Annotated in this window: 76 protein-coding genes, 7 tRNA genes, 2 rRNA genes, 2 riboswitches and 1 other annotated feature; of the genes, 23 read left to right on the top strand and 62 right to left on the bottom strand. The window is 35.7% G+C overall.

The features are described 5' to 3' along the window. Positions 1-13 precede the first annotated feature (13 nt). Entirely contained in the window at positions 14-547 is a 534-nt protein-coding gene (gene infC, locus U8526_RS03240; RefSeq protein WP_034543788.1) for a translation initiation factor IF-3, read from the bottom strand. A 264-nt stretch (positions 548-811) separates the two neighbouring features. Beyond that, positions 812-1831, bottom strand: coding sequence for an NAD-dependent epimerase/dehydratase family protein (locus tag U8526_RS03245; RefSeq protein WP_334340532.1), 1020 nt, complete (start codon positions 1829-1831; stop codon positions 812-814). An 82-nt stretch (positions 1832-1913) separates the two neighbouring features. On the opposite strand from U8526_RS03245, the gene U8526_RS03250 reads away from it, so the two are divergent. Then, complete coding sequence (locus U8526_RS03250) at positions 1914-2354, top strand: MerR family transcriptional regulator (protein ID WP_334340533.1); 441 nt, start codon at positions 1914-1916, stop codon at positions 2352-2354. Between the two features lie 83 nt (positions 2355-2437). Continuing rightward, positions 2438-3763 (top strand): hypothetical protein, encoded by a 1326-nt coding sequence (locus U8526_RS03255; protein WP_334340534.1) that lies wholly within the window; start codon positions 2438-2440, stop codon positions 3761-3763. A 593-nt stretch (positions 3764-4356) separates the two neighbouring features. Here U8526_RS03255 and U8526_RS03260 read toward each other — a convergent pair. The 14 genes from U8526_RS03260 to U8526_RS03325 all read right to left on the bottom strand — a co-directional run bounded on the left by U8526_RS03260 (position 4357) and on the right by U8526_RS03325 (position 21920). After that, positions 4357-5742 (bottom strand): APC family permease, encoded by a 1386-nt coding sequence (locus U8526_RS03260; RefSeq protein WP_334340535.1) that lies wholly within the window; start codon positions 5740-5742, stop codon positions 4357-4359. A gap of 92 nt (positions 5743-5834) precedes the next feature. Continuing rightward, positions 5835-6863, bottom strand: coding sequence for a bifunctional threonine ammonia-lyase/L-serine ammonia-lyase TdcB (gene tdcB / locus U8526_RS03265; RefSeq protein ID WP_334340536.1), 1029 nt, complete (start codon positions 6861-6863; stop codon positions 5835-5837). 41 nt (positions 6864-6904) lie between these two features. Next, complete coding sequence (ald, locus tag U8526_RS03270; RefSeq protein ID WP_334340537.1) at positions 6905-8026, bottom strand: alanine dehydrogenase; 1122 nt, start codon at positions 8024-8026, stop codon at positions 6905-6907. 359 nt (positions 8027-8385) lie between these two features. Next, complete coding sequence (thrS, locus tag U8526_RS03275; protein WP_334340538.1) at positions 8386-10356, bottom strand: threonine--tRNA ligase; 1971 nt, start codon at positions 10354-10356, stop codon at positions 8386-8388. A 298-nt stretch (positions 10357-10654) separates the two neighbouring features. Then, on the bottom strand, positions 10655-11563 hold the full coding sequence (dnaI, locus tag U8526_RS03280) for a primosomal protein DnaI (protein ID WP_334340539.1): 909 nt from the start codon (positions 11561-11563) through the stop codon (positions 10655-10657). A gap of 2 nt (positions 11564-11565) precedes the next feature. After that, a complete protein-coding gene (locus U8526_RS03285) occupies positions 11566-12933 on the bottom strand; it encodes a DnaD domain protein (RefSeq protein WP_334340540.1) in 1368 nt (455 codons plus the stop codon). Positions 12934-12950: 17 nt separating this feature from the next. Then, complete coding sequence (gene nrdR, locus U8526_RS03290; protein ID WP_334340541.1) at positions 12951-13424, bottom strand: transcriptional regulator NrdR; 474 nt, start codon at positions 13422-13424, stop codon at positions 12951-12953. A gap of 21 nt (positions 13425-13445) precedes the next feature. Then, positions 13446-14039, bottom strand: a complete 594-nt coding sequence (coaE, locus tag U8526_RS03295; protein ID WP_334340542.1) for a dephospho-CoA kinase — start codon at positions 14037-14039, stop codon at positions 13446-13448. Beyond that, the gene (gene mutM, locus U8526_RS03300) at positions 14036-14863 is read right to left on the bottom strand and encodes a DNA-formamidopyrimidine glycosylase (RefSeq protein WP_334340543.1); all 828 of its coding nucleotides are present in this window, start codon (positions 14861-14863) and stop codon (positions 14036-14038) included. The genes coaE and mutM overlap by 4 nt, the downstream gene beginning before the upstream one ends. A 441-nt stretch (positions 14864-15304) precedes the next feature. After that, positions 15305-17962 (bottom strand): DNA polymerase I, encoded by a 2658-nt coding sequence (polA, locus tag U8526_RS03305; RefSeq protein WP_334340544.1) that lies wholly within the window; start codon positions 17960-17962, stop codon positions 15305-15307. A 114-nt stretch (positions 17963-18076) separates the two neighbouring features. Next, entirely contained in the window at positions 18077-19474 is a 1398-nt protein-coding gene (locus U8526_RS03310; protein WP_334340545.1) for an MFS transporter, read from the bottom strand. Positions 19475-19595: 121 nt separating this feature from the next. Further along, a complete protein-coding gene (gene murC, locus U8526_RS03315) occupies positions 19596-20927 on the bottom strand; it encodes a UDP-N-acetylmuramate--L-alanine ligase (RefSeq protein ID WP_334340546.1) in 1332 nt (443 codons plus the stop codon). Between the two features lie 8 nt (positions 20928-20935). Further along, a complete protein-coding gene (ytpR, locus tag U8526_RS03320; protein ID WP_334340547.1) occupies positions 20936-21571 on the bottom strand; it encodes a YtpR family tRNA-binding protein in 636 nt (211 codons plus the stop codon). Between the two features lie 22 nt (positions 21572-21593). Beyond that, complete coding sequence (locus U8526_RS03325; protein WP_334340548.1) at positions 21594-21920, bottom strand: thioredoxin family protein; 327 nt, start codon at positions 21918-21920, stop codon at positions 21594-21596. A gap of 127 nt (positions 21921-22047) precedes the next feature. On the opposite strand from U8526_RS03325, the gene U8526_RS03330 reads away from it, so the two are divergent. After that, complete coding sequence (locus U8526_RS03330) at positions 22048-22362, top strand: hypothetical protein (RefSeq protein WP_334340549.1); 315 nt, start codon at positions 22048-22050, stop codon at positions 22360-22362. Between the two features lie 14 nt (positions 22363-22376). Here U8526_RS03330 and trmB read toward each other — a convergent pair whose 3' ends face one another. From trmB to U8526_RS03345, 3 genes are read right to left on the bottom strand one after another with little or no spacing between them, the layout of a single operon-like run. Further along, positions 22377-23024 (bottom strand): tRNA (guanosine(46)-N7)-methyltransferase TrmB, encoded by a 648-nt coding sequence (trmB, locus tag U8526_RS03335; RefSeq protein WP_334340550.1) that lies wholly within the window; start codon positions 23022-23024, stop codon positions 22377-22379. Between the two features lie 17 nt (positions 23025-23041). Continuing rightward, a complete protein-coding gene (locus U8526_RS03340) occupies positions 23042-24259 on the bottom strand; it encodes an ABC transporter permease (protein WP_334340551.1) in 1218 nt (405 codons plus the stop codon). Beyond that, positions 24259-24993 (bottom strand): ABC transporter ATP-binding protein, encoded by a 735-nt coding sequence (locus U8526_RS03345; protein WP_334340552.1) that lies wholly within the window; start codon positions 24991-24993, stop codon positions 24259-24261. Before U8526_RS03345 ends, U8526_RS03340 begins: the two co-directional genes overlap by 1 nt. Before the next feature lie 88 nt (positions 24994-25081). Here U8526_RS03345 and U8526_RS03350 point away from each other — a divergent pair, with 88 nt between their 5' ends. The 4 genes from U8526_RS03350 to U8526_RS03365 all read left to right on the top strand — a co-directional run bounded on the left by U8526_RS03350 (position 25082) and on the right by U8526_RS03365 (position 27486). Continuing rightward, entirely contained in the window at positions 25082-25510 is a 429-nt protein-coding gene (locus U8526_RS03350) for an HIT family protein (RefSeq protein ID WP_334340553.1), read from the top strand. Between the two features lies 1 nt (position 25511). Beyond that, the gene (locus tag U8526_RS03355; protein ID WP_334340554.1) at positions 25512-25805 is read left to right on the top strand and encodes a hypothetical protein; all 294 of its coding nucleotides are present in this window, start codon (positions 25512-25514) and stop codon (positions 25803-25805) included. Positions 25806-25916: 111 nt separating this feature from the next. Next, positions 25917-26822: a peptidylprolyl isomerase PrsA gene (locus U8526_RS03360; RefSeq protein WP_334340555.1), complete on the top strand. Its 906-nt coding sequence runs from the start codon at positions 25917-25919 to the stop codon at positions 26820-26822. 61 nt (positions 26823-26883) lie between these two features. Further along, positions 26884-27486 (top strand): HD domain-containing protein, encoded by a 603-nt coding sequence (locus tag U8526_RS03365; RefSeq protein ID WP_334340556.1) that lies wholly within the window; start codon positions 26884-26886, stop codon positions 27484-27486. A 91-nt stretch (positions 27487-27577) separates the two neighbouring features. Here U8526_RS03365 and U8526_RS03370 read toward each other — a convergent pair whose 3' ends face one another. Genes U8526_RS03370 through U8526_RS03390 form a run of 5 tightly spaced genes read right to left on the bottom strand, consistent with a single transcriptional unit; the run spans position 27578 to position 34595 of the window. After that, on the bottom strand, positions 27578-28516 hold the full coding sequence (locus U8526_RS03370) for a 3'-5' exoribonuclease YhaM family protein (RefSeq protein ID WP_334340557.1): 939 nt from the start codon (positions 28514-28516) through the stop codon (positions 27578-27580). Further along, entirely contained in the window at positions 28516-30945 is a 2430-nt protein-coding gene (locus U8526_RS03375; RefSeq protein WP_334340558.1) for an ATP-binding protein, read from the bottom strand. Before U8526_RS03375 ends, U8526_RS03370 begins: the two co-directional genes overlap by 1 nt. A 2-nt stretch (positions 30946-30947) precedes the next feature. Further along, positions 30948-32111 carry a metallophosphoesterase family protein gene (locus tag U8526_RS03380; RefSeq protein WP_334340559.1) on the bottom strand — a complete coding sequence of 388 codons (1164 nt, stop codon included), beginning with the start codon at positions 32109-32111 and terminating at the stop codon, positions 30948-30950. A 60-nt stretch (positions 32112-32171) separates the two neighbouring features. Further along, positions 32172-32513 carry a YlbF family regulator gene (locus tag U8526_RS03385; RefSeq protein WP_056951434.1) on the bottom strand — a complete coding sequence of 114 codons (342 nt, stop codon included), beginning with the start codon at positions 32511-32513 and terminating at the stop codon, positions 32172-32174. A gap of 9 nt (positions 32514-32522) precedes the next feature. Next, complete coding sequence (locus tag U8526_RS03390) at positions 32523-34595, bottom strand: PBP1A family penicillin-binding protein (RefSeq protein WP_334340560.1); 2073 nt, start codon at positions 34593-34595, stop codon at positions 32523-32525. A gap of 90 nt (positions 34596-34685) precedes the next feature. Here U8526_RS03390 and U8526_RS03395 point away from each other — a divergent pair, with 90 nt between their 5' ends. After that, the gene (locus U8526_RS03395; RefSeq protein ID WP_334340561.1) at positions 34686-35600 is read left to right on the top strand and encodes an RluA family pseudouridine synthase; all 915 of its coding nucleotides are present in this window, start codon (positions 34686-34688) and stop codon (positions 35598-35600) included. A gap of 61 nt (positions 35601-35661) precedes the next feature. Here U8526_RS03395 and U8526_RS03400 read toward each other — a convergent pair whose 3' ends face one another. The 3 genes from U8526_RS03400 to U8526_RS03410 all read right to left on the bottom strand — a co-directional run bounded on the left by U8526_RS03400 (position 35662) and on the right by U8526_RS03410 (position 38695). Beyond that, on the bottom strand, positions 35662-36582 hold the full coding sequence (locus U8526_RS03400) for a prenyltransferase (RefSeq protein ID WP_334340562.1): 921 nt from the start codon (positions 36580-36582) through the stop codon (positions 35662-35664). A 12-nt stretch (positions 36583-36594) separates the two neighbouring features. Next, positions 36595-38286, bottom strand: coding sequence for an arginine--tRNA ligase (gene argS / locus U8526_RS03405; protein ID WP_334340563.1), 1692 nt, complete (start codon positions 38284-38286; stop codon positions 36595-36597). A gap of 338 nt (positions 38287-38624) precedes the next feature. Then, positions 38625-38695, bottom strand: a tRNA-Gly gene (locus tag U8526_RS03410). Between the two features lie 165 nt (positions 38696-38860). Here U8526_RS03410 and U8526_RS03415 point away from each other — a divergent pair. Next, the gene (locus U8526_RS03415; RefSeq protein ID WP_334340564.1) at positions 38861-39340 is read left to right on the top strand and encodes a hypothetical protein; all 480 of its coding nucleotides are present in this window, start codon (positions 38861-38863) and stop codon (positions 39338-39340) included. A 164-nt stretch (positions 39341-39504) separates the two neighbouring features. Here the strand turns inward: U8526_RS03415 and U8526_RS03420 are convergent, their stop codons facing one another. The 7 genes from U8526_RS03420 to U8526_RS03450 all read right to left on the bottom strand — a co-directional run bounded on the left by U8526_RS03420 (position 39505) and on the right by U8526_RS03450 (position 49058). Continuing rightward, a complete protein-coding gene (locus tag U8526_RS03420) occupies positions 39505-39630 on the bottom strand; it encodes a hypothetical protein (RefSeq protein WP_334340565.1) in 126 nt (41 codons plus the stop codon). 1082 nt (positions 39631-40712) lie between these two features. Next, positions 40713-41576: a GGDEF domain-containing protein gene (locus U8526_RS03425; protein ID WP_334340566.1), complete on the bottom strand. Its 864-nt coding sequence runs from the start codon at positions 41574-41576 to the stop codon at positions 40713-40715. Further along, positions 41560-43599, bottom strand: coding sequence for a cellulose biosynthesis cyclic di-GMP-binding regulatory protein BcsB (locus tag U8526_RS03430; protein ID WP_334340567.1), 2040 nt, complete (start codon positions 43597-43599; stop codon positions 41560-41562). The genes U8526_RS03425 and U8526_RS03430 overlap by 17 nt, the downstream gene beginning before the upstream one ends. Before the next feature lie 28 nt (positions 43600-43627). Then, entirely contained in the window at positions 43628-44857 is a 1230-nt protein-coding gene (locus U8526_RS03435; RefSeq protein WP_334340568.1) for a glycosyltransferase, read from the bottom strand. A 35-nt stretch (positions 44858-44892) separates the two neighbouring features. Beyond that, positions 44893-46449 carry a hypothetical protein gene (locus U8526_RS03440; protein WP_334340569.1) on the bottom strand — a complete coding sequence of 519 codons (1557 nt, stop codon included), beginning with the start codon at positions 46447-46449 and terminating at the stop codon, positions 44893-44895. Continuing rightward, positions 46442-47926 carry a glycan biosynthesis hexose transferase WsfD gene (gene wsfD / locus U8526_RS03445; protein WP_334340570.1) on the bottom strand — a complete coding sequence of 495 codons (1485 nt, stop codon included), beginning with the start codon at positions 47924-47926 and terminating at the stop codon, positions 46442-46444. The genes U8526_RS03440 and wsfD overlap by 8 nt, the downstream gene beginning before the upstream one ends. Positions 47927-47936: 10 nt before the next feature. After that, positions 47937-49058 carry a hypothetical protein gene (locus U8526_RS03450; RefSeq protein ID WP_334340571.1) on the bottom strand — a complete coding sequence of 374 codons (1122 nt, stop codon included), beginning with the start codon at positions 49056-49058 and terminating at the stop codon, positions 47937-47939. Positions 49059-49253: 195 nt separating this feature from the next. Here U8526_RS03450 and U8526_RS03455 point away from each other — a divergent pair, with 195 nt between their 5' ends. Beyond that, positions 49254-49535 carry a hypothetical protein gene (locus tag U8526_RS03455; protein ID WP_334340572.1) on the top strand — a complete coding sequence of 94 codons (282 nt, stop codon included), beginning with the start codon at positions 49254-49256 and terminating at the stop codon, positions 49533-49535. A gap of 138 nt (positions 49536-49673) precedes the next feature. On the opposite strand, the gene U8526_RS03460 is transcribed toward U8526_RS03455, so the two are convergent. Together U8526_RS03460 and glnA are read right to left on the bottom strand one after the other, a co-directional pair. Beyond that, positions 49674-50111: a MerR family transcriptional regulator gene (locus U8526_RS03460; protein WP_334340573.1), complete on the bottom strand. Its 438-nt coding sequence runs from the start codon at positions 50109-50111 to the stop codon at positions 49674-49676. 783 nt (positions 50112-50894) lie between these two features. Then, entirely contained in the window at positions 50895-52223 is a 1329-nt protein-coding gene (glnA, locus tag U8526_RS03465; RefSeq protein WP_334340574.1) for a type I glutamate--ammonia ligase, read from the bottom strand. A gap of 310 nt (positions 52224-52533) precedes the next feature. Between glnA and guaC the strand changes: the two genes are divergently transcribed. After that, positions 52534-53511: a GMP reductase gene (gene guaC, locus U8526_RS03470; RefSeq protein WP_334340575.1), complete on the top strand. Its 978-nt coding sequence runs from the start codon at positions 52534-52536 to the stop codon at positions 53509-53511. A 191-nt stretch (positions 53512-53702) separates the two neighbouring features. Here the strand turns inward: guaC and U8526_RS03475 are convergent, their stop codons facing one another. Both U8526_RS03475 and U8526_RS03480 read right to left on the bottom strand, forming a co-directional pair. Continuing rightward, entirely contained in the window at positions 53703-54668 is a 966-nt protein-coding gene (locus U8526_RS03475; RefSeq protein WP_334340576.1) for a glycosyltransferase family 2 protein, read from the bottom strand. Between the two features lie 21 nt (positions 54669-54689). Further along, entirely contained in the window at positions 54690-57074 is a 2385-nt protein-coding gene (locus tag U8526_RS03480; RefSeq protein ID WP_334340616.1) for a glycosyltransferase family 39 protein, read from the bottom strand. A 211-nt stretch (positions 57075-57285) separates the two neighbouring features. On the opposite strand from U8526_RS03480, the gene U8526_RS03485 reads away from it, so the two are divergent. The 4 genes from U8526_RS03485 to U8526_RS03500 all read left to right on the top strand — a co-directional run bounded on the left by U8526_RS03485 (position 57286) and on the right by U8526_RS03500 (position 63086). Next, positions 57286-57978 carry a response regulator transcription factor gene (locus U8526_RS03485; protein ID WP_334340577.1) on the top strand — a complete coding sequence of 231 codons (693 nt, stop codon included), beginning with the start codon at positions 57286-57288 and terminating at the stop codon, positions 57976-57978. Further along, positions 57968-59290 carry a sensor histidine kinase gene (locus tag U8526_RS03490; protein ID WP_334340578.1) on the top strand — a complete coding sequence of 441 codons (1323 nt, stop codon included), beginning with the start codon at positions 57968-57970 and terminating at the stop codon, positions 59288-59290. Before U8526_RS03485 ends, U8526_RS03490 begins: the two co-directional genes overlap by 11 nt. A gap of 333 nt (positions 59291-59623) precedes the next feature. Then, complete coding sequence (locus U8526_RS03495; RefSeq protein ID WP_334340580.1) at positions 59624-62548, top strand: hypothetical protein; 2925 nt, start codon at positions 59624-59626, stop codon at positions 62546-62548. Positions 62549-62642: 94 nt separating this feature from the next. Continuing rightward, positions 62643-63086, top strand: a complete 444-nt coding sequence (locus U8526_RS03500) for an ASCH domain-containing protein (protein WP_334340581.1) — start codon at positions 62643-62645, stop codon at positions 63084-63086. A 57-nt stretch (positions 63087-63143) separates the two neighbouring features. On the opposite strand, the gene mscL is transcribed toward U8526_RS03500, so the two are convergent. After that, positions 63144-63539 (bottom strand): large-conductance mechanosensitive channel protein MscL, encoded by a 396-nt coding sequence (gene mscL / locus U8526_RS03505; protein ID WP_334340582.1) that lies wholly within the window; start codon positions 63537-63539, stop codon positions 63144-63146. A 185-nt stretch (positions 63540-63724) separates the two neighbouring features. On the opposite strand from mscL, the gene U8526_RS03510 reads away from it, so the two are divergent. Further along, positions 63725-64114 carry a hypothetical protein gene (locus U8526_RS03510; protein ID WP_334340583.1) on the top strand — a complete coding sequence of 130 codons (390 nt, stop codon included), beginning with the start codon at positions 63725-63727 and terminating at the stop codon, positions 64112-64114. Between the two features lie 107 nt (positions 64115-64221). After that, a complete protein-coding gene (locus tag U8526_RS03515; RefSeq protein ID WP_334340584.1) occupies positions 64222-65595 on the top strand; it encodes an FAD-dependent oxidoreductase in 1374 nt (457 codons plus the stop codon). A 185-nt stretch (positions 65596-65780) separates the two neighbouring features. Here the strand turns inward: U8526_RS03515 and U8526_RS03520 are convergent. Continuing rightward, a tRNA-Leu gene (locus U8526_RS03520) sits at positions 65781-65864 on the bottom strand. A gap of 66 nt (positions 65865-65930) precedes the next feature. Here U8526_RS03520 and U8526_RS03525 point away from each other — a divergent pair. Further along, a complete protein-coding gene (locus U8526_RS03525; RefSeq protein ID WP_334340585.1) occupies positions 65931-66770 on the top strand; it encodes an NAD(P)H-hydrate dehydratase in 840 nt (279 codons plus the stop codon). Between the two features lie 74 nt (positions 66771-66844). On the opposite strand, the gene U8526_RS03530 is transcribed toward U8526_RS03525, so the two are convergent. The 3 genes from U8526_RS03530 to U8526_RS03540 form a co-directional block, all read right to left on the bottom strand. Continuing rightward, the gene (locus U8526_RS03530; RefSeq protein ID WP_442886188.1) at positions 66845-68482 is read right to left on the bottom strand and encodes a putative polysaccharide biosynthesis protein; all 1638 of its coding nucleotides are present in this window, start codon (positions 68480-68482) and stop codon (positions 66845-66847) included. Between the two features lie 379 nt (positions 68483-68861). Continuing rightward, complete coding sequence (gene leuS, locus U8526_RS03535) at positions 68862-71276, bottom strand: leucine--tRNA ligase (RefSeq protein WP_334340586.1); 2415 nt, start codon at positions 71274-71276, stop codon at positions 68862-68864. A gap of 44 nt (positions 71277-71320) precedes the next feature. Further along, positions 71321-71536: a binding site (T-box leader), on the bottom strand. Beyond that, on the bottom strand, positions 71531-72802 hold the full coding sequence (locus U8526_RS03540; protein WP_334340587.1) for a glucosaminidase domain-containing protein: 1272 nt from the start codon (positions 72800-72802) through the stop codon (positions 71531-71533). (Overlaps the previous feature by 6 nt.) An 81-nt stretch (positions 72803-72883) precedes the next feature. Here U8526_RS03540 and U8526_RS03545 point away from each other — a divergent pair, with 81 nt between their 5' ends. Beyond that, positions 72884-73534 carry a phosphatase PAP2 family protein gene (locus U8526_RS03545; protein ID WP_334340588.1) on the top strand — a complete coding sequence of 217 codons (651 nt, stop codon included), beginning with the start codon at positions 72884-72886 and terminating at the stop codon, positions 73532-73534. Here U8526_RS03545 and U8526_RS03550 read toward each other — a convergent pair. Both U8526_RS03550 and metK read right to left on the bottom strand, forming a co-directional pair. Continuing rightward, complete coding sequence (locus tag U8526_RS03550) at positions 73481-74956, bottom strand: MDR family MFS transporter (RefSeq protein ID WP_334340589.1); 1476 nt, start codon at positions 74954-74956, stop codon at positions 73481-73483. The two genes, U8526_RS03545 and U8526_RS03550, sit on opposite strands and share 54 nt — an antisense overlap. A gap of 74 nt (positions 74957-75030) precedes the next feature. Next, positions 75031-76227 (bottom strand): methionine adenosyltransferase, encoded by a 1197-nt coding sequence (gene metK / locus U8526_RS03555; protein WP_334340590.1) that lies wholly within the window; start codon positions 76225-76227, stop codon positions 75031-75033. Further along, positions 76225-76301, bottom strand: a riboswitch (SMK box riboswitch). (Overlaps the previous gene by 3 nt.) A gap of 93 nt (positions 76302-76394) precedes the next feature. Between metK and U8526_RS03560 the strand changes: the two genes are divergently transcribed. Then, positions 76395-77069, top strand: a complete 675-nt coding sequence (locus U8526_RS03560) for a hypothetical protein (protein WP_334340591.1) — start codon at positions 76395-76397, stop codon at positions 77067-77069. A gap of 76 nt (positions 77070-77145) precedes the next feature. Here the strand turns inward: U8526_RS03560 and U8526_RS03565 are convergent. Continuing rightward, positions 77146-77218: transfer RNA gene (locus tag U8526_RS03565), tRNA-Val, on the bottom strand. Positions 77219-77222: 4 nt separating this feature from the next. Further along, a tRNA-Glu gene (locus U8526_RS03570) sits at positions 77223-77294 on the bottom strand. 114 nt (positions 77295-77408) lie between these two features. Here U8526_RS03570 and U8526_RS03575 point away from each other — a divergent pair. Continuing rightward, positions 77409-78032: a DNA-3-methyladenine glycosylase gene (locus tag U8526_RS03575; RefSeq protein ID WP_334340592.1), complete on the top strand. Its 624-nt coding sequence runs from the start codon at positions 77409-77411 to the stop codon at positions 78030-78032. On the opposite strand, the gene U8526_RS03580 is transcribed toward U8526_RS03575, so the two are convergent. From U8526_RS03580 to lysA, 9 genes are all read right to left on the bottom strand, one after another. Continuing rightward, positions 78027-79826, bottom strand: a complete 1800-nt coding sequence (locus U8526_RS03580) for a heavy metal translocating P-type ATPase (protein WP_334340593.1) — start codon at positions 79824-79826, stop codon at positions 78027-78029. The two genes, U8526_RS03575 and U8526_RS03580, sit on opposite strands and share 6 nt — an antisense overlap. Positions 79827-80027: 201 nt before the next feature. Then, positions 80028-81338: a hypothetical protein gene (locus U8526_RS03585; RefSeq protein ID WP_334340594.1), complete on the bottom strand. Its 1311-nt coding sequence runs from the start codon at positions 81336-81338 to the stop codon at positions 80028-80030. A 100-nt stretch (positions 81339-81438) separates the two neighbouring features. Next, complete coding sequence (locus tag U8526_RS03590; RefSeq protein WP_334340595.1) at positions 81439-82497, bottom strand: aspartate-semialdehyde dehydrogenase; 1059 nt, start codon at positions 82495-82497, stop codon at positions 81439-81441. 18 nt (positions 82498-82515) lie between these two features. Then, positions 82516-83706, bottom strand: a complete 1191-nt coding sequence (locus U8526_RS03595) for an aminotransferase class I/II-fold pyridoxal phosphate-dependent enzyme (RefSeq protein WP_334340596.1) — start codon at positions 83704-83706, stop codon at positions 82516-82518. Between the two features lie 78 nt (positions 83707-83784). Further along, the gene (gene dapB / locus U8526_RS03600) at positions 83785-84558 is read right to left on the bottom strand and encodes a 4-hydroxy-tetrahydrodipicolinate reductase (protein ID WP_334340597.1); all 774 of its coding nucleotides are present in this window, start codon (positions 84556-84558) and stop codon (positions 83785-83787) included. A 10-nt stretch (positions 84559-84568) separates the two neighbouring features. After that, positions 84569-85438 carry a 4-hydroxy-tetrahydrodipicolinate synthase gene (gene dapA / locus U8526_RS03605; protein WP_334340598.1) on the bottom strand — a complete coding sequence of 290 codons (870 nt, stop codon included), beginning with the start codon at positions 85436-85438 and terminating at the stop codon, positions 84569-84571. Continuing rightward, on the bottom strand, positions 85439-86596 hold the full coding sequence (locus U8526_RS03610) for an N-acetyldiaminopimelate deacetylase (RefSeq protein ID WP_334340599.1): 1158 nt from the start codon (positions 86594-86596) through the stop codon (positions 85439-85441). Between the two features lie 2 nt (positions 86597-86598). Next, positions 86599-87303, bottom strand: coding sequence for a 2,3,4,5-tetrahydropyridine-2,6-dicarboxylate N-acetyltransferase (gene dapD / locus U8526_RS03615; protein WP_334340600.1), 705 nt, complete (start codon positions 87301-87303; stop codon positions 86599-86601). A gap of 10 nt (positions 87304-87313) precedes the next feature. Then, positions 87314-88597, bottom strand: a complete 1284-nt coding sequence (lysA, locus tag U8526_RS03620) for a diaminopimelate decarboxylase (protein ID WP_334340601.1) — start codon at positions 88595-88597, stop codon at positions 87314-87316. Positions 88598-88672: 75 nt separating this feature from the next. Then, positions 88673-88850: riboswitch (Lysine riboswitch) on the bottom strand. 145 nt (positions 88851-88995) lie between these two features. Between lysA and U8526_RS03625 the strand changes: the two genes are divergently transcribed. Together U8526_RS03625 and dapF are read left to right on the top strand one after the other, a co-directional pair. Then, positions 88996-90354 (top strand): aspartate kinase, encoded by a 1359-nt coding sequence (locus U8526_RS03625; RefSeq protein WP_334340602.1) that lies wholly within the window; start codon positions 88996-88998, stop codon positions 90352-90354. Positions 90355-90369: 15 nt separating this feature from the next. Further along, on the top strand, positions 90370-91335 hold the full coding sequence (dapF, locus tag U8526_RS03630) for a diaminopimelate epimerase (RefSeq protein WP_334340603.1): 966 nt from the start codon (positions 90370-90372) through the stop codon (positions 91333-91335). Positions 91336-91381: 46 nt separating this feature from the next. On the opposite strand, the gene U8526_RS03635 is transcribed toward dapF, so the two are convergent. From U8526_RS03635 to U8526_RS03660, 6 genes are all read right to left on the bottom strand, one after another. Further along, positions 91382-91455: transfer RNA gene (locus U8526_RS03635), tRNA-Arg, on the bottom strand. Between the two features lie 101 nt (positions 91456-91556). Beyond that, positions 91557-91913: a hypothetical protein gene (locus U8526_RS03640; RefSeq protein ID WP_334340604.1), complete on the bottom strand. Its 357-nt coding sequence runs from the start codon at positions 91911-91913 to the stop codon at positions 91557-91559. Positions 91914-92174: 261 nt separating this feature from the next. Beyond that, positions 92175-92265: transfer RNA gene (locus tag U8526_RS03645), tRNA-Ser, on the bottom strand. 13 nt (positions 92266-92278) lie between these two features. After that, positions 92279-92351 (bottom strand) — tRNA-Asn (locus U8526_RS03650). 9 nt (positions 92352-92360) lie between these two features. Next, positions 92361-92477 (bottom strand): 5S ribosomal RNA (gene rrf, locus U8526_RS03655). Between the two features lie 81 nt (positions 92478-92558). Then, positions 92559-92650: ribosomal RNA gene (locus U8526_RS03660) — 23S ribosomal RNA — on the bottom strand; the annotation flags it as partial.

Genomic DNA, 92650 nt, shown 5'->3' on the forward strand with positions numbered 1-92650 from the left:
GAAAATCCCTCCACTATTTCTTCTTTTTGTTATCTTTTGCGTTAATTGGATCAAGCATTAAAAACATACTACGACCGTCCATCTTAGGTCTAGTTGTTACCGTAGCAACATCCTTAGTCTGTTCAGCGACACGGTCTAAGACTTCCTTACCTATCTCTTTATGAGTAATTGCTCTACCCTTAAAACGAAGAGAAACTTTGACCTTATCACCTTTAGCTAAGAACTTGCGAGCGTTATTAAGTTTGGTATTGAAATCATTTGCTTCAATAGTTGGGCTTAAACGCACTTCTTTAAGACTAACAGTTTTTTGTTTTTTACGTGCTTCACGATCTTTCTTTTGAAGATCAAACTTATATTTACCATAATCCATAATTCTGGCAACGGGTGGTTTAGCACCTGGTGACATTAGAACTAGGTCCATATTAGCTGCTTCGGCCAATCTTCTAGCTTCTGCGGTTGGTTTAACACCAACTTGATCCCCATTTTCAGCGATCAATCTAACTTCTTTCGCACGTATTTGATCATTTAATAATAATTCTCTTGCTATGAGTAGTCACCTCCGGAGTAATTTGGCCCACAAAAAAAGCGGGCTGCACAAGCATGCCCACTATATTATCTACGTAATCGTATTAACCTAGAGGCGAATGCATAGGTGAGAAGCGGGCGCTTCTGCTTAATCTCAACAGTTATAAACTATAACAATATAAGCCTATCATGTCAATAAACATTGATAAATTTGTTATAGAAAAGTTGAAAAAATTTCAATATATGTAATTTACCACGATATTCATACGAACACAAGTTTTTAGCCTTACACCAGCTTATATTTCAATAAACTATCGACCGCTGCCAATACAGCTTGTTGATTATCGGAAACTGGTGTCCATCCCAGAATGTCTTTAGCCTGTTGATTGCTAATCTTTCTATTAATATGAAGCATTAGTTTACCTTCTCTCGCTCTGGAATTGAATAAGGAACCCAGTTCAACAATCCAATTAGGTATTAACTTATCTGTAACTTGAGTACTCAAACTATTACGCTGACTTCTAATGAGATCAGCTATCTCTCGGATTGAAATTTGTCCGTCAGCACTAGCGATAAAACGTTTAAGATTTGCACCTGGTGTTGTCATAGCTTTAATCTCGATATCAACCACATCCCTAACATCCACTACATTCAGGGGTAAATTGGGAATCTTCCCCATTTTTGCATTCAATATATTTTTTAACAAGTCGAAGCTACCTGAAACGTGTTGATCTAATGAAGGTCCAAAAATGGCTGTAGGATTAGCTGTAACGAACTCCAAGTTTACATCCGGTTGTCCAATATATTGCCAGGCCGCCTGTTCAGCTAATAATTTGGATTTCTCATAAATAGATAATCCTTTTTCATCAGGATCAGTCCAATCATTTTCTGTCGTTATGCCACTCTTTTTGCTGAAACCGACTGCTCCAAAGTTAGAAGTCATGACTACTCGTTTCACGTTACTTTTATTAGCAGCTTTCAGAATCCTTAATGTACCGTCTAGAGCCGGTTTAATGGCATCAGATTCATTCTTGATTTTGCCAAAGAAAACGGGTGAAGCAACACTAAATACGTACTTACGATCTTGCATCGCTTCCAACCAATTATCATCACTGGATAAATCAGCCTCAATAAAAGAAATATTCTGTATATTTTTGGTGCCATACTCTTTCAAAATTCTCATTATGCGATCTTGACCGCTGCGTTTTCTAATTGTTGTTCTAACATCATAACCATCATTTAATAATTGCATAACTAATCTCAAACCTAAAAATCCGGTACCACCAGTAACTAATACTTTTTCCATTAAAATTTCCTCTTACTTCATTGATTAATATCACTCTAAACCCTAAACTATGGTTCATAGCAAGAACATAAGGGAGTTTTTTATGAAAAAAGTTTATTCCATTAAAGAAGTAGCGGATTATTTCCAATTGCCAATTTCTACCATCCGGTATTACGACAAAAAGGGACTATTGCCTTTCGTTTCAAAAAACGATGCCGGTTATCGAGTTTTCTCTGAATCCGACTTTGGCTTCATTAAAACTATTTGCTGTTTGAAGAATACCGGTATGCCAATCAAAGATATCAAAATTTATATTGGACTGTGTATGAAAGGAACTTCAACCATCCAACAACGTAAAAATATGTTGCTACAACATAAGGAAAATGTCTTGAAGAAACAACAGATGCTTACCGAAAATCTTCAAGAAATAAATACTAAAATTCAACGATACGCTGACAAGGATTCTATTAATATTATTGAGAATCAAATCAAGTTCGTTCGCAGTGAGAAAAAATCATTAAAGTTAAACGATCCCTTTGAATAAAAAAGCATAAATTTGGACAAGAGACCAAAAACGTTCTTTAATTTAGTTAAGATGTTTAAACAAAAATTAAGGAGTGATATTTTATGGTAGAAGTAAAAGATCCCACAGAACTTGTTCAAGCAATCATTGCCGAAGATACATCTATTAGTCTCACTCGTAGCATGATGTTGACACATTCAATAATTTTGCCAAATAACACAACATTATCTGGCAAACCACAGGAAGATTCATCCACACCGATTCTAATGTTCCAAGATAGTGATGGTATCGGTTTAACATCTAATAATAGTGTTGAAAATTTAATTATTCATGTACCAACTAATCACCGTGCTATCTTCAATACTAATTATGCTGAAGATCAAGGTTCCTTTAATTTTTCCAATCTCGAATTAAATGGACAATTTTCCTTCCTATCTAAATCAAAAATGGATAACACCTTTCTTAATTTAAAAAACGTTAATGTTTTAGCTGCGGATACCAGAGGTTATTTGGAGCAGCCTCAAAAGTATGGTGTTAATGTTCTTCAAGGTGCTTTGACTATTTATAATTTAAATCCTGATAAAGACAGTTTAATAACCGTCGAAGCTAAGAAAATCTCTATCGGTCAAAAGAATGCTCCCGTTATTGGCTCTGGAGTTTTCATTGCCGGTCTTGGCGACAATGGTGGCCGCGTTGAAATTGATGAACTATCAACCAATGATGTTTATTCCACTGGCAAAATTCCATTGGGCGTAGCTGATATTATTACTGGTGCAATTTTCATCGTCAATGGCGCCCACGCTAAAAAAGTTATCCAAAATGGTGACACTACTACCTACGGCGTCAACGATATGGTATTAGATGCTTGGGGAGAAGTTGACGAATGGGACGTAATGGGTGCCGTAACATCCTATGGTCCTTCCGGTATCGGCTTCGTTAACTTTGGTACAGTTAAATCGTTCAACGCTCAAGCCCCTATTGAGACCTTTGGATTAGGTGCTCGTGGATATAATCAATATGATGGAACATTAGAGGAAGGCCATTTCTCATCAATCATGACCTTTGGTGACGGCTCAATTGGCGTTCAAATCTCTAAAAAAGTCGGTCATTTAACCTTTGACGGTGGTATCGTCACACATGGTGGCGTTGGTAAATCATTAGTTAAGGGAGTCATCATCGACCTACCCGCATATGCGCTAAGTATCAAAGACGGCGGTGTTGTTTCGGAAATTACTGTCAACGGCAATATCGAAACCCAAGGCGATAACGTAGCCAGTTATAATGTTGAGTCCCAGGCAGTTGTTAACAAAATGACCGTCAGTGGCCAAGTAGTTGCTACAGGCAAAGATTCAGAACCATTAAATATTCAAACAGGTGCAAAAACACCTACTACTTTTTCCAATGATACCGATGATAAATCTTTAATATAGTATATAGATGGAAAGAATTTAAAAAGATCCCATCTTAACAGCATCAAAAAAGTCTTTCATATTGACCAGTACACGGTTAATATGAAAGACTTTTGAATTTAAAAACCTTTTTCAAAATGAAATATAGTATACCTTAGACTAAACAATCAACGTACTGTTTAGTCTGAAACAAAAATTGGGAATGCGTTCAGTTATGAGATTATGATTCTTACTCAAACTTGGTTGTAGCGTTAATACTAACTGATGTAGTTGAAATATGCCGTCGTCCGCAAAAAATGCAGCAATTAGATATCATCACATGGTCAAAATACATATTAACGAAATAACTGTAACTTGCCATTTTACTATCTAAATATTTAAAATCGAACAAACAATAAAAATACTCTTTAGTCCGGAGCAAAAATTGGAAATGCGTTCAGCTATGAAATCATTGTTACCGGCTTTGCCGGTTACAATGAGGCCGACTTCGAAGATCCATTATTTTGCACGAAGTGTAAAATAATTAGCTCCGAATCGTACCCATAGCATTCCAACAGCATTTCCAATTTTTGTGGAGGACGGGAATTAAAACATATCCCCGACCTAAATAAAATTTATTCTGGATCAACTTTTAAATCCGTTAATTTTTTTGAACCATCATCATTCTTTTGTGCATCAAAATTCCATTTTTTCTTCAAATAGAAGTAGATTGGTACACCAATTGCTGTAACACAAATTCCAATAATTGTTGTAAGGAATTCTGTTAACAAAGTACATACTAGGATGAAAGCTCCACCTAGAATAGCAATGATTGGAATGATTGGATATAGTGGAACTTTATAAGGTCTTTCCAATTCTGGTTGAGTATGACGTAATTTGATAACTGCAACGAAGGCCATAACATAAAATACCCAGATTACGAAAATCAACATATTAGTAATGGCATCAAATTCACCAGTTAACATCATCAAGCAAGCGATTACCAATTGGATTGCTCCAGCAGCCCATGGGATTCCGGCTTTGTTCAATTTAGCAAAAGTATCGCCAAATGGTAATTTGTGTTCCTTACCCATGATGTATGGAACACGCATACTTGTCATTGTATAACCATTCAATCCACCGTAGACTGAAATCAAAATTCCAATTGTAACTAACTTACTACCCATGTCACCAAAAATCATTGTGGAGGCATCAGATGCGGCGTTAAGGTTACCAGCAATTTGATTGATTGGTAGCACATACATGAAAACAGCATTAACTAAAACATAAACCAACATAATGACTGCAATTCCTAAAGAAATAGCTTTTGGCAAATCCTTACGAGGGTTCTTCATTTCTCCAGAGATGTTACCAACATGGATCCAGCCATCATATGCGAACATAGTTGCTAGTAATCCATTTCCCATCGCTGTAATTAAATTACGATGTGGACCCGCAACAACTGGGAATAGTGATAACTCTACTGGTCCTTTGTGCATAAAGCCAAACATTACAATCAAAGCCAATGGGATCAACTTTGCGACTAAGGAAATAGATGTAACCCGACCCCCTACTTTGGCACTGATCCAGTTAAGTGACGTTACCGACAAAGCACTTAAAATTGCCACTGGCACGATCCATGAATTAGAGAGTGTGAATAAATGTGTAAATTGCGTACCAAAAGCAATTGATATGGCCGCAACATTAGCAGGGAAATAAATTATTGCTTGTGCCCAGCCGGCCATAAAGCCCCAAAAACCGCCGTAACTATGTTCAATATATTTTGTTAATCCACCCGTTTCTGGATAGGCGGCAGCTAATTCGGCCCCTGTCAAACCAGCACAGATAGTGATAAAACCACCTAACAACCATACAAGCATAGTCAAGCTTGTTGAACCCGTATAGTCAGTAACGGCCGATGCTTTAAAGAATACCCCAGTTCCAATTACGCTCCCGGTTACAGTAGCAAAAGCGGGGAAAAAACCAATTGTTTTTTTCAATTTGGCATCCTGATCGCCCATAATCTTATACCTCCACGTAAAAAGCCTATTTTTTTAAAAAAGAAAAGATGTTGCATCCAAATGCAGCATCTCCTCAGGTTTCAAACTAATTTTTAACCAATGCCTCCGTCGGCTTTAACTGGTTTCAAGAATTGATCAATAATTTGTGAAACACGATTAAGGTCAACATTACCACCAGATACCATAGCAACAGTCTTCTTGTTCTTGAGCCATCTGTCATCGATCTTATGTGATTCAAGAGCTGCTACTGGAAGTGCACCAGCACCTTCTGCTACAACCTTAGTTCTTTGTAATAGATCTTTCATAGCATGAGCAATTTCTTCTTCGTTTACTAGAACGATTTCATCAACTAACTCGCTAACGATTGGGAATGTGATGTCTCCTGGTACAGCAACATCTGTTCCATCTGCCAATGTGAAGTCGTCATGATGTTTAGTAATTTGACCAGCTTTAACTGATGCATACATACCATGAACATTTTCTGATTGAACACCGACAATATGAATATTAGGGTTAAATGACTTCAATGCAGTAGCCATTCCGGAAATCAATCCGCCACCACCGACAGGAATAATAACAGTATCTACATCCCAAATATCATCAAGAATTTCCAAACCAATTGTTCCTTGTCCAGCAATAACATATTTATCGTTGAATGGGTCAACAATGGTCTTTCCTTCTTTTTCGGCACGTTCGAACATCCATTGGTGAGCGTCATCAAAAGTTGCACCGTGGATATCAACTTCAGCACCGTATCCTCTTGTAGCATCACGTTTCATTTGTGGAGCTTCATCAGGCATTACAACTGTTGTGTCGATTCCCAATAGATGTCCTGTCAAAGCTACACCTTGAGCATGGTTACCAGCTGATGCAGTGATAACACCACGATCTAGTTCTTCTTTTGATAAATGATTGATTTTATTATTGGCACCTCTGAATTTGAATGATCCTGTTAGTTGCATGTTTTCTAGTTTTAAGTAAACATCCCCACCAACAACATTACGACTCAAAAACATGGATTGAACTAAAGGAGTCTTACGAGCATATTTCCCAACAATTGACTTTGCCTCTTCAATATCATGAATATCAACAATATTATCAATACCTACACCTTTAAGCATGATCTGTACCTCACCCATCTTAATTTTTATTTAGTCATTTTTTAGTCAACTGATTCTTCATCAACTGATAATTCTGTGTATGGTAAATCAAGTGAATCTGCTAAACCTTTATTAGTTACCTTACCTTCAAATAGGTTAACTCCTGAAGCTAAAGCCTTATCTGTCTTAATAGCTTCGTTGATACCTTTATCAGCAATTTCCAACAAGTAGCTTAAGTTCCCCTTTGCTAAAGCCATTGTTGCTGTACGTGGTACTGCTCCTGGTTGATTAGGAACTGCATAGTGGATAACTCCATCTTTGACGAAGATTGGATCATCAATTGTTGTTGGATGATCGATTGTCTCAACAGTTCCACCTTGATCAATAGCTACATCAACTAAAACGCTACCTGGTTTCATTGATTTAACCATGTATTCCTTAACCAGCTTAGGTGGTCTTGAACCTGGAATCAAGATTGTTGAAATGAAGATGTCAGCATCCTTAATTTCTTTAGCTAAGTTCTCTTCATTAGACTTAACTGCTCTGAACTTCTTACCTGCAAATTTGTCTTGCAAGAACTTAATTCTGTCATCATTCAATTCAATAACAACAACTGAGCATCCCATGTTCAATGCTAATGTAGTTGCGTTAACAGCTGCATTACCACCACCAAAGATCACAACGTTTCCGCCGTCGATTCCTGGGATTCCTGGTAGAAGAATTCCTTCACCTTGGTGTTGAGCTTCAAGATAATAAGCTCCCATGATAACTGATCTACGTCCAGCAATTGCACTCATTGGTGCTAACAATTCCAATTTCCCATCTTTGACAATTGTTTCGCCACCGATTGCAGTTGTTCCGGCTTTCATCATTGCTTCAACAGTTGGCTTTGATGATGCCAAGTGTTGGAATCCCCATACGATTTTGCCTTTTGAGAAGTACTTATATTCTTCAGGATCGGGTTCCTTAACCTTGATGATCAATTCAGCTTTCCAGCCATCCTCATGACTAACTAACTTACCACCAGCATCGACATACTCTTCGTTTGTAAAACCAGCACCGACACCTGCATCTTTTTCAACAAGTACTTCGTTACCAGCTTCAACCATTTTACGAACATTTTCAGGGGTTGCTGCTACACGACCTTCTCCTTCTTTTTGTTCCTTAATTACAGCGATTTGCATATTCACACTCTCCTTTTGTGAAAATAATAACTATTTGCTTACAAATGCATGATAACGCTTACATCAAGCGGTATCAACCTATTTTTTTACTTCACAAAGTCAAAGATTGTGATAAACACCGCCTACATTGAGAATTTTTTATTAAAAAAAATTTCAATTTCACAAATTCTCATATTTTTAAAAATTTTTGATTCATATATTGTTTATATAGTAAAAACAGCTGTTCACTCTAAGTGAACACAATCACAAATAATATTCTTTTGACATTCTGTATACCTCATTTTTAGAGTACAAAAAAATACATCCAACCATTTTTATGATTGAATGTATTTAGAATTTTTATTTATAGAAGATGCTGATTAATCTTTTTTGTCAGACTTGTCAGTAACATCTTTACGACTGAAGTTTGCAATATCTGCAACAACTGCGTTTACAAACATCTTAGCATTTTCTGAGGCTGAGTCATCTTCACCATATTTTCTTACAGAAACTGTGGCATTCTTAGCTTCTTCATCACCAATAACAACTGTGTATGGAATCTTCATTGTTTGAGCGTCACGAATCTTGTAACCCATCTTTTCGTCACGGTCATCGATTTCAGCACGGATGTTCTTAGCACGTAATTCTGAAAGAACTTCATTAGCATAATCTGAGTGAAGTTTTTGGTTAACAGGGATAATACGTACTTGTGTAGGAGCTAACCATGTTGGGAAGGCACCCTTGTAAATTTCAATTAGGTAAGCAATAAATCTTTCCATAGTTGAAACAATACCACGGTGAATCATAACAGGTCTGTGATCTTGACCATCTGAACCAACATATGTTAGTTGGAACTTCTCTGGTTGCATGAAGTCTAATTGAATTGTTGACAATGTTTCTTCATTACCAAGAGCTGTCTTTGTTTGTACATCAAGCTTTGGACCATAGAATGCAGCTTCACCTTCAGCTTCGTAGTACTTCAAACCAAGGTCATCCATAGCAGCCTTAAGCATTGATTGTGACTTGTTCCACATTTCATCATCATCGAAGTATTTCTCTGTATTAGCAGGGTCACGATAACTTAGACGGAATGTGTAATCATTGATATCAAAGTCTTTATAAACTTCAACCATCAATTGTAGAGTACGCTTGAATTCTTCTTGAATTTGATCAAGAGCAACGAATGTGTGACCATCATTTAGAGTCATTTCACGAACACGTTGTAGTCCTGATAAAGCACCTGATTTTTCATATCTGTGCATCATACCAAGTTCAGCGATACGTAGAGGAAGATCTCTGTATGAACGGTTATGGTGGTTATAAATTTGGATATGTGAAGGACAGTTCATTGGACGTAGTTCAAGCATTTCGCCATCACCCATATCCATTGGTGGGAACATGTCTTCACGGTAGTGTTCCCAGTGACCTGAAGTCTTATAAGCATTTAAGTTCATTAGGATTGGTGTATAAACGTGTTGGTAACCCCAAGCAACTTCCTTATCAACAATGTATCTTTCGATAACACGACGGATTGTTGCACCATTTGGCATCCAGTATGGAAGTCCGGCACCAACTTCTGGATCAACGAAGAATAGGTCAAGGTCACGGCCAATTGTTCTGTGATCACGTTCTTTGATTTCAGCACGACGTTTAAGGTCAGCTTCTAGTCCAGCTTCTTTGTAGAAGGCTGTAGCATAAATTCTTTGTAGCATTGGGTTACTTGACTTACCTTGCCAATAAGCACCAGCAACTGAAAGTAATTCAAAGTGTTTCAAATCTTTAAGATTTGCGAGTACGGCATCATAACCAAAGTCAACAAATCCATCAAGTGTATAAACAGGAATTTGAACAGATTCGATAGCTCCGATCAATGAAGACTTGTATGGGTCATCCTTGAACATTTCAACAAGCTTGTCTTTATCCATCATAGATCTTTCAATCTTGTCATTGTTCTTGATAATCTTGTTCATCAAAGCTTTGATTTCTTTCAATTCATCAACACTGATTTGTCCCTCTTTGCTATCAGTATCAACATAGAAACCATCATCATTAGCTTGTTTTTCACCGAAGTGAAGGTCTTTCTTGAAACTCTTAGCAGCGGCACTGAATACCAAAGCAGCTGTGTTTCTCAAAACCTTTAGAGCATCCTCTTTATCTTCACCGGAGATAATTTCAATTTTAGCATCTTGTTTGATAGGACTTTCAAGATCAACTAAAGTACCATTAAGTTTTCCTGCGACAGCTTTTTTACCCAATGATGTGCTGATTGATTTAGCAACATCTAAAGTAGTTGTGCCTTCGTCAAACTCCTTAACAGAATCATCTGGGAATGTTAACTTGATTTTTGACATATACTTTTCCTCCTAAAATTTAGACAACAAAAAATGCGTCCCTGAAGTATAAACATATCTAACGATATATACATACTTCAGGGACGCATTTCTACGCGGTTCCACCCTCGTTAAAACTGTACAACAAATACAGCTTTCACTCTACGGTTATAAAGTAACCGGCAATCATTATACAATTTTATACGAAAGTGGTAACTCCAGTAATGGGTAAGCTTCCAGTAACCGTACCCTCCCTGAGTAGAACCGAAGTGTTATCTTTCATGACCCTAGTAAAACATTAAATTTTCGATAATGCAAGTTATTTTTTAAATCTTCTGTTTTCACCGGTAACAATTACTTCTCGAGACAAGTATTTAACTCGTTCCATAATACGTTTAGCCTTAACGGGCTCTTCTTCTCCCCGTTGGTTGACAGCTAGATGTTGTTCTAATTCCTTCATTGAGAAATTAGAAGAAAAGAATGTTGGTAAATTTTCCTGCATACGATATTGCAGAATGACTCCTAAGACCTCATCACGAATCCAACTAGACATCGTATCCGCACCAATATCATCCAACATCAAAATATCGGCACCCTTAATCTTATTAACTTTAGCCAAAACATTATTTTGACCAATGGAATCTTTCATCTCAACCGCAAAAGTTGGAAAATGCATCAAGGTTGTATGAACATCGTGCTTAAATAATTCATTGGCAATAGCACCTAAAAGATAAGTTTTACCCACACCAAAGTCACCAGCTAAATACAATCCAGGTGTAAAACCATCCTGATGTAAATAGTTGTCGATGAAATCTAAAGCCTTGCCTAACGCATCTTGTCTACCTTCACCATCATAATCATCCAACTTAGCACGACGAATGTCAGGAGCCATATCCATCAAAACAAAACTTGATTCATATTGACTTCTTTTTTCACGATTTTGGGTCCGCTCATTTGGATAATAAGCCACTTCAATATTGTGATTATTAACTATCAATTTAGGATAATATCCACGTGTTAATTCACTCGTATGTCGTTTGTTATTATAAAATTCATAAATACTAGCCGCACTAGTAGAGATAGCATTAGGATTAATTCTATCGCTATTTTCTTTTAAGAATTTCTGTACATCAGAATCATTCAAGGCATCGTTAAGAAGACGGCGATAATCCTCCGTCAAATTTTTTGAGTTCAAATATTCTGCTAATCTACTACCTAAATTTTCCATACTTAATTATCCTTATTTCTCAATCTCTTCAAACGATTCTGAAGATCATCTTGTTCATTTTTTTGATTCGTTTGTGCTGGGACTTTAGCTTTCACCTTGCTCCAATCAGTAGCCTGTTCAACTTTTCGATTCTTATTGTTATAACGACGCTTGGGATTGCGACTTTTAGTTTGAAAATCATTGATTCGTTTCAAAGCTTGTTCTGGTGTTTTAACATCATTTTGTTGCCAATCGTTTGCCATTGTTTCCATTAGTGGCAGTGTTAATGTCGGCGAAGTTTGCAAAATGTAATAAACCATAATATTTAAAACAGCCGGTGACAAATAAGACTTCATTGCCATATTTCGTAAAGCATTGGACTCCACCGTTCCTGTAAAGCCACCGCTCTTTTGCTTCTGCGCAGCCAAAAATTCAGCAGGACGTAAAGAACGCGCTTGCTTTAATAATAGTTGATCAGCACGATTTAACTGGCTATTATCTGATTCTACAGGCTCAGGTTCTGAATCTGCCTGCTGTCTTACTGAAATATTAGCATTCTTTTCAAAACGATCCTGGACAGCTTTTTTCAAACGAGCAGGATCAATTTTATTCTTAACAATATCACAAGTTTTACCAATCAAATCAATCAATGTGATCTCATCTAATCCGTAAAAAGCATGTAAATTCAAAATCAATTCTTGATTCTCCAACAAATTGTCAGGATGAATCCTAAATAGTTGTTGAATTCGATCTGAAATTAATTCCCAGTCTAATTGAGGAATCTCTTGCTCATTTAACGATGGCTTCTTAGTATTCGTCTTGTTTGTTGCATAACTATCCTGAGTATTTTTAACTTCACTTGGCGTATTTATCAAATCACTATTGCTTAGCTGAAAGACCTCTAAAAAGTCCTTCGTGATTTCATGCGAATCTTTTAAAATCAGGTCTGAATGAGCATATTTATCGGCTAATAAATGGTATTTACTTTCGCCAACTTGTTCGTACAAGAAGATACTCATCAGATCATCCTTAAAAAATTCATCTGGTGATAATGGCTCAAATAACTGATAAATATAGTAAGGTCCTAAACTGTCTTTTTTCTGGTAGGTTCTGATCAATCCTAAAGCCTCAGTTTTGATACGAGCCTCATAAAATCGTTTTAGATCAATACCTAGCAAACTCATTAATTCGGCATGACTTTTTCGTTGTGTAACGACTTCTTTATTAGGCAATTTTTCCCACAACAACAAGTATAAACTGAAAGCTTCAGTGCCTAAAATAGGCAAATATAAGTCAGTAAAAATATGACGATCGTCATCATTCAAATGACCACTTGGCAAACACCAATAACCTACTAAAGGTGTAAATTTATCTGATTCAAAATTACTCACGGACACTGATACTCCCCTTACTTATTATCAATTTTCTTACCGTTAGACATCATCTCTTGAACTTCCTGCATGAAACCATTCATGTCTTTAAACTCACGATAAACACTTGCAAAGCGAATGTAAGTTACATCATCTACTTTAGATAAGATTTTCATAACATGTTCGCCAATTAACTGGGAACGGACTTCACTTTCACCAGTTGCTCTAATTTCATTTTCTACCTTATCGACAATATCATTCATTTGGTCCATCGTTACAGGACGCTTTTCAGCAGCACGAACTAAGCCACGTAGTAACTTTTCACGGCTGAATTCTTCTCTGTTGCCATTCTTCTTAATAACCAATAGTGGCGATTTTTCTAACCTTTCAAACGTTGTGAACCTAGTTCCACAATATTCACATTCGCGTCTTCTTCTAATGGCACGTCCTTCATCACTGGGACGACTGTCAATAACTTTTGATGAATCATGATGACAATGCGGACAAATCAAAATTCCAGCCTCTTTTCCAAATTAAAGTTTAGGTACTAATCGATCAAATTCTTCTTGAAGATGTGCTAAATCCTCCGAATTATCAATCACAAAGTCAGCACGTTCCTTTTTCTCATCCATCGACATTTGTGAATTGATCTGTTCTAAGGCAACTTCTTTGGTAATAGCATTTCGTCTCATCAAACGGTGCAATTGAATCTGTGGTTCAACATAGACACTAATCACGCCATCAAAATAGTTCTGATAATTACCTTCAAATAATAGTGGTATTTCAAATATTGAAATTGTTTTATCTGTAGATCTTTTGACCTCAGCAACCGTTTGTAAAATTTCCCTTTTTATTAAAGGTCTCGTTATTTTGTCCAGCTTATCTAATTCATTTCTATCGCTAAATACTATTGCACTTAACTTTTGACGATTCAGAGTTCCATTGGGCAAAAGGACTTCTTTACCAAATTGTTCAACTATTTGATCTAAGCCTAAAGTTCCAAGTTTAACCACATCACGAGCAACATAATCAGCGTCATACACAATAAAATTATGATTTCTGAACAAATTTAAAACGGTTGATTTACCGGAGGCTATTCCTCCTGTTAAACCATAAATCTTACTCATTTTATTACCTGACACCTTGGACAAAAATGCGTACCACGACCTCCAACTTTGATTTTTTCAATCGTAGTTCCACATCTTGGACAAGGCGTTCCTTCTTTTCCATAGACTTTTAAATTATTTTGCATATTACCCTTGTGGCCATTTGCATCCACATAGGTTCTGATTGATGAGCCACCAGCTGCAATTCCTTTTTCCATCTCTTGGTTAGAAGCTTCGATGACATTTTGAATATCTTTATCACTAAGATGGTTAGCAGGCGTCTCAGGGTGTATTTTCACTTGCCAAAGAACTTCGTCTACATAAATATTACCTAAACCGCTCATAACCGATTGATCTAATAGAACGGTCTTAATGGCCTTTCGGTGACGCATGATCCTTGGCTTTAAATTTTCAAACGTAAATTCCGTCGACAATGGCTCTGGACCAAGCTTTTTCAGTGATTTATTTTCAGATAACTCATCCGTATTCCACAACTGCATACGACCGAATTTACGAACATCATTATAAATCATCTTTTGACCATTATCCAAAGTAAAGATAGCGTGTGAATGTTTATCAATTGCATCAGGATCAGATGAAATACGATACTTACCTTCCATCCTCAAATGACTAATAATTGTATAGCCATTATCCAAATGAATCAATAAAAACTTTGCTCGTCGACCGACATCAGTAACCGTTGCTCCAGTGACGAATTCAACAAACTGATCTACATCCCCAGTAATTAAGTCAGGGTAACGAATTTCAACATGCGTTATCTTGTGATCTTTCACTTGAGAGTTCAAACTACGCCTGACAGTTTCCACTTCTGGCATTTCTGGCATCTTATCACCTACTATTATTTAACTTCTTAATTATTATAACTAATATCAACTAATATCGTACAAGTATGCCGTCGGTAGTAGAATTTCACCACTTAGGGCCCACAGATTTTCTACTACCGACTATATTTCTGATTCTATTGTTACTTGGTCAAATTCGTAATAAACAAAGGCTTACCATTTTGTAAACAGATATCAGTTTCAACACCTAATTAAATTAACCCATACACACAACAACAGAACACAACATTAGTCCGGAGCAAAAATTGGGAATGCGTTCAGCTATGAAATCATTGTTACCGGCTCTGCCGGTTACAATGAGGCCGACTTTGGAAATCCATTATTTTGCACGAAGTGTAAAATGATTAGTTCCAAATCGTGCCCATAGCGTTCCAACAGCATTCCCAATTTTTGTGGAGGACGGGAATCTTACGCTACTACCCTTTACTTAGCTTCATACCAAGTCTTTCCATGAGCTGTTTCAACTTTCAAAGGCACATCCAATTTAACGGCCGAATCCATTACACTTGGAACTAACTTCTCCAATGTTGGGATTTCAGTTGCTGGAGCTTCAAAGATCATTTCATCATGTACTTGTAAAAGTAAATTAGCTTGCAAATTTTCTTTATCCAACATCTTTTGCATATTAATCATTGCAACTTTAATGATGTCCGCTGCACTACCCTGAATAGGTGTGTTCATAGCTGTTCTTTGCGCAAAGTTTCTAACATTGAAATTCTTTGAATGGATATCTGGCAAATAGCGACGACGATGCATGATAGTCTCAACATAACCATTTTCACGCGCATATTTAACAATATCATCCATATACTTTTTAACTCCTGGATATTGTTCAAAATAAGACTGAATAAAGGCTGCCGCTTGTTTACGACTGATACCGATATTTTGTGACAAACCGTAATCACTGATTCCATAAACAATCCCGAAATTCGTAGCTTTCGCCTGACGACGCATATTTGGAGTAACATCATCAGTACTGTCTAATCCGAAAATTCTCATGGCTGTATGAGCGTGAATATCATAATCCTCATTGAAAGCTTCTTGCATATTTTCATCCCCAGAAATGTGGGCAAGAACACGCAATTCAACTTGTGAGTAATCGGCTGAGAAGATTTCCCAATCTTTATGTTGTGGCACAAAGGCCTTACGGATCTGCTTTCCTTCATCAATACGAATTGGAATATTTTGCAAGTTAGGTTCAATTGATGACAAACGGCCTGTTTGAGTTAATGTCTGCAAATAGATCGTATGGATCTTGTTATCAGGTTGAACAAACTTTTGTAAACCAACTACATAGGTTGATTGAATCTTGGAAATTTGGCGATAATCCAATACTTTTTGTACTACTGGTGACTTATCTTTCAATTTCTCCAATACATCGACAGAAGTTGAATAACCAGTCTTAGTTTTCTTGACCACTGGCAACTTCAAATCTTCAAATAAGACAACTCCAAGTTGCTTAGGTGAATTAATATTGAATTCTTTTCCAGCATCCTTATAAATTGACTTCTCAATATCAGCTAAACTAGTGGCAAAAGTATTCTCCATCTCCTTTAACTTAGAAACTTCAACGGTAATACCTTTGATCTCCATTTCAGCTAAAACAATCGACAATGGCAATTCAATTTCATCGTACAAACTGTCCTGATCATTATCTTTTAACTCTTTTAACATTTGATCTTTCAAATTGTCTATAACTTGAGCCTTTTGAGCTAAGAAGTTCAACAACAAATTGTCGTCTTCAGGAACAGCTTTTTTAACACCTTTTCCATAAAATTCATCTTCAGTTGGTAAATTAACATTGTAATTCTTAGCCACCAAACCAATATCTTGCTTGTTGTCATTAGAATCTAACAAATATGATACCAACAACATATCAAAACTGACACCAGCCAATTGACAACCATAACGATGTAACAACGCAATTGTGCGCTTATTGTCGAATAAATACTTCTCTTTTGTCTTATCTGCTAACCAAGACTTTAAAGTTTCATTTTCTAAGATTGAAAAATCAGTTGTCCCATAACAATCGGTACCGTCAGAAATTAAAATCCCTGTAATCGGTGCCGTATGATAATTTTCCCCAAAGCCTTCGATTATTAATGTCTGAGCTTTTGAACTTTGAGCAATTTTTTCAATAGCTTTATCATCTAAAGCTTGAACTTTTATATCGTCCAAATCTTCTGCCGTTGTTTCCTGAGGGACATCCATACGATTAAGGAAAGTCTTAAAACCCATCTTTTGATAAAACTGCATCAATTTTTCTTGATCATCGCCATGATATTCCAAGTCACTCATTTTGATTTCTACTGGAGCCTCAAGATCGATTGTGGCTAATTTCTTACTCAAGATAGCCTTATCTTTATCATTGATCAGATGTTCCTTTAACTTGCTCTTCTTCATCTCATCAACATGGTCATAAATACCTTCAACACTGCCATACTCGTTGATTAATTTGATGGCAGTCTTTTCACCAACTTTTTCAACCCCTGGATAATGATCAGAGTTATCGCCCATCAAGCCTTTCATATCAATGATCTGCTTAGGAGTGATGCCTAACTTTTCTTGTACGTGTTCTGGTGTATAGCTTTCAGTCTCAGTAACACCTTTGACATTAACTTTAACCGTTACCTTATCAGTTGCTAACTGAGTTAAGTCACGGTCCCCAGTAATAATAGTAACGTCCATGCCATCTTTTTCAGCTTTATGGGACATAGTTCCAATGATGTCATCGGCTTCATAATCTGGTAATTCATAAGTCTTAATACCACGATAATTGAGCAATTCCTGGATTAATGGCAATTGTTCCATCAACTCTTGTGGCGTCTTTGCACGTGTTCCTTTGTATTCATCAAACATCTTAGTTCTAAAAGTTGTTTTTCCAGCATCAAATGCCACTAAAGCATGCGTTGGTTTTTCATCTTTTAAAATAATTTCCAACATGTTATTGAAAGCATACAAAGCATTAGTATGTATCCCTTCACCATTGATAAATTTATCTAGGACATTATGCATCGCAAAGAATGCTCTAAATGAAACACTATTTCCATCTATTAAAAGTAACTTTTTATTTTTTGACATATATTCTCCAATAAAACCGAAATTAACTATTTCTATTTTAACAAATACCAACCTGTTGTAACAGTTTCCGAACAACTAAAAAAGCCCAGATTTCAATCCAATCAAGGCTTTTAACTAGTTACTCTTCTTTTCATATCTAAAATAAACATAAATTATCGATATCAGTACCAATAATGATAAAACAGTTAAAACAATAAAGTCAATTTTTGTACCTAGAATAGTATTAACAACTGTATCTTTAGTACCACTGGTTAATGCGGCAGCGGTGATTACGACTGATAAAACATTTGTCCCCAATGAGCCAGCATATTGTTGCATCATACTAAAAAGTGAATTCTGATCTGATTTTTTTGAACCCTGAACTTGCGTACTTCCGTCGGACAATGACGTTCCAAAGCCGAAGTTGAACCCAATTCTTACAATGATATAGATCAACGTGATACTCATCAACGTCAAATTCTCACTATTGAACCAGAATAAGGCTGAACCAATAGTTATCAAGCTGCCACTGAATAAAAGCGGAATCAAGGCTCCTTTTTTATCGTATACGTATCCAGCTAAAGGACCGACAACCGCACCTAAAAGTGACCCTGGTAATAACATTAAACCAGCCTGAGCTGAATCTAATTTCAATGCTGTCTGTGCAAAAATAGGCAGCACAAACGACAAACCAATATTAATAAATTGTAAACTGAAATAACTAAATAATCTCAATCTCAAAACTGGCAACTTTAGGATCGAAAAGTCGATTAACTGACGCTTACTATTTTTGTTATACCAACTAAAGATTCCAATAACAACGATTGAACCAATTAACCAACCAATAAAGTTTACGGATAGCCAACCGTGTGCTCCTGCCTGATCGAAGGTAAACAAAATCATTGAGAATATAATTGCTAAACCAATAACACTACCATAATCAAACGAGACTTTAGTACCAGGAACTTTTCCGCGAATAGAAAAGTAACCGATCAAAAATAAAATGATGATTAAAGGAACTACACCTACAAAAATTTCACGCCACGACCAAATACGGTTAACTACACCTCCATATGTTGGTCCGAGTGCTGGAGCTAAAGAAATAACCACTCCCGCTAATCCAGTATAGAGTCCTAATTTTGACTGCGGAACCTCCAGGAAAATCAAATTGAACATTAAAGGTGTTGATAAACCTGTGGCAATTGCTTGCAAAAGACGTCCCGCCATCAGAATAGGAAAATTAGGAGCGAGCATACAAATAATTGACCCCAATAAGCACAGTGACGCCGCAAATATAAAAATTTTTCGAGGATCAAATTTTTTCAAAATATAGGCAGTTGTACTCATCACCACGGTCGTCAGTAACAAATAACCCGTCGTCAACCACTGAACGGTACCTAAACTGACGTTCAAAACTTTTGTTAGTGTGGGAAAAGTAACATTCATTGAAGTTTCAATCAAAATTCCCGTAAACGACAATAACCCAACTGCTAAAATTGATAATTTCACTCGGTTAGAGACTACATCTTTCAATTTTTTACCTCTCTTCATACAAAAAGGCCATGACAATTTGCTCTGTCATAGCCTTAATTAATACTTTTACTTTACTATTTTGAAATTTTTTTATCTAGAAGTTTTTATAAAAATCTAAATATTATTGTTGATTAGGATTTAGAGTACTCAATAGTTGTTCATAAGCAGTTTCGTACTTTTGAACATCTCCGGCACCCATGAATATCATAACTGTATTGTGATATTCCAATAATGGAGACATGTTATCAAGTGTTAGAACGTTACCACCCTTATGAATCTTATCGCCAAGATCCTTACTTGTAATATCACCATGAGCTTCACGAATGGAGCCAAAGATATTAGTTAAGTAAACTTCATCAGCCATATCCAATGACTTAGCAAAGTCATCCATCAAGGCCAAAGTTCTTGTATAAGTATGTGGTTGGAAGACAGCAATAATCTTCTTATCAGGATACTTTTGTCTAGCAGCGTCAATTGTAGCTTTAATTTCCTGTGGATGGTGAGCATAGTCATCAATGATAACTTGATCTGCCACTTTCTTTTCACTAAAGCGTCTCTTAACACCACTAAATGTTTGTAGTTCACGATTGATCAATGCGTGATCAAGATTTTCCATATGACCAACACCAATGACAGCCAATGAATTCAAGACATTGTGTTCACCAAACAATGGCACTTGGAAGTTACCAATATTCTCGCCATTAATAGAAACATCAAATGATGATCCCTTAACAGTACGTTGAATATTTGTAGCACGAATGTAATCTGATTCATCTAATCCATAAGTATAGATTGGTGTATCAGCCTTGATTGTCTTGGCATGCTTATCTTCACCCCAGATGAAGATACCCTTCTTAGTCTTTCTAGCTTCTGACTCAAAAGCGTCAACAACATCGTCGATTCCGCCAAAGAAGTAATCGGGATGATCGAAATCAATATTAGTAATGATTAGATAATCTGGTGAGTAAGCCAAGAAATGACGACGATATTCGTCAGCTTCAAAGACGAAGAACTTAGCATCTTTAATACCCTTACCAGTACCATCACCGATTAAGTATGATGTCTTAGCAATACCACTTAAAGTATGTGCCAAAAGACCAGTCGTACTTGTCTTACCATGAGATCCAGCGATACCAATTGAAGTATAGTCAGAAACCAATGTACCAACTAATTCAGGATATGTAATTACTTTTAGATGCATATCATTAGCTTTTTTAATTTCTACTTGATCATTGCTAAAAGCGTTTCCTTTAACAATAGTTAAACCTTCGTGAATATTCTTTTCATCGAAAGGTAAAATCTTAATTCCCGCTTGTTCCAGACCACGTTGAGTAAATGTATATTTATCAATATCTGATCCTTGAACTTCGTATCCTAAATCTTTCAAGATAAGTGCTAGAGCACTCATTCCTGTTCCTTTAATTCCAACAAAATGATAGACTGTCTTTTCCATAATAGCTCCTAATTGAACAAATTCTTTGCTTCTTCAAAATCAAATGCTTGACCAGCAGTACCGTGATCAAGTACTAGAATACCACGCTTTTGTGGTGCATTTGGAATACCCAATTCTCTAGCTGAGCAAATCATTCCAAAACTATCCACTCCACGCAAGGCACCAGGCCAAATTTCTTTACCTGTAGGCATAACTGCACCTGGAAGTGCAACTACAACTAATTGTCCTTGATCGATATTAGGTGCGCCACAAACGATTTGTACAGGCTTATCCAAGCCCACATCAGTTTGCGTAATATGCAAATGGTCTGAGTCAGGATGAGCTTTCATTTCATCAACATGTCCGATTACGAACTTAGGACTCTTATCTGCTTCTAACTTGTCAGAAAAACCTGCTTGAGCAAGTGCATCATTCAAAACGCCAACTTGTTCATCATTTAGGAATACTTGACCGGAGTCATTTTGGATTCCTAATTTTTCTCCGAGGCCAAAGAAATTAAAACCAATGGCTTCATCGTTTTTTTCATTGAAAATACGTACAACATTATCTTTTTGGGCAGTTCCTTGAGTAATACCAGCATCATTTGCTAGTTCTACGATAAGGACATCCCCTAGAACATCTGGATTATAAAAGCTTAATAGCAAGTTTTTCCCCTCACTTGATTAATTATTTGTTAATTACACTGTTAATAAAGGTCTCAACTTCTTCTTTAGTTTTGCGATCTTTATTTACTAGTCTACCAATTTCTTTGCCATTTTCAATAATAACAAAGCTAGGAATACCCATAATTCCTAATTCTTGTGCAACTTCGATGTTATTATCACGGTCAAAGCTGATCCAAGTAAAGTCTGAGTATTCATCTTCCAATTCTGGAAGCTTTGGTTCAATAAATTTGCAGTCTGGGCACCAGTCTGCATGGAAAAATAGAACATATTTTCCTTCTTTTGTGGCTTCATGCCAGTCTTTTACGTTATAATCTTCAATTGTCTTCATAACTAATTCACCTCTGTCAATAAGATACTTTTTATTTATTAAACGGTCAATTAAATGTTCTTGAGCATTCGAATGATATATAATAGTGGTAATATATCAGTAAATCGAAATCAAGGAGTGATTTTTTATGAGTAAAAAAGGTATCGGTTCATTAATCGTTGCTGGTTCTGTACTTGCAGCTGGAGTTGCTGCTACAGTTTTAGTAAAACACCATCTAGATAGCGAAAAATTAATTGATAAAGTTAAGTCCGTTTTGGGCGAAGATAGCAAAGTCATTGGCTCATGGGTAGAACCATTTTACCAACGTGTCGATGTAAATGGACATTCCACTTGGGGAATCGTTGGTGGTGTTACAACCATGGATGAATTTGATGTTGCTCAATATCACTTCATTGCCGACGCTGTCAGTGGTGAATTACTTAACATAAAAAAAGTACAATAAATAATAAACGATAATTAATTCTCAAATTGGGCTTTCAGGTAATTGATCCTGAAGCCTTTTTTTGAGAATTTTTCTTCATACTCTGTTTCGATATTTTTGGCGTTCAACGTGTCATCGTTATGTAGATCCAATGAGATTTCATCAAACTTCATGCCAAAATTATTCATACTGATCAAGGAATATTCGAATAATCCTTGATTATCAGTCTTGAATTGAAGGTATCCATCGTCCTTCAAAATATATTGATATTGTTTCAAGAAAGACTTATAAGTTAAACGGCGTTTTTCATGACGTGTCTTAGGCCATGGATCAGAAAAGTTTAAGTAAACACCGTCGACTTCATTTTCAGCAAACAGTTCTGATAGATCTGAACCATTGGCTAATAGCAATTGCAAGTTGGGTAATTTTAACTCAACTTGCTTTTTTAGTACCAAAGCAATAGCGCCCTCTTGAACCTCCATTGCAATATAGTTATTTTGAGGATTTTTTTGAGCCAATTCTGTAATGAATTTACCTTTTCCTGAACCAACTTCAATGAATAAAGGCTGTTTCTTTTCAAAACGATCTTGCCATTTACCTGGCATATTTTCTGGTTGCACAGCAATTAGGTCAAGGTTGTCATTGATCATATCCTTGGCCCAAGGTTTGTTTCTTAATCGCATAAATCAAATTTTCTCCATTAATTTAAATATTTTTTCAGTTGTCTTGGCATATAGAAATAATTTACAAATACTAACACCAAAGCTCCAGCAATAACAATTATAAGCCCATTCATGCTCAATCCAAACTTATAAATAATTGCTATCGCACTGACGATCCATTGAATGCTTAAAATTATCGTGCTTAATTTTGTGAAGGAAGCAATCTTATCTTTACTGCTGATTGGGTACAAACGTTGCATAAGGTTCTGCATAACTTCTTTGAAGTAAGGTTTTAATTGGAACCCAACTAGATAAATGAATAACACTTCGACTATCAAAGAGATATAGAAGTTATCGATCAAAGCTAACATTATTGCTTGAATGACAGTTAATCTCAAGAAAAGTCCGATGTATTCATTATTTCTAACAAAGCCACGGGCAAATAAGTACAAATAAGTATTCGAACTAGTTGGTTTAATACCCTTGAATAAACCATCCAACCACTTACGACGTTTAATTTTACTATTAACTCCTGGTACATCTGTAAATAAGTTGTAAAAACGTTTGATCCGAAACATTCTTTGATTCTCAGTCGCAATTGCATAATCCCACTGCAACTGACCACTAGTCTCCAACGGTTTCACCCGCATATTCAAGAATAAATAATAAATTACTCCGACAATAACCATGACCGCACTCAAAAAATAGGCAGAAATGATTAATGAAACAACCAAAATAATATTTGATACTAAGCGCATACTTAAATTCCCAAAATGATCTTGACCATATAAGGCCATCAAGTCAACATTCAAAGAACCCAATTTAAATACAATCAAACCAATTGCAATCAAAACAATATCAATAATTCTCATTCCAGCAGCTCGTGATGCAAAAGCTGATAATAAGAAATTAACTAAAGCTAAGGTCACAATTGGAATAAATACACTATAGTTTTTAGCCGCCTTGAAATATTTATAAAATTCTTTTTCCTTAACTAACAAGAAAGTACTGTCAGGCTCTTCTAACAAGGTAGCAATTCCCCCAACCTGTGTAGCTAGGAATAATAATAGGATAACTATTGGTTTACCTAGAATTAATTGTTGGTGAATTGTTCCTAAAAGATTAGAATACCAAAATCCTAACGCACCTATCAAGACAATAAATGCTAGGACAAAATTATCATTAAAGATAAGTCGTAAATATTTAAATTGATCGAGTTGATGTCTTCTCAATCTTTTTTGCCATAGATCTGTCATTAGTGATCCTCGTGTGACATCTTGATATAGATATCATCAAGATTGCTGTCTTCTTGCATATTGAAATTAGCTTTGAGTTGATCCAAAGTTCCGTCAGCTCTCACTTGTCCATTGTTGATCAAAACAAATTTGTCCGCATGGTTTTGAACTGTTGCTAGGATGTGTGTCGACATCAATACAGAACATCCAATTTTTTTCTTAGCTTCAACAATGTTCAAAAGATCATTAACCGCCAAAGGATCCAAACCTGTAAAGGGTTCATCAATAATAAATAGACTTGCATCGGTCATGAACGCACAAACAATCATAACCTTTTGTTTCATCCCTTTAGAAAAATTCTGTGGGAACCAGTCTAATTTATTGTCCAAACGGAAAGTCTTCAACAATTCATTAGCATTAACCCAAGTCTTATCATGATCCAAGCCGTAAGCCATAATTGTTAAATCAATATGCTCTCTCAAAGTCAATTCAGGATATAAAATTGGCATTTCAGGAACATAGGCAATCTTTTTGCGATATTTCTCTACATCATCATGCAGACTGATTCCATCAATTAAAATCTGTCCGCTACGTGGTGTCAAAAGACCAATAATGTGTTTAATAGTTGTTGATTTACCGGCACCATTTAAACCAATTAAACCAACGACTTGACCACTTTCAACATTAAAGGTCTCTTTTTTTAATACTGATACTTGACCGTATCCTCCGGTCAGTTCTTTTACTTCTAAAGTCATGGATTAAACCACCTATTGTCTGTTTTTAATAATGTTAATATGATAGCATTGTAGTAAATATATTGCTGTTTTTGAAAGGAGTTTTTTCATGGATGATTGTATTTTTTGTAAAATTATTAGAGGAGAAATCCCTAGCACCAAAGTTTACGAAGATGATGATATCTTAGCATTCTTTGATATCTCTCAAGTAACACCAGGCCATACTCTTGTAGTCCCTAAGAAACACGTTCAAGATATCTTCGCTTATGATGAAGATCTAGCCCAACGCGTTTTCAAGAAGGTTCCTATGATTGCACGTGCCATCAAAGCATCTAATCCCAAGATCATTGGGATGAACATCTGCCAAAATAACGGCGAAATTGCTTATCAAAGTGTTATGCACTCACATATCCATCTAGTACCCCGTTATTCCAAGGATGATGCCTTTTCAATGCACTGGGGCGATAATACTGGCCTTGCAAGTAATGAAGAATTACAAGCTCGTGCTGACAAGATCAAAGAAAACTTGGAGGACTAAAATGAAATTTTTTACTGGATTCGTGGTTGGTACAGTTTCCGGAATTGCAATTCATCTCGTCCAATCAAAAAATGCGCTATCTAGTGTTAATGATACCAAGATATTTCAGAATATAAAAGATTTTAAGGATATATTAACTGACTTACAGAAAAATGCTGCTGTAGTTCCAGAAGTAGTATCTGGTATTCAAGCCGACTTGAACAATTATTCGCAAAGTATCAAGCCAGACGTAGAAGAACTCCAAGAATCTATCTCTGAAATGAAGTCTAACCTCGATCAATTAAACAAAAATTGAAGTTAAATATGAAGTTTTTGTGATTTTTTCATAAAATGATAAACTATTAACGGCATTTTATGGTAGTCTTTTCAACTGTAGATATATTTATTTAATTAAGGATGTGTAAAGATGAATAAACGATTAACTAAATGGATCTTGGCGCTTGCTGGTCTATTTATGGTAACTGTTGTTGCTGCTGGTTGTTCAAGTAACAAAACAGTTGCTACTCTTAAGGGTGGAAGAATTACCCAAGAAGAATACTACAAGGAAATGAAGAGTTCTTCTCAAGGTAAACAAACCCTACAAACAATGATTATCACAAAGGCCCTTGAAGACCAATATGGTAAGAGTGTTTCAACAAAACAAGTTGATAAAGAATACAACAAGTACAAGAGTCAATATGGTTCTTCATTTAGTTCAATTCTTCAACAAAACGGTATGACAACTGCCCAATTTAAGAAGAATATCCGTACAAATCTTCTTACAAAAGTTGCTTTGAAGAAGAACAAGACTGTTACAAACAAAGATCTTAAAAAAGAATGGAAGAGTTACCAACCTAAGATTACTGTTGCACATATCTTAGTAGCTAAGAAATCAACTGCTGAAGAAGTTATTACTAAACTTCAAAACGGTGAAGATTTCAGCAAACTTGCTAAAGAATACTCAACAGATTCTGCTACAAAGAACAAGGGTGGTAAGTTAGCAGCCTTTGATAATGATACAACAAGTATTGATTCAGACTTTAAGACAGCTGCATACAAGCTAAGTAAAGTTAACGACTACACAACAACACCTGTTAAGACAAGTTACGGTTACAGTGTCATCAAGCTTCTTAAGAAACCTGCTAAGGGTAACATGAAGGATCACGAAGCTGAACTTAAATCTAAGCTATATGCTTCATGGTTACAAGATTCAACTGTAATGCAAAAGGTTATTTCTAAGGTATTGAAGAATGCTGATGTTTCTATCAAGGATAGCGATTTGAAAGATGTTCTTTCAGGTTACGTATCATCATCTTCATCAAGCAAAAAATAATTGATTAATTGAAAAAGAACTCTAGATATAAAAATCTGGAGTTCTTTTTTTGAGGAAAAATATGGATTATATCAAATACATTAATGATTTCAAATTACAATCAGATCAAAGTTTCTTAGAAAATGTGAAACGATTCTACGAAGAAACTGATACAACCACTACCTTCTATCACGGTCAGATGGTCGCTAATGAAGCCGTTAAGCTCTCAAATGAAAACCACAGTCAACTTTACCCGGCAGGACTTCTACACGATATCAGCGCCTTTATTCCCAAAAGTAAGCGTCTAGATATATCTGAAAAATTACATATTCCTATCCTAAAAGAGGAACATCAGGTACCCCTTCTACTTCATCAAAAACTCTCCGCTTATATTGCAAAGAAGTGCTTTCAGATCAATGATTCAAATATTTTAGATGCCATCGAATGTCATACTACTTTAAAGAAAAATTTTAACAATTTTGACTTAACCGTTTTTCTAGCCGATAAAATTGCTTGGGACCAACCCGGTACCCCACCTTATTTAGAAAAATTGAATGAAGCTCTAAAAGATTCCCAATCAAAAGCTGCACTCGTCTACATTAATTATCTATTATCACATAATCTTTTAGTAGCGCATCCTTGGTTACTGGCTGCTCAAAAACAATTAACTCTTGAATGTAAATAAAAAATAGCAAAGGAGCGTTCACATTAACCCATATGGTTGATGTGAACGCTCCTTTTGATTCTAATAAATTAAATATATTCTACTTTTAAATTTAACTATGTTTATAAAATGAACGATTATCCAGGCCAAAGACTCTCTCAGAGAACTTACCATCTTCAGTTTTATCCAAAGCCTTAGTAATCATATTAATTGAAGCATCCATCATATCGATGTTATGCAATACTTCAGCCTCTAATATCTTAGGACGCTCTGGAGAACCGTATTCAAGCAAACCATGATGCGATAAGATCATATGTCTTAAAAGAATCATATCTTCACTTTCAAGACTTATATCAAGATCCGTTGCAGCCTTTACAATTTCTTCATCAACAATCGTAATATGGCCTAACATATTCCCCTCAAAAGTATATTCGATATCCAAACTACCTGTTAACTCAATGATTTTACCAAAATCATGTAGACAAGCTCCCGCTATCAATAGGGCACGATTAATTTGTGGATAAAGATCAGCAATCTTTTCCGCCATTCGTACCATACTCAAAGTGTGGAAAGCTAAACCACCTTGGAAATCATGATGATTGCTCTTAGCAGCAGCACTAGTAAAGAACTGATCATGATATTTTTTGAACAAATATCTAACGATCCTATTCCAAGCACCATTCGTAATTTGTAAAAAGACATCCTCGAACTCATTTTCCATATCAACACGTTTCATAGGTGCCGTCTGGACAAATTGTGACATATCGACAGTATCAGCATCCAAGAGGCCTAGACGAGTAATATTAACTTGAGGTTTACCTTGATAAAGATCACGACGTCCTTCTAATTGAACGATTGCTCCAACATGATAATTTTTAGCATCCTCTTCACTAGCATCCCAATATTTACCAGGTATCTGTCCCGACTTATCTTCAAAAACCAACGATAGAAAATTTTTGCCGTTCTTGGCTAGACGAAAATCGGAACGCTTAATAATAACTTCCAGACTCATTGTTTCTCCGTTATTAAAATCAATAATATGTTTACTCACTAGGCTTCCCCTTTCAATTTTAAGATGTGATCTTGTGGCAGTGAACTAGGTTCATTGGCCGTCACATAAATAACTTGATTATCTTTAGCAATCTTTTGAATCAATTCTAAGACATTCTCAGTTCGTGAAATATCAAAATCAACAAACGCATCATCGATCAAGATCGGTAACTTGATCAAATCTGATATTTCCGTGACAAAAGCTAGACGTAATGAAATATACAATTGAACTGTTGTTGCCTGTGACAATTCATGGACATCAAAGCGATTCTTAGATTGGCTGAAGACGGCAATATCATTATCATGAAAATCTATCTTAACGTAATTATTATTCGTTAACAAAGCAAAGTACTGCGTTGCTCTTTGGATCATCTTTGGATAACGATTTTCAGTCGCTATATTTAACATTTCCTTGATCCACTTGCTAGCCAAAGTCTTGGCAAGCCACTCATCGTAATATTCGATAATATCGACTTTATTTTGAGCCAATTGGTCAACTACCCTTTGATATTGGGTATTATCCAAAACCTGTTGCATCTGTTCTTTCAAAGAGCCAATTTGACGACTCAATTCATTATTCTTATCGGTCAAAGATTTCTTTCTCATAACGACTTGATTCAAATCATTAATCAACGCTGCATGATCTGAATACTGTTGCAACTGAATTAAATCGTCACCTAAGAAAGCTCGATCCTGTTTAATTTGACTAATAGTCGTTTGGTTCTTAACTTGACTAGTATGCATTTGAACGAATCTTTCCACACTGACTAACTGGTACTTGTCTACGATTTGAGAAATTTCAGCATTGATCTCTTGCAAACGTTGATTGCGATTATCTGTTATTTCTTGTGTCGCCGATTGATTCTGTTCATTCAAATCAGCCCGTGCCTTGACTTGATCTAGTCGTGCAAAATACTTTTCAATCTGTTCATTATAATTATCATTTTTATATGACTTATCTAAAATATTTAGTTCAATTAAAATATTACGCCATTTATTCAAATCAACCTCAATTGCCTTAATACCGTCACTCAAACTGTTTTGAGAAGAACGATAGTTAGCTAACTGTATGACCGTACTTTGAATATTAACAATACTCTCACGACTCAAATTCAGATAGCCCTTTTGTTGAAGAAAACTATAGTTAGACAAATCTTGCGTATTCTTTGCATTATGACTCTGATAGAAATACCAAGCAGCACAGCCGATCGCTACAATTGCAAAGATTACCTTCAACGGATTTCCTGTTACAAAGGCCAATATCACTGCAATTCCACAAACTATCAATGGTAAATTATTATTTTTAATATTTTGTTGCGGATTGATTTGATCTAATTCCTCGTTTGAGAGTGGTCGCATATCTTCAGATAATTGAGGATTATCCCTAAATAATTGATCTACTTGTGTATCCACTTTCAACAACTTTGATTTCATATCGTCACGATGAAATTGTAAGTTTTGCAACTCAAATTTCTGATTACGAATATAATCCATGCGCTTTTGATTAGCTTTATAATTGATCAACATCTGTTTTTCAACGTTATTCAATTGAGCAACATGGTTAGTCGTTGTGGTTTCTTGCAGAGTACTCAATTCCTGATTATCGGTTAAAAATTTCTCCCAATCCTCATTACTTATCTGAATATTTTCATCAATCGGTTCCTTATTTTTCTCTAACTCCTCATAACGCTCCCACTTCTTATCTAAATTACGTAAAAAGTTTTCACGTTCACTGACTTGTTTCAATAATTCGGCATTGCTATCAAATGCTGCCTGTGTCTGCTGAGACTGATTCTTAACTTGTTGATAAGCAACCTGTTGATTCTCAAACTCGGCCTTTTGCTCTAATAAATCATCACGTTGTTTTAATTTGGCAACCAATGGTTGTTTTTGTCCACGATGTTTGTAGATATTCTCTGCAGAAGTGGTCATTTGATCAGCAGTTGCCAACCACTCCTTGCTACCAACTGCCCCTACAGACATAATTTCAGTTTCTAATTGGTTTTCGTCCAATCCGTAAATAGAAAAAATATTTTTATCATCAAAGACGTGAGTGTGCTCGAAATCTTCCTTGGTAAAGCTACCTACGATCTCTTTTAACGAACTTTCAGGAACTTGTTGATCATCATGAAATAAGGTTAGATCTCCGCTCCCTTTTCCATCGATTCGACGAATTGTCCAACTACTGCCATCATCAGCCTTAAAAACCAACTCGCCTCCGTATTGACTACTCGTCTTAGGCTTATATTGTAAATATTTATTGTCGCCTCGAGCTGATGCAAAGCCAAACAGAATACTTTTAATGAAATTTAAGAGGGTCGTTTTTCCGGCTTCATTGGAACCAAAAATAACTTGATAATCTTGTTGAAAGTTAAATTCTTGGTCGACCCATTTACCAAAACCATATATTTTTGCTTTAACTAGTTTCACGATTACTCTCCAGTATATTTTTGATTAATTGCATTTTTAGTCAGTTTGACAATATGCTCCAGAAAATCTGGCTGACTAATATGCTCTCGAATAATATCAGAACTATAAAGTCTACTATCCAAATCTTTTATATCATCTAAGTTTATAGCCTTTTGTTCTGCTTCATCCCAATACTTTTGATCAATCGTTGCCAATTGTGGATTACTGTTATAATTTCGACTAATCTTATAAAGAATACCCGGCGTAGCCAAAGTCTGTATATGCTGTTTCAATTCATTACGTTCAATTGTTTTAACAACGTCAGCGTTTAAATTCTGAGCATTCTCAATTGTTAAAGTTAATAGAGTATTAGGTTTATTCAGGAGTTGTTGAATCTTTGTGATCAAGGAATCAACCGTATCATCAGTCGTAGCATTTAAACTGGCTTTTTCCCACGTATAGACACTGCTCTGAACAAATTTAATTTGAGTTGAGGTATTCTCAACCGTTACAAGATAAAAGCCTTTAGGAGTGGTTTCATTCTGATTGCGCCCTTGAATATCTCCAGGATAAACAATCATCGGTTTCTCATTTAGGACTTCCCGTTTATGGATGTGCCCTAAAGCCCAATAATCGTACCCTTTCTTTAATAAATCACTAATTTGAAAAGGAGCGTAGTTATTATCACCGACACCTGCATGCAAGATGCCGATTTGATAATCTACTGCGTCACGTTCAGGGTATTCTTGAACCAGATTTTTACTAATATGTTGTTGATAGTAGCTGAATCCAGCAATCCCGACTTTTTGTCCATCTTTGGCTGTCAGAACCTTCTCAGTAGGTTCCTTGCCAAAAATTGTCACATTATCAGGGAAATCAATGACCGAAAAATTACTTCGATAGTAATCATGATTACCATAAACCATAAAAACTTTAATATTGGCTTGGTTCAATTTTTCGAATTCTGATTTTAAAAACATCTGAGCCTTTAAAGAACTATCAGTATCATCAAAAATATCTCCAGCTAAAATAACAAAATCAACCTTCTGTTCCAAAGCAACACGAAAAAGCTTCTGAGCTGACTCATAAGTAGAAGCCTTCAATTTAGTCTGTAATTCCTTTGAAAAGTCACTAATACCAACAAATGGCGTATCCAAATGTAGATCCGCTGCATGCAAAAACCTCATTCTAAAACTCCCCCGTAAAAGAAAAGGACTTGAGCAAAATACCTAAGCCCTAAGTCCTTATTATTTATCTTGATAAATTTCGGCGATTGGTTTTGAAATGATCTTGTTCAATTCATCCATCATCGAATTCATCTTTTGCTCTTTTTCCATTAAGTTTTGAATTTCACTGTAGTTTGAAAGTTGATCTGTTAATTCACGCATTGAGTTGATGTCATCATCCGTGATTTCTTGACCTTGCATTTGTTTTTGTTGTAATTCAAACTGTTTGTTTTGAACCTTATCAAAAAGCTTATATGCTAGGTCGTTAGCCTTAACAGCTTCAAAAGCAAGTTTTAATTCGGAAACTTCTGTTGTCTTTCTTAAATCTTGTTCGAGTTGGTTGGCACTATCATAAATGTTCATACAGTCCTCCTATTGACCAAAAAAGTTCTTAATATCATTATACCATTCCGTGGCTTTATTTTTAACGTTGTTTACTCCATCTTCAATAGATTTTGTAATATCTTTGTTTCCAGAATTATCTTTAGACGCTTTAGCTAGGTTTGCAGCGTCTTTTACTCCAAAATCAGTACCTTTAGTTTCTGGCAAAATGTTCTCCATTTCATTTTTGAAAAGTGGAGCTAGACCATTCTCACTAGTACCAGGTATAAAGTGATTCTGATCCGTCTTATCAAATCCGATCCAACTAGCAACAACGACATCTGGAGTATAACCAATCATCCATTGATCCTTGGTACCGTCATAGCCCCATGAACGAGGTACTTCGGTACTACCAGTTTTACCAGCAATTTGATATCCTGAAGGTTTGGCAGCTTTACCAGTCCCCTCATTGTAAACGCCCAACATCATACTAGTCATTTCTTTAGCGGTATTCTTACTAATAATTTGTTTAGTAGAATTATTAGTATTATCGACAATAACTGTCCCTGTTGAATCGACAATTTTAGTAATGAAATGGGTATTTGCCAATTTTCCTTCATTAGCGAAAGCGGTATAAGCACGGGCCATTTGCATTGGCGAGACACCATTTTCCAAACCACCTAAAGCAAGTGCCAAATTCTGATCATTCTTATGAATCTTGATACCAAAATTCTCAACCGAATTAACACCTTTTTTAACACCGATTTTGTCCAATAAGGCAACGGCTGGAACGTTTTCACTTTGAATCAAAGCTTTATACATTGGAATTGATTTTTGATATAACCCATCAGCGTTAGTTGGCGTATATTTATTCTTACCAAAACTAGTTATTTCATCTGGCAATTCAGAATCATAACTGTAGCCATTTTCAATAGCCGGAGTATAAACAGCTAATGGTTTAATAGTAGAACCTGGTTGTTGCTGCATCTGCGTTGCACGATTATAGCCTCTGAAGGTATGATCGCCACGACCACCAATAACAGCCAATACACCACCAGTCTTAGGATCCAAGGCAATTGAAGCTCCTTGAATCTTAGTACCGTCAGCGGCATTAGATGGGAATAAATAACTATTATTAAATGAATTTTGCATATTTGTCTGCATTTTTTGGTCCAGAGTCGTATAGATCTTATAACCCTTATTTAAAATGTCATCTTCTTTTAAGCCATATTTATTAACGGCTTCAGAAATTACGGCATCAAAGAAATATGGATATTTATAAGAACTGCTTTCTGAAAAATTATCATTCAAATAAATTGGTGTATTCTTATAATATGTGGCTTGTGATTCAGTCAGCTTATTATTTTGAACCATTAATCCTAGAACTAGATTACGTCTAGCTTTGGAATTAGACATACTGTCTATCGGATTATAGTTGTTAGGAGCTTTCAAGATACCAGCTAAAACAGCACCCTCGGCTGGATTCAATTCAGAGGCATTTTTTCCAAAATACTTCTCTGATGCATCCTGAACTCCCCAAACACCATTACCAAAATAAGCATTATTCAAATACATGGTTAAAATTTCTTTTTTCGAGTAAACATGATTGATCTCAATTGACAAGAATAATTCCTCACCCTTACGTGAAAGAGTTTGTTTCTGTGTCAAAAGTGAATTCTTAGCTAATTGTTGCGTTAATGTACTACCACCACCACTAATACCATGATGTATTACATATCCCAACGCCGCACGCATGTAACCTTTAATACTGAAACCTGGATTAGTCCAGAAAGTACGATCCTCAGTGGAGATTACCGCATTCTGGATATTTTTAGAAATTTTATCGTAACTAACATATGTCCCCTTGTTTGCATATAATTCCCCGGCATCATCGCCATCTTTATCTAAAACCGTCGTCTTAGTTTGAAGCGATGACTGTAAATCTTCAACATTTGATGTCTTAGCTTTATAAGTCCAAATGCTACTTAAGACCAGTATTGCAGTTAAAACTAATAAGATAATCCAACGAGTAATTTGGAATCTTTTCCAATACTTTTTAATAAAAGACCAAGCAATTAGTAATTTCGGTTTGAGCCAATCCCAAAACCTGTTTTCATTATTCATTGTTTAAATACCTCTGTATAAGAACAAATTTTATCACATTATTGGCACTTTTTTTAAATTAGTCGTCAATATTTAAGGAGAACCCTTTCAATGTATCAAAAAAAAATCACCTATCATTCAAAAAATTACGGAAATTTAACTTTAAGACAACTACTAAAAACATGGCTAATTCCTAAAAAATGGCAGCATCTGTTCCGCATTCAGCACGATGTCCTCGTTAATGGCATATATCATCCCTTCAATACTGTCATTAAAGACGGCGACATCATTACCTTGAAGTTCAATTTTGAACCTCGAACCGATCAGCACTACTTACCTGGTCACGAAAAGATCGATGTGGCTTACGAAGATGATGATATTATTGTCGTCAATAAACGAGCCGGCAAAAAAACACACCCTAACCTCAAGACTGAAGACGATTCCTTAATGAACGACGTTGAAACTTATTTAACAAATGCCCATCCTTATATGGTCCACCGAATCGACATGGAAACTTCTGGACTGGTGCTCATTTCTAAAACGCCTTACTTAGTACCGATTTTCAACCGTCAGCTCAGCAGCAAGACCTTGCACCGACAATATTTAGCCGTTGTTAATTTAAATCAATCAATACCAAATTCTGGCACGATAGATTTACCAATTGGCCAAGACCCTAATGATGTACGTAAAAGAATGGTAACCAAAGATGGTTTAACTGCCATTACTGAATATGAAGTAATTAAAAAGAATAACAATTTTGCTTTATTAAAATTAAACTTGCTCACTGGTCGAACTCATCAATTGCGCGTCCACTTGTCACACATGGGTTGGCCGATTGTCAACGATCCCCTCTACAACTCAGAACCTAAAAATGGTAAACTGTTATTGTTTGCTGATAAATTGACTTTTGAAGAACCTTTCACAGGTAATTCAAAAATAATTGAAGCAAAATTATCGAAAGATATGTATAATTTAATATGTGCTTATTTTAAGCAACCAAAAAGCTCATCTAATCCCGACAATTAGATGAGCTCTCTTTTTGTCCAAAAAAGTTTAGGAGTGAAATAACTTTCTTGGTTAGACTGTACTAAAGGATGGACATAATCAATTTTATAATCGCCCCGACAGCAATTAATAAAATATATCCCACCACCAGCTTAGTTACAGCTTTGATTACTAAAGGATATGTCTTTGTCTTTATCTGTTCTTTTAGATATGGACGTAGATCATCCCATATATTTGGGTAAAGTAGTACGAGTAACAGTGTAATGTAAGGTACTACTTTGAGAATAGCTAAAATGGGAATTAACAGGAAGGCTAAGGCCCAGCTAGCTTTAAACAAACTCAAAGCATTAGTTTTGCCAATTTTGACAACTAATGTATGACGACCATTTTTTACATCTTCTTCTAGATCCGACGTGCCATTGCTGAGTTCCGCACAGAAAAAGGCGAAAGTATTTGGTAAACTTACCAAAATCACAGAAATAGCTGTACTAGAATCAAATTTACCAGTTCCAGCTAACCCTAAGTAAGAGTATGTCACTGGAATCAGTTGGGTAATGGCAATAGACACCACTGCTTCTCCAAACATTGTGGAGTTAAGTGGCTTGGGACCTGCTGAATACAATAGTCCAACTCCGATACCGACAATACCGAGCACTAATGTTATCCAACCTGTCTTATAAATTAAGAACGCCCCAATCAATAATGGAAAAATGGCCAAACCGTACATCCATTTTTTGACTATTGCCAATGATTCGCGATTAATTCCGATCGTACTGATCTTGTCACGGTATTCTTTACTAGATGAATTCCGATAATCCATATAATTATTATGAAAATTGATAAATAAATGAATAAAGAAAACAGCTATGAAACCTAAAATACCGTATAAGAAATTGTAAGTCCCATAATTTAGATAGGCAAAGACTATTGCTAATATCAACCATGCTAAATCGAGCGTGGTCGTTTTTATCTCTGATAATTCGCTAAAGAGTTTTCTATCCAAAATTAATTCACCCTACATTTCTTCTGGAGCTTTAACACCTAGAAGTGCTAATGACATTTGTAATACTGTTGAAACTGATTTAACTAAAGCAAGTCTTGCTTTCAAACCTTCGTCGTCAGCCAAAATTCTGCTGTGTGCGTAGTATTGGTTGAAACTCTTAGCAAGCTTCAAAACATACTTAGCAACAACTGAAGGTTCATATTCTTTAGCAGCACGTTTAACAACTTCTGGGAAGTCTTGAAGCATCTTGATAGTATCCCATGCTTTTTCATCTGTAACAGCTAAATCTTTAGCATCAGAGTAGTCAACATCAGCTTTTCTCAAAATACTTAAAGCACGAGCATTTGTGTATTGAACGTAAGGACCAGTTTCACCTTCAAAACGAACAACTTCTTCTAGATTAAAGTCAAAGCTATCACGACGATCGTTCTTCAAATCATGGAAAACAACCGCACCAACACCAACTGCTTCAGCAACGGCATCTTTGTCTTTCAAGTCTGGATTCTTTTCTTCAATTTGTTTCTTAGCAAGATCAACCGCGTCGTTTAAAACGTTGTCCAACAAGATAACATTACCTTTACGTGTTGAAAGCTTCTTACCACCAGTTGTGATCAAGCCAAATGGAATATAAACAATATCATCAGCCCAGTCATAACCCATCTTCTTAAGAACAATCTTAAGTTTTGTAAAGTGCTCCGCTTGTTCGCTACCAACAACATAAAGTGATTTAACGAAGTCAAAAGTATCTTTACGGTATTTAGCAGCAGCCAAGTCACGAGTAATGTAAAGTGTGGCACCATCAGTCTTCTTGATCAAAGCTGGTGATAAGTCATATTGTGATAAGTCAACGATCTCAGCACCACGACTCTCTTGAAGCAAACCTTTTTCTTCAAGAGTATCAACAATAGCATCCATCTTATCGTTATAGAAAGATTCACCTGTAAAGTGATCAAATTGAACATCTAGACGGTTATAGATTGTTTGGAATTCCTTCAATGATAATTCCTTGAACCATGACCAAAGAGCAAGAGCTTCCTTGTCGCCATCTTCCATCTTCTTGAACCAAGCACGAGCTTCATCATCAAGTTCTGGCTTTTCTTCAGCTTCCTTATGGAAACGAACGTAATATTTCAATAGGTTATTAATAGGATCAGCTTCAACTTCTTCAACTGAACCCCACATCTTATAACCAACGATCAACTTACCAAATTGTGTACCCCAGTCACCTAAGTGATTGATCTTAACTGGATTGTAGTTCAATTTAGCAATAATCTTAGCAATGGAATTACCAATTACAGTTGAACGTAAATGACCCATTGACATAGGCTTAGCAATGTTAGGTGATGACATATCGATTGGTACGTTACGTCCCTTACCTTCATCAGCATTACCATAATTATCTTTATCAGTTAAAATTTCAGTTAAAACAGAATTTGAGAATGCTTTCTTATCTAAGAAGAAGTTAATATAAGCGCCAGTATTAACGACCTTCTCAAAGCCAGTTGTTTCAATTTTGCCTACTAAATCTTCAGCAATCATATTTGGAGCCTTGTGTAAGGATTTAGCTAAAATAAATGTTGGAAACGCATAGTCACCAAGATCTGATGTTTTAGGTTTCTCAATTAATTTTGTTACTTGTTCCTCTGTAATTTCGTCAGGTAAAACTTTGACCAAAGCGTCAACTACTTGTTTTTTAAAATCCATATTTTCCTCCTATTAGATAAAAAAAACGCCTCTTCCAATAATATCCTTATTGAAAGAGACGAGATTTCCCGCGGTACCACTCTAATTGATTAATATCCACTCATTAATATATTCAATTTACTTTTAAAATATAAGAAAGGATGCGACTTAGTCATTGAAATAGTCAACTCACACCAAAATTTGACCTCGCTTGAAAACAATTAACTAATTAGTCCCTCTTTTGCAAAAACATGATAGCACATAAAATTATCAATAACAATAATTATTCTGAAGATATCACATCATTTGATACAAAAAAACGTTGATCCAATCGACCAACACTTTCAAAACTGTATAAAAGCGAACTACGAGAATCGAACTCGCGACACTAGCTTGGGAAGCTGGTATTTTACCATTAAACTAAGTTCGCATGTCATAACTAGTTAAGTATACAACAGATTATTCCAAAAAGATAAGTTTTATTTAAAATTGTTTTCAAAATTTACAATATAAATTGATTTTTACATTTTGTTACCATAGAATCAACAGTGACGATAGATTTCTATCGATATATTGCATCGAGGAGAAGATTATAATGAAAAAAACATTGGTTACTTTATTAGCCGCTGTTTCATTAATGGGTGGATTTGCTACAGTAGCTACTGGTTGTTCAAATACCAAAAGTACTCAACAAGTAGAAAAGCATTCAGCAAAGAAAATAACAAAAGATGAAATCAAAGGTCACGATTATGTTGGTGTAAGCAGTGATAACAAAGATGAATACATCACTTTCTTTACTGGCAAGGACAAAAAGAAAGTTCAATTTGTTCGTGTAAGTAAATCCGGTTCAGAAAAAATCATCACTGACTTTAAAAAAGCCAAGATTGTCATGAACAAAAAGGATGCTAAGAAATTCAAGATCGATGGTTTCAGAATTATCAACGAACCTGATTTCAATTGGAACTTCGTCAAAGTTGGTAAAACAACAATCAAAACTCCTGATGGCAAAAAGTGGAAATTATATGACGGAACTCACAAACAAGCAGTTAAGGCTGTCGAAAAGAACGGTAAATAAATACATTTAATTGATGACTGATAAAAAATTCCCTAAGGGAATCTTTTATCAGTCTTTTTTTCACTATACAATTTGTAAATTTCTTAATTTAAAGGCAAAAAAAGATTCACAGTTTCAAACTGTGAATCACTTATTGATTAATATCTAAATTTTATATGTAAAATTTATGCAGTCTTTAATTTATTGACCGCTTCTTCAATTGTTTTACCGCTTGCAAAAACTTTTGTGTTTGTGTCTACAACGGTAAACATTTGGGATTTTGTATTCAAGCTTACTTGATATTTCATCATGTTTACCTCCTAATCATTTGTTATTAACTCAACGGATGAAATAAGTATATTACTAATTTTATAAAAAGCAAGCCCTTACATTTATTAATTTTCGCTCAAAAATTTCCCCTATCAGTAGAATTTTTTCTAGAATCTAGATATAATTGAATTAGTAAATAAGGAGAAGATGCAAAATGAAGAATATGTCCAAAAAAGAATATCCGTCGTGGTACCCTCGTAAACGAGGGCATAACACAGTAGAGTTTAACAAGCCTGATAAATGGTATGAATGGTCGGCCATTCTTGATATTATCTTTTTTGCGATTTTTTTACTTATAATAAATCACTAATGTAGAAATATATTTGACGCTCACTTTTGAGCGTCTTTTTTTATTTTAATCATTAAGTTGGTTTTGAATTGGCTAAAATTTGAATACAAATTGTCTTCTGTGGAAGTGGTTGTTTTCATGTAAAGATTGATAGTATAAAAAAGATTGAATAGTTTAAATTTGCCGTCCTCCACAAAAATCGGGAATGCTGTTGGAACGCCATGGGCACGATTCGGAGCTAATTATTTTACACTTCGTGCAAAATAATGGATCTCCGAAGTCGGCCTTATTGTAATCGGCATAGCCGATAACAATAATTTCATGGCTGAACGCATTCCCAATTTTTGTTCCGGACTAAAAAGTGGTTCCATTATTTAATTGAAATGAATTATTTAATTCAGTACCCTTCCTACTTTCTTGTTCCAGATTGGATGTGTTGTTCTAAATTTATCAAATAGCAAGACAGCATCTATTAAGTATAGGTCTATGGCCTAAAAACACTTAATAGATGCTGTCTTCTTTAGTTATATTGGTTTATACATCTCTAAATATTGAAGTCTTGGTTAACAAAATTAGAATCAGAAATATAGTCGGTAGTAGAAAATCTGTGGGCCCTAAGTGGTGAAATTCTACTTAGCTTGCGAAGCAAGGTTAGTAGAAGACCGGACTTGGAGATCCATAATTTTGTACGAAGTAGAAAATTATTAGCTTCAAGCCGTGTCCACCGCATTCCAAGCCCACAGATTTTCTACTACCGACGGCATACTTACACTATTACACATCATACTGAGTCTCATGAATACCAGCATTCATCAGATCATAAGGAGTCTTCATTGTTGCTGAATCCCATGACGCAATTCCGACGATCATTGAAATTGCCATTGTTGAAAGTGAATCGTTGGCCTTAACATTTTTTTCAAAGCCTTCTTTGATTCGACTAGTAGCGATTCCTGCTCCTTTATCGTCGGTATACAACAGAATGGCCCAAGTTGGATCATCGCTGTTCAACAGGTATGTAATATCATTAGTTCTAGTTTTTTCCTTGATTGAATCGGTTGTCAATTTTAATAGTAACTTGGTTTGATTAGGACTCATCATTCGTCTCAAATCATTGAAATAACGAATTTTTATAATCGCGGTCGTAACTGGTATATCAAACCGACGATTGGTTTCTGCAAATACCGCTATATCCTCGATATAAGCCACTGTGGTCCGCAAATTGGTTTGCTCATCAAATGCACCACGCTCAATCAAAGCCGTTCTCAGCTCTCCATTAGACTTCTGAAGGGCTATTTGATTCTTAGTCATTGAATACAATGCCAAAGACAGCAACATAGGAATTACCATCCAAAAACTCAATTGCCAAGGAATTCGAGCTGTTTGGCTAACATATTGATAAATCATAATTACCGCTTGAATCGCAATAAAAACAATATTTGAAATCAGACTAGGCAAAATGCCAAAGAAGTAAGTAATCATTAGCAACATCACTGTACAGAACAGATAAATTACATTTAGCATAATGTTTCCAGTCAGTGCCATCAGAATCGCGGTAGCACTAAATAGTGAAAGAAAAACTAGTAAACCGACATCCTGTAAAAGTGAACTTTTTTCATCGTCTTTATTGTTTTCTGTCATTCTTACTTCCTCCGTTCAAACGGCCTTGTTTTCTAACAGTCAGAATAACCCCCACTCCAATTAAGATTATTACAATCAAAGCCAATCCCAAATACAGGATCAATTGTGAGTTCTTACTGAAAGTCCGTTTATTTTCAAGAGATTTATCAATTGCCTTATTTTTCTTAAAACGATATCCATAATGAGCATTATTCATATCAACAACTACAGCATCCCCTGTAAATTGTTGAATATTCTTTTGGAAATTGATCTGTGTTGAAGCTAGATAAACATCCTTAGTATTTATACCGGTAACGACCATCATCCCACGCTTGTCATTATATGGTGAACGCATCAATTGCGCCGTCCCGATATTTTTACCATAGTCCTTTTCAATACTCAATTTTTCATTCGAAACGACTCGATCAAAGTTTTGTGAATACTTAAAGTAGAGATTTGGATTCAATTCCTTGATCATCGGATTATTCTGCGGGGTACCAATCACGATCACATTGTTATTTTTCAAAACATTCTTACTTGGCATTGATTCATAAAATTGAATTTTACCAGTATTACTCTTGGCAAAGTTTCCAATCAAATTAAAAATATTCGTCAATGTCTTAAAGTCATCCGTATTAAGATTCTTAGGTGCTACAACAGCTATGTCATCATAGGTCTCATTATTAATGAATAATGTTGGATAGTTAGTAAACAACAAATCGTTGCTACGTTGTGATTTCACTAGCATCTTCGAATCTGGACGCACCTGTGCCCATGGTGTATTGCTGTTATCCGAAGTATCTTGATCCTTCATTTCAAGATCAAAAGCAGCTCTGACGGTAAAACTACTACCGAGTGATAGTCCACGTGGCAATTTCACTGTCAACGTATCATTATTAGCACGAACAGCAGTCAACTTTTTACTACCAATTACCGTATTATTCACGTAAAGAGTTACTAACGAACGATTAAAATTCAAATTCTTACTGTAATTAAAATGTAGCGTGATCTGAGAACCGTCAGCATTGGATCGATCATTGGGAATTTGAACTAAGTAACTAGTCTCCTTGTGTCCAGCACCTTCAATTCGATCAGCTGTGGTCGTCAGATAGTGTGTACCATTGTCATGTAACGATGAAGTATATGTATCAGTCGTTTCCTCTACATCCTCCGTATCTTTATCGGTTTCCTTCATCAATTCCTCATTAGCTACAAATCGAGCCGCCTTTTCCAAAAGCTTTCCCGATTTAGCAGTGACAATCAAATAATATTTACCATCAGTATAATGAGTTTTTATGATAGCCTTATCTTTTAACTGATTAGGATCTATCTGCTTCTTCAAGTCATCCGGTAAATGATCATACTTAGCAACCACCATCATATAATCATTCTTAGCTGCTGATAATTCAGAAACTTTTACGACTGGTATCTGATCATTTTCTGTTGTAATAATTCTCGACTCTCCAGACAGAGCAATCATACTAGCCGTCAATTCTTTGGCAGTTGGATTGTCAGCAGTGGCTATCTTCGATCTCTGATAGGCAATTGTATCTTGCCCTGAAAAGTGAGCATAAAAAGAACTCAACGTATTCTCAGCTTCTTTAAGTTGATACTCAAAGTTAACGTTAGATCCATTCCCTATCGTCAACCAATTAGCTGGAGTTTGTTGCAACTGATAGTTCTTATCCGGCATCTGATCTAAAATTTGACCACTGATTGTCAGGCGATTGCTGCCACTGACTAAATCCAATGGGACAGTTATCTTTTCTGTCTGAAAACCAGTTTTATCTTTGGGCCTAAAAGAATAGAATTTAACACCGTTCAAGGACACCGTAATATCCGATGCTTGACGATTAGCCAATTGTGAAACTTGATAGTTAAAATTAAAAGTAACTTTCTTTAGATCCCAATAATCCATTTTCGTAAAGTACATATTAGCTTCGACTGATTTACCCGAAAGCGTCGTTATACTATTTTGAAACTGTTGAGTATAAGTTTGATTGTCAGCCGCTTGTACTGAAGTCGGTTGCATCAACGTTATCATTATGATAATTCCTATTAAAGTTACTAAACTACTTGTAACGCTTCGTTTTATACCATTTGGCTTGCTTATGAAAGACCTGTTCACGAATATACCCCACCATTCCGTAAGCGGCTACTGCTAGCCACATTTGACTATAAACTAAATACATAAAAACAATTAATAACAAATTACTAAAGGTCAGTTCCCCTCGCTCTGTCGTTATCGTTACAAACGTACTGATAACAAACATCAAAACTGCAAACAACCATAAGTAATTACTGAAACCTTGTAAATTAGAGTGAACGATTCCAGCCACTGACAAAACAAAGACTGAATCGGACAAGACTAACGATGTCATCAATAAAAAATAAATCGTTAAGAAATACAACAAATCGAAACGAATTGGTCGACCTTTCTTTTGAAAAAGCAACTTAGCATTCTTAATAATGACATAAATATTACCTTTGACCCAGCGCGTACGTTGATGGAACCAGACGTCCAAAGTCTGTGGTTCTTGTTCCCAAGTGACAGCACGTGGTTGAAATTTAATCCTGTAACCAATCTGATAAACTCGAAAACTGATTTCCGTATCCTCAGCTAAGGCCTTAACATCCCAGCCGCCAACTTTTTCAAGAACGCTTCGACGAATAACATAGTTAGTTCCCGGAATTGTGCATAGGTGGAATAGTTGTTGGCGTCCCGCTTGAGCCATCCATTGGAACGACAATGTTTCAATATTGATAAATCGCGTCAATAAAGTTGCGTTCTTATTACGAGTTCTGAACTTACCAATTACAGCTGCTAATTTATCATCTGATAACAGCTCAGCAACTAAAATTCTCAAAGCACCATGCTCAGGCGTATTATCTGCATCGTAGATAGAAATGATGCTACCTTTGGCACTCTTTAATCCAATGTTCAAGGCGTTTGATTTACCTTTACCACCGGTAACTTTATCAGTATTAATAACCTTTAAACGTTTATCTCCAAACTGATCCTGCAAGCCCCTCAATAATTCCGCCGAATTGTCGCTAGAATTATCATTGATAACAATAACCTCATATCTATCCTGTGGATAATCAAAACTCAACAATGATAAAACGGTTTTAACAATAACAATCCCTTCATTATGAGCTGGCACCATGATAGATACAAACGGTGCTTGTTCTGGCAATTTCGGATCGGGTTTTGAAACATGTCTTAAATACCAAGTATATCCAGCGACAGTTAAAATCAGATTAACTACTAAAGTACCCCAGATAGAAATAACTGCTATCATCAAGAAAAAATCTAAGACTGAAATAACTATCCCTCCTAACGCTTAAATCGATTCCAATAAACTTTTTGTCCTATAAAAATAAATATTAATAAAATAATCATGATAATTGCAAAGAAGACTGCCAAGATATTCCCCTGGACTTTGAAGTAATTTTTGAACAACGATCCAGATTCGCCGTCAGAAAATTGTTTATTCAAGTCCAAATTGGAATTTTGAATGTCCTCTAATTTACCATTTACTAAATAATCGCCATGATTATATTTTAAATTAGTCGTTTCCGTATTGACTTCCGTGGTAAGTCCATCTTCCACAGGATTATACCAAGTCAGATGAAGATTCTTGATCTCATTCTCTACATGTTCTAGTTCCTTTTGTGTATAAGGCATCTTGATGGTCAATGCTGTAGGAATCGGAAATGTTGTAGTATCGTTTCTTTTCACATCATTGAGCGAGGTAGCTGGCATCGCGAAGAAACTCTGTTTTGCCACCTGAGCATCATTATCCTGTTTCACATAAGTCACTTTCTCATCTTGCATCAACAACCAATTATCAGCATACTTTAAAGAATTATTTCGTAAAATTTTGTCTTGATTCCAAAAACCTGCTGAACTGATACCAACAGGAAATACTTGATGACGAGCCAAACTGACAATATAAGTCAAAAAGTTTTGATTGATGATTTGTCCATCAACATCAGCCCCACTGCTTACTTCTGGAGTCTTCAAGAAAATAATTCCCCCACGATTTTCAATATTCCTTAAAACACCAGTAAAACGATCAAAAGCCTTCATTTCAGTATTTTCACTCACTGAAGTCGTACTGATAGCAAAAGGTATTTCCATCTTGTAACAAAATTTGCTCAACGCATCCAAAGTTCGCAGATTCGTATAGGGCGTCACATTCGTTATCGTCAATAGTGGTTGATATTTCCCCGTCTTTCCAAACAATTGCGCAATCATTTGTGTTTGAACGATTAAACTCAAACCTTTATTGGTGAAAAAGGGTAAATAACCTTGCTTACCTTTGATATATCCGAATGGATAACTCTTTTGATCTGCTTCTTGCGTCGACAAAGTTCCAACTTGTTGAGATCCACCTGCTGCTTGAGTGACTACCGTTATGCTTTGACTAAATGGCAATAATTCGTGATTGGTATTATTTTTCAAAATAAATTGCTGCTGATAAACTTTTTGAACTTTAATACCTAACTGGTCAATTTCTGTCTGCGTAAGATTTTCACCAATATGCAACTTTATACCTGAAAATTTATCTCTATCATTTATAAAAGTTTGATTGATCAATCCTACCTGGCGCCAATTGATCATAGTGATGACACCTAAATATTTATTATCTAAGGTTCCTTTTTTGTAATCAGACTGTGCAACTGTTTTAACCCGTAAATTCATGCTAGTTAAACTACGTTGTAAGGCATCAATATTTTTCTTATCATCTCTTACATCATTTTGTGAATCGTAAACTAATAAAACTTCATCATTATTTGTGGAAGCGCTAACTGTCTGAAAACAACTAATCACAGAAAATAAGATTAAAATCAGAGATATCACCAAAGAAAATTTGATTTTTCTATTCATCGGCATCATCTCCTTCAGTATTCCACAATGTGTGATTGAACAAATCGGAAACAAACATCAACAACGACATATTCAAACTTACTGGAACTAAGAACAAATGTTTAGCTAGATCGGCATCCCCATCACCAACAATAGAAACAATCGGGACGAAGACAACAACCGTCATTAATCCAAAAATCAGAAAGAATCTCAAGATTCCCATGTAACGCTTAGCTTTAATATCTAAATAAAAGCCAACACTATAGACAGCAATGAATCCCACTGCCAACAGACAATCAAAGGCGTACTTACCAGGGAAAAAGGCTCCCATCAGAGAACTATAGATTGTAAAATACTTAACCTGTTCTCCTGGTTTGTGTCCTGAATTTCTGACAAAGTCACCCACCGCTCGAGGTTGAACTGCGGTTACGTCCTTAGCCGCTAAATCCAACAGATTATTAAATTGTTTGAGATTACTAGCATAGTAACGAATAATCCACCCGAAACCAGTTTTATCCATCAAGTGTTTTTTGACATATTTACTACTAGGATCCAGCGCGGCGTAATTCTTGGAATAGTAGTTTTCATTTCTCATTAAAGCAAATTGGCCATCAACCCCACCTCGTTCAATCTTTTTGGTAGGGTCACCAGTTTCCAATAAGGTTCCATGTGAAAAAGTTTGAAAAGTATTGGCACCGACAATCTCAGAACCAATTGATTTATAAATTCCAACTCCAGACATCAAAACTAATGCAATGCCCAGAGCAGTTGCCATTCTCCTAGCCTTAAAATGTGGCAAAAACATAATACCTATTGCGACGACGCCAAAACTCAAGGCTAATGGAGCGTTTTGTTGTTTGTTAGTGATCAGTAAAATTGTCGAGATAAAGAACAAAAACGTCATCGGCCATCTTCGAGAATAGACATTTCTCGCTAAAGAAATGATGGAAGCACACAGATAGAGCATTAGAACAAACATCCCTGGTTCCGCAAAGAACGAATTAAAGTACAACGTATAAGCTGAATCGGCGAAGATAAATACGATCAAAAATGCCATTACGTAACTTTTTACTTTTCGATAAGGATGTACGAATGCATTTGTTAAAAGATAGATTCCACCTAAATAGAATAAATAGTAAACCAATCCCATGAATCTAATGTCAAAAATGGTTCTGCTATAAAATAATTTATTAAGTAATAATGCAATTTGAATGAATAATGTCTGTGACGATAATACGGAAACACTATTCTCATTAAAATATTGCATAATACCAAATTTGGTTATTACAAAATCACTGTACTGACTATAGCTTGTCGGTAAACGATAAATTCCATTACTCAAAATAGAACGATAAAAATCACCATTATCCGCTAAACCATGTATTGGCGGTACAAATAGCAGAATACCGCTAATGATGGCCGCCAAAATTGTCGCTAATAGTGCTGGAGAGACAATCTTCGAAAATTTATCCAAGCAATTATATATAAATTTTTTCAAATACTCACCCTCAATATTTTGCTGCTAATAATGTTGTCAAATTATTATATGAATATGCTTCATTCTGATGTTCAATCCCGATACCACCATAGATATCGGATTTTTTATTATCAACTTGATACTTCCAAGTTAATTTCATAGCCTTTTGATACATCTCTTTTTTGCCTTCTTGAGCAAAAATCATGGCTGCTAACGCATAACTACCTGCCGAATGGGAACGACTGACAATATTTCCATTGACTGAATATATATTGTACAAGGTGTTACGGTTAACCTGAGTTTCAAGCCAGTTCAGAGAAACTTGCTTCAATTTCCCTATTTCTGCCAAATGAAGCAAAGTCTCCAAAGCTTCTGAAGTGTTCAGATCGTTATTACTATAAGTTTTAGCACTCCAATTGTAACTAGAAGCATAAAGTGGAAAAGCATCACCTAAGTAACCATTTTGAACAACTGCTAATTGTTGCTTATACATTTTTTTATTTGCTTCCGAAGTCGATTCAAAATACTTTAACGTAGAAAAATCATAATAAGCCAACGAACCTTCATCGCTAGACTTTCTCGTTTTAACATCATAAAAACTAGCAATTTTCCCCTTACTCATTGTATTCTTTTGCAACGACGCAAATCTTCGTGCAGCCTCTTTTTTTATCGTTTTGTTGCCAGTTTGATCAGCATACATTTGTAAAGCTCGAATAATTCTTAAATCATCTAAAGTAGCGTTAACACTAAATTTCTTATTAGTCGTCGGCGTATAACGATAACTAAACTGTGATTTTTGATCAAAAGTTTGCTTTGTTGCTTGGTAAAATTCCCGAAACTTTTTATATTGGTGTGTATACGCTAAATACTCCAACCACATTCCTGAAGATTCTGAAAGTAATTCATGACCACGTGCTTCACTTTTCTTGTAAGATTGCTTTTTATAATTTGTATAAATACCTTTTTTCGTCATCATTTTATTTTCAATAAAATGACTTAGATTTTTCTCGTTAGAAATATAGTTTCCATAATGGGATCGTTTACTAAAATTGCTGTCACCCTTGGGTATTGAAATTTTAGCCTCTTGACTGCTACAACCTGCCAAAATAAAAATCATTAAAACTAACAGGATCATTGTCAACTTTTTTTTCAAAATTCTTCCCCCATCACAAAATTATTACCCTTAACATTAATTTTACATATCTTTTTATTACACTTTTAATTATCTACAATATTTGACATTATGCCAATTCTTTTAGTATAAATTTCCTATATTTGGAATATTTTCGATCCCATAGAAATATGGTCTTTAAACTTTGCTATAATCAAATTTAAGGGAGGCGCTATCATGGCTTTGAATATTAACTTAATTAACGGTAAAAACATTCCTATCAATGAAGACACTTATCTTGCGGCTTGGAAGTATCAATCATCTCTGATGGCAAGTAACGCTGATCATTATTATCTAGACCTCATTTTTAAAGGTAGTTTTGAAGACGGAAAAGTTACTGAAGATGATGAAGAAAATAAGCTTGAAGGCTTAATCAGTGCTGCTGACTGGTTAACCATCGGTAAAGGTAATAATAATTCTATTAAAACGACTGCAGTTCTTGGTATCACTAGAGATTAATAACAACTAAAAAAGGTCCCAGCTTACGCTGGGACCTTTTCTGCTCTCTGGGGGGAAAGCAGTAATCAGAATTTTGATTACGCTAAATCTTAACATTAAAAAAAACTGATTTCCAGAAAAAACTGTGTAAATAAAAAATTAGTTATTCATAGATTGACTAGCTTTTGAAGCTGCTTCCAAAGTATCACAGAAATCTTCCAGACCTTCTTCAGAACCAGCGGCACAAGCAGCTTCAAAATATTTAACTTTATGATCAAGTTTCTCCAAATACTTTTCAGACTGGGCGATTTGACGCATTACTTCGTCACGTTGCTTTTTGAACATAGCCAATCTTTGTTCCAAAGTAATATTACCTTCCATCGACATATTGACGAATTCTCTGATTTCTTTCAAAGACATACCAGTCTCTTTTAAGCATGAAATCAAGTCAACAAAATCCATGTCATTTTCAGTAAATTCACGACGACCGTTACCATCACGATGTACGAAAGGCATCAATCCTTCTTTGTCGTAGTAACGTAAAGTGTAACTTGAAAGGCCTGTTTTCTCAGCCACTTGTCCAATTGAATAAGCCATCTAAACGCTCCCTTCAATATAAATTATTATTCTAAGTATAAACGTATAGTCTATATTTTTGTATTATTTTAATCATAGGATAGAGATGGAGATGTGCTTAAACTGCCGTCCTCCACAAAAATTGGGAATGCTGTTGGAACGCTATGGGCACGATTTGGAGCTAATTATTTTACACTTCGTGCAAAATAATGGATCTTCGAAGTCGGCCTCATTGTAACCGGCATAGCCGGTTACAATGATTTCATAGCTGAACGCATTCCCAATTTTTGTTCCGGACTAATATCCTATTCTATTTGCATATTTCTTAATATATTGGATAGTGTAAAATAACATTCACTAAAAAATTTTGGATATACTCATATATTTCTATCTTTTTCTTATAACAAAATTCATAAAACTTATCTAATTACTTACGTAAATCTATTCAAATACTGCGATTTTAGTAAATAATAATAGAACCAGAAATACAGTCGGTAGTAGAAAATCTGTGAGCCCTCAGTGGTGATATTCTGGTTAGCTTGCGAAGCAAGGTTACCAGAAGACCGGACTTGGAGATCCATGATTTTGCACAAAGTGCAAAATCATTAGCTTCAAGCCGTGTCCACTACGTTCCAGTGGCTCACAGATTTTCTACTTTCGACGACATCCTTCCACCACAACAGTTAATATATTCAGTTTTCAAACAAAAAAGACGTTCACATTAACCACACATTGGTTAATATGAACGTCTTTTCAGTATCAATAATTCAAACTAGAAATATTTATCTAATTTGATTTCGTAATTTAATATTGTGACATGTAAGTATCTCTTTCCCATTGGGAAACTGTTTGTTGATATCTTGCCCATTCGGCATTCTTAGCAGCAAACAAACTATTTGTTAGATCCTTACCAAGTGATTGTTGAACATATTCGTCTTTACGTAATGCCTTTAAAGCATTGTGCAATGTTGAAGGTAAATCAACGATACCTTCCTTACGACGTTCATCATCACTCATATGATAAATATTATCTTTAACTTCTGGCATTAGTGCGTAATTATTTTTAATACCATCTAATCCAGCATCTAGAATACATGCAATTGATAGGTATGGATTTGTTGTTGGGTCCACACTTCTAATTTCAATACGTTTTGACTTACCTGATGCAGCTGGTACTCGGATCAATGGTGAACGGTTCTTACTTGCCCAAGCAATATATGTTGGAGCTTCAAAGCCTGGAACTAAACGTTTATATGAGTTAACAGTTGGATTATTAACAGCAGTCAAAGCACGAGCGTGTTTTAAAACGCCACTCATAAATTCTTTAGCTGTATCGGATAACATATCATTAGCATCATCAAAGATATTTGTATCATCTTTAAATAATGACATATTGATGTGCATACCTGAACCATTAATACCTTGAACTGGTTTTGGCATAAATGTTGCGTATAAATTATTCTTTCTAGCAATTGTTTTAACAACTAATTTAAATGTCTCAATGCTATCTGCAGCTGACAAAGCATCTTGATACTTGAAATCAATTTCTTGTTGTCCGGGAGCAACTTCATGGTGACTAGCTTCAACTTCAAAGCCCATCTTTTCAAGAACAAGAACAATATCTTTACGAACGTTAACACCTAGATCAACTGGTGAAAAGTCAAAGTAACTACCGTCATCGTTTAGATGTAATGTAGGATTACCTTGTTCATCACGATTGAATAGGAAGAATTCGGGTTCTGAACCAATATTGAAATTAGTGTAACCCATCTTTTTCATCTTACTAATAATACGTTTGAGGTTAACACGAGGGTCACCTTCAAATGGTGTGCCATCTGATTTGTAAATATCACAGATCAAACGTGCTACCTTACCGTGTTCTTCACCCCATGGGAAAATCAACCATGTTGATAGATCTGGATGTAGTAACATATCACTTTCTTCAATACGAGTAAATCCATCAATTGATGAACCATCAAAAGTAATCTTGTTTGCTAATACCTTATCCAGTTGGGATACAGGAACTTCAACATTTTTGATGATACCGTTGATATCTGTAAACATTAAACAAATAAACTCAACGTTTTCATCTTTTACCATTTTTGTAATATCTTCTGCAGTATAATGTTGCATTTTTAGCCACTCCTATTGTATATACCAATTTTTTGTAGACTTCTAATAAACGTTATTAATATAAGGTTTAATTAATAATATGATGATAATACCAATTACAGGTTTCACTGTCAATTATTTATCAACATATTATTAAAAAAATACTAACTAACAATATACAAATTCTTTTGTATATGAAAATTCTATCACAATAACCCGAATTAGCCGAAGAATATATTTGACATCTGACCCATAACCAGTTAAATTATATATGCGAACGAAATTGAATATAAAAATAATAATTGTTCGTCATTAATGGAGTGAATAATAAATGCAAGTTTTTGACTATGAAGATATTCAACTAATACCGAACAAATGTATCGTGGACAGTCGTTCAGAATGTGATACAAGTATACAATTTGGACCTAAAACTTTTAAGATTCCAGTAGTTCCAGCTAACATGCAAACTATCCTGGATGAAAAATTGGCTGAAAAGTTAGCTGAAAATGGTTACTTTTACATTATGCATCGTTTTGAACCCGAAACTAGAATTGATTTTATAAAGGACATGCAACAAAAAGGTCTCTTTACTTCTATCAGTGTTGGTATAAAGGAAGACGAATTCAAATTTATTGACCAATTAACAGCTCAAAACCTAACTCCTGACTATATTACGATTGACGTTGCACATGGTCACAGTGATCGTGTCATTAAAATGATTAAATATATCAAACAAAATATTCCTGAAAGTTTCTTAATTGCCGGTAACGTTGGTACTCCTGAAGCTGTTAGAGAATTAGAAAATGCCGGAGCTGATGCTACTAAAGTTGGTATTGGACCTGGTAAAGTTTGTATCACTAAATTAAAAACTGGTTTTGGTACTGGTGGTTGGCAATTAGCTGCTATCAGATTATGTGCCAAAGCTGCTAGTAAACCCATCATCGCTGACGGTGGTGTTAGAAATGATGGCGATATTGCCAAGTCAATTCGTTTCGGTGCTAGCATGGTCATGATTGGTTCCCTACTTGCTGGTCATGAAGAATCACCTGGTAAAGTTATCGAACAAGATGGTCAAAAGTATAAGGCTTACTTTGGATCAGCATCCCAATACCAAAAAGGCGAATACAAAAATGTCGAAGGTAAAAGAATGCTTGTTCCATATAAAGGTAAGATAATGGATACTTTGACTGAAATGCAACAGGATCTACAATCTTCCATATCATATGGTGGTGGTAAAGATCTTGAATCACTAAGAAAAGTTGACTATGTCATTGTAAAGAACTCAATCTACAACGGTGACGTTTACTAAAAACATATCAATAGACAAAAAAAGAGGCTGACGACTGGGTGTTCGTCAGCTTCTTTTTTATGAATGGGATAGTTCATGTTCAATTTGATGCGAAAGTTGTCCATCAAACAACTTTCAACTTATCAAATTTACCATTACTGTAACACATTCTATCTTAATTAAACAGTATGAAAACTTTTTAATTTTAAAGATCAGTTATTGATTTGTCGTGCATTGAATTTATGAATCCCATTATTTCTCTCTTCAAAACCTTCAGTCTTACTGACAATATATCTAGGACGATCGTTGACTTGATCCAAAACACGACCGAGATAACTGCCTAGTATACCAATGGATAGCATCAATAATCCTAAACTAAATAACAGAATAGTTACTCCAACTGATGCAGCATTATAATTTCGACTAGCTATCAAATAACCTAGATAAAAAACACTACTTACTAGAGGTACGACCGAGAAAATATTGACAAATTGTAATGGTTTCATCGAAAAAGATGTAATTCCATCTAATGCTAATTTAATCATCTTAGAAAGTGGATATTTCGTCTCTCCGGCAATTCTCTCCTGACGATGATATTTAACACTAGTCTGCTTAAAGCCGATCCAAGTGACCTGTCCTCTTACGAATGGATCTTTCTCATGCAGCTTCATCAATTGATTGACTGCTTTACGATCCATCAGTCGAAAATCACCCGTATCCAAAGGCATATCAATTGTAGCTAATTTTCTAAAGGTACGATAGAACATCTTAGCAGTAAACTTCTTAAAGACAGTCTCGCCATCACGTTGCATCCTTTTACCATAAACAATTTCATAGCCTTCATGCCATTTTTCAATCATTTGGGGAATAACTTCAGGAGGATCTTGCAGATCGGCATCCATGACCACAACTGCATCACCTTTGGCATAATTCAGACCGGCCGTAATAGCTATCTGATGCCCAAAGTTACGTGAGAATTCAACCAATTTAATACTGTCATTCTGAGCTAGTGCTCGTTTAATGATTGGAACCGATTTATCTTTTGAACCATCATCGACAAAAATTAGTTCATATCGTTCTTCTTGTTGCTCGATGTAATTAAGTAATGTATCAATGGTGACCTGAATTCCGGCCTCTTCATTGAAAACTGGTAATACTATTGATATTAATTGATCCATCGCCAATCATTCCTTTCTAATTTACTTATAAATACTTGATAAATCATATAAGGTACCTGATTGACCAGGGCCACCCATACCGCCGCCCATAGATGGACCGCTTGATTTACTTGATTTCTTCATTTTCTTTAATTGTTTCTTCGTTAATTTCTTCTTACCTGTTGGCTTCTTCATACCACTTGGTGCGCCACTATTACCATTAGGTGCTGTATTCTTTGTACCTGATGGCTTTTTACTTGGTTTCGAACCACTTGGTGGAGTAGATCCCGTTTGTCCAGAAGGTGCTTTACCACTAGGCATACCACCTTGCCCTGAACCAGGATTACCACCGTTAGAACTTGGTGCGCTGCCTTCTGTTTTTGAAGCTACAGTTACAGAACTAGATGCAATTTGACTATTGCTTGAACTGCTTAACTTAACCTTCTTAGCATGTTTCTTGATCCAGTTGACAATTTCAGTATTAGAACCGCCGGTCTTGCCACCAGAATAGTAATACTTCACTTTACCTTCTTTGACTAACTTCTTAAATTGCTTCAATGTAATAGCCTTATCAGTACCGTTGAATCCACCCATTGCCATAACAGCCTTACCGGTTGCAATGATATAAGGTGCAGCAGTACTAGAATCGTCTGTAGCAAAAAGATATTCAGCATTACCTTGATGTTTTTCCAAATACTTAAGCAAGGTCGAGTCGGTTTGAGAATTTCCCATACCGCCACCACCGCCGGCACTCGATAATAATGATGGACCTGCACTAGGTATACCATCACTAGAACCAGCCAAAGTTGGTGTCAATGACCAATAACTAGGTGCCAACATAATTAAAATTAAGGCAATTGTTGGCCAAATACGTTTATTCTTCAATTTAATAGCAATCCAAGGAAGCACGAATAGTGGAATCGAAATAATAATTCCAGCAATCAACAAGATCCATGACAAAGTTGGATAATAATCAGTTAAATACCAAGCCTGTAAAATACTTGTTGAAAGAATCGACAATGGTAAAAGCATTGCCCAAAGTGATTTCTCACGCCACTGTTGAACCATAGTGTAAATTCCAATTCCGGCTAAAACAGCAATAGCTGGAGCTAACATAATTGTGTAATAAGGATGGAAGAAACTAGCAACTGAGAAGAATCCAGCTACTGGAACTAACCAACCTACCCAAAGCCAAAGCTCTTTTCTTTGCGGATTGAGGGAGTACCATTTCTTCATCTTTGAACCACGATAGTAGGCAAAACTGGAAATTAAACCAAACAAGGCTATCAGTAATAACCAACTAATTTGTGGCCCTAATTCTTTCTGGAATAATCTAAGTGGTCCAGCAGTACCAATATTGAAAGCACCGCCGCCGGCACCACCAGTACCTGCTCCACCACCTTTTTGACTATTTCCACCAGGTTGTCCTTGACCTCCAGTTGGAATCTCAGGGGCACCATTAGACTTACTTGAATTAGATGGAGGATTGCCCATCTTTTTACTCTTAGATCCACTTGGTGGAGTCATAGATTTACTACTCTTTTTAGAGCTAGACATCCCTGGGAACGCTCCACCTGTACCAGTAGTTTGTCCTAATAATCTTTGGGTTCCGTTATAACCAAAAGCTAATTCCAAAGCTGAGTTAGTTTCCGAGCCACCTTCATAGGGACGACTATTCGAATTAGTCATATCGACTGACAGAGGCCAAATTAATGTAAAAATAGCTAAGAAAACTGTGGCTATTGATAAATGGACCAATTTCTTTTTCCATTTAACGTCACTAGCAATCCAATAATACAAATAGAGTGCTGGTAAAATCATGAAAGCTTGTAACATTTTAATATTGAAAGAAAAGCCGATTAAAGCAAAACCAATCCAAAGATATCGTTGTTGCTTATTCATTACCGCCTTTTGAACGAACCAAACCGAAAGTAATAAGAAGAACACCAATGTGGCATCCATATTATTAGTTCTTGAGTCCGCTACGACAATCGGTGTTAAGGTCATAATCAGAGCGGCTAAACGGGCTGGAACCTTACCAAAACGTTTTTGAACCATATTGTAAATGAGGTATACCGATCCAATTCCAAATAAAATTGACGGTAACACGACACTCCAACCATGAACGCCAAAAATTTTGGCACTAATGGTCATGAACCATAACGCTACCGGTGGCTTATCAACTGTAATAAAACCTGCCGGGTCGAAACTGGCATACCAAAAGTTCTTAAAACTCTTAGTCATACTAACGATCGCTGCTGTATAGAAATTATTGGCTTCACCTGCTTCCCAGATATTCCAGGCATACAAGAAGGCTGCTAAAATTAAAATAGCAATCAACCAATGGTCATATTTAATATTTCTCAATTTATGTAGATAGCCGTTATGTTCATTTTTTTGAACACGACTAGATTCTTTTGATTCCATCATCTATCTCTCCTATCTTTAAAAAGCTATGTTGATTAAAAAACAAATGACCGAATAAACTAGAAGCGATAATAAAATCGGTTGTAAATTTTTCATCTGCTTAATTCCTTTCTTAACGACAGGAACAAGATTAGACAAACTAACTTAAATTAAGCTTAAATTAGAATTTATGCTTTATAATTATTTGTAGAATTTATAAAAGGAGATCTCTATGTCAAATAATATTAGGATTTTAGTAGTGGAAGATGATGAGAACCTGGCAAATAACATTGCTACTTTCTTGTCAGATTTTTCTGAAGTTGATATTGAAAGTGACGGACTTAGTGGAAAGTTTGCCGCTATTGAAGACGTTTATGATCTGATCATCTTAGATATCATGTTGCCCGAGATGAACGGCTATGATGTATTAAAAAATGTTAGAGACGCCGGTATCAGTACCCCCGTTTTGATTTTGACTGCCAAAGCTGAACTAGATGATAAAGTTCATGGTTTCAATCTAGGGGCCGACGATTATTTAACTAAACCATTTCACCGTGAGGAATTATTAGTTCGTGTCAAAGCTTTGCTAAAAAGAAGTGGTGCTTTAAATGACGATTCAATCATCAAAATTAATAACTTAGAAGTAAATTTGAATAATCACGAAATTTTGGTCAACAATGAAAAAGTCGAATTAAACGGTAAAGAATATGACTTACTTGTTTATTTATTACAAAATAAAAATACGATTTTAACCAAAGATCAGATTTTCGAACGTATCTGGGGATTCGATTCTGATACTTCAATTACTGTAGTCGAAGTTTATATGAGTAATCTTCGTAAGAAACTACGTTCCTCCGGTAACGATAATTTGATTAAAACTATTAGAAATGTCGGGTATATTTGCCAAGATGAAAATGAAATCTAAACAAAGTACCATCACACGTCGTCAACAATTCAAATTATTTCTATCAATCATGGCATCTTTCGCCATTATATTTTTAACTTTGGGACTAATCATTTTTAATCTCTTCCAATCTTCTACTTATAAGAGCATCGATAAAGATATTCGAGAGGAAGTAACTTCAGTCAAGAAACAACCCGCTATTAAGCAAGATGGCCCTCAAGATCCTCATGACCCTAACGGCCGTTTTGGAGATAAAAAAAAAGAACCTAGTCCTAAGGCCCCCTTCCAAGCTTCTATTCTAGTTTTCAATGATAAAGGTAAATTGCTTAATAAATCTAGTCTTGGAAATCGATATTCTATACTTAAAAATATAAAATTAAACAAGAAAAGTATTAATGAGAAACAAACTTTACTTGTTAAAAATATGAATTTCCGTTCTATATTAATAAAAGTCTCAAAAAATAATAATAATCCAATGTACGCTGGTCACTACGTTTTAATCATGCAAAACATTGATACTCAGATTCAAGCGATGAATAACTTTATTAAAATTTTATCGTTGACCTTCTTTATTTTCTGGATCATTGCTTTAGTTGTCTCTTATTTCTTGGCTCGTATCAACATGTTGCCTATCGTCAAATCATGGAAACAGCAGACCGAATTCGTCAACGATGCCGCCCATGAACTAAGAACACCTTTAACAATTATTCAAGGTAAATTGGAATATATGTTAACAAAGCCAAATAAGAAAATCATTGACGAAGCTGAATCGATTTCTGTTTCTTTAGATGAAGTCAGTCGTCTTAACAATCTCACTAATAACCTACTAGACCTTGCTAGATTTGATCAGGCCACAACCGAATTACACTTTGAATATACTGAACCTGAATTCTTTCTTAAAGATCCGATTGAGCCATTCAAAGATATTATCAATTCACAATCTAAGGTCTTTCAAATCAACCTTTATCATCACCCTACCCTTTATTTGGATCGAGATAAGATCAAACAACTACTAATTATTTTGCTAGATAATGCCACTAAATATACACCAAAGAATGGCACCATCAAGATCTACGATCAAATTGAAGGTTCAAAATATCAATTCATTATTTCAGATACCGGGGTTGGCATCAGTGATGCTGATAAAACTAAGGTCTTTCACCGCTTCTATCGAGTTGATAAATCAAGAAATCAAAGTAGCGGTGGGCACGGTCTAGGACTGGCAATTGCTAAACAAATCGTAGAGAATCACCACGGCAGGATTTTTATTCAAGATAATTTACCACACGGTAGTGAATTTGTCGTTGAACTACCAATTAAAAAGATGCACTAGAAATTATCTTTTCTCAAATTCAGTTTTTAAATAAAAGCAGCTCCATTAAGGAATTCAAGCATATATGTGTATTGAATTTTCTTAATGGGGCTGTTATTTTTATTCGATTAGATGGATCTCAAATATCTTTAAATACTACAATTTTCTTCAATAAATTATTTTTTTATAATCAATATAAACATCCCCTCAAAGCATGTTATTTATTAATATTTTTAATACAAATCTTAATATTTCGTGCTTCATTTCACATAAAAATGACTTCATTATCTTGAACCAGAAAAAAATTATTAAGATGATAAGATATCAAAATCATGTTTGAGGGAGTGCTACTTGATGAAATCAAAAAAGATATCTTTACTATGCTTATTATCATTTTTAAGCATTCTTTTCCTATGCTTTAAAACTACCACTACCGTTAAAGCTGCACCGATGACCGATGCTGATATTGCTGAACAATACCAACATAAAGAAAACACAGAACTAGTCATCAGTTACGTACTAGAGGAAAAGAAAGAACTAATTTTAAAAACCGATATCAAAGATGTCCTTGATATCGAAGCCTTAAAGAAAGAACTTGGGGAAAATAAAGTTAAAGTTGATAACGAAAAATTAGAAACAACTGTCACATTAGACAAAGCCGATTCTAATTCTTTCAAACTCTTCGTTAATAATAAAAAGCCATTTCAATTATCCGTTTTAAAATCTGATGGTGAAAATATTTTTGACTATGAATTAAATCAACCGGATCCATATTCCGACAAAACGTCTGACATTGATGATGCTGCAGACGATGCTAGTGAAGCCGGATGGATTTTTGCAGAGAATCTTCGTATCAGTGAAGGTCCTATCAAAGAATATTCTGACGGAACCAGTACCCGTCCTTATCTCTATTTTGGGGATTATAATTTTGCCATTCGTCGAGCATCAATCAGTGAATCTTACGAAACTAATGGTAAATCTCGTGCCAATAGTTTAACCGCTGCTAGTTCAGCTATCCTTTATGCCGAAAAAGGTAGCCGAATCACAGATGGCCCCGACGCCCCGGGTAATCACATCTATACTGATCACTATGGCGATAACCAAAAAGGTGATTACGACGCTGCCGAAATCATCAACATGGGACTTTCACCTTTAGGGGTTGAAGATCGACCAAGTGGTTCACCTAGGACCTTCATTTCTAATGACTTATTCAATTATGTTGTTCCATCAGATGGAAAAGGTGTACCCGGTACCTCTGGTCCTAATAAACTAGGTCAAAGTTATTCAATGCTCGACACGCCTAAGTTTTACTACCGCACCAATCCTCAAACTGGTTTGGAAGAACAAAAGATGGTTTTCAAACAGAAAGCATACTTTGTTAATAAAAAGAATCGTCCCAATCCTGAACTGACTACCACGATCAAACTTAGTTTCAATAAAATGGGACGTGTTGTTACCAATATCAAATTCAAAAATACTGGTAGTGATCTCTTCAAAAATTTCATTGGTTTCTCTAACCATGATCTGTCACTAAACGAAGACAACAAAGAAATTACTGACGCTAAGGGAAAAAGAATTGGTAACTATTTAAAATTACGTACCCTCGGTAATGGTCGTGGTATGTATATGCAATCAGAAGATAACCGTGTAAGAACAAGTTATTTTACAAATCAAACCAAAGGACCTGATGCTTGGGCTGCCCGTTCTACCAGCAGTTCCTACCTTGCTACCAAAGGATATAGCTATAATCCCGGATTAGTCGGTATCATTGCCGCCAGAGAAAGATATTATCCTTGGAAAATTGGTAAGCCTAAGAACAGTGGTTTCCCACTCTATACCTCTAATAAATTTTTCAACAAAAAAACTAATCGTTTCACATCTCCTTATGTACCTGACCACCTATTTAATGCCTTTGACGATCAATACGACTTTGGAGACTCCAAAAGGACCGATGCTGCTGGTGGAAGATTGGGAGCTAAAGAAGATGACAGTACTTGGGACACTGGTTTAACTATGCGAACGGCACCTCAAGATCTTTCTGCCGGTAAGACTGTTGAAATGGAATATACATCTCAAATCGACGTCCGAGGAAAAACATTCAGTCCTGTTATTCAATTAGATTTGAATGGTACTGATGACAATCCTCAAATCCTACCTATTAGCCAAAACGAATTGCCTTTAACTGGTATGTGGTACGACTTCGACAGTAACGACGTTACTATGTATTATTCAGTCGACAGCGAAGACCCAGAGGATTACAAAGTCTTATTTAAAGCAAAACAATCGGACAAAGATGCCGCTGTTGGTAAACATCATGAAATTACTGGACAAAAAATTCCACTTAACGAATTTAAAGAGAATAGACACAAACTACGTTTCTACATGAAAGATAACGAAGGTCACATCTCTAACATCAAAGAACATGTTATTAAATTCGAAAAACCTGCAACAGAGGAACCTCAAATTAGTGTGGTCTCTCCTGGATCGTCCAAAAAAGAACCATATAATCCTATGAGTCACAAAATTAATCTTGAGGGTTATTGGAACGACAAAGATAGCAAACAAATCAAAAGTATCTCTTATGTAGTAGATAACGGCGATGAAGTGATACTGTACGAAGATCTTGATAATCCTAAACCGGGCGAATCAAATCCTTGGAAAATCGAAGATCTAGATATTAAGCATGCAAACGACTTCGATATTCATACAGTTGAAATGCGTATTGTCGATACAGAAGATCATATCGGAAATGATTTCTTCTATTTCCGTCATGTAGCCGGAAGTTTAATTCTGACAGCTCCCGAAGAAATTGATTTTGGAACTATCTCCGTTTCACCAGCTAGTGAAAGCATGACACAGCCTAAAATCGATGAAGGCAAAGTTGTCTTGGACGACTATCGAGCTAAGGATTCTAACCCCATCGCTATCAGCCTCTCAATGAGTAATTTCTATCAAGAACAAGAGGATAATCACAACGATAACGACAATGGTGACGACTCCGGTTCCTCAGGCGATCCTGACGAACTTAGAAGTGATGAAGGTATCAGAAAACACCTACTCCATGACGTTTATTGGAAAAATAAAAAAGTAAACAGTAAAAATATTATTATCGGTAAATCAACTGGTAAAGTCGAATCCAATGAATGGGAATATTCAACGGATTTCACTAAACGACTTCTAAAAAATTTAAAAATTGGTTTCCGCTCTGGTCCCAATGGAGCACCTAACGGTAAATATGTCAGTCATTGGACTTGGCAAACCGTTGACTCAATTAAATAATTGAAAAAAGAAGACAAAACCCACAATCTGGTTTTGTCTTCTTTGGCTTTATACGATATTATTTAGTTAATATTTATATTTTGAGGTGTCACTTATGGACAAAGAAAAAATACATGATTATTGGTTCAATTTTTTGAGAGATAAGAATTCCCTCTATTACCCTTTGGGAGACATTACCATTTTCGGTGGTGAACCGGATGAATTAGCACATCTGGTTTACGACGGAACTAAGACGGCCACCACTTCGTCATACGCCCTCTATACCGCTGATGAATATATGCCTCAAGTTGGCGACTACAACATCATTTTAGATGGCAATGAAGAACCACTTTGTATCACAGAAACGCTGGTTACCGAAGTTATCCCATTTAAATATGTTAGTGCTGAACATGCCTATCATGAAGGTGAAGGTGATCGAACTCTTGAGTACTGGCGTGAAGTTCATGAAGACTTCTTCAAAAAGGAATATCAAGAAGCTGGCGAAGAATTCAATGACCTGATTCCTTGTCTATGTGAAGTATTTAAGCGTGTCTACTAATCTCACAAATACAAAAAGCGTTCATATTGACCAATAATGGTTGATATGAACGCTTTTTTAATTCTCGTGATGATCCTTTTCTTCCAAAGAATCGGAAATCTTCTTCAAATACATAACTATTTCTTCATCTTTGTTATCTTCTTCGGCTTCTTCTTCCTCTTCACGATTCTTGATGATCTTGTTCATCACTTTGACAATCAAGAAGACGACGAAGGCAATAATCAAGAAGTTGATGATCGACTCAATAAATGTTCCGTATTTGAACGTTGCGTCCCCCACCTTGAAAACTAGATTACTCAAATCAATCTTACCCAAGAATAAACCAATTAAGGGATTGATCAAATTACTTACAAGGGATTGAACGATAGCTGTAAAAGCAGCACCCATAATTACACCAACAGCCAAATCTAAAACATTTCCCCGGCTGATGAAATCTTTGAATTCTTTTATCATAATTATAATCTCCTAAGTTCTTTATACTACCTACAATTATGGGGTTTTAGTGGTCAATTTTGCAAATTTTTTAACATGACAATATATACAAATAGCATATTTAAAGGGCTTACATTTTTGTTTTTAAAATTTCTTTTAGACCCTTATAATGTAGATAGAATTCTCTATGAAAGTTGTGTGATCAAATGAATTATTTCGATATGTATAAAATGATTTTAGAAATTATAGCTGAACAGAATCCTCAAGATTTCCAGGAATTATTGGACGACTCACAAAAATATCCTCAGGTAAAAGAATATATTGCTAGTGACAACAACAATCAAATCCTCATCCATGATATGCAAGACACCGTGATCAGTATGATCAATGATGGTTTAATTTCAGGAATCATCAGTCCTTTGAAGTACGTAACCTTAATCAAGTTCAACGGTTTAACAATTTCTGGATTTCAATATTTAAAAAAATTAAAAAATGAGCTTAACAAGAACGAGATTAATGCTCTCCTAAAACAAAGTGACTTATCGCTGACACCAAGCAATTTAACTAAAGTCATTTCAAAAATAATTTTTAGTTAAGACTAAGATAGTCACATTTGTAAACTAAGTTAGTAATTGACACTCCTCTTAGTAAGAGTTATTCTTAGATTGTAATGATTCTTATTAAGAAATTGGAGGTTACTTTTATGTCAAAGACTAAAGTTGTTATTGTTGGTGCATCACACGGCGGTCATCAATCCATTTTGGAGTTATTGAAACGCTATGATGATATTGATATCAAACTATTTGAGGCTGGAGATTTCGTTTCATTCATGTCCTGTGGTATGGAACTCTATTTGGAGAACAGTGTAACTGATGTTCACGATGTTCGTAATTTTAAACCAGAAGATTTTTCAGCCAATGAAAATGTTCAAATTTTAAATAATCATCAAGTAACAAAGATCGATGCTGATAAAAAAGTTATTACTGTTATTAGTACTAAAGACAACAGTAGCCAAGAATATCCTTACGATAAATTGATCTTAAGTTCCGGTGTAACTCCTAAGTCCCTTCCTATTCCAGGAAACGACCTCAAGAACGTCTTCTTAATGCGTGGACTCGATTGGGCAACTCAAATCAAAGCCAAATTAGAGGATTCAAACGTTAAGAATATTACCGTCGTCGGTGCTGGTTATATCGGTATTGAAGCCGCTGAAGCTAGTGTCAAAGCTGGTAAAAATGTCACATTGCTTGACGTAATCGATCGTCCTTTAGGAACTTATCTTGATAAAGAAATGACTGATATCCTTGAAAAACATCTCGAAGATAAAGGTGTAAAGGTCGTTACCGGCGCGCACATCCAAGAGTATGTTGGTAATGATGCTGTAACTAGTGTCAAAACAGATCAAGCTGAATATCCTAGTGATCTAGTCATTCAAGCCGCTGGTGTTAAACCTAATACTGACTGGCTTAAAGGCACAATTGATCTAGATGATCGTGGCTGGATCAAGACAAACGAATATCTTCAAACTAACCAAAAAGACATCTATGCCATCGGTGACGCTACATTGGCTTATTCAATTCCTGCCAATAACCATGTTCCAATTGCCTTAGCAACTGTAGCTCGTCGTGAAGCTAGATATGTTGTAAAACACTTATTTGAAAAGAAACCCGCTCTACCATTCGCTGGCGTTGTGGGATCTTCAGCTTTGAGTGTCTTTGACTATCATTTCACTGAAAGTGGATTAAATAGTTTTACTGCTCAACGTTCTAACGTGGAAATCAAGAGTTCCTTCTATCAAGGAAGCCTCAGACCAGCCTATGTACCTGCTGGAAAAGATAATCCTATTGTTTCAGTCCAACTATTCTTCAATCCTAGTTCACACGTTCTCTTAGGTGGTGCCGTTCTTTCAACATATGACATCACAGCTCAAGGAAACGTTTTGGCTCTAGCAATTCAACATAAATTGACCGTCGAAGATCTAGCTGATGCTGACTTCTTCTTCCAACCAGGCTTTGACAGACAATGGAGTATCTTAAACGTAGCTGCTCAACATGCCTTAGGCGAAAAAGATTTCTAAAATTACTGCTAAAAAGTGTTCACGCTTTGTGAACACTTTTTTTGATTTCTACATATTTTTCTTATCGTGCAAACTTTCGTGCAAAGTCGATTGCATTTTTATGGATTTTAAGCAAAATAAAAAGAACTAAATCCTTTATTATCAAGGGTTTTAGCTCTTTATGAAATTCTATGAAACTATTAAAATGCCACTGACAAGAGTCGAACTTGCACCTAGAAACCTAGACAGCGACCTGAACGCTGCGCGTCTGCCAATTCCGCCACAGTGGCAAAATATATAATTAACTTCCGATATATATTACAATTAAAATGATACTACAAATGGAGGTACTTGTAATGGAAAAAATTAATAAGAATGTTTTAAATCAGGTAATTACACAAAGAAATCCACAATCTTACAAGGGAAATTACGGTAAGATTCTTATTATTGCCGGTTCAACACACTTTGGTGGAGCCGCCATTCTCTGTAGCAGTGCTGCAGTCAATAGTGGTGCTGGCCTAGTTACTGTGGCTACTACTCCAGAAAAATTTACCGCCATTAACGTAAGAATTCCAGAAGCCATGACGATCGACTATCATCAAAAAAACGATTTAGCACAGGCCATTCAAAATAATGAAGTCATTGCTATTGGACCAGGTTTAGGTACCTCCTCAATTGCTAAAGGATTAGTCAAAGCGGTTCTTAGACTAACCAATGAACATCAAACACTAATCTTAGATGCTTCAGCTTTAACTCTTATTGCCCAAGAAAACATTCCATTAGAGACTAAAGCCAATATCGTTATGACGCCTCATCAAGGTGAATGGCAAAGACTTTCTCACCTTCCCATTAATGAACAAACTCCAGAGAATAATTTTAAACAATTACAAAGTCTAAATCCTCAAGCTGTTTTAATCTTAAAAAAACACTTATCTGAAATTTATTATCAGGATCAAGTTTTCCAAATTCAAGCCGGAAATCCTGGCATGGCAACTGGCGGTATGGGTGATACTTTAACCGGAATTATGGCAGGATTTATCGGTCAATTCGGTTATTCCCTTGAAACCATTTCAGCAGCTCTACTAATACACAGTTTAATTGCGGATAAACTTTATAAAGATAATTACGTTGTTTTACCTTCAAAGATAATCGATAAATTGCCTAAATATATGAAAAAGTTTGGTCAAACAAAATAACAGCCCCTATTAACTATTCAAGACATTGTACTTGAACAACTTAATAGGAGCTGTTTTCATTTAGTATCTAAATTTTATTTAATATTAAAAATTCTTCTAATACCTGCTACCTTTGAACCCAATATCTTATCGGCTAACGATGTCTTAAGTACCAAGTAGCCGTAAATCACTCCACCAAGACCTGCTTCAAGAATCAGAACTACCACACTGATGATTCGATCTGAATTGCCAACGAAGTGGAAGACAACCCAGTTAACGAACATCACTGAAATGAACATGATCAACGAGAACAAAATAATTCCACTAATTCGACGTGAAAGTCTACCAGTCTGGAATGGGTAACTCGAGTGTAATTCTCTTAGCATCAACCAAGAAACTACAGCCATACCGATACTCGTTGCCACCAACGGACCAAATTCATGGAAAATTCCAATCATTGGCAATTGCACAACCACCTTAACAATAAAGCCATAAACGAAATATTTAATTGCCAATTTGTTGCGATATAGCGCCTGTAAAACGGCGGAAAGAACGGTGAAAAGCCCTAACAGAATAGAGATAACCGATGAAAATTGTAACATCAGAACACCCAATGCATCATAACGATAAAATGTCGTCCATAATGGCTGAGCTACAGCGTACATCCCTAATGAAGCTGGAATCATAATGAAGAAGAACAATTCCAAAGTATTCGAAATCTGATCTTCAATCTTTGCCTTATCACCTTTGGAGTATAATCCAGACAAAATTGGAACAGCCGTTACAGCCATTGCTGAAGATAAGGAAACGATGATCATAATTAATTTGTTAGCTTGGAATCCAAATAATGAATAGTAGTTATCCAATTGAGCTCCTGTAGCATTAACAAACATTCGCATAAATTGATTAAATGTTGATTGATCAAACAAGTTAAAGAATGTAATACCGGCATCTAAAATAATGAATGGTACCGCTTGTTCAAAGATTTCACGCGTGAAGTTTCTTTCATCTAAATTCTCAACAGGTTTACTGTTTCTAGAAAGTTGCCTCAGTTTCGGTAATTTTTTGAGAATTGCTAGAACTAAAATAGCAATAGCAACCGCCGCACCGATAAAAGCAGCAAATGTTGATTGAACAACGGCGTTAATATAACTTCCTTTATTAACTACCATAATCAAATAAGTCGCTATCAACATATAAATTACACGTGCAATTTGTTCAATAAATTGTGAAATAGCCGACGGTGCCATGTCTGAATAACCTTGTAAATACCCTCTAAGAATACTCAAAACTGGAATAATCAAAACAGCTACCGCTAATGATTTGATAACTGGAATACTTCGTGGGTCACCATCAGTAAATAACGTTGCTAAAACTGGTGCTCCAAAGAACATCACTGCTCCAAAGATAACACCCATGAACGTCATAATCTTGAGTCCATGTTTAAATAGTTTATTACCAGTTGAATACTGATCCAAAGCATTGTAATGAGAAATCTGTTTTGAAATAGCACCCGGAATTCCGGCTGTCGAAACAATCAAGAATAAACTGTAGATATTATATCCTTTTGCAAATAAAGCATTAGCTGCTGGATAATCAGAACCCATCCATGCCATCCATGGAATAATATATATTGCACCTAAAATACGAGAAAAAATACTACCAGCTGTCATCCAGGCTGAACCCTTTAACATCGTATCTTGAGACGATACTTCGGGATCCATTACTGGCATTACTTCTTCTTCATCATGGCTTTTATTTCCGCCCAAAACTTGCACCACCTTAAAAACTATCCATTTAATTATAGCAAAGTTCTCATCCTAAAAATTTTAAATTACTCTTAATTTATTAAAAAAGCAAATTAATTTTTCTTGCTTCCTGAAAATTTCAGACAATTTTACAAAAAAATCGCTATTCTCCACCACCCAATTAATGATAGAATATTATTCGTTGGATATTTAGGCAAAAATTATTATTCATTTACACAAAAAAGTAGTTTCACGCAATTATTCATTTGATACAAGTATCAGCCCTCACCCTTTAATGTCCAATTTAGTCTGATATTCAACCTAAAAAGGCTTCGGAATAAAATTCCGAAGCCTTTTTTGTTTGTTATTTAACAACAATGTTAACGATCTTGTTAGGAATAACAATTACTTTGACAATATTCTTACCTTCAGTAAACTTCTTAACTTTTTCATCAGCAAGTGCCAATTTTTCTAATTCATCTTTAGCTGTTCCTGTAGCTACTTCCAACTTATTTCTAAGTTTTCCGTTAACTTGAACGATTATCTCAACTGTATCTGAAACCAATTTGCTTTCATCATATGTTGGCCATGCAGCGTATGAAATAGATTCAGAATGGCCTAGTTTATTCCAAATTTCTTCCATCATATGAGGAGCAATCGGTGCCAAGAGTTTAACTAATCCTTCAGCGTAAGCCTTAGGCATTGTATCAACCTTATGTGCCTCGTTAACAAAGACCATCATTTGAGAAATGGCTGTATTGAAGCGTAAAGCATTGTAATCTTCTGTAACTTTCTTAACTGTTTCATTGTAAACTTTATCAAGTTTACCGTCATTTTCATCAGTTAGGAAATCATCACGCAATGTACTGTAATCATCATCATTGATGAAGAGATTCCAAACACGATCCAAGAACTTGGCTGATCCTGATAGTCCATTTTCAGACCATGCAATTGATGCATCCAAAGGACCCATGAACATTTCATAAGTTCTCAAAGTATCAGCACCATATTGTTCAACGACATCATCTGGATTAACTACGTTACCCTTTGATTTAGACATCTTTTCGTGACCCTTACCTAAGATCATCCCTTGGTTATATAGCTTTTGGAATGGCTCTTTAGTTGGGACAACACCCAAGTCATACAATACCTTATGCCAGAATCTTGCATACAATAGATGTAGAACCGCATGCTCAGCACCACCGATGTATAGATCAACTGGTAACCATTGTTTCAATAGATCGTAATCAGCTAGTTGCTTGTCATTATGTGGATCAATGTATCTCAAGTAGTACCATGAAGAACCAGCCCACTGTGGCATTGTGTTAGTTTCACGACGACCTTTACGACCATTCTTATCAACTACATTTACCCAATCAGTTAAGTTAGCTAGTGGACTTTCACCAGTACCTGATGGCTTAATATCATCATCTTCTGGCAATACAAGTGGAAGTTCATCTTCAGGAACAAGTGAAGTTGTACCATCTTCCCAATGAATAACAGGAATTGGTTCACCCCAATATCTTTGACGAGAGAAGACCCAATCACGTAGACGATAATTGACTTTCTTTTCACCAATACCCTTATCTTCTAGATATTCAACCATACGATTGATGGCATCTTCTTTGTTCAAACCATCTAAGAAGTCAGAGTTGATGTGCTTACCGTCGCCAGTAATTGCTCCATCTTCAAGATTACCTTCAATAACTTGTTTCATTGGTAGATTAAATTTCTTAGAGAAAGCATAATCACGGTCGTCATGAGCTGGAACAGCCATAACAGCACCGGTACCATATGTAACAAGAACATAGTCAGAAATCCAAACCGGAATCTTATCACCATTAACAGGGTTAATAGCATAGGCACCAGTGAAGACACCTGTCTTTTCATCATTCAAATCAGTTCTATCTAGATCTGACTTGTGGGAAACTTCTTCCTTATATGCATCAACAGCTGTTTTTTGTTCCGGTGTAGTAATTTTATCAACAAGTTCATGTTCTGGTGCAAGAACCATATATTGAACACCAAAAGCAGTATCTGGTCTTGTAGTAAAGATATTGACCTTTTCATCATGATCAACTAGTGGGAAAGTAATTTGTGCTCCAACTGAACGACCGATCCAGTTTCTTTGCATTTCCTTAATACTTTCAGGCCAGTCGATATCATCCAAGTCATCGATCAATCTGTCAGCGTAGGCCGTAATTTTTAGCATCCATTGGCGCATTGGTTTTCTGATAACTGGGAAACCACCACGTTCTGTCTTACCGTCAATGATTTCCTCATTGGCAACAACAGTTCCTAGATCTGGTGACCAATTAACGGGAACTTCTGCTTCATAAGCTAAACCTTTTTTGTACATTTGTTCAAAGATCCATTGTGTCCACTTATAGAACTTAGGATCAGTTGTTTGAACTTCACGGTCCCAATCATATGAGAAACCTAATGAATTAATTTGACGCTTGAAATTTTGAATATTTTTTTCTGTAAAATCAGCTGGAGTATGACCTGTATTCAAAGCATATTGTTCAGCTGGTAGTCCAAAAGCATCAAAGCCCATTGGATGCAAAACATTGTAGCCTTGAGCACGTTTCATTCTAGCAACAATATCTGTTGCTGTATATCCTTCTGGATGTCCTACGTGAAGACCTTGTCCTGATGGGTATGGGAACATATCCAAAGCATAAAAGTTCTTCTTGTTGGGATCATTGGTCGTCTTGAAAGTGTCATGTTCCTTCCAATACTGTTGCCATTTCTTTTCAACGGTGTTGTGATTGTACATATTTTTCCTCCTATACAAAAAAAGTCCTATGATTAAATATTTAATCATAGGACGAGTTATCGCGTTACCACCTAAGTTCCGCACTAAATAAGTACGACTCTCAAAATCCTTAACGAGGATCAAACGCAGTCACTTACTTAGTTTCGGCAACTATGATTAGTGGACGAGTTCGAAAATAAAAATCTACGCATTCACATCACCATGCGCTTTCTGAATAGTATTTTTATAATCTACTACTTCCGTTGCTTTATATCTTATACCAATAATGTTTGTCCGACAACTAATAAATCTGAATTAAGATTATTTAATTTCTTAATATTATCAATTGTTGTGCCAGCTTGTGAAGCAATAGAGTCGATTGTGTCGCCACTTTGAACGGTAACTGACTTCTTAGTTTCATCAGTTGAATCATTATTAGAATTATTGTTGCTATAATCATTTTGAACATTAATTGCATTCGAATCTGAGTCAGAATCGTTAGATGGAACGTACTTCTTTACTCCACTACGTTCATCTTGAACAACCACTGGAGCTTGCTTGCTACCATAGACATCCCCAACATTACCAACATCACTATCTTTATCAGTTTTATTAGCGGTATTAACCATCGTTGCACCGTTAGTTGTATTAGTCGTTGATGTTGCGGTTGTAGCAGCTTTGCTGACAGTTAAAGTCTTGCCTGGATAAATATAATTATCAGTCTTAAGGTCATTCATATTCATCAAATCTTCAGCTGAAATATTAAATTTATCAGCGATTGATTGTAAAGTATCACCTTCAGCAACTGTGTAAGTCTTATTAGATGCATCATCGAATTGCGTTAGATTGTACTTTTCAATCATGCTATTCAACTTATCAGCGTATGTCGTATCGGTAGCATAACGGCCAGTCAAAAACTTTGTGGCATCTTTATAAGAATCCGTATTACTCTTCCAAGCACCGGCATACAATTGTGAATTACCTGTTGTCCCACCTCTTAAAAGTGAAACATAGTCTTCTAGTGATTCCTTATATGAAGGATACTTTCTAAAGTTAGAACTGATTGAATAAAGATTTCCTGTCCCATCATCTTCTTGTGTACCCATATTAACTGATGCACCGTCATATTCACCCTTGATACCAAATAGATTGTAGTTAGGAGCACTAGCCAAGCCACTAGTTCCCCAGCCACTTTCAATCATAGCTTGAGCAATCATAACTGATGCATAAAGGTCGTTGTTTGAGGCAAGCTTTCGAGCAGAGTTACCAATGTAATCGATAAATTGTTGATCTCCTACACCTTTTGAACTTACTGGAGTAGTTGTAACTGCTGAGTTTTGAGATAACAAATTATTTACAGATAAAGCTTCAGCTTTAACAGGCGTTGGAGTGGAGATATTGGCAACTTCAGCTACTGCAGCACCAACAAACATACTAGAACCTAATATGGTCATATTCTTACGCAAGTTTGCATTCTTGCTTCTTTTATTATTTAATCTAGTCAATCGACTATCTTCGATTTTTCTTTCACGACGTGTAATAACCATAAGTATTTTGCTCTCCCTCAAAGTCTTTATACTTTATTATATTTCTTAACAAAATCTTAAACAATAGAGAGACTAAAAATTATGAAAATATCTAAAAAATTATCCCTTTTATTAATCATTTTAGTAATATTTTTTACTTTCTGGAGTATAAATGTGGCTCAAAAAAGTTCAATCATTACTAATTTCGATGCAAGTTTTATACAACAAATTTACCATCATAATCAATTTTCACTTAGCATCTTCAGACCAATCACTAACCTTGGCGACACATTTCCCACAATAGCAATTGCAGCGATATTTTTTATCCTATTAGTAGTTAAAAAATATTATTACGCAGCTATCTATTTAGTCTTGAATAAAGTCGTCGTTGCCCTATTCAACAGTCTAATAAAAAACATAATAGAACGACCTAGACCAAGTCATTACCATTATGTTTATGCTGGTGGTTATAGTTTTCCAAGTGGTCATTCAGCAAGCTCATTTGCATTATATATATCACTTCTAATTATTAGTCTTTATATTTTCAAGCAACTAAAGATCAAAGCAATCATCAGTATAATGACAATTATTATGGTACTACTCGTTGGTTACAGCCGGATTTTTTTAGGGGTTCACTATCCCAGCGATGTGCTAGGTGGTTACACCCTTGCAGCTATAATCATAACTTTTAATACTCTATTATTTAGAACCAAGGATCTTTCGATTCTTCAGCTCAAAGGCATTAAGAATTAAACCCAACACTAATAGTACAAGAGATGCGACATAAATATTGTGCAATCCTGAAAAAAGAATTTGTCTCATTTTGGGCAAAAGCTGATGTGGCAAGGAACTTGCAGTTTGTGGATCAATCAATTTATTCATCATGTCGACCGAAATGTTCTTGTTTTCCGCTGCTCCTCGTGCCAAAGCTGAATTTAAAATAATTCCGTAAACAGAGACCATCATTGATTGACCAATAGTTCTCAACAGTGTATTGAAACTAGTTGCTACCCCAACATTTTCAGGATCAACAACAGTTTGAGCCGTGACAGTTGTTGTTGTGATTGTTAAACCAAAGCCAAGTCCAGCCACTGCAGCTAAGCCACAGAAGTAAATAAATGGCGTCGTAGGCCCAGCCATTAACAACAATCCATTAGCAACAGCTAAAAAGAAAAGACTTATGTAAATGACACGATTGGGTGCCATTTTTTTTATTAAAGTTCCAGCCCAGAATGATCCAAAAATCCATACCAGTGAACTAGGCGTAACAGCAAATCCACCCATTGATGGGCTCAAGCCTAGGATTCCTTGCATCCAAGTTGGAATATAAGCTTCAAAACCAATTAGGAAACCACTAACGATTAAGGCTAACAAGTTTTGAATAACAAAAGTTTTATTTTTAAACAATTCCAAAGGCAGAATTGGATCCGCCACATGCTTTTCAACATGAATAAATAAGAAAATAGAAACGATGGAAACGACTGTCAAGCCAATTGGTAAAAGAACATTACTACTACCTATATTTTGTAGTGCCAACATTAAAGGCAATAAGATCATAATTAATAAAATAGTTCCCGCGTAATCAATTCTTAATTTCTCATGTTCACGTTTTTCTTCTTTAAAGAATAACCAGATCAAACTCATTGTCAGTAAACCAACCGGCAAATTAATTAAAAAGACCCAGTGCCAGCTTAATTTTTCAACAATAAAGCCACCTAATAATGGTGCAATAATAGCGGCAATTCCCCAGGCTGATCCGTTAAATCCTAAAATTTTGGCACGTTTTTCCAAAGGATAAATATCAGCAATAATCGTAAATGTTAATGGTTGAATGGCACCTGAACCAATACCCTGAACCACACGTGCAAGAATTAATGTCAACATTGAATTAGACATTGCACAAAGTGTAGATCCAATAACGAATAATACTAAACCAATCATCAATACTGGTTTTCGACCTATGATATCGGATAATTTTCCATAAATTGGTGTTGCTACGGCTGTCATCAATAAATATATTGAGAAAACCCAGTTCATCAAACTTACCCCATGCAAACTCCCAATAATGGTTGGCATAGCTGTCGAAACGATCGTACCCTCTATCGCTGTCATAAATGTGGCAATAAACACGGCAATCGTGACAATTACAACATTTGATTGATTCTTTTGTGTCATTAAATAACTCCTCCCATAAAAAAAGAGACCTTCCCTAAAGTTTAAACTTTAAAGAACGCCTCTGTAATCACCGATTAAATTTTCAAGAAACTCTTAATATCTTCAACTTTATCAAGTTTTTCCCATGGCAAATCGATATCTGTACGTCCGAAGTGACCGTATGCGGCCGTCTTCTTATAGATTGGTCTTTGTAGATCAAGCATCTTAATGATACCTAGTGGACGTAGGTCAAAGAACTTATTGATAACTTCTTCAATTTGTTCTTCTGAAAAGTCACTAGTACCGAATGTATCAACGTGAATTGAAACAGGTCTGGCAACACCAATAGCATATGCAATTTGAATTTCAACCTTTTCAGCAACGCCTGCTGCAACAAGATTCTTTGCGATATATCTTGCAGCATAACTTGCTGAACGGTCAACCTTAGTAGCATCTTTACCAGAGAAAGCACCACCACCGTGACGAGCAAAGCCACCGTAAGTATCGACGATAACTTTACGTCCTGTAAGTCCGGAGTCTCCTTCTGGTCCACCGATAACGAAACGACCGGTAGGATTGATCAAGATCTTAGTCTTATCATCAATCATGTTACTTGGAACAACTTCATCAATGACATACTTTTTGATGTCTTTTTTGACTTGATCCAAACTAGCTTCAGCTTTATGTTGCGTACTGATAACAATTGTATCAACACGAACTGGATGATCGTTACCATCATATTCAATTGTTACTTGTGATTTAGCATCTGGCATCAAGTAATCAATTGTACCGTTCTTTCTTACTTCAGCAGTCTTTCTCATTAACTTGTGAGCAAGAGAAATTGGTAATGGCATGAACTCTTTTGTCTCATCTGTGGCAAATCCAAAGACGAAACCTTGATCACCAGCACCAATTTGATCCAATGGATCAGCATCTTGGTGGTTATCACGACGTTCAAGAGCGTCATCAACACCTTGTGCAATATCAGGAGATTGTTCATCTAGTGCTACCAATACGGCGCAACTATTACCATCAAATCCTGGGTTAGAACCATCATAACCGATATCGGTAATGGTCTTACGAACAACACTTTGAATATCAACATATGCGGAAGTTGAAATTTCACCAACAACTAGGACTAAACCTGTTGTAACAGTTGTTTCGCATGCAACACGTGCATCTTTATCCTTTGCTAAAATAGCATCAAGAATTGCATCACTTATTTGATCAGCAACTTTATCTGGATGTCCTTCTGAAACTGATTCAGAAGTAAATAAATAATTTTTTGACATAATTTTTTCCACCTTTTCGGTTACAGGGCCTCTCCTCGCAAAAAAAGGATCCCATCAGGAACCTCTTAATAGGTTAACACAAACTTTAATGTTTTTCATAAAAAATCAGCGATTGACGTCAAAGTTTTCTTACATTAATATGGCTTTATAAGTATAAGGAGCTTCACATGAACAATTTAAAATCTAAAAAACTATTAGCATCCCTTATTGAATTTATTAGCTATCATATTTTTCCGTTTATTTTTATTTTTGTACACAATTTGAACAATTATACTATCCACGGTTTTCTAATTATTATGATTGCGATGGTGGCTCTCTATAAGGAATATATTATCACTTTAAACCCTAATAAATATTTTCATTTGTTATATAGTGCAATTTATTTATTGTTAGCGATACTATCGATTCATTCACTCAATAAATTCGTTATTATTTTGGTTTTCGTGCAATTAATCTTCCTATATATGTTGAAATATTTGCCCGATTCTTATAAAAATATAGCTTCACTGATTGAGGATTTTATCGTACCTAGTTTTATGTCTATCGCTCTAGCCTTTACATATATGCATTTTATTTCAATTAACTTTGTTGTTCCTCTTCTATTAATCAATTTAGCTTGTGTTATGATCGATTACTTCGAAGGTACTAGATACGACTATTTACAACTAATCGTTCTTTCAATATTATCATTCATGCTCTTCATACTTAATTACATCAATATTTGGACGGCAGCCATTATTATTATCTTTGTTGTTGTTATGTCTCTTCTTAAGAAGTATCAAAAATTTTCTCAACCTAACTTGTTCTATCGTGTCATCGGTAATATTATTCTTATCATTTAGAATTTCATTCATTTGGAATTCTTTTTTAATACAAAAAAACATCTAACTTTCGTTAGATGTTTAAAGGTTTTTGGTATGGAGGATACAGGGATCGAACCTGTGACCTCCTGCTTGTAAGGCAGATGCTCTCCCAGCTGAGCTAATCCTCCAAAATGACCCGTACGAGATTTGAACTCATGTTACCGCCGTGAAAGGGCGGTGTCTTAACCACTTGACCAACGGGTCATAAATATTTATTTATGTATTGCTCTCTCAAGCACAAGAAATATAATACAATAATAATAAAGACGTTGCAAGAGGTTTTTTAACTTTTTTTGAAAAATGGGAGGAATTTACATTTTGGATATACAAAAGTACTTTGAAAACGCGGAAACAATGGACTTAGCACAGGATATGCTCGGTCATACTTTTACATATAAATCTGATCAAGGGACATTTTCTGGACTAATCGTAGAAACTGAAGCTTATCTTGGACCAATCGATATGGCTGCCCACAGTTACAATGGACGTCATACTAAGGCAAATGATCCACTATATCAAGCCGGCGGTACTATTTATATTTACTCGATTCACAGCTGGTTAGATATGGATATCAGTATTCAAAAAGCCGGGACCCCAAACGGTATTCTGATTAGAGGTTTACAACCAATTGAGGGAATTGATTTAATGGAAAAAAATCGTAGTAAAACTGGTTTTGATGTTACTAATGGCCCCGCTAAGTGGATGGCTGCTTTTGGTATCACCGATAAATCATTGTCTGGGACTGTTCTAAATGAACATAACTTTATTTTCTCCGAAAAAAAAGTCCAGACTCCTCAAGAAATTCTAGCCACACCTCGAATTGGCGTGAAGAATAAAGAGCCTTGGACTTCAAAAAATATGCGTTTTATTGTTAAAGGTAATCCTTACGTTTCAAAATTACCTAAGAAAGAAATGAATCTGGATACTTATGGTTGGTTATAATTTATCGCTTCTTGCTCTTAAAGCATAAAGGATAGCTACTGTATCAACCACTTCTTGGAGCATTGCACCGATGATAGTTGGAATTAATCCAAATCCAGCTATGATCATCAAACCAATACAGATGAAAATCCCAATCAACACAGCTTCTTTGGCCACTTTCATCGTATCGTGTGCAATTTTAACGGCCGTGGTTACTTTACTCAAATCATCCTGCAAAATAACTGCGTCGGCTGATTCACTAGCAGCATTAGCACCTTTATAACCCATTGCTATACCAACATCTGCTAAAGCTAAGGCGGGAGCATCATTAACTCCATCCCCTACCATTACAGTTGGATGGTACTCTTGACCTAATCCTTTAATAATTTCAACTTTATCAGATGGTAAACTTGATGGAAATGCCTTTGTAATACCTACTTCGGAAGCAACTAATTCGGTTGCTTCTTTTTTATCGCCAGAAATCATTAAAATATTACTAATACCGAAATTCTTTAAATTTTGAATCGTTGATTTAGCTTCTGGTCTTATCTGATCTAACAAACTATAAACTCCCGCATAGGCGCCATCAATTGAAACATAAACTCCAGATCCAGTCACCGAATCAACTTCTTCATCTGTTACGAATTCGGCTTGACCAACTCTGACTTCCGTTCCATCAATTTTTCCAACAATTCCTTCTGCAGTGGTTTCCTTTAAGTCATCCACTGGCAATAACTCTAAATTGTGTTTCAGAGTAAAATCAACAATCGCTTTAGCCATGACATGACTTGAGTTCTGCTCTACAGACGCTGCGTAAACCATTACTTGTTCCTTGCTGAAACCATTAACAGACTTAAAACCATCCACAATCAATCTGCCTTCAGTAATAGTCCCTGTTTTATCGAAGGCCACTGTCTTCGCAGAGTTCAATTTTTCCAAAGCCGTTCCTGACTTAACAATGATTCCATTCCTACTTGTCCGACTCATACCTGAAACAAAAGCAATCGGTGCAGCCAAGATCAAAGGACAAGGTGAAGCCACAACTAAAACTTGAGCAATTCTAATTGGATCTTTAGAAATATACCAAGCAATACCAGCAATAACATAAGCAATTAGTGTAAATGGTACGGCATAACGGTCAGCCAATCTAACAAAATGTGCTGGATGAGTTTCGGATTCTCTAACTAACTTAACAATTGCTTGATACTCTGAATCAGCCGCAACCTTTTCAGCTCTGATTTTAAAAGGTTTCTCACCATTTATAGAACCAGACATAACATGTGAATCTTTACCTACTGCTACCGGAACTGACTCACCCGTTAGAGATGATTCATCGATTTCAGAAGTTCCGTCAAAGACTACTCCATCAACTGGCACTTGTTCTTTAGGACGAATCAATAACTCGTCGCCAACCTTGACATCATCGATATCAACATCCTTGATTTTCTGATCAATAATGAGATGTGCCTGCGAAGGAGTATTATCTAAGAGTGATTTCAATTCACTTTTGGCCTTATTAGCTGCATACTCCTCTAGGGAATCTCCACCTGTCAGCATCAATAAAACAATCCAACCGGCCCAATATTGCCCCAATACGATTGTCGCTACAATCGCTGTAATAGCCAGTAAATCTACACCGAAATTACCAGATTTAAGGACTTTGATCATATCGACAAACATAATTAAAGCTAATAATAATCCCAGAATACTAATTATTAATTGAGCATAACTAGGTAAATGGAAAATAAACTCCAATACTGCTGCAATAACACCAATCGTTAGCGTCGCATACAATTTAATCTTATCGGAATTCATAAAATCACGTCCTCCCTTGTAATACTTTTCATTAGTATAATTATACAATTTTACCAACTATAAAAATAGTATTTAGAGACATAATTTGGAATGATTCTCATTTAGACTCATTTATCAATTTATAATTGAAAAACATTTGATCAATAACGGCGTTATGCCAGCAAAAAAAGCCTATCTGTGTTAGATAGACTTTTATTAAAACTATTCTTTTTCACGTGCAAAGTAAAATGTTGTTGCGGCATAAATGAAAACAATTGCCGTTATGAAGATGTGAACTCCATATAAAACTGAATTAGTAGGACCATCAGCAACATGATCATTGAAAAATCCTAAAGCATTTATCTTGGTAAAGTAGCTAATGAAATAGATTGTTGTCATATAAACTAATTGTTGCGAAACGTTACCCACACAAGAAAGTTGATATTTAATTAAAAAGGCTCTTTCAGAATCTAGATCAGGATGATTATAAAGAGCATCATTTAGAATTCGATTGTCGGTCCCTACAAAGATTGCACAGAGGAATAAACCAACGAAGTAAGTAAAGTTGAATAATGATAGTACTAAACCTATTAATAGCAATGGATATCTGAAAGACTGATACTTCTTTAAAATAACTGGTCCCAGTTCGAATCCAATTAGATAAATCGCATAGATCAGCATCAAAGAATTAAAACCAAAACGAACTGTACTGTCGAATACAGCATAAAGCATAACGTAATTCATGATTACCCCACGGTTTATAGCTACCAAACTCACTGGGAAAATCTTTTTATGAATATCTATTTGGTAATATGCTAGGAATAGAAATAACATGATTGCTGCGACACTGATGATTAAATCAAATGTCTGAGATACAGCTTTCAATCTAGTGTAACGAATGATGAAGACTAGCATAACTAAACTGGCTAATACAATCAAACTAAATAGTGAATTGACACGAAATTTTTGCTTTGTCTCGATTCCTTGGTAAAAAGTAAGTCGATGTGTAATATTCATCCCACCAACCATGGCTGCAAAGAACAAGAATGCCAATAATACAAAAGATAAACTCAACATTTTAGTATGTGTTGCAATCAGTTGAACTGCAATTAATAAAATTAATGTTAAAACTACGGACAAAGTATGCATTCGATTGAATTTGAATTCTTTATCCATCTTCCCGCGTGATCTAACCGTTAAGTAATAAGGCCAAATCCAACTTGATGCTAGACCTAATAATATACCACCGATTACTCCAAAAAACGGATTGCCCGCACCTAAAATACATAACGAACCTATGACGCCAAAAAGACTGGACATAGCAAGCATTGTTGAAGCTGGCAGCGTAATAAATGTCGTCAACAACATCCCTAAAGCTCTAAATGTATATAGCATCAAAAACGGTAAAGCATATACAAAGATATTCTTATTTTGATTATATAAGGTTAAACAAAAAAAATACGGTATCGCAACTCCGGCGTTAGCTAATAAATCTAAAACACCTTCGTTAAAAACGTTTGTTATTCGTTTCATTATTTTCTCACCCTGATATTAATTGTCTTTGAATATTCTAACAGAAATATGCAAAAAAAAATGGAACACAGCACAAAATCTGCATCCCATTTCAATTAAATTAATTATGAACCAAATTGTCGGCAACTAAACGTTCAGCAATCTGCACTGTATTCCAAGCTGCTCCCTTCAAAAGGTTATCGGAAACAACCCACATGTTAAATGCTCCTTCGTTCTCTAAATCAGGACGAATACGACCAACAAAAGTATCACGCTTACCCACTGCATTTATTGGTTGTGGATAAATTTGATGTTTAGGATCATCCTCTAAAACAGCTCCTGGTGCCTGTTTGATCAATTCTTGAATCTTTTCTACTGTTGCAGATTTGTCTTCAACTTCAATATAAATTGACTCACCATGACTGATAGGAACGGGAACTCTGACACAAGTAGCAGTAACTTTAATTTCAGGAGAATTCATATCTCCAAGCATGATTTTTTTAGTCTCATGAATCATTTTCCACTCTTCGTGAGAATATAAATTATCCTCCAAAACATCAATCTGAGGTAAAAGATTAAAAGCTAATGGATAGTGTTTTTCATCACCTTTAGTAGGAAAAATATCGGCTTGCATATCTTTACCGTTCAAATAATCTTGTGCCTCTGAATATAATTCATTCAACGCACTTTGACCGGCACCACTGGCCGCTTGATAAGTCGAAACAATAATTTGTTTCAAACCAAATGCTTTTCTGATTGGTTCTAATGCGACCATCATTTGAATAGTTGAACAGTTTGGATTAGCAATAATCCCGTGATGATTGTAGAGTGCTGCTTCATTAACTTCAGGTACGACTAAAGGAACATCCTCTTCCATTCGAAAAGCACTTGTATTATCTACACAAACAGCACCACGTTTAACAGCTTCCGGCAATAATTTTTTCGAAACTGCCCCACCGGCTGAAGCCAAAACAATATCGACACCCTCAAAAGATTCTGGTTTAGCTTCTTCAACAACCACATCTTGTCCCTTGAATTGTAATTTCTTGCCTGCAGAACGATATGATGCTAATAATTTTATCTTCTTAACCGGAATAGTCGATTGCTCCAATTGTTCTATTAAACGTGTTCCAACGGCGCCTGTGGCACCCAAAATTGCTACTGTATATCCATCACTCATAAATCTTCATCCCTTAAATCATTTTTTTAAATTCTCCGTAAAAATCTTTAATCGTTTCATTGCTTCTTTAATATCATCCATTGACGACGCATACGACATTCTAAAGTGTCCTTCGCCGCCTTCACCAAAAGCAGTTCCTGGTGTAACACCAACTTTTCCTTCTTCCGCCAATTTGTTAGCAAATTCGATTGCTGATAAATTAAATTCAGTTGGAATTTTTGAGAAAGTGTAAAAAGCACCCTCAGGTAGAATGGTTTCATAACCAAGTTCATTTAAGTGTTCAACAATATAATCACGACGTTTTTGATAAATCTCTCGCATAGGAATAGGATCATCAATTCCGTTGAGCAGAGCTTCTTTAGCCGCATATTGAGCAGGATTAGAAGGAGCCGTTACAACAAAGGCATGCATCTTGGCAGCATTGGTAATGAAATCCTTTGGTGCTGCAATGTACCCAATTCGATAGCCTGTCATTGCATGTGATTTTGACAAGCCATTGATTAAAATTGTTTTTCCAGGCATTAACTTAGCTAGAGAAATATGTTCTTGTCCATAAGTCAATTCAGCGTAGATTTCATCTGAAATAACATACATTTCCTTATCTTTAACCACGTCAATGATCTCTTGTAGATCATCTCTTGAATATACAAACCCAGTTGGATTACCAGGGAAATTTAATATCAAGACTTTTACTTTATCAGCACCTTCTCTAGCAATTACCTCGCGTAACTTTTTACCAGTTAGACGAAAGTCATCATCAGTTGTATTTATTTGAACCGGAATACCACCTAGTATTTTTACAATTGGTATGTAAAGTGCAAATGTCGGTGTAGGAATCAATACCTTGTCACCTGGATTAATAATGGCCGCTAAAGAATCAAAAATAGCTTCAGTAGCACCAATAGTTACAATAATTTCCGTCTCTGGATCGTAATCGATATCGAAACGTTTACTTAAATATTTAGAAATAGCTTCTCTTAATTCGATGATCCCTTTTTGAGCTGAATAATGGGAATCATTATCTTTAATACTTTCAATGGCGGCCGTTTTAACATGCTCGGGAACATTAAAATCAGGTTCACCCAGTGTTAATTTGATCAAACCTGGAATTTTAGCAAATTTTTCAGCGAAAATTCTAATTTGGGAAATCCCCATTGGTTCAACTGTCTCATTGACAACATTTTTTACTGTTGAATCTAGTTCTGGCATTCTATGACACTCCTTAAATTATAATAATTTAATTCTATAACAAAACCCGTTCATTTAATTAACTATTTTGTAATAATCTTAAATTATTTGTTCAAGACCGATAACCAAATGATTGCTTTCCATCACCTCATGAATTGCCAACTTAACGCCAGTCATAAATGATTCACGATCAGTAGTACTTTGAGAGATAGTTAATGTCTCACCCGTTCCACCAAAGATTACTTCCTCATCTGCAACAAAGCCTGGCAATCTAAGAGCGTGTATCTTAACACCATGATAATCGCCACCACGAGTATTGAGTGGATCATTACTATTATGTTGCTTCTGATCATGGCCTCTAGCCTCATAAATCAACCTAGCGGTATTTAAAGCTGTTCCCGATGGTGCATCGATCTTATCTTCATGATGCTTCTCAACAATCTCTGCTTCAGCAAAGTATTTTGCAGCTACTTGAGCAAATTTCATCATCAAAACAGCCGATAAACCAAAATTAGAAGCAATGATTCCACCTAAATTTTTACTATCGGCCAAACGTTTTAATTCACCAGTCTGCGCCTCACTCATACCGCTAGTCCCAATAACTGGACGAATACCTTTTTCGATAGCAAATTTAGTATTTTCGAAAACTGCACTAGGAATTGAAAAGTCAATCCAAATATCAGCGTCAATATCAACATCAGCAAAATCATTATAAACATTCACATTATCGGCTAAACCATAAGTTTGTGGATCTAGGTCCGTTATAACGGCGTTAAAGACCGCTACTAATTGCATATCTTCACTTTGGTTAACCATCTTAACGGCTTTCTGACCCATCGAGCCATTAAAGCCTGAAACGATAACTCTTATCATAAAAAGACTCCTAAAGATTCAATTTTTCAAATAAAATACTTTTCTCAGCATCATTTAGTGACACAATCGGCAATCGACAGCCACCAACTTGATAGCCTAATTTATTGAGAGCAGCCTTAACCGGTGATGGTGAAGGATACATGAATAACGCATCCATTTTCGGTGTCAATTGACGTTGAATTTTTCCAGCCAAATGATAATCACCTGAATCTAAAGCTTGATACATCTTAGTCATTTCATCGCCATAAATATGTGAAGCCACAGAAATAACACCATTAGCCCCAACAACTTTAGCAAACAAAGCTTGAGCATCTTCACCACTATAAACGTTGAAATCGTCAGCCGTATGCTCAACAATGTATTCCAAATCTTCCATTGTATTACATTGTTTAACACCCTTAATTTTCTGGTTCTTTGAAAGCTCGACTACCGTTTCTTTCTCCATCAATACGCCAGTTCGTCCGGGAATGTTATAAATCATAATTGGTAACGGAGAATTTTTAGCAACAGCCTCAAAATGTGCGACCATTCCTCTTTGATTAGGCTTGTTATAGTAAGGAACTACGACCAAGGCCATGTCGATCCCTTGTATCTGTGCGACTTTATTAATAAAGTCAATTGTCTGAGCGGTGTTATTACTACCGACGCCCGCAATGATTGGTACTCGTCTATCAACAATTTCTGTAAAACGGCGATACAATTCTAATTTTTCTGCTTCCGTCAAAGTAGGAGTCTCACCAGTCGTCCCACCAATAACAAAACCTTTAGTCCCGGTTGCTAAGAGGTGTTCGGTTAATTTCTTTAAAGCTTCATAATCAATTTTTAAGTTCTCATCAAACGGCGTTATTATAGCCGTCATCAAATCAACATCCGTAAACATTTATTTTCCCTCCGAATTCATTCGATAATTCAGAAAACCAATCACAGCATCGACACCTTTTTTAATAGCATCTTCTTTAGGTAAAAAATCTTTAGAGTGCAAGGCACCTGGTCCTCCTACTCCTAACCAGAACATTGTTCCTGGAATCTTATTCAATAAATATCCAAAATCTTCTCCAGTCATTTTAGGATCTGTTTCAACAAAATCAATTGTAGGTTCAGCCTGCATGTAGTGAATGAAGTTTCGCGTCAATGTGGGATCATTTTCCACAGGATAATAACCGCCTTGATTGTATTCAATTTTAATCTGGCAGTTGAATGACAATCCTAATCCCTCGGCAATTTCAGTTATTCTCTGACGAATGAATTCAATCATTTTTTGAGTTAAACCACGAATAGTTCCCTCTAATCGAGCCTGACCAGCAATCACATTTCTAATAACACCAGCTTGCATTTTACCAAAGGTTATTACTCCACATTTGGTAGGATCAATACTGCGGGAAATAACCGTCTGAACCTGATTAATGAAATTAGCTGCAATAACTATGGCATCATTAGCTAAATGTGGATACGCTGCGTGACCACTTTTTCCGGTAATCGTAACATTTACTTCTGTTGTCCCTGCAAAAAGAGTGCCGTTACGACATCCTATAACGCCTGGCTCTAATTGTGGATTATCATGTAAGCCATAAAATTCATCCACCTTAAAGTCACCACTAAATGCACCTAAATCATAAGCAACCTTACCGCCACTTTGACTCTCCTCTGCTGGTTGAAAGAAAAATATCACATTATCTTGTGGTTGATTGATACTGAAATAATTTAAAATTCCTAAGGCCACGGTCACGTGAATATCATGACCACAGGCATGCATTACATGTGGATGTTTAGAGGCATAACTTAAGCCATTATCCTCATCAACAGGTAACGCATCCATATCGCAACGATAGCCAATATTTCTTTGCGGATTGCTTCCCCTGACCAACACCAACAGAGCAGTTGGTAATTCTGGTAGCTCTTTAATTTCCAAATTGGTTTGAGGAAAACTGGCAATAACCTGCTTGATATATTCATGTGTCTGATACTCATTCATCGCTAATTCCGGAATCGTATGCAAGTGTCGTCTGATTCCAATTAATTCATCACTAGTCAAAACCATCGCTATAACTTCCTTAGGTTACTTTCTATTTGTGTCTTATCAGTTGTCTTTTGATCTTTGATTTTCAGTACTTTTGCTGGAACTCCTGCCATAACACTATTAGGCGCTACATCTTTAGTAACAACTGCTCCAGCTCCAATAACAGCACCATCGCCTACTTGAACACCTTCCAAAACAACGGCATTAGCTCCTACAATAACGTTATTTCCAATTCGTACTGGTTGAGCCGAAGCCGGTTCAATAACTCCCGCTAAAACGGCATTTGCACCAATGTGTGAATTCTTACCGACAATTGCACGACCACCGAGAACAGCTCCCATATCGATCATCGATTTTTCTCCGATTTCAGCACCAATATTAATGACTGCTCCCATCATGATTACTGCATTAGCACCAATTTCAACTTGATCACGAATAATGGCTCCGGGTTCGATTCTGGCATTAATATGCTTAATATCTAACATCGGTACAGCCGAATTTTGTGCAACAGTTTCAGCATAGTAATTAGTTAAATTATTAGCTTTCAGAATTGGTTCAATAACTTGATAGTCACCAATAATTATTGCCAAATCATTTGTTTTAAAAACCTTTATCTCCGTCGGAAAATCAATTTGAGAAATATCACCTTGCAAATAAATTTTTACCGGCGTAACTTTCTTAGCATTTCCTATATAATTGATAATTTCTGTTGCATTCATCTTTGCCATTTTTCTTCTCCTAATAATTATCATCTAGTCTAATCAAATCTTCGTATGTTTCTCTCTTAACTACCAACTTTGCTTGACCTTTTTCAACAAAGACAACTGCTGGTCTAGGATTTCGATTATAATTCATTGCCATGGAATAACCGTAAGCCCCTGTATCAAGAACTGCTAACACATCCCCAACTTCTGTTTCAGGGAGTTTTTGTTGATCAATTAGAATATCGCCTGATTCACAATATTTACCAGAGATATGAACTGTTTCTATATCTGCTTGATTCATTTTGTTAGCTACAACGGCTTGATATTTAGCTTGATATAATGCTGGTCGAATATTGTCACCCATACCACCATCAACAGACACATAAGATTCCAAACCTGGGATATCTTTTCTTGACCCAATTTGATAAAGCGTATAGCCAGCTGGTCCCACAATAGAGCGCCCTGGTTCAATCCAAATCTCAGGAACGTCATCACAATCTTTCTTCAACTCTTGAGCAATGACAGAAATAAAATCATCGGCAGTGATTGGATCATCATCTTCGTTATAACTAATTCCAAAGCCACCACCAAGATTGATAACCTGTGGCCAGTAATTTGATTCTTCTTGAAAATTCTTAGCTATCTCGACCATTTTTTGAGCTAGCATTTTAAAACCTTCAGTACCAAAGATTTGAGATCCAATATGAGCGTGATAACCTAACAATTTCATTTGTGGATCTTCCAAAACTAACTGTAAAGCTTTCTTAGCTTGACCAGAATTAACATCAAATCCAAATTTACTATCAGTTTGACCAGTTTGATCATATTTGTGCGTATGGGCTGAAATTCCAGGAGTTAGGCGTAACATTACTTGAATCGTTTCTTCATTCTCTTGCAAAACTTGATGCAAAAGTTCAATTTCATGGAAATTATCTAACATAATAACTCCAACATGATTTTCAACGGCCATCTTCAACTCTGCTAAAGATTTATTATTACCATGAAAACTAATCCTATTACTAGGAAAGCCAGCCGCTAAAGCTGTATAGAGCTCTCCACCAGAAACAACATCTACATGAACATTTTCTTGCTTCATGACTTGATAGATTGCTTTAACAGCAAAAGCTTTACTAGCGTAACTAATTTGATAATTCAACGATTCTTTTTCAAAAGCAGATCTAAATTTTTTTATTTGATCACGGACTTTGGAAATATCAAAAACATAGAGTGGTGTTCCATATTCTTTAACTAAATCTATACTATCAACGCCATCGATCATCAAATGGCCATTTTCACTTATCAATTCATCTATAATCATTTTCAAAACTCCTTTATCAAACAAAAAAAGATCTCTTTGCTTAATAACAAAGAGACCTTTTCGATCCACCTTAAATTTGTTATAAGCTCACCGTGACATTAGATCACGACAGTTCGTATTCTCTTATTAATACGCCCCAGTTCATCAGATCCTGTAAGATCCAACACTTCGGCAACTTCCCCTTTCGATGAGTTCATAGTCATTACAGTGACTCCCTCATTTACTAATGTCGGTTGCGACCTCTTTTATTGGTATTAAGATTATAACAATGCTCATTATTCGTCAAGTAATATTAAAAAAATAATCATTTTTCTAACTTTATTGAGTTTTTTCTTGTCATGAAAGCGAAAAATGATACACTCATCATTAAAAACTATTTAATTTTAGGGGTGTGTTTTATGAAGGTTATCAAGTTTGGCGGCAGTTCCTTAGCTACCGGAGAGCAATTTGAGAAAGTAATTAGAATTATTAAGGACGATATCGAACGAAAAGTTATCGTAACTTCAGCACCAGGAAAAAGATTTTCTGATGACATTAAAGTTACTGATTTATTAATTCAATACGCCAATGCCGTTATAAATCAACAAGATTATCAAAATATCGAAATTAAAATTCTCTCAAGATATCAAGAAATTAGTGATCATTTCAAACTTGATGACTCCGTAATTAAACTTCTAAAATCCAAATTAGATAAATTATCGCAAACAAAATTCGTCGACAATGACCACCTCATGGCTGCATTTAAAGCACATGGTGAATTTTTAAACGCTATTTTGCTTACACATGTCCTCAACTCACAAAATATTAAAGCAAGTTTTATTGATCCTAAAAAGGCTGGTATTAGAGTCTACGGTCAACCTAACGATGCCGATATTTCACCAGAAACTTATACTAATTTAGAAACATTTCAACTGCCTAAAGACAGTCGAGCTGTTTTCCCCGGATTCTTTGGCTACAACGCCGATGGTGACATTTGTACCTTTTCTCGCGGTGGTTCAGATATTACTGGAGCTATTTTAAGTCAGGGTTTGAATGCTGACCTTTACGAGAATTTTACGGATGTAGATGCAATTTATGTTGCTAATAATCACATTGTCGATCATCCTCAAGCCATTAAAAAAATGTCCTATCGTGAGATGAGAGAATTATCTTACGCTGGTTTCTCAGTCTTTCAAGATGAAGCTATTATTCCCGCCGTTAAAGGACAAGTTCCTGTCAATATTAAAAATACCAACAATCCACAAGCCGATGGCACTATGATCGTACCCGAACAATTTATTTTTGATCCTTCCAATCAAATTACTGGTATTGCCTGTTCAAAAAGATTCTCAGCGCTTTACTTACATCGCTATCTGTTGAATAAAGAAGTTGGTTTCACACTGAAACTGCTAAAAATTTTTTATAAGTATAATATTTCGTATGAACACATGCCTTCCGGTATTGATGACTTAACAGTTATTTTCGATCGCAGTAAATTAGACAAAGAAACAATTCAAAAACTTTGTCGAGATGTTAAAGAGGTTCTCCAGCCTGATTATTTGGAGTGGATCGATGATTATGCCATTATTATGGTGGTCGGAGAAGGAATTGCCCACAATATCGGAACCATTGGCAAAGTCATTGATTCTCTGACACAAAATGACATCGCTATTCATATGATCAACCAAGGTGCTTCCAGAATATCAATTATGATCGGTACCCGCGCCTCGGATGCTGACAACGCCGTACAGCAAATCTATAAGACTTTTTTCGATTAAGTGAGGTTTTAAAATATGGTTAAATTATTAAAAGTACACGGTTCAGAGAATAAATTTTTTATTCTGGACCAAACTCTTCTAGAAAATGAATTAAATGATATTGAATTAAAAAATTTGGCAATTAATCTCTGTAAAAATATTTTAAATGGTGCTGACGGACTTTTAGTCATCGATACTAGTGAAAACTGTCTTGGTAAAATGCGTGTTATCAATGCTGACGGTAGCGAGGCCAAAATGTGTGGTAATGGATTACGTACAGTGAGTCGCTATCTATCTGAAAAATATCAGTTAGATCAATTTAAAGTTGAAACTCTGGAATCCGATTTGTCTGTCCAAAAGGCTCCTGATTTTTATTCTGGAGTCCCAGCCTTTAGCGTTGAGATATCACCTATCTCTTTTAAGAAAACAGATTTACCGTTCTCATACAAAGATCTGGATGAAATGATAAATGAGGAAATCCCTGAATTTATTCCTGAAGAAAAATTTTCAGCCGTAGCTGTTCCTAATCCCCATCTCATTAGTTTTGTCTCGGATATTCAACATGATGCCTTGAATGACTTGGGACAAAAATTGAATTCCACAAATGATTATTTCCCCGAGGGTGTCAATATCAGCTTTGCTAAAATACTGGATGAAAATAAACTATTCGTTCAGACCTTTGAACGTGGTGTCGGTTTTACCAACGCCTGTGGAACTGGTATGTCAGCAACAAGCTTAGTATTCGCTCTATTGCATCCAGAGCAATTTGATTCAAATAAAGATATTACTGTCTATAACCCTGGCGGTATGGTCAGAACAAATGTTAAATTAAATCCAATCAAAGAATTAAGTGAAATCCGTCTGATTGGTAATGCCACCTTCACACATAATCTTGAAATCTCTGAAGATGCCCTACATCAAAACCAACTGGATGATTTAAATGTTGAAGAAACTGGCGAAGAGAAAGATTATCAATCATTTATAAAAAGTATTAAAGAATAAAAAAATAGACCTATGATATTTCTATCATAAGTCTATTTTTATCTGATGCGCCTAGTAGGAGTCGAACCTACAACCTTCTGATTCGTAGTCAGACACTCTATCCAATTGCGCTATAGGCGCATAGCAAATCAACAAAAATAAGTATATCATATATCTTTACAATTTGTATATATTTATTTAAAAATATTTTACAAATAAAAAAGTGCTCACAGTATGAACACCTATTTTATTTGTAAAATATTCTCAATCTCATTGATCCAATAATCATTATCGGTTGGAGCCTTGTAGGACGATGCGGTTTCCAAGTACTCCGGATCAATTGGTTCGGCAACTTCATTATAAAAATTCTTAATAGATTGTCTTAGTCGATACATTTTATCCTTACTGAGCTTAACTTCCCTAGATAAGCCTTGTTGCCAACTAGGATCATCTTCATGATAAATTAGGACGATATCTGTTATATCACTGTTATCAGGATCAGCTTTTATATATGCATCATAATAACTAACACCAATAAGGAAGTCATAGCCATGAGTTTTATCGTTCTTATACGTTACATAGGAGAGATATTTAGTCATTTATTCTTCCTCCGGTCCCTTTTATTTGAATTGGTGCCAGTATAATGGCTGTTTATTTTCTTTGCAAACAAAAGAGACGATATATTGCCTGATCAACGGTTCTTTTTGGACATTGATTATTTGTATGTTTTCTTTATGATTTTTTGACAACATCAGACTAAATAAATACAACTATTGGAACTTATTAGACAACAAAAAAACCGTATATCGATTGATATGACGGTTTTTTGTTGTTAAATGTTTTTTTCGAATTTATCCAAACGGAGAGTAAGGGGTTCGAACCCTTGATACAGGTCAATACCCGTATACATGATTTCCAATCATGCTCCTTCAACCACTCGGACAACTCTCCAAGTAAAAAAAAACTCCGGATGTCAGACTCGAACTGACGACACCCTGATTAACAGTCAGATGCTCTACCAACTGAGCTAATCCGGAATAATAACAGCGTGGCAGCTACCTATCCTCGCGGGTAGTTTCCCACCAACTACTTTCGGCGTGGAGAAGCTTAACTTCTGTGTTCGGCATGGGAACAGGTGTATCCTTCTCGCTATCGCCACCACACTATTGTTGCTCGTACCTTCAAAACTAGATATTAAGATTATGAATTAAATTGAAACACTTCGAACTGCTGTAAACTCTTACTCGGTTAAGTCCTCGATCTATTAGTACTGCTCAGCTCCATGTATCGCTACACTTCCACCCGCAGCCTATCTACGTCATATTCTCTAACGGAT

Source organism: Companilactobacillus sp. HBUAS56275 (assembly GCF_036913655.1).
Lineage (GTDB): Bacteria > Bacillota > Bacilli > Lactobacillales > Lactobacillaceae > Companilactobacillus > Companilactobacillus pullicola.

Coding starts and splice junctions, on each gene's coding strand:
- U8526_RS03245 (WP_334340532.1), bottom strand. CDS start 1,831: ATGGAAAAAGTATTAGTTACTGGTGGTACCGGATTTTTAGGTTTGAGA.
- U8526_RS03250 (WP_334340533.1), top strand. CDS start 1,914: ATGAAAAAAGTTTATTCCATTAAAGAAGTAGCGGATTATTTCCAATTG.
- U8526_RS03255 (WP_334340534.1), top strand. CDS start 2,438: ATGGTAGAAGTAAAAGATCCCACAGAACTTGTTCAAGCAATCATTGCC.
- U8526_RS03260 (WP_334340535.1), bottom strand. CDS start 5,742: ATGGGCGATCAGGATGCCAAATTGAAAAAAACAATTGGTTTTTTCCCC.
- tdcB (WP_334340536.1), bottom strand. CDS start 6,863: ATGCTTAAAGGTGTAGGTATTGATAATATTGTTGATATTCATGATATT.
- ald (WP_334340537.1), bottom strand. CDS start 8,026: ATGCAAATCGCTGTAATTAAGGAACAAAAAGAAGGAGAAGGTCGTGTA.
- thrS (WP_334340538.1), bottom strand. CDS start 10,356: ATGTCAAAAATCAAGTTAACATTCCCAGATGATTCTGTTAAGGAGTTT.
- dnaI (WP_334340539.1), bottom strand. CDS start 11,563: ATGGAAAATTTAGGTAGTAGATTAGCAGAATATTTGAACTCAAAAAAT.
- coaE (WP_334340542.1), bottom strand. CDS start 14,039: ATGAGTAAGATTTATGGTTTAACAGGAGGAATAGCCTCCGGTAAATCA.
- mutM (WP_334340543.1), bottom strand. CDS start 14,863: ATGCCAGAAATGCCAGAAGTGGAAACTGTCAGGCGTAGTTTGAACTCT.
- polA (WP_334340544.1), bottom strand. CDS start 17,962: ATGTCAAAAAATAAAAAGTTACTTTTAATAGATGGAAATAGTGTTTCA.
- murC (WP_334340546.1), bottom strand. CDS start 20,927: ATGGAAAAGACAGTCTATCATTTTGTTGGAATTAAAGGAACAGGAATG.
- U8526_RS03325 (WP_334340548.1), bottom strand. CDS start 21,920: ATGAAGACAATTGAAGATTATAACGTAAAAGACTGGCATGAAGCCACA.
- U8526_RS03330 (WP_334340549.1), top strand. CDS start 22,048: ATGAGTAAAAAAGGTATCGGTTCATTAATCGTTGCTGGTTCTGTACTT.
- trmB (WP_334340550.1), bottom strand. CDS start 23,024: ATGCGATTAAGAAACAAACCTTGGGCCAAGGATATGATCAATGACAAC.
- U8526_RS03340 (WP_334340551.1), bottom strand. CDS start 24,259: ATGACAGATCTATGGCAAAAAAGATTGAGAAGACATCAACTCGATCAA.
- U8526_RS03345 (WP_334340552.1), bottom strand. CDS start 24,993: ATGACTTTAGAAGTAAAAGAACTGACCGGAGGATACGGTCAAGTATCA.
- U8526_RS03350 (WP_334340553.1), top strand. CDS start 25,082: ATGGATGATTGTATTTTTTGTAAAATTATTAGAGGAGAAATCCCTAGC.
- U8526_RS03355 (WP_334340554.1), top strand. CDS start 25,512: ATGAAATTTTTTACTGGATTCGTGGTTGGTACAGTTTCCGGAATTGCA.
- U8526_RS03360 (WP_334340555.1), top strand. CDS start 25,917: ATGAATAAACGATTAACTAAATGGATCTTGGCGCTTGCTGGTCTATTT.
- U8526_RS03365 (WP_334340556.1), top strand. CDS start 26,884: ATGGATTATATCAAATACATTAATGATTTCAAATTACAATCAGATCAA.
- U8526_RS03380 (WP_334340559.1), bottom strand. CDS start 32,111: ATGAGGTTTTTGCATGCAGCGGATCTACATTTGGATACGCCATTTGTT.
- U8526_RS03385 (WP_056951434.1), bottom strand. CDS start 32,513: ATGAACATTTATGATAGTGCCAACCAACTCGAACAAGATTTAAGAAAG.
- U8526_RS03390 (WP_334340560.1), bottom strand. CDS start 34,595: ATGAATAATGAAAACAGGTTTTGGGATTGGCTCAAACCGAAATTACTA.
- U8526_RS03395 (WP_334340561.1), top strand. CDS start 34,686: ATGTATCAAAAAAAAATCACCTATCATTCAAAAAATTACGGAAATTTA.
- argS (WP_334340563.1), bottom strand. CDS start 38,286: ATGGATTTTAAAAAACAAGTAGTTGACGCTTTGGTCAAAGTTTTACCT.
- U8526_RS03415 (WP_334340564.1), top strand. CDS start 38,861: ATGAAAAAAACATTGGTTACTTTATTAGCCGCTGTTTCATTAATGGGT.
- U8526_RS03420 (WP_334340565.1), bottom strand. CDS start 39,630: ATGATGAAATATCAAGTAAGCTTGAATACAAAATCCCAAATGTTTACC.
- U8526_RS03425 (WP_334340566.1), bottom strand. CDS start 41,576: ATGACAGAAAACAATAAAGACGATGAAAAAAGTTCACTTTTACAGGAT.
- U8526_RS03430 (WP_334340567.1), bottom strand. CDS start 43,599: ATGATAACGTTGATGCAACCGACTTCAGTACAAGCGGCTGACAATCAA.
- U8526_RS03435 (WP_334340568.1), bottom strand. CDS start 44,857: ATGATAGCAGTTATTTCTATCTGGGGTACTTTAGTAGTTAATCTGATT.
- U8526_RS03440 (WP_334340569.1), bottom strand. CDS start 46,449: ATGAATAGAAAAATCAAATTTTCTTTGGTGATATCTCTGATTTTAATC.
- U8526_RS03455 (WP_334340572.1), top strand. CDS start 49,254: ATGGCTTTGAATATTAACTTAATTAACGGTAAAAACATTCCTATCAAT.
- U8526_RS03460 (WP_334340573.1), bottom strand. CDS start 50,111: ATGGCTTATTCAATTGGACAAGTGGCTGAGAAAACAGGCCTTTCAAGT.
- glnA (WP_334340574.1), bottom strand. CDS start 52,223: ATGCAACATTATACTGCAGAAGATATTACAAAAATGGTAAAAGATGAA.
- guaC (WP_334340575.1), top strand. CDS start 52,534: ATGCAAGTTTTTGACTATGAAGATATTCAACTAATACCGAACAAATGT.
- U8526_RS03475 (WP_334340576.1), bottom strand. CDS start 54,668: ATGGATCAATTAATATCAATAGTATTACCAGTTTTCAATGAAGAGGCC.
- U8526_RS03480 (WP_334340616.1), bottom strand. CDS start 57,074: ATGGAATCAAAAGAATCTAGTCGTGTTCAAAAAAATGAACATAACGGC.
- U8526_RS03485 (WP_334340577.1), top strand. CDS start 57,286: ATGTCAAATAATATTAGGATTTTAGTAGTGGAAGATGATGAGAACCTG.
- U8526_RS03490 (WP_334340578.1), top strand. CDS start 57,968: ATGAAATCTAAACAAAGTACCATCACACGTCGTCAACAATTCAAATTA.
- U8526_RS03495 (WP_334340580.1), top strand. CDS start 59,624: ATGAAATCAAAAAAGATATCTTTACTATGCTTATTATCATTTTTAAGC.
- U8526_RS03500 (WP_334340581.1), top strand. CDS start 62,643: ATGGACAAAGAAAAAATACATGATTATTGGTTCAATTTTTTGAGAGAT.
- mscL (WP_334340582.1), bottom strand. CDS start 63,539: ATGATAAAAGAATTCAAAGATTTCATCAGCCGGGGAAATGTTTTAGAT.
- U8526_RS03510 (WP_334340583.1), top strand. CDS start 63,725: ATGAATTATTTCGATATGTATAAAATGATTTTAGAAATTATAGCTGAA.
- U8526_RS03515 (WP_334340584.1), top strand. CDS start 64,222: ATGTCAAAGACTAAAGTTGTTATTGTTGGTGCATCACACGGCGGTCAT.
- U8526_RS03525 (WP_334340585.1), top strand. CDS start 65,931: ATGGAAAAAATTAATAAGAATGTTTTAAATCAGGTAATTACACAAAGA.
- U8526_RS03530 (WP_442886188.1), bottom strand. CDS start 68,482: ATGCCAGTAATGGATCCCGAAGTATCGTCTCAAGATACGATGTTAAAG.
- leuS (WP_334340586.1), bottom strand. CDS start 71,276: ATGTACAATCACAACACCGTTGAAAAGAAATGGCAACAGTATTGGAAG.
- U8526_RS03540 (WP_334340587.1), bottom strand. CDS start 72,802: ATGGTTATTACACGTCGTGAAAGAAAAATCGAAGATAGTCGATTGACT.
- U8526_RS03545 (WP_334340588.1), top strand. CDS start 72,884: ATGAAAATATCTAAAAAATTATCCCTTTTATTAATCATTTTAGTAATA.
- U8526_RS03550 (WP_334340589.1), bottom strand. CDS start 74,956: ATGACACAAAAGAATCAATCAAATGTTGTAATTGTCACGATTGCCGTG.
- metK (WP_334340590.1), bottom strand. CDS start 76,227: ATGTCAAAAAATTATTTATTTACTTCTGAATCAGTTTCAGAAGGACAT.
- U8526_RS03560 (WP_334340591.1), top strand. CDS start 76,395: ATGAACAATTTAAAATCTAAAAAACTATTAGCATCCCTTATTGAATTT.
- U8526_RS03580 (WP_334340593.1), bottom strand. CDS start 79,826: ATGAATTCCGATAAGATTAAATTGTATGCGACGCTAACGATTGGTGTT.
- U8526_RS03585 (WP_334340594.1), bottom strand. CDS start 81,338: ATGAAACGAATAACAAACGTTTTTAACGAAGGTGTTTTAGATTTATTA.
- U8526_RS03590 (WP_334340595.1), bottom strand. CDS start 82,497: ATGAGTGATGGATATACAGTAGCAATTTTGGGTGCCACAGGCGCCGTT.
- U8526_RS03595 (WP_334340596.1), bottom strand. CDS start 83,706: ATGCCAGAACTAGATTCAACAGTAAAAAATGTTGTCAATGAGACAGTT.
- dapB (WP_334340597.1), bottom strand. CDS start 84,558: ATGATAAGAGTTATCGTTTCAGGCTTTAATGGCTCGATGGGTCAGAAA.
- dapA (WP_334340598.1), bottom strand. CDS start 85,438: ATGTTTACGGATGTTGATTTGATGACGGCTATAATAACGCCGTTTGAT.
- U8526_RS03610 (WP_334340599.1), bottom strand. CDS start 86,596: ATGGTTTTGACTAGTGATGAATTAATTGGAATCAGACGACACTTGCAT.
- dapD (WP_334340600.1), bottom strand. CDS start 87,303: ATGGCAAAGATGAATGCAACAGAAATTATCAATTATATAGGAAATGCT.
- lysA (WP_334340601.1), bottom strand. CDS start 88,597: ATGATTATAGATGAATTGATAAGTGAAAATGGCCATTTGATGATCGAT.
- U8526_RS03625 (WP_334340602.1), top strand. CDS start 88,996: ATGAAGGTTATCAAGTTTGGCGGCAGTTCCTTAGCTACCGGAGAGCAA.
- dapF (WP_334340603.1), top strand. CDS start 90,370: ATGGTTAAATTATTAAAAGTACACGGTTCAGAGAATAAATTTTTTATT.
- U8526_RS03640 (WP_334340604.1), bottom strand. CDS start 91,913: ATGACTAAATATCTCTCCTATGTAACGTATAAGAACGATAAAACTCAT.